The organism is Microbacterium invictum (assembly GCF_034421375.1).
Classification (GTDB): domain Bacteria; phylum Actinomycetota; class Actinomycetes; order Actinomycetales; family Microbacteriaceae; genus Microbacterium; species Microbacterium invictum_A.
The window spans coordinates 622,215-736,608 of the sequence record NZ_CP139779.1; the positions used below are offsets into that span (position 1 = coordinate 622,215).

Sequence of the window (114,394 nt, forward strand, 5' to 3'; positions counted from 1 at the left end):
CCGCTCGAAGGCGACCTCCGTACCGTCGGAGAGCTGCGCGGTGCCGGCACCCGTGCCGCCCGTCGGCGTCAGCGATGCGACGGTGGTGCCTACGCGGACGTCGACGCCGTCGCGGACGAGCGCGTCATGGACGATGCGGCTCGCCGCGGCATCCTCGCGGGGAAGGATCCGCTCGCCCCGGTGCACAAGCGTCACTCGCGTGCCCAGCCGCGCCATCGCCTGAGCGAGCTCGCAGCCGATGGGACCGCCGCCCTGGACGAGGAGCGTCTCGGGCTGGGCCTCGAGGTCCCAGAAGGTCTCGTTGGTGAGGATCGACACGTGCTCGGATCCGGGGATGTCCGGGGTGACCGGATGACTGCCGGTCGCGATGACCGCGTCGCGGAACCGGAGGCGGTGGCCGTCGACCTCGAGCTCGGTCGGGCCGGTGAACCGCGCACGCCCGCTGAGGACGAAGACGCCCCGCGCGACCAAGGCGTCGGGGGCGTCGACGGGCTCGATGTGCGCGATCGCGTCGCGGACCCGCGCCATCACCCGGGGGAAGTCCACGGTGACACCGGTCACGTCGACGCCGAGGCGCGAGGCGGTGCGGGCGGCGTGCGCCGCATGCGCGGCGGCGATGAGGGCCTTCGAGGGCACGCACCCGGTGTAGAGGCACTCGCCGCCGTACCGGGCGGCCTCGATCAGCAGAGTGCGGGCGCCGAGGGAGGCGGCGGTGCGACTCGCGACGAGGCCGGCGCTCCCCGCGCCGATGACGACGAGGTCCCAGTCGCCGGCTGCGTCGGCGGCGGAGAGGATGCGGGCGCGGCGGGACGAGGGGACGGTCACGGGCGTCAGCCTACGCGGCGACCCGGTGGGCGGGTCGCCGGTGGCATCATCGAGGACACCGGCTCGTCCCGTGCCGCCCGACCCGAGGAGACCGATGGCCAGGCCCTTCCGCCGGTACAGCGCCGGAGCGCGGTGGTACGACGTGCTCTCGGGCGAGCGATGGGTGTACCGGGCGGGCCGTGTCGCCGGCATCGGGCTCATGGGGCTGCAGGCAGGGGACGTCGTCCTCGACCTCGGATGCGGTACGGGCCTGAACTTCCCGCTCCTGCGCGCCGCGGTCGGCGACAGCGGGCGCATCGTCGGCGTCGACCGGAGCGCCGACATGCTCGCCGTCGCACGGGAGCGGGTGGCCCGCGAGGGGTGGACGAACGTGACGCTCATCGAGGCGGACGCGTCCGAGCTCGACGTCGAGGCGGTGCGCGAGCGGATCGGAGTCGAGGCGGGGAGTGGGGGTCTGGATCCACGCCGTGTGGACGGGGCGGGCGATGACGGGACGAGCGTCGACGCGTTGCTCGCGACGTATGCGCTGAGCGTCATGCGCGGCGGCGCGACCGAGGCGTGGCGGCGAGCCGTGGCGCTGGTGCGACCGGGCGGAGTGCTCGCCGTCGTCGACATGCAGCCGCCGACCGGGAGGTGGAGGGTCTTCTCGCCGCTCGCGCGCCTCGCGTGTGCGCTCGGCGGCGCCGACATCCACGCGCGCCCGTGGCGACTGGTCGCGCGAGACGCCGCGCCCGGGTCCGTCAGCGAGACCGCGGTGCGCGGCGGTCACATCGTCGCGGCCGTCGGCCGACTCCGCCCTTCCGCCAGCCTCTGACCCGCGTTCGGGTCACACCTGCAAGGCCCGCGGGGCTGGTGTCACCTCGTGGGGCGAAAGGGGTGGCGGCCGGCGGGTCGCCCGTGCATGCGTCGGCGCGCCGGGCGGGCCGGACCGTTCAGCCGGTCGGTGCGTCGGGGTCGAGGGCGCGGATCTGGTCTTCCTCGATGGCGTTGTCGGCCTCGAGGCGGTTCTCGGTCTTCTCGTCGCCGCCCGCCGGCCCGTCTCCGGTGTCGTCGTCGTGCTCGTCCGGGCGGTCGTGGTGTTCGCTCATTCCTTCACCGTAGGGCCGGACAGTCCCGCCGGTGCGGGGCTTGCGCTCGCGTCCTCACCGGTTTCGGCCGCGCGACCCTGGGCGCGACCGGCGCCTCCCGACCCCAGCGACGCGGTCGCGGCGAGCCCCACCATGAGGAAGCCGGCGGCCGCCCACGTGGCGTAGCGGGTGCCGTCCGAGAAGGCCTGCGCTGCGGCATCCGCGATCCGGGCCGTGTCGGGGTTCTGCCTCAGGCCCGCGATCGCGCCACCGGCGCTGTCGACGACCGACGAGACCACCTGGTCGCGCTGGGCCGCGGGGACCCCCTGGTCGTCGAGCGAGGCGGTGAGGGCCGCCGACGTGCTGGTGAAGAGGATGGTGCCGAGCACCGCGATGCCGAGCGCGGCGCCGACCTGTCGTGCCGTCGACTGCGTTCCCGACGCCTGGCCGCCCTCGGCGACCGGCACATCGGCGAGGACGACGCCGGTCAGCTGCGCCGTGGCGAGCCCGACGCCCAGGCCGTACACGAAGAGGAACGGCAGCAGCAGCACCCAGTTCACGTCGGGCGTGATGACGAAGCCGAGCCCGCCGATGCCGATGATCTCGGCGATGAGCCCCGCGCGTACCACCCAGACCGGCGCCACCTTGCCGCTCGCCGCGCCCGCGACGCCGCTGGCGAAGAAGGATCCGATAGCCAGGGCGAGGAGCACCAGACCCGTCTGCAGCGCATCGAAGCCGAGCACGAACTGGAGCCAGAGCGGGAGAGCCAGGATGACGCCGAACTCGCCGAGCGAGACGATCGTCGCGGCGATGTTGCCGTTGCGGAACGACGGGATGCGGAAGAGATCGAAGCTGAGCAGCGTCGAGCGCCCCCGCCGCCGACGCTGCAGCCCCCACGCGATGAACGCAGCGACGCCGAGCACCGCGACCGCGAGCGCGATCGGCACCGGCGAGAGCTCCCACGGCCAGGTGACGCCGGCCAGCTCGATCGAGCCGTCCGTCGTCCACCAGCCGTAGTTGCGTCCCTCGATGAGACCGAAGACCAGGGCGGCCATCGTGATGACCGACAGCGCCGCGCCGACTCCATCGGTGCGGCGGGTGTCGGTGCCGCGCGATTCGGCGACGGTGAGCATCACGCCGACGAAGATGAGGATGCCGAGCGGGATGTTGATCCCGAACGCCCAGTGCCACGAGAACGCGGTGGTCAGCCAGCCGCCCAGGAGCGGGCCGACGGCGGCCATCCCGCCGATCGTCGAGCCCCAGACCGCGAAGGCGATGCCGCGCTCGCGCCCCCGGAAGGTGGCGTTGATGAGCGAGAGGGTCGTGGGCAGGATCATGGCCCCGCCCACGCCCTGCACGAACCGGGCGGCGATGAGCAGGCCGCCCGAGGTCGACAGGGCCGCGAGGATCGAGGATGCCGCGAAGATGACCACGCCGATCAGCAGCATCCGCTTCCGCCCGACGCGATCGGCGATGCTGCCGAAGACGAGCAGGAGCGCGGCGAAGACGAGGGTGTACGCCTCCTGGACCCACTGCACCTCGGTGGAGGAGATGCCGAGGTCGTCGACGATCGCGGGGATCGCGACGTTGACGATCGTGGAGTCGACGATGATGAGCGACACCGCGACGCTGATGAACACCAGGCCCGCCCACCGGCGGCGCGACAGATCTGTCATATCGCTAGATTATCTAGTGATTGCGCTGCGTCAAGTTCTTTCTGGCTCGTCGTGGTCGGCCTAGGGTGGAGGGATGTCTGACGTCCTCGCGATCACCGGTGGTTACGTCGTCCCCGTTTCCGGGGACCCGATCGACGGGGGGACCGTCGTCATCGACGGGGGCGTCATCACGGCCGTGGGCGGCCCTGCGACGGAGATCCCCGAGGGCGCCCGGACCATCGACGCCACAGGGAAGTGGGTGCTCCCCGGGTTCGTCGAAGCGCACGGTCACCTGGGCGTCCACGAGGACGGCGAGGGGTGGTCGGGCAACGACACCAACGAGATGACCGATCCCAACGGGGCGCGCTTCCGGGCGCTCGACGGCATCGACATCGAAGAGGTCGGCTTTCGCGACGCGCTTCGCGGCGGAGTGACCACCGCGGTCATCAAGCCGGGGTCGGGCAACCCGATCGGCGGCCGCACGGTGGCGATGAAGACCTGGGGCGGGCGGACCGTCGACGAGCAGGTCCTCGCCCACGACGTGTCGGTGAAGTCCGCCCTCGGCGAGAACCCCAAGCGCGTCTACGGCGACAAGAAGCAGACTCCCTCCACGCGGCTCGGGGTCGCGGCGGTGCTACGCCAGGCGTTCGTCGAGGCCCGGACCTACGCCGAGAAGCGCTCGGCGGCGGCGACCAAGGGCGAGCCGTTCGAGCGCGACCTCGGCAAAGAGACCCTCGCGGCCGTCCTCGACAGCGATCTGCTGTGGGACCAGCACTGCCACCGCCACGACGACATCGCCACCGCGATCCGCCTCTCGGAGGAGTTCGGCTACCGGCTGGTCGTCAACCACGGCACCGAGGGGCACAAGATCGCGGACGTCCTCGCCGAGAAGGACATCCCGGTGATCTTCGGTCCGATGCTCACCTCGCGCTCCAAGGTGGAGTTGCGCGACCGCGCGATCGGCAACCTCGCGCTCATCGCCGCGGCGGGAGTGACGGTCGCGATCACGACCGACCACCCGGTGGTGCCGATCGAGCAGATCCGGCTGCAGGCGATCCTCGCGGTGCGCGAGGGCCTCCCCGCCCGGACGGCGCTCGAGGCGCTCACCGTCAACCCCGCGTCGATTCTGCGGCTCGGCGACCGGGTGGGCGCGCTCGCCGCAGGTCTCGACGGTGACGTCGTGGTCTGGTCGGGCGATCCGCTCGACGTCGACTCGGTGGTCGAGCGCGTCTTCATCGGCGGGAAGCCGGTGCTCGAGCCCGCAGAGGGCGGTTCCGCGCCGCGGGTCGTGGAGCGCTGGGAGCGCTTCGGCCGCCGCTCGTGGATGGGCTGAGGATGGATGCCGCGCAGCGGCCCGTCACGCGACGGATCGAGCTCTCACTGCGCAAGCCCGCACTGCGCCTTTGGGGCGGCATCCGCCCGACCCTCGTGATCGGGGGCCGCGGGCAGCCGGTGCAGTGGGGCGTCGGAACCTGGCAGGTCGCCGCCGACGAGCCCGTCGAGCTCGGCGTCTACCTCTTCGTCCGCGGCTGGCGGTTCGGTGATGCGCAGGTGCTCCTCGCCCCGGCGGACCCCCCGACCCTGACCTATCGCGCGCCCATCCTGCCCTTCGGCCGCGGGCGGTTCCTCTCGGCCTGAGCGGTTCGCCGCGGCATCCGTCCCCGCCTCGCGCTTCGCGCCGCCGCGCCGCGCCGTGCCTGCCCCTCACGCCGCGCCGCGCCGCGCCTGCGCCTGCGCCTGCCCCTCACGCCCCGCTCGCCTCCCGCTACCCACGCCGCCCCCACACCCTGTTCGTTCGTCGCAGATGTACGGTATCCGGGCGGTTTTGCGTACATCTGCGACGGATGAATGACCACAGCGCGGCCGGGCGGCCGACGGGGCGGCGCGGCTGGACATCGCGCCGCGCACCCCGCCGCGCCCCGCCGCGCCCCGCCCGCGGAACGGCAGCGTCGCATCGTTCACCCCCCATTCACGTGTCGTAGCCCCCCGCGGCCACGCCGCCTCGGCAGGATGCGGGCATGCGAGAGCGCGCGGCCCTCCGATTCCTCGACCGCCTGAGGTTCGGTCCCCTTCACCGCCGGGTGTGGTGGCTGTCGGCCATGGGCATCATGCTCGACGGCTTCGACTTCTTCATCGTCGGCGTGGCCGTCCCGCTCATCGTCGCCGAGTGGGGGATCACCCCGCTCGAGACAGGCCTCCTCACCAGCGCCGCGGTGGTGGGCGCCATCTTCGGCGCCGCGATCATGGGGCCCCTGTCCGACCGCATCGGGCGGAAGCTCGCCTTCCGCATCGACCTCGGCATGTTCGTCGTCTTCGCCCTGGCGTCGGCGTTTGCGCCTGACATCTGGTGGCTGATCGCGTTCCGGTTCCTCCTCGGGGTGGGGATCGGCGCCGACTACCCCATCGCAGCCAGCTATGTCGCCGAGATCTCGCCCGGGCGGCTCCGCCCGCGGCTGCTCATCGGCGCCTTCAGCTTCCAGGCCGTAGGTCAGCTGCTCGGCGCGGTCGTCGGGCTCGTCGTCCTCACGTTCGATCCGCACCCCGAGGCATGGAGATGGATGCTGGCGATCGGCGTCATCCCGGCGGTGATCATAATCATCCTCAGGCGCGGGGTCCCCGAGAGCCCGATCTGGCTCGCCTCGCAGGCGAAATACCTCGAGGCCGCAGCGGTCATGAGCCGGTTCGCGGGGCGGATCGTCGACGAGACGGAGATCCGGGATGTCTCGCCGTCCGCGGGACACCCGGTCCTGGTGCGCGCCACCGGAGTCGTGCCGACCGTGCGCAAGCGCGCGCTGTTCTCGGGCGAGTATCGCAAGGCGACCGCCCTCACGACGATCCCCTGGTTCTTCATGGACATCGCCACTTACGGCGTCGGGGTGTTCACCCCGACGATCATCGCCGCCCTCGCCCTGAGCTCCTCGGCGAACAGCCCCTACATCGCCGACGACATCACCTCGACCGAGGGCGCGGCCGTGCTCGACGTCTTCCTCGTCGTCGGCTTTGCCGCCGCCATCCTCCTCGTCCGGCGGCTGGGGCTCATCCTCATGCAGTCGGTCGGATTCGTCGTGATGGCGGTCGCGCTCGTCACCCTCGGGTCGACGCAGCTCATGACGCAGTCGCCGCTGCAGCTGGCGATCATCTTCCTGGCGTTCGCGGCGTTCAACCTCTTCATGAACGCCGGTCCGAACGCCACGACCTTCGCGATGCCGACGGCCGCATTCCCCGCCGAGGTGCGCGGCGCGGGCGCGGGGTTCGCGGCGGCCGCGGGCAAGGCCGGGGCGGCGGTCGGCACGTTCTTCTTCCCGATCCTGCAGGCCGAGGTCGGGCTCCTCCCCACTCTGTCGATCATCGCGGCCGGGTGCCTGGTCGCTGCGGTGGTAACGATCGTCTTCCGTCATCAGGTGCGCCGTGAGCGGGTGATCCGGGATGCCGCGGGCGACGCCGATCTCGTCGGCGCGAGCGGCTAGGTCCGTCAGCCCGCGCGACGCGTCGGGGTGACCGGCCCTCGGCGATCGCCGATCGGCAGGCTGATCGGCGTGGTCTCGGCGACCTCGTCGCTGAACTCCTCCGGCGAGGCGTTCACGACCGAGAGCGGTCGCGTCTCGTCGATCGTCAAGCGGAATCGTGCGTTCTCGCGCCGGTGCAGGCGTCCCGAGACGATGAGCCAGGTCGCCCCGATCCCGAAGGCGACCAAGCCGGCCGCCGCTCCGAGGAGGATCGCCGCGCGAGGGCCGAACTCCGCGGCCACCCAGCCGACGATCGGGGCACCCACCGGTGTTCCGCCCATGAGGATCGCCATGTAGAGCGCCAGCACGCGCCCGCGCAGGGCCGGGTCGGTCGTGGTCTGGACGTACCCGTTCGCCGTGGTGAGCATCGTGACGACGGCGAAGCCGGTGAACATGAGCGTCACTGCATACAACCAGTACACCGGCATGAAGGCCGAGATGACCGCCGCGATGACGAACAGCAACGAGCCGCCGATGACGACGCGGATGCGGGCTCGGTCGCGCCGGGCGGCGAGGAGGGCTCCGAACAGCGATCCGACGGCGAGGATCGAGCTGAGCAGCCCGTATCCGTCGGCATCGCGCCCGAACTCCAGGGCCATGGTCGAGGCGAAGATCGGGAAGTTCATGCCGAAGGCGCCGAGGAGGAACACCATCGAGAACGTCACGATCAAGTCCGGACGGCGGGCGACGTAGCGGAAGCCGTCGGCGAGCCGCGCGGCGCCGTTCGCCGTGGCACGCGGGATGAGCTCGTGCGGGCGGATGAGGGCGAGCGCCACGATCATCGCGAGGAACGTGGCGCCGTTGACGAGGAACACCCAGCCGGTGCCGACCGCCACAATGACGATGCCCGCGACGGCGGGTCCGATCATCCGGGCGCCGTTGAACGAGGCGGCGTTCAGGGCCACGGCGTTCGAGGCGTTCTCACGGGCGACGAGATCGGAGACGAACGCCTGCCGCGCGGGGTTGTCGAACGCGGCGATGACCCCCAGCACGAGAGCGAAGGCGTACATGAGCCACAGGGTCATGATGCCCGCGAGGAGCAGGATGCCGATGACGAAGCCGAGCACCATGAGCAGGCTCTGCGTCACCACGAGAAGTCGACGCCGATCGAACCGGTCGGCCACCCAGCCGGTGACCCCGACGAGGAGCAGCGGAGGTGCGAACTGCAGGGCCATCGTCACGCCCATCGCTGCGGCGTCGTTGTCGGTCAGCTGGGTGAGCACCACCCAGCTGAGGGCGGTGGCCTGCATCCACTGCCCGATGTTCGACACCAGTGCGCCGATGAACCACACGCGATAGTTGAAGATCGAGAACGAACGGAACATCGCGCTCATCGGTCGGCCACCTTCCGCATGACGGCGGCGGCGTCGGCCAGGAGGCGGCGCTCGGCCGGGGGGAGCTCCGAGAGTGCGAGCTCGAGCCACGCGTCGCGGCGACGAACGGTCTCCTCGACGACGTCGAGGCCGGTGGGGGTGAGGGTGATGTTCACTTTCCGGCGGTCCGCGGCATCCGGAGTCCTGGTGAGGTATCCGGCCTCCTCGAGGCAGTTGACCGTGCGATTCATCGAGGGGGCGGTGACGCGCTCGCGCTCCGCGAGTTCGCCGAGCGTGTGCGACCCGTGCATCTTCAGTGCGGCGAGAACGGCGAACTGGCCGTCGCTCATGCTGTCGATCGCGCGCTCGGCGCGCAGCCTGCGGGCGAGGCGGAACGTCGCCATGCGGAAATCGGATGCCTCGTCGGACAGGTTCTCGGGTGTGCTCATGCTCTTACTTAGCCTAGCTCATTAGTCTTGCTAAGTGTTGGAGTCGGTGCGAAGATCGCCGGGCGGCACAGGCTCGCGTCTCAACGGCTCTTCCCGTGCCCCGCGCGGCGGCCCGTTCGTCCTCCGCCGCTCCCGCGCCCGCCGCTCCCACGCCCCGCTCCACGGGTCGCCCCCACGCCCCGCTCCGCGGGTCGCTCCCACGTCGATTCGTTCGTCGCAGATGTACGCAAAAGGGGGGTTCCGCCGTACATCTCCGACGAACGAATGGAGCGGGGAGGGGCGCGGCGAGGAGCGTCACGCCCGAGGGGCGAGCGGTGCGGTGCGCGTCGTGCGTGGAGAGACGAAGACGTGAGGGAGGCGCGGGCCGGTACCGCGGCTAGGCTCGAGCCATGCCCGAGTTCATCGACGCACACGGCATCACCATCTTCTATGACCTCCATCCCGCCACTTCCCCCCGGGGCGTTCTGCAGCTCCTCCACGGCGTAGGTGAACACGTCGGACGGTACGACGCCCTGATCGATGCTCTCGTCGGTGCGGGCTGGACGGTGTACGCCGCCGATCACCGCGGCCACGGCCGGACCGGGATGGCGCAGCACGGGGGCGACGCGTCCCGACTCGGCCACCTGGGTCCGGGCGGCGTCCGGGCCACGATGGCCGCCATCTGGCAGCTCACCCAGATGATCCGCGACGACAATCCCGCTTTTCCGCTCGCGGTGTTCGGGCACTCCGGCGGATCGTTCCTCGCCCAGATGCTCCTCGACGAGCATCCCGACGCGATCGACGCCATGGTGCTCTCAGGGTCGGCCCTGCGCACCGTCCGAGATCTCCGTGCCGTCAACCTCAACAAGCGGTGGAATGGCCCGGGCGCGACGGGGCTCGAGTGGCTCGCGTCGGACCCCGCAGTGGGCCGCGCATTCCGCGAGGACCCGCTCACCACCGAAGCGACCCCGATGCAGCTGTTCGGCCCCATCGAGGTGCTGAAGATCATGGGCAAGCCGCGGCGGAACCTCGGGCACGACGTCCCGCTGCTCCTCATGGTCGGGCGCGACGATCCGGTCGGCGGACCGCGCAGCGTCCACAAGCTCGCCGCCGCCTACCGCGAACGCTCGGGTCTCACCGACGTGACGACCCTCGTCTACCCGGACGCCCGCCACGAGATCCTCCAGGAGCCGGTGCAGGCCGAGGTGCGCGCCGACATGGTGGCCTGGCTGGACGCGAGGTTCCCCGCGCGGGTCTGAGCGGCGCGGGACTCCGTGAATCGGAGAAACCACCGATCGTCGGAGGATTCCGGGGCGAATCTCCGACGGTGTCGAGATTCCCCGACGCGGGTGCGTGGAGGAGACGAGCGGATGCCGCGGTGCGGCACCCCCCGCCCGACTCAGCCTCGCGCGCGGCGCGGCCGGCGGGTGCCCCGCTGGATGTCCGCGACGGTGCTGCCCGTGGTGAAGCGGGGAGCGGTCTGGGTGCGGGCGCCGCTGCCGGCGGCCTGACCCGCGCGGGCACCGTTCTGCCCCGACCGCGCGCCGGCGGTCGAGCCTGCGGCGCGCTCGCCGGACTGCGCGGAGCGCTCGCCCGCCGGGCGGCGTCCGCGGGAGCGACCCCGGCCGCCACCGGCGCCGTCCGCGTTGCGCGCGGCTCCGCCACCCGAGCTCGAGCGACCGCGCCCGCCGCCGCTGTTGCCGCTGCCGCTGCCGCTGCCGCCGCGACCTGACGAGGCGACCACCGGAGCGGGGGTGACGTGTTCGGCGACAGCGCCGACGAGGGACGATACGGTGCTGTCGTCGGCCGAGACCTGCTCGAGGGGCGCCTGGACGTGGGCCTTCCGCAGCAGATCGCCGACCTCGCGACGCTGGTCGGGGGTCGCGACCGTCACGACGACGCCCTCGGCGCCGGCGCGGGCGGTGCGACCCGAACGGTGAAGGTACGCCTTGTGCTCGACGGGCGGGTCGACGTGGACGACGAGCTCGACGTCGTCGACGTGTACGCCGCGTGCGGCGACATCCGTCGCGACGAGCACGCGCACGCCGCCCTGGTCGGCGGGGGCGCCGAAGGCGGCGAGGTTGCGCTCACGGGCGTTCTGGCCGAGGTTGCCGTGCAGGTCGACCGAGGGGATCCCCGCGGCGGTGAGCTGCTTGGCGAGCTTCTTGGCCTGGTGCTTGGTCCGCGTGAAGAGGATGCGGCGCCCACGGCCCGACGCGAGCTGACGCACGAGCGCGGCCTTGCCCTCGGAGGGCACGACGAAGACGCGGTGGGTCATGACGCCGGCGGGGACGCTCTCCTCATCGACCTCGTGCCGCACCTCGTTCTGGAGGAACCGGCGCACGAGGGCGTCGACGCCGCGGTCGAGGGTGGCGCTGAAGAGCAGCCGCTGCCCGCCCTGCGGGGTGGCCGCGAGGATGCGCGTGACGCCCGGGAGGAAGCCGAGGTCGGCCATGTGGTCGGCCTCGTCGAGCACGGCGATCTGGACGGCATCCAGTCGGATGACACCCTGCTTCATGAGGTCTTCGAGGCGCCCGGGGCAGGCCACGACGATGTCGACGCCGCGATTGAGCGCCTGCTCCTGCGGCTTCTGGCTGACGCCGCCGAAGACGGTGGTGACCGTGAGGTTCGCCGCAGCGGCCAGCGGCGCGATCGTCGCCGCGATCTGGGTCGCGAGCTCGCGGGTGGGAGCGAGCACGAGGCCGCGGGGGCGGCGGGGCTCCCGGCGTCCGCCGGCGAGGCGGGCGACCAGCGGCAGGGCGAACGCGATCGTCTTGCCGCTGCCGGTGCGGCCGCGGCCGAGCACGTCACGGCCGGCGAGGGAGTCGGGGAGCGTGTCGCGCTGGATGGCGAAGGGCTCGGTCTTGCCGTCCGCGAGGAGGACGGCGGCGAGGTTCTCGGGCACGCCGAGGGAGGTGAAAGAAGACATGGATGCTTTCGATGAGGCTCGGCGCTGCACAGTGAGCTCGAGCGTGAGGGGGGCGACGGCGCGGGATCGCGCATCGGTTCGCCGTTCGTCGTGTGGCGGATCGGGAAATCCGCCGGTGGCCTCGGAAGAGGCGGGAGCGTGACGACGACGCAGCGGCAAGGAACTGCCGCGACTCAACCGTAGCAGGCTCTCGGCCCCGGAAGCTGAACATGCCTCCCCGCTACCCGCGGGCCGTCATGCCCGCCAACGCGGCGCGCGCCGCGGCGCCCGCCGACGCGGCGCGCCCCGCGGCTAGGCTGAGGCCATGCACGGCGAGTACAAGGTCCCCGGCGGAAAACTCGTGGTCGTCGACCTCGAGGTGCAGGGTGGACGCATCGCCGACTTCCGTCTCGCGGGCGACTTCTTCCTCGAGCCCGACGACGCCCTGCCCCTCATCGACGCCGCCGTGAGCGGACTCCCGGTGGAGACGGATGTCGCGGGCATCGCCGCCGCGGTGCGCCGGGCCCTCCCCGAGGGGGCGCAGCTGCTGGGCTTCACGCCCGAGGCGGTCGGCACGGCGGTGCGCCGGGCGCTCGTCACCGCGCCCGGGTGGCGCGACTTCGACTGGGAGGTAGTGCACGACGCCCCGGTCTCGCCCCGCATGAACCTCGCCCTCGACGAGGTGCTGACCGAGCGCGTCGGCGACGGCCGCCGCCGCCCGACCCTGCGGCTGTGGGAGTGGAACGAGTCGGCCGTGGTCATCGGGTCGTTCCAGTCGTATCGCAACGAGGTCGACCCCGAGGGCGCGAAGCGCCACGGATTCGACGTGGTCCGGCGCATCTCGGGCGGCGGGGCGATGCTCATGGCGGCGAACTCGATCGTGACGTACTCGCTGTACGTCCCGGCCTCCCTCGTCGCGGGCATGACCTTCGCCGACTCGTACGCGTTTCTCGACGACTGGGTGCTTCAGGCCCTGCGGTCGCTGGGCGTCGAGGCGGTCTACCAGCCGCTGAACGACATCGCCTCGTCCGAGGGGAAGATCGGCGGCGCCGCACAGAAGCGGCTCGCCAACGGCGGGGTGCTCCACCACGCCACCCTCAGCTACGACATGGACGGTCAGGTCATGACCGAGGTGCTGCGCATCGGCCGCGAGAAGCTCAGCGACAAGGGCACGGCGTCGGCCGCCAAGCGGGTCGATCCGCTGCGGCGTCAGACGGGCCTCCCGCGCGAGGCGATCATCGACCGCTTCATCGAGACCTTCACCACTCTCTACGGTGCTCAGCCCGGAACGATCAGCGAAGAGGAGTACGCCGCGGCCCAGGCGCTCGTCGACAGCAAGTTCGCCACCTCCGCCTGGCTGCATCGCGTGCCGTGACCGAACCGCTTCCGCCCGCAGTGTCGCGGGGATCGGTCGACCTCCACCACGGCGACAACCTCGATGTCGTCCGGGGCTTCCCCGACGCATCCTTCACGCTCATCTACCTCGACCCGCCCTTCAACACCGGACGGATGCGCGAGCGCAGCGTCGAGCGCGCCCGCGCCACCACCCTCCCGGCCAGAGTGCAACCGGGCGCCGAGGATGCGGGGTCCCCCCGTGTTCTCGGCGCGCAGATGCACTCTCACGGGGGAAGCGGGGCCGGGGTCGTGCGGCGCGGCTTCCACGGGCGCGAGTACGAGCGGCTGCGGGGCGACCTGCGCACCTACGACGATCGCTTCGACGACTACTGGGGCTTCCTCGAACCGCGCCTCGAAGAGGCCTGGCGCCTGCTCGCCCCCGACGGCACGCTGTACCTGCACCTGGACTTCCGCGAGGCGCACTACGCCAAGGTGCTGATGGATGCCCTGTTCGGCCGCGAGAACTTCCTGAACGAGCTCATCTGGGCCTACGACTACGGGGCGAAGACCCGGCGCCGCTGGCCCACCAAGCACGACACGATCCTCGTCTACGTCAAAGACCCCGACCGCTACTGGTTCGACTCCGACGGCGTCGACCGCGAGCCCTACATGGCGCCGGGCCTGGTGACGCCCGAGAAGGCCGCGCGGGGGAAGCTGCCCACCGATGTCTGGTGGCACACCATCGTGCCCACGACCGGGCGCGAGAAGACGGGCTACCCGACGCAGAAGCCCGAGGGAATCCTCCGCCGGATCATCCAGGCATCCAGCCGCCCCGGCGACCGGGTGCTGGACTTCTTCGCCGGGAGCGGCACGACCGGGGCGGTCGCCGCCGCCCTCGGGAGGCACGCCGTGCTCGTGGACGACAATCCCGCGGCGATCGAGGTGATCCGCCGCCGCATCCCCGATGCCCGGCTCGCAACATCCGATCCCCTCGTCGAAGACCCGCAGCCGGATGCCGCCCTCGAGGCCCTCCCGTAGGCTGAGGCCGTGCGATACGGACTCTTCATCCCCCAGGGCTGGCGCCACGACCTCGTCGACATCGATCCGGCCGACCAGTGGCGGGTGATGCGCGAACTCGCGCAGCACGCCGATCGCGGCCCGTGGGAGTCGCTGTGGGTCTACGACCACTTCCACACCGTGCCCGTGCCGAGCGACGAGGCCACGCACGAGGCGTGGACGTTGATGGCGTCGTTCGCGGCGGTCACCGACCGCATCCGCCTGGGTCAGATGTGCACCTGCATGGGCTACCGCAACCCCGCCTACCTGGCGAAGGTCGCGGCCACCATCGACATCGTCTCGGGCGGACGCACCGAGATGGGGATCGGCGGCGGCTGGTACGAGCACGAGTGGCGCGCCTACGGCTACGGGTTCCCGAAGATCGGCGACCGCCTCGGCATGCTCGAAGAGGGCGTGGAGATCATGCATCAGGCCTGGACGACGGGGACCGCCACCCTCCACGGCCGACACTACGACGTCGACGGCGCAATCGTCCGCCCCCTGCCGCTCCAGGACGGCGGCATTCCGCTCTGGATCGCCGGCGGCGGCGAGAAGGTGACGCTGAGGATCGCGGCGAAGTACGCCCAGTACACCAACTGGTCGAGCGACCCCGAGGAGTTCACCCGCAAGGACGAGATCCTGCGCGCGCACGCCGACGACCTCGGTCGCGATCAGGCCGAGATCGTGCGGTCGGCGAACTTCAACACGGTCATCGGCGAGGACGAGAAGGATGTCGCGGCGCGACTGGACCGCATCGAGCAGCGGGTCACGCCCTACCTCGGTGACGCGACGGAGGCGTTCATGCGCGACTACCGTTCGGGAGCGGCCCTCGTGGGAACGGCCGAGCAGGTCGCCGAACGCCTCGCGGCGCTGCGCGAACGCGGCCTGGGGTACGCCATCCACTACTTCCCCGAGCACGCGTACGACCGCTCGGGAGTGAGCGAGTTCGAGCGTCAGGTCGTGCCCGCCCTGCGCTGAGCGTGCCCGCTCCCGCGGAGATCTACGCTCCCGCGGGTCTCTCCCCGTTGTGGGTCCGCCGGAGCGTCGATCTCCGCGTGAAGAAGGATGTCCGCGCGACGGTGGATGTCCGCGTGGAGGCGGATCTCCGCGAGACGGCGGATCTCCGCGCGACGGCGGATGTCCGCGCGACGGTGGATGTCCGCGTGGAGGCGGATCTCCGCGACGGCGGGCGTCCGCGGGAGCGTAGATCTCCGCGCTCTCACGGATTTCCGCGCTCGCGGCGGGTCTCACCGCGCTGTGGGTCCGCCGGAGCGTAGATCTCCGTGCGGAGGAGGATGTCCGCGCAGCGGCGGATCACACGAGCGCGGCGACGCTCGCGTAGGCGCCGCGCACCACGTCCGGCGCCGAGGCAGGGCCGCCGAAGACACGCGCCGTCCCGGGCGCACTGGCCCACGTCGGCCACCCCGGGTCGCGATCGCGGATGAGCGCCACTGCCGAGCCGTGCACGGCGTCGGCGAGGGTGCGGGGCGGATCGTCGCCGGCGATCGCCGACACCCCGTCGAGGTCGAGCGCGTCGAACCAGAAGGGCACGTCGAGGCAGTGCAACGACCAGGTGCGGGTCGGTGAGGGCCACGAGAACGCGTAGACCCAGGTGTCGGCCGCGCCCCGCGCCTCGGCGGCCCGCACCACTGTCGAGCGGAAGATGCTGTCGCTGATGTAGCGCCCGACCACGGCCGCGCCGCCCTTGCGGCGCTGCGGGCGGTTCGCGGCGAGGTAAGGGCCGACGACGCGGCGATCCACGCCGATCCGACGCAGGAGCGGCGCCGGGGGAACCAGCCGCAGCGGCACCCGGAGCGCGTCGGTCATCATGGTGAACTCGTCGTCGGTCGCCCCGACGACGAGCGCCTTGTCAGCGCCCACGCCTGCTGCCAGCGACGCGATCGTCGGCCGCGGGATGAGATCCCCGTCGATGACCGGCCCCCACGGGAGCCCGTCGCGGAGGATGCCGGTGAGCGGCGCCAGCGGATCCCTCGAGGCCTTCTTGGCGGCATCCTGCTGCAGCGCGAGGAGACGCTCCTCGGAGACCGACCGGAACCCTTCGAGCGTCGCGGGCACTCCCGCGAGAGCGGCGAGGCGTCGCGAGCGCTCGCCGGCGAGCGCAGACGGGATGTCGCCGAGAGCGGGGGAGAGCGCCCAGGCGGCGTGGAACAGGTGCTGGGCCGAGGGCATGCCGAGGAGGGTCAGGACGCCGCCGCCGCCGGCGGACTGCCCCGCGATCGTGACGCGCGAGGGGTCTCCGCCGAAGGCGCGGATGTGCTCCTGCACCCATTCGAGCGCCGCGAGCCAGTCGCGGACGCCCCGGTTGCTCGGGGCGCCGGGGATCTGGCCGAACCCGTCGAACCCGAGACGGTACGAGACCGTGACGGTGACGACGCCGTCACGGGTGAAGGCCCGGCCGTCGTACCAGGGGCTCGCCGGCGATCCCGAGGTGAACCCGCCGCCGTGGATGTAGACCATCACCGGAAGGGCTGCGTCGGTGTCGCCGGGCAGCGGGGTGAAGACATTGACGTTCAGGGTGGAATCGCCCTCGACCGACGGCTCGGGGATGAGAGTGATCCCGGTGTCGCCGCGCTGGGCCGTCGCGCCGCACGCCGTCGCGTCGCGCATGCCGTCCCACGGGGACACGGGCACCGGATCGCTGAAGCGCCGATCCCCGACGGGAGGCTCGGCGAACGGGATGCCGAGAAAGGCGGCGGATGACCCGGGGTCGCCGGGCTCCCCTCGCCACCGCCCCCGCACCACGCCGAGGGAGAGGGTGATCACCGCATCGCTCACGCTGGTCATCGTACGACGAGGAACCCCTGTCGACGAGAAAAACCTCCACGTGGAGGTTTTTCTGCTAGCCTCGCCACGACTCCACACGGGAAAGAGGTCGCGATGGCGCATCCGGAAGCCTCGGTTCAGCTGTACACCCTGGCCGAGCAGTTCACCGCCGATCCGGGACGGTCGCTCGACCGTCTCGCCGAGATCGGACTCCAGCACGTCGAGGCCTTCGCGTTCGTCGACCGGCCCGACGAGATCCGCGCCGCTCTCGAGGCGAGCGGCGTAGACGCTCCGACCGGGCACGCGCCGCTCCTGTCCGACGAGCTGTGGACGCCCGACGGCGCCATCCCGACCCCGGCACCCGAGGTCGTGCTCGAGGCCGCCGCGCGGATCGGCGTGAAGACCGTGTTCGACCCGTTCGTCCCCGTGGACCGCTGGCTGACCGAGGACTCCGTCGCCGAACTCGCCGAGCGCCTCAACCGGGTGGCCGACCTCGCTGCGACCTTCGGGATCGCCGTCGGCTATCACAACCACTCGCAGGAGTTCGTCGCGAGCTTCGATGGGGTCACCGCATACGAGCGCTTCGCCCTCCTCACAGACCCGCGGGTCGCGCTCGAGCTCGACCTGTACTGGGCCGCCGCCGGCGGGCAGGACGTCCCCGCCCTCGTCTCGCGCCTCGGCGAGCGGCTCCAGGCCGTGCATGTGAAGGACGGCGCCGTTCCGGCATCCAACCCTTTCGCCCCCGACGCCCCCGCCTTCGGATCGGACGCCCTCGAACAGCGCCACGCCGGCACCGGCGAGGTGCCGCTGGCCGAGGCGCTGCGCGCCGGCGACGGGGCGATCCGCTACGCCGTCATCGAGTACGACAACCCCCCGGGCGACGTCTTCGACGACATCGCCGCGAGCCTCGCCTTCCTCCGCGACGGGGGGTTCGTCCGATGAGCGTCGGCGTGGGCGTGATCGGGGCGGGCGTCATCAGCGACACCTACCTCGAGAACCTGCAGTCCTTCCCCGACGTGGATGTCGTCGTCGTCGGCGACCTCCTCGTCGATCGTGCCGAGGCACAGGCCCGCACGCACAGCGTCCCGGCGTGGGGCACGGTCGACGACGTGCTCGCCCACCCCGACGTGCAGGTCGTGGTCAATCTCACGATCCCCGCCGCGCACATCGAGGTGTCGATGCGCGCGATCTCGGCGGGGAAGCACGTCTGGACCGAGAAGCCGATCGGACTCGATCGCGAGGGTGCCGCCGAGCTCCTCACGGCCGCAGCGGCCGCCGGACTGCGCGTGGGCTCGGCGCCGGACACCGTCCTCGGCCCGGGGTTCCAGACCGCCAAGCGGGCCATCGCCGCCGGCATCATCGGCGAGCCCCTCTTCGCGCAGACGGTGTTCCAGACGCAGGGGCCCGACCTCTGGCATCCGGCACCGCAGTTCCTCTTCGCGCAGGGCGCCGGCCCGCTGCTCGACATGGGGCCGTACTACTTCACCGGTCTCGTGAGCCTCTTCGGCCCGGTCGATCGCGTGTCGGCGGTCGGGCGGAAGGCGCGCGAGGAGCGCATCATCCACACCGGCCCGAACGCGGGCGCCACCTTCCCGGTCGAGGTGCCCACCACGGTCCAGGTCGTCACCGCCTTCGACAGCGGCCAGCAGGCGCAGAGCCTGCTGAGCTTCGATTCCGCGCTCGAGCGCGCCGGAGTCTTCGAGGTGCACGGCACCGAGGGCTCGATCGTGCTGCCCGACCCCAACCAGTTCGCCGGGCGCATCGCGTACGTCAAGCCCCTGGGAGTGCTGCGGGACGGCATGAGCTTCGAGCAGGAGTGGATCGAGGTCGAGCAGGAGGGCGTGGTCGTCGGACGCGGCCTCGGACTGCTCGACATGGTGCACGCGATCGCCGAGGGGCGGCCGCACGTCGCAAGCGGCGATCTGGCGCTGCACGTCCTGGACGTCATGCTGTCGGCGGAGCAGTCCGCGGCGACCGGGGACTCCGTGCGCGTCGCGAGCACCGTCGACCCCGTGCCCGCCGTCGCGGCCGACTTCGATCCCTTCGCGCGCACCCTCTGAGCGGATGACCGCGGAGTCGGCGTCCCCCGGGCGCCGCGGCGCGTCGCCCAAGGGCGTGGCCCGGCGGCAGGAGATCATCGATCGCGCGATCGAGGTCTTCGCGCAGCGCGGGTCGGATCGGACGAGCCTTCGGGCGATCGCGAGCGAGGTCGGGGTGACCCACGCGGCCCTCCGCCACTACTTCGGGTCGCTCGAAGAGCTGCTCGTCGAGGTGTACCGCCAGGCTCAGCACGATCACGCCGTGGCGCTGTCGGCCGAGATGACGCCGACGGAGCTCATGCGGCTCTCCGCCGAGCGCAATCGCGAGATCCCGGGCCTCGTGCAGCTGTACTCGACTCTGGTCGCGGCCGCTCTCGAGGACGACCGGCCGGTCGCCCGCGACTTCGTCGCCGTGCGATTCGAGCGCCTGCGGGAGGAGCTGGCCGAGCAGGTGCGACGCACGCAGGCGTCCGGCAGGGTCCGCGCCGATGTCGATCCCCAGGAGGTGGCCGCGCTCGTCATCGCCGCCTCCGACGGTCTGCAGTCGCAGTGGCTCCTCGAGCCGACGCTCGACCACGCGCGCATTCTCGCCCTCCTCGACCGGCTGCTCGCGCCGTGAGGTCGCCGGCGGCGGCGCGCCCACCCGGTGACGCGCCGCCCCAGGGGTGGTCAGGACGCGAGGAAGCTCAGCAGCGCCTCGTTGACCTCGTCGCCGTGGGTCCACAGCATGCCGTGCGGGGCGCCCTCGATCTCGACATAGGTCGCGCCGGGGAGCATCTCGCGGAATCGCCGCCCCGTGGCATCGATCGGCAGGATGTTGTCGGCCGTGCCGTGGACGATGAGGGTCGGTACATCGATCTTGTCGATGTCGGCGCGGAAGTCGGTCGGCCAGCTGAGGGGCGCGGCCGCGATCGCGGTGTTGCCCGCGCGATTCGCGGTCTGGACGCTCGCGTCGACGGCCTCCTGCGAGATGCGGGAGCCGAGGTTCTCGTCGAGGTTGTAGAAGTCCTTGAAGAACCCGGTGAGGAACGCGTAGCGGTCCTTCTTCACCGCCGCAGCGGTCTCGTTGAAGAACTCCTGCGGCGCCGCGCCGTCGGGGTTCTCGTCGGTCTTGAGGAGGAAGGGCTCCAGGGAGCCCAGGAAGGCAGCCTTGGAGACCTGGCTGCTGCCGTACGTCGCGAGATAGCGGGCGATCTCACCGGTCCCCATCGAGAAGCCCACGAGGACGGCGTCGGCCAGATCGAGCCGCTTCATCAAGGCGTCGAGGTCGGACGCGAAAGTGTCGTAGTCGTAGCCCGTACCGACCTTGCTCGAGCCGCCGAACCCGCGGCGGTCGTAGGCGATGACGCGGTAGCCCGCGTCCAGAAGCGCCGCCTGCTGCTTGTTCCAGGATTCGCCGTCGAGGGGGAATCCGTGGATGAGCACCACCGCTTGGCCGGAGCCCTGGTCGGTGTAGAAGAGCTGGATGTCTGACGAATTGTCCGTTCCGACGGTGACGAAAGCCATGAGATTCCCTACTGTTCACGATGCACGCCAGGTACGGCGTCCGAAGGCGCCGTCCGCCAGCGTAGAACGACGGATGCTGCGGCGACAGGTCTTGCGCGCTGTGGGGCGCGGCAGTAGGACTCAGCTCTCGCGACGCGCGCCCTCGGCGGCGCTGACGGCGAAGATCGTCGGCCCGGCGAACCCGCTGCGGGCGAAGGCCGTCGTCACGGTGTCGGCCACCGTCGCGACGCGATCGCGGTCGACCAGCGCGATCGCCGCCCCGCCGAACCCGCCGCCGGTCATCCGGGCGCCGAGCGCCCCCGCCTCGAGTGCGGCGTCGACGGCGGTGTCGAGTTCGGGGACGGAGATCTCGAAGTCGTCGCGCATCGACGCGTGCGAGGCGACGAGCAGATCGCCGATCGAACGAGGACCGTCGGCCCGCAGCATCCGCACCGTGTCGAGGACCCGCTGATTCTCGGTGACCACGTGCCGGACGCGCCGGAAGGTGACGTCGTCGAGCTCGCGTCCGGCTCGGGCGAGATCGGCGACACCGAGGTCTCGAAGCGACGCGACGCCCAGTGCCGCAGCGCCGGCCTCGCACGAGGCACGACGTTCGCCGTAGCCCCCGGATGCGTGGGAGTGCTGCACGCGGGTGTCGATCACGAGCAGCGTGAGCCCGGCCGCGTCGAACCCGAGGTCGACGACCTCGACCTCGAGGCTGCGGCAGTCGAGCAGGATCGCGGCGTCGGCGGCGCCGAGGATCGAGGCCATCTGGTCCATGATCCCGGTGGGGGCGCCGACGGCTTCGTTCTCGGCACGCCGGCCCGCGCGCGCGAGGGCGGGTCGGTCGAGGCCGAGGTGCCAGAGGTCGTTGAGTGCGACGGCGACCGCCCCCTCGATGGCCGCCGATGACGACAGGCCCGCTCCGACGGGCACGTTCGAGGCGATCGCGATGTCGAGCCCGGTCGCGTGTGCGGCGACAGCACCGGGCGCGGCTTCGTGCAGCGCCCAGGCGACGCCGATCGGGTAGCGCGCCCACTCGACGATGGACTCGCGGCGGGTGGGGAAGAAGGTCGGAAGATCCTCGAGCGCGACGACCACCGGCTCGTCGGCGAAGGTCGAGGTGACCCGCAGCACGCCCTCGCCGTTCGGGGCGACGGCGGCCGCCGTGCGATGGGGGATCGCCAGCGGCAGCACGAATCCGTCGTTGTAGTCGGTGTGCTCGCCGATCAGGTTGACGCGCCCGGGCGACGACCACACGCCGACGGGCGCGGCGTCGGTGAGGCGTGCGAGCGCAGCGAGCGCCGCATCGCGGGGCTCATCGGATGCGGGTGCGGCGGGGGAGGGAGGGGTCACGCGGTCACCTCGGGAACGGATGCTACGGCCTCGCGCAGGCGCTCGGCGGCGGACTCGGGCGGGATGTCGCCGATCCAGGCCCCCATCGCCGCCTCGGAACCGGCGAGGAACTTCAGCTTGTCGGCCGCGCGCCGCGGCGAGGTCAGCTGGAGGTGCAGGCGCGCACTGTCGCGCGCGACGTGGACGGGGGCTTGATGCCAGGCGGCGATGTAGGGGGTGGGCGAGTCGTACAGGGCGTCGATGCCGCGGAGGAGGCGGAGGTACAGCGGGGCGAGCTCGTCGCGCTCGGCCGCTGTCGTATCGGCGAAATCGGCGACGTGGCGGTGGGGGAGGAGGTGCACCTCGATCGGCCAGCGCGCCGCGAACGGCACGAAGGCCGTCCAGTGCTCGCCGCTGAGGATCACGCGCGTGGACGCGCGCTCGCGGTCGAGGATGCGCGCGAACAGGTCGGGTCCGGTCTTCTCGATCGAGCGCAGCAGCGCCTGCGTGCGCGGGGTGACGTAGGGGTAGGCGTAGATCTGCCCGTGCGGGTGGGCGAGCGTGACGCCGATGGCCTCGCCGCGGTTCTCGAACGGGAAGACCTGCTCGATTCCGGGAAGGGCCGAGAGAGCGGCCGTGCGATCGGCCCACGCCTCGATGACCGTCCGCGCACGGGTGGGGGTCTGCGTGCCGAACGAGCCCTCGTGCGCGGGGCTGAAGCAGACGACTTCGCAGCGTCCGACCGAGGTGCGGGTGCGGCCGAGAGAGAGCTCGCCGAGATCGTCGAGGCCCTGCGGCGGGTCGGCGGCGGCCGGAGCGTCGCCGTGCGCCGTGCGCAGCGCCGGCCCGAACGACGGCGACCGGTTCTCGAAGACGGCGACGTCGTATCGGGAGGGGATCTCGGACGGATTGGCCGGCGTCTGGGGCGCGAGCGGATCGAGCTCGGCCGGCGGCAGGAAGGCTCGGTTCTGGCGCGAGGCCGCGACCGAGATCCAATCGCCCGTCAGGACGTCGAGCCGCATGGTCGCCGTCTCGGGGCGCGGGTCCAGGGCGCGCGTGTCGACCGACCGCTCCGGCCCGAGGTCCGTGCCGGGATCGTCGAAGTAGATCAACTCCCGCCCGTCGGCCAGGCGGGTCGTGCATTTGGCGACCCCGCCGGTGAGGATCTCGACGTCGGGGGTTGTTGACGGGGCTCCGGGGGTGCCGAACTCCTGCATGTTCACGTCAACACGATAGCCCGAGGGTCATGATAACGTCAACATGTTCCGAGTTGCCGGAGTTGTGTCGGTGGGAGTGGGCATGCGTCGAGTGTCGATGGCCGATGTCGCCGCAGCGGCCGGGGTATCGGGTCAGACCGTCTCCCGGGTGGTGAATGCCAGCCCGCGGGTCGATCCGGCCACTCGGTCACGGGTCGAGGAGGCCATGGCGCGGCTCGGCTACCGTCCGCACCGGGCCGCGCGGGCCCTGCGCACCGGCCGCACTCAGACGGTCGGCCTCGTCGTGGCCACCCTCGACACCGTCGGGAACTCCCGCATGCTGCAGGCTGTGGCGGCCGCCGCCGCCGGGCGCGGCTACGGCCTGGCCGTCGCCACGGTGGCCGGACCGGAGTCAGCCGACGACGCCTTCGCGCGACTCGCCGATCAGGGGGTCGACGGCGCCGTCGTGCTCAACGAGGCGACGCCGTTCGCCGCGGCGGTTCCTGCCGCCGCAGGCTTCCGCCTCGTCCTCGTCGACGCGCCCATCGTTCCGCGACCGAGCGGAGGCGAGTCGTGGGGAGTGCACGTCGTCCAGACCGACCACGCGGCGGGCGCCTACGACGCCACCGCCCACCTTCTCTCCCTCGGTCATCGTCGTATCGCGCACATCGCCGGACCGTCTGACTCGTTCGCCGCCAGGGAGCGGGAGCGGGGATGGCGACGGGCCCTCGCCGAGGCCGCGCTGCAGCCGGGCGCGCCGGTGCGCGGCGACTGGAGCGCAGCATCCGGTCATGCCGCCGCCGGCAGCATCGGCGATGCCACCGCCGTCGTCGTCGCGAATGACCAGATGGCGCTCGGCGCCCTGCGGGCCCTGGCCGAGGCCGGTCAGGAGGTGCCGCGCGATGTCAGCGTGGTCGGCTTCGACGACATCGCCGATGCTGCGCAGTACCGTCCTCCGCTGACGACCGTTCGTCAGGACTTCGACGCCCTCGGCGCGCGTGCCGTCGCCGTCCTCATCGACGACGTGGAGTCGACGGCTTTCACCGCACCGGTGGTCGAGACCCTCACTCCGACGCTCGTCGTCCGAGCCAGCACCGCGCCTCCGCGCTGACGGAGTCAGCCGGCGGCGGCGCGCCGCGCCTCCCACCCCGTGCGGACCATCTCGTCGACGTCGTACCGCATCTTCCAGTCCAGGTCGCGCGCGGCGAGCTCTCCGGTCGCGACGATCCGGTCGGGGTCGCCGGGGCGGCGAGCGCCGATCTCGGGCGTGAAGTCGATCCCGGTGACCCGGGCCATGGCGTCCATGATCTGACGCACCGACAGCCCGTCGCCCGAGCCCAGGTTGTAGGCGGCCTCGACCGGGTCGCCGGCGGCCAGCCGCTGCGCGGCCACCGCGTGTGCCGCGGCGATGTCTGCCACGTGGACGTAATCGCGGACGTTCGTCCCGTCCGGGGTGTCGTAGTCGTCGCCGTTGATGCGCGGTGTGCGTCCTTCGATCAGTGCCTCGAACACGAGCGGGAAGAGGTTGTGCGGCGAGGTGTCGTAGACCGAGCGGTCGCCCGAACCCACGACGTTGAAGTAGCGCAGCGAGGTGTGGCGCAGCGGCGCGACTGTGTCGGCCGTCGCGACCGCCTGGTCGCGGATCAGCCACTCGCCGATGAGCTTCGACTCCCCGTACGGACTCGCCGGACGCTTCGGAAGATCCTCGGTCACGAGAGGCACGTCGGGGGTGCCGTACACCGCTGCGGAGGATGAGAACACCAGGTTCGCCACGCCGGCAGCCTCCATGGCCTCGAGGACGATGCGAGTGCCCTCGACGTTCTGGGCATAGGTGTGAAGGGGACGCGACACCGAGACGCCCGCATACTTGAAGCCCGCGACATGGATGACGCCGGTCACGTCGTGCTCACGGAGCGTCTGCTCCACGAGCGCGCGATCGAGAATGCTCCCGCGCACGAACGGCACCCCGTCCGGGACGAATCCGCGGTGACCGCTCGAGAGGTCGTCGATGACGACGGGGGGCAGCCCCGCGGCATCCAGAGCTCGGACGATGTGCGCACCGATGTAGCCGGCCCCGCCGGTGACAAGCCAAGACATGGCTCCATCCTGCCGTACGCGTCCCCGAGCGCCGTCTGTATGTTTTCGGTCCGCGGACAGAAAAACTTACAACGTTGCACACTCTTCTTGACTTCGTCGAAGAGGCCGCACAGCATGGTCCGCGGATGGGATTTACGACGTTGTAAACGACGCTCCGGCGCCCCTTCGGCGTGATTTCCGTCTCTCCTCCGTCCCCCTCTCCGCCGCCGAATGTGGGCACTGCAGGCGGTGGATCGGTTGGTCGGGCTCACTGAATGAGAGAGAGATCGATGAAGATGACAACGACGGAGCGGCAGGGTCGCCGCTCCTCTTGGGTGAGGCGGGTTCTCACCTTCGTCGCTGCTACGGCGGTCGCCGTGGCAGCCGTGGGGGTGGCCCAGCCAGCCACCGCCGCCAGCGAATGGGTGGTGTCGCAGGATGATGGGTATCTGCGTATCTCGGTTCCGAATGCCGCCGTCGAAGAGGCCATCGGGCCGGTGTCGCAGGTTGTGGTCGAGGGCAACTTCGGTCCGTCGCACAACTGGGCTCAGATCGGTCTGACGCGCAGCGGTCAGAACTGGACGGCCACCTACGGGCCTTTCGATCCGGGGCTGTACTACTACCAGATCACCGGTGACGACAGCAAAGTCTTCAAGGACCCCACTAACCCCACGAGCGTGGGCTCGGAGCCGGAGTGGAGCACGTTCTTCATCCCTGGTGAGTCGGCCGCACTTCTCGAGGACGCGGCGGAGCCCGCGGGCACCGTCGAGACGCTGACCTACGAATCCGCCGTTGCCGGCGAAGAGCGTCAGGCCCTCGTGTGGGTGCCGCCGACCTACAAGCCCACGGGGAAGAAGTTCCCTGTTCTCTATCTCCAGCACGGCGGGGGGCAGAGCTTCGGCGACTGGGTCGAGGTGGGTCGAGCGGAGCAGATCCTCGACAACCTGTGGCTGCAGGGAAACCTCGCGGACATGCTCGTCGTGATGGGCAACGGCAACGTGCCGGACTTCTCAACAGAGCTGCTGGAGAACCTCGTTCCCGCCGTCCAGGACACCTACAACGTCGCCCCGAATCGCAAGAATCGAGCCCTCGCGGGACTGTCGATGGGTGGCGGGCAGGCGTTCGAGGTGTTCCGCGACCACCCGGGCCAGTTCGCGAGCATCGCGACATTCGGGGCCGGGCGGTTCGGTGACCTCAGCGACATCCCCGTCCGTCAGATGAACAACCGCACCGATCTGTTCCGGGTGTACGTCGGAAACAAGACCGACATCGCCTACAACGACGTCTACGACTCCCTCCGGGCGTTCGATGCCGCCGGTCTCGAGTACCAGTTCGACGGCGTCAACCCTGACGCGGGTCACAACTGGAACGCGTGGCAGGAGAACCTGATCGACTTCGCACCACGCCTCTTCACGCACCAGGCATCCGACCCTGGGATGAGTGACCGGCACACCGCGTTGACCGAGCGTTTCGAGCCACCGGCACCGGGGACCACGCCGACGCCGTTCATCGACGACGACGGTTTCGTCACCTTCGAGACCACGACCGAATTCGCCGACGCCGAGTACGTGTCGGTCTGGGCGAACTGGTCCCCCGGCGGCAGCTGGCTGCGTGTGGAGATGCAGAAGGTCGGCGACCGGTGGCGTGCCACCGTCGGACCGCTGGACGAGAAGTTCTACCACTACCGGCTCATCGTCGATCGTCAGTCTGTCAAGGACAGCTCCAATCCGACCAGCGTCGCGTCCGAGCCGGCGTGGAGCACCTTCCTCATCGAGGGTGAAGGATCACGTCTTCTCTCCGACGTGCCGGAGGGCGAGGGCGGCGATCTGGAGGTCATGACCTACCAGAGCGCGGTCGCCGGGCAGGAGCGCAACGCCTACGTGTGGACGCCCCCGGGGTACGACGCGGAGCGGCCGGTGCCGTACCCGTTGTTCGTCCTGAACCACGGCGGCGGTCAGAGCTGGACGGACTGGGTCGAAGTCGGGCGTGCGCGCCAGATCCTCGACAACCTGCACCGTGACGGCTCGCTGCAGGACATGGTGGTGGTGATGCCCAACGGCAACGTCTCGAACTATCCGGCAGAGCTCCGTGAGAACGTCGTCCCGGCGGCGGAGGAGCAGTACAACATCAGCCGGAACCCCGACAAGCGGGCGCTGGCGGGCCTTTCCGCCGGTGGAGCGCGAACGGTGTCGGTGCTGAAGGGCTACCCTGGCGAATTCGCCTGGATCGGAACATTCGCTGCCGGCTTCGGCGGTACGAACGGCGTCGATCCCGCGGCGATCAACGAGGGGACAGAGCTCTACCGCATCTACACGGGCGACATCACGGACTTCACCTACGGGTCGGTGATCAACTCGCTGCCGGTGCTCGACGAGCTCGGGATCGAGTACGAGTTCGACGGCGTCACCGTCGGCCCGCACGGATGGGACGTGTGGCAGAAGAATCTGATCGACTTCGCGCCGCGCCTGTTCCAGAGCCTTCCCGCCGACACGACGCGACCCGAAGTCGCTCTCGTGTCGCCCGAGACGGCCGGTCCGTTCCGCGACGTCGCGCTCCGTGTCGACGCCACGGATGTCGGAGGTCTCCAGCGCATCGTCGCCAACGTCTATCAAGGGGGCACCCTCGTGCAGAGCACGCAGGTCGCCCTCGACGGGGCCGAGGCCGGGACGCACGAGGCGACGCTGCAGCTCCCATCGGGTGACTACACCGTGAAGTACAACGCGCAGGATCTCGCGGGGAACATCTCGCCGACCGGTTCGTTCGACTTCTCTGTCGACGTCACCGTACCGGAGGCGACGGTCAAACCCGAGTCGGTCGCGACCGGCGATACCTACGACACCGTCAGCTACAAGCTGTACGACGCGGTGGGTATCGACCGGGTCGAGATCAACGGTGTCGTCAAGGACCTGACGAACAACACCTGGTCGGACGTCAACGGAATCGCTCCCGGCGTCTTCGGGGCAGTTCAGGGTGAGAACACGATGGTCGTGTACGACGTGCTGGGCAACAGCACCGCGTACACCTTCATCCTCAACTGATCACAAGCGACTGCGCCCTCTCGCCCCGGCGGGAGGGCGCAGCGCTCAGTCCGCGGGCAGATTGCGGATGACCCGGATGGCGCGGGCCGCGGCATCCGGGTCGTCGGTGCCGTCGGGGGCGAACGTGACGACCCGGGTGCCCATGGCCTGCAGCGCGGCGATCTCGGCGAGAGCCTCGCCCTCCGACCCCGCAACGCCCTCGCCGAGGATCAGCCCCTGCGGTCGCTGGCCGCGGAGGGTCTGCAGGATCTTCCGCTCCCGCTCGGGGTCGCCGCCGGTCTCGGCCACGGTGAGAATCAGCCCCGCCGCCTCGGTCTCGTGCACGAGTGCCCGGGTCAGGGCGCCGAACCGGTCGTCGGTCATGTCGGTGACGACGAAGGCCGTGATGGCGGAGGCCCCGCGGGCGATCGCCTGCGCCGCGACGTTGGCGGTGTAGCCGAGTTTCGTCGCCGCCGCCTCCACGCGGACGCGATAACTGTCGGCGACCTTGCGGTTCGACCCGTTCAGAACGCGCGATGCAGTCGCCAACGACACGCCCGCCTCGCGGGCTACGTCGTGGAGAGTGGGTGCACCTCGGGTAAGCGCGACGCTCTCGGTCACAGGCTCAGTGTATGCCCCGCGGAGTCGACGCGGGCGGATGAATTCGGTACGATCCGCCCGCGCGGCGGCCGCGGCGCGAGCCGGTCGCTGCGGTCAGCCGCCGAGGGCCGCCGAGACGACCGCCCTCGCCTCCTCCTGCACCTGCCGCAGGTGCTCCTCGCCGCGCAGCGACTCGGCATACAGCTTGTAGACGTCCTCGGTGCCGGAGGGGCGGGCGGCGAACCATGCGTCGGCCGTCTGCACCTTCAGCCCGCCGATCGGCGCGTCGTTCCCGGGTGCGTGCGAGAGCTTCGCGGTGATCGGGTCGCCGGCGAGCTCGGTGGCCGTGACCGCGTCGGGCGACAGCTTCGCCAGCTTCGCCTTCTGCTCGGGGGTGGCCGGGGCGTCGACGCGCTGGTAGGCGGATGACCCGAACTCGGCCTCGAGCTCGCCGTAGCGCTCCGACGGGGTCTTGCCGGTGACGGCGACGATCTCCGCTGCAAGGAGACACAGCAGGATGCCGTCCTTGTCGGTGGTCCAGACCGTCCCGTCCTTGCGGAGGAACGAGGCGCCGGCGGATTCCTCACCGCCGAAGGCGACCGACCCGTCGAGGAGCCCGGGGACGAACCACTTGAAACCCACCGGCACCTCGTAGAGCCTGCGACCGAGGCCCTCGACGACCCGGTCGATGATCATCGACGACACCAGGGTCTTCCCGACCGCGGCGTCGCCCGGCCAGTTCTCGCGGTGCGAGAACAGGTAGTCGATCGCGACCGCGAGGTAGTGGTTCGGGTTCATGAGTCCCGCGTCGGGGGTGACGATGCCGTGCCGGTCGGCATCGGCATCGTTGCCGGTGAGGATGTCGTAATCGTGGCGCTTGGCCACGAGCGAGGCCATCGCCGAGGGTGACGAGGGGTCCATGCGGATCTTCTCGTCCCAGTCGAGCGTCATGAACCGCCACGTCGGGTCGACGTCGGGGTTCACGACCGTCAGGTCGAGCTCGTACATCTCGGCGATGCGCGCCCAGTACTCCACCGAGGCGCCGCCGAGCGGGTCGGCGCCGATGCGCACGCCGGCCGACCGGATGACGTCGATGTCGATGATGGTGGCGAGGTCGCGGACGTACGCCTCACGGAAGTCGTAGCTGCCGAGGGTGTCGGCGTCGATGTCGCTGTACTTCGTGCGGGCGACGCCCTCGAGCCCGGCGGCGATGAGCTCGTTCGCGCGGTTCGCGATCCACCCGGTGGCGTCGGTGTCGGCTGGCCCGCCGTGCGGGGGGTTGTACTTGAACCCGCCGTCGGCGGGAGGGTTGTGGCTCGGGGTCACGACGATGCCGTCCGCTCGGCCCGGGTCGTCCGCGCTCCTGCCCCGGTTGTACGTCAGGATCGCGTGGCTGAGCGCCGGGGTGGGCACCCATGAGTCGCGGGAGTCGACGCGGACGTCGACGCCCGCCGCGACGAGCACCTCGATCGCGCTGCGCTCGGCGGGGAGGGACAGGCCGTGCGTGTCGCGCCCGAGGAACAGGGGGCCCTCGATGCCCGCCGTCCGGCGGTAGTCGACGATCGCCTGCGTGGTGGCGAGGATGTGGTCTTCGTTGAAGCTGGTGTTCAGCGACGACCCGCGATGACCGCTCGTGCCGAACGCCACGCGCTGAGCGGGGATCGAGGCGTCGGGTTTCCGGTCGTAGTAGGCAGAGATGAGGGCGTCGATGTCGATGAGGTCGGAGGCCTCGGCGGGCTGTCCTGCGCGCGTCATGACCCCAGTCTGCCCCGAGCGGGCCACCCGCCGCACGGGTTGACACATCCGGTGGCTAGGCTGAACGCCGTGACTTCCGACGCCGCCGGGCCCGAGGCATCCGTTCCCCCCCGACGGACCTACAGCTTCCTCGGCCCGGCCGGAACCTTCACCGAAGCCGCACTCGCCCAGGTTCCCGAGGCGCGCGGGCAGATCTGGCGGCCCGTGCACAACGTGGGCGAGGCGCTTGCGGACGTCATCGACGGCCGCGCGCACGCGGCGATGATCGCGATCGAGAACTCCGTCGACGGAGGTGTGTCCACCGCCCAGGACGCGCTGGCCACGGTCCCGGGGCTGCGGATCATCGGCGAGTACCTGGTGCCGGTCGACTTCGTGCTCGTCGGGCGCCCCGGCGCACAGCTCGACGACGTCTCTCTCGTCGCGGCGCACCCCGTCGCCTACGCGCAGTGCCTGCAGTGGCTGACGCGGACCCTTCCCGCGCACGCGCACATCCCGGCATCCAGCAACGTCGCCAGCGCCCTCGGGCTCCTCGACGGCACGAGCGACGCCGATGCCGCGATCGCCCCGCCGGGAATCCTCGAGCACCACGACCTGGAGCTGCTGGCCGAGAAGATCGGCGACAACCTCAACGCGGTGACCCGCTTCGTGCTGGTCGGCAAGACCGTCGCGCCGCCCGAACCCACGGGCGCCGACAAGACCTCGCTCATCGTCGAACTGCCCGACGACCGCCCGGGGGCGCTGCTGGAGATGCTCGAGCAGTTCGCCACCCGGGGGATCAACCTGTCGCTTCTGGCCTCGCGCCCGATCGGCGACGAGCTCGGCCGGTACCGGTTCGTCATCGACGCCGACGGCCACGTCCACGACGAGCGGATGGCCGACGCGCTCCTGGGCCTTCGCCGGTTCAGCCCGAAGGTGATCTTCCTCGGGTCGTACCCGCGTGCAGACCGCGCGGTGGTGCGCTACCCCGACCGCTACTCCGACGATGTCTTCGTCGAGGCGCGCGACTGGCTGCGAGGTCTGCTCAGCGGCGAGCCGGAGGGCTGATCGTCCGAGGGGTGGCCTTGGTGTTCCTCGACGGCGGCCGCGGTCCTACACTGACCTCGTGAGCCACCCCGACCCCCCGGCTCCGGCCGGCCGCACCGGGCGGGTGCGTCTGCCGCGGCCTATGACCAGCGGCGAGGACAGCCGGGTCACGACGTTCGAGCTGTTCTTCGACCTCGTCTACGTCTTCGCCTTCACGCAGGTCTCGCGGCTCATGGCCGAGACGCACAGCGCCGCGGGGATCGCGCAGGCCCTCGTCATCCTGGCCCTGCTCTGGTGGACGTGGGTGGGGTACGCGTGGCTTGCGAACCGGCTGCCGGCGGACCAGCCGTTCCTGCGGACCGGCATGACGGTGGCGATGATCGGAGTCTTCATCTGCGCCCTCACGATCCCCGAGGCGTTCGACGACTTCGACGGCGGGCTCTACGGCCCGATGGTGTTCGCCGTCGCCTACGGCGTCGTGCGCCTGGTGCATCTCATCCTCTTCTTCGTCACTGCGACCGATGATCCGGAGCTGCGGCGGCAGCTGACGGTGTGGAGCGTGTCGTCGGTGCTCCCCGCCTGCGCCGCACTCATCGTCGGGGCGGCGATCGGCGGCGAGGTGCAGGTGTGGATCTGGGCGCTGGCCATCGTGTTCGAGGGCCTGGGCACCCGGGCGCTGTCACCCGGCGGTGGCGGATGGCGCATCCACTCGGTCGCCCACTGGTCGGAGCGTCACGGTCTCATCGTCATCCTCGCGCTCGGCGAATCGATCGTGGCGATCGGCGTCGGCGTGGCCCGCGAGCCGATCAGCGTGCCGATCCTCCTCGGCACCGCGACCTCGATCGTGATCTCGGTGCTGCTGTGGTGGTCGTACTTCCGCCGGCTCGCCAGGGTGGGCGAGCACACCCTCGCCCGGCTGTCCGGCGGGCCGCTCGTCAAGCTCGCCCGCGACGCCTACTCGTACGTCCACTTCCTGATCGTCGCGGGGATCGTGCTGGCGGCCCTGGGCATCGAGGATGCGATGGCCCACATCACCGACCCCGAACCCCTGGGATGGTTCGGTGCGGCGGCCCTCGGGTCGGGCATCGCCCTGTTCGCTGCGGGGACGATCTGGTTCGCCGTGCTCGTCGGCGAACGGCGGCCGTACTTCCGGGGCCTGGAGGCGATCGTGGCCACCGTGTCCATCCCGCTCCTTGCGGTTCTCCCGCCGGCGGCGGCGTTGACGGCGGCGGTCGTCCTCATGGGCCTGGTCGCGGGCGCGGAGGGCTGGGTGCACCTGCGGGCCGATCGCCGCGAAGCTCAGTCGTCGACGGCGGCGTGAGCCCGATAGGTCGCGATCACCCGTGACAGGTAGCGGGCGATGACCTCCTGCTCCTCCGGTGTGAACTCATCGAGTTCGCGGTCCACGTCGTGGATCATCGGCATCAGCATGCCGAGGGCCCGAGCGCGGGATGCGGGTGTGGGGACGACCATGACGCCGCGGCGATCGGTGGGGTGCGGCTCGCGCGTGACGTGACCCAGGGCGACCAGCCGGTCGACGGCCGTCGTCGTCGAGGCGGTCGAGATGCCCAGGCGCTTGGCCAGCTCGCTGGGCGCGAGCGGTCCGGCCATGAGCAGATGCTCCATCGCCTCGAGATCGGTCGGATTCACGGTGAGCTCGCGTCGCATCCGCTCTTCGAACAGCTCGGTGACGTCGAGTACCTCGCGCAGCAGGGTCGTGGGCGCGCGGAACGCGGGTGGGCCGGGAGGTGCCGGCACCGACGGGACATCCGCTGCGTGCACCGCACCAGTATAACTGCGCTAGTCTTCCTCATATCTAGGTTTTCTAATTAAATCCTTCTCATCGACACAGGAGACGACCGATGACCGGGTACGTGCGCTTCATCACCGCAGCCAAGACCTCGTGGATCGTGCTGGTCCTGGCCGCGGCGGCGGCCGCCGCCCTCTTCACGTTCGGCAGCGGAAGCGAGTCCGACAACGCCCCCGCCGTGGGGCTGCCCGACTCCGCGGAGTCGGTCCAGGTCGACGAACTGCTCGACGAGTTCCCGAGCGCCGACACGACCTCGGCGTTCCTGGTGTTCGAGGCCGAGGGCGACGAGCTGAGCGCCGAGGCGCTCGAGGCCATCAACGGCAAGGTCTTCGGCGACCTCGTGGAGTTCACCCCCGACGGGTTCGTCCCCCCGGCGCAGGTGTCCGATGACGGTCGCGTCGCGCTGGTCATCGTGCCGCTCGATCCCGAGACCGGCATCGAGGCCCAGTCCGAGCGTGCGCAGGAGATCCGGGATGTCGCCTCCGCCGACCTCGGCGACGACGTGCGCGTCTTCCTCACCGGTCCCGAGGGGTTCGAGGTCGACCTGTCGGCGGTGTTCGCCGGGGCCGACATCACGCTGCTGCTGACGACGGTGATCGTCGTCGCGATCCTGCTCCTCATCACCTACCGGAGCCCCTGGCTGTGGCTCGTGCCGCTCACGGTCATCGGCGTCGCCGACGCCCTCGCGGGCATCGTGGCGCGAAACGTCGCCGCCGCCGTCGGCGTCGAACTCGACCCCTCGATCACCGGCATCCTCTCGGTCCTCGTCTTCGGCGCCGGGACCAACTACGCCCTCCTCCTCATCGCGCGCTACCGCGACGAGCTGCGACTGCACGAAGACCGCCGCGAGGCCATGCGGCGGGCCGTGCGCGGCGCCGGGCCGGCGATCATCGCCAGCGGCTCGACCGTCGCCCTCGCCCTGGCCACGCTGCTCTTCGCCGAGCTGGCGGGCAACCGTGCCCTCGGGCTCGCCTGCGCGGTGGGGATCGTCGTCGCGATGATCTTCGCGCTCGCCGTGCTGCCGGCCGCGCTCGTGCTGTTCGGCCGGGGCCTGTTCTGGCCGTACGTCCCGCGGTTCGGCTCGCGCGACGCCATCCCGCGAAGCCCGTGGGGCAAGCTCGGCCGTGCGGTCTCGCGCCGCCCCGCGATCGTCGCGCTGAGCGGATTCGTCGTCCTGGCCGCGCTCGCGTCGGGCGTGTTCTTCGTGCAGACCGGTCTGTCGCAGAATGACCGGTTCCTCGACAAGCCCGAAGCCGTCGTCGGTCAGGAGATCATCGCCGACGCGTTCTCGGCCGGGGCGACCTCGCCCGCGACGGTCGTCGTGGGACGGGATGACGCCGACGCGGCCGTCGCAGAGCTCGAGACCATCGACGGGGTCGACGCCGCCGTCGTCGCCGAGGAGACCGACGATCTCGTCCGCATCGACGTCACGCTCGACGCGAGCCCCGAAACGCCCGAGGCCTATGACGCGATCACCGCCATGCGCGCCGCGCTCGACGACGTCGGCGCGGGCGACGGACTTGTCGGCGGGCTCGACGCGCGCTCGCTGGACGTCGCGGACGCCCAGGCGCGCGACCAGGCGCTGGTGATCCCGCTCATCCTCGTGCTCGTCTTCATCGTCCTGGTCGTGCTGCTGCGCGCCCTCGTCGCTCCGCTCCTGCTCCTCGTCGCCGTGGTCGTCAGCTTCTTCTCGGCCGTGGGGGCGAGCTGGTGGCTGTTCCAGACGCCGCTGTTCGGCTTCCCCGCGATCGACACGAATGTGCTGCTGTTCAGCTTCCTCTTCCTCGTCGCCCTGGGCGTGGACTACAGCATCTTCCTCGTCACGCGGGCCAAGGAAGAGGCGGACCGACTCGGCATCACCCAGGGGATGATCCGCGCGCTGGCCGCGACCGGTGCCGTCATCACCAGCGCCGGCATCCTGCTCGCGGCCGTGTTCGCCGTGCTCGGCGTGCTGCCGCTCATCACCCTCACGCAGATCGGCATCATCGTCTGCATCGGTGTGCTCATCGACACCCTGCTCGTGCGGACGGTGATCGTGCCGGCGCTGACGTTCCTGCTGCGCGACCGGGTCTGGTGGCCGCGGCGCCCGAAGCTCACCGACGCCGACGCGGCCGCGCAGGGCGCGGACGCATTCGCCGACCCGCTGGAGGTGGAGCGCCGCCGCGCAGCGGCCGCCGCTGACGCGGTGGGGACGGGCGATGCGTCGAAGGAGCCTGTCGCGGCGGACCGCTGACACCTCGAGCGCCGAGGCTCGTCGCGCTCGCGCGCGGCGCCCTCCCGGGCCCGACACGGCCTCGGGGATCCGCGCAGCCTCGGCCCACATCCCCCCGGATGGGCCGAGGTTGTGCCGATCTCCGAGGCTGCGTCGAAGCCGGCGCCCGAGCCTCCGGTCGTTGAGCGAGCGAAGCGAGTCGAAACGCTCGGAGCGTTTCGTCTCGTCGCTGCGCTCCTCGCTCAACGACCGCCCGGTGACCGCGGCGGTACGCTCAGCCGGCGAGCGCGGGCGCCGCGGCCGCGGGCACCGCTCCAGCGCGGGACTCCAGGGCCTCCGCGAGGAGGGTGAGCGACTGGGTGCGGCCCGCCGCGGCATCCTTCTGCTCTGAAGCGAAGGCACCCGCGATCGGCGAGACCATGACCTCGTCGACACCCGCGCGGGCGGCCAGGTCTTCCAGGCCCGCCGCCACGTCGTCTCCGGTGCCGACGAACCAGGTCGCGCGGGCCGCGGCCATGATCTCGTCGGCCATCGGGGCGAGAGGGCCCGCGCTCTGCGCGTCCTCGACGGTCTCGAGCGGGGTGAGGGGCTGGTTGGTGCGCAGGCGCACCATCATCCGCAGCTGCGGCAACGCGCGCGCCTCGGCCTCCTCGGCCGTGGGCGCCGCCACGATGTTGGCGGTGACGAACGAGCGCGGCGTCGGATGCGCCTCGGACGGCCGGTACTGATCGCGGTACAGCTGCATGGCCCGGTCGAGGCCGGCGCCCGAGAAGTGGTTCGCGAAGACGTAGGGAAGCCCCAGCGAAGCCGCCAGCTGGGCCGAGTAGTCACTCGACCCGAGCAGCCAGACCTCGGGGGCGTTCTGCGCCGCCGGAGTCGCCCGCACCTCGTAGGTGGTCCCGGAGGTGAGCCGGATCGCCGCGCCGTCGGGCGAGGTGAGCGCGAGGATGTCGCCGATGTGGTCGGGGAAGCGCTCGACATCGCTCGTGGTCCCCGACATCCGCAGCAGCTGCGTGATGACGGGGTCGCTGCCCGGGGCGCGCCCGATCCCCAGGTCGATACGTCCCGGGGCGATCGCCTCGAGGGCGGCGAACTGCTCGGCGACCACGAGCGGGGAGTGATTGGGGAGCATCACCCCGCCGGACCCGACGCGGATCCGCGAGGTGCGCGCCGCGGCCGCCGCGATCAGCACCGGGGGCGCGGTCGAGGCGACGGCGGGCATGTTGTGGTGCTCGGCGAACCAGTAGCGCCGGTAGCCGAGACGCTCGGCGGTCTCGACGAGAGAGAGGGATGCCGCGACGGCCTCCGCGCTGGTCTGGCCGGCGCGCACCGGCACGAGGTCGAGGACCGACAGGGTGATGCTCATGCGGAAGGGTGCTCCGATCAGGGAAGGCGGTTCGCGCGGGCGAGGTTCTCGCGCATCTCGTCCGCGGTCTGGCGCTGGCCGTACCCGGGGCGGTCGCGCTCGAGACGCCACGACTCGCTGAGCGGGCCGGCGCTGACGGTGTCGAAGCCGAGCTCGTCGTAGAGGCGCGTCATCGTCTCGATGGCCTCGGGGAAGTCACTCGCCGTACCGAGCGCGCGGCGGTTCGGCGTTCCTGCGGGTGAACCGTCGGTGGTGATCTGGGCCGACAGGATGTTGTTGAACGCCTTGACGACCTTGGACGTCGGGAGGTGGTCCTGGAGGAGCTGGGAGGTCGTGGTCTCGCCGCGGTCGAGGGCCTCAATGTGGCCGTCGCGCTCGAAGTAGTAGTTGTTGGTGTCGAGGACGATCTTGCCGGCGAGGGGCTCGACGGGAATCGCGCCGATCGCCTTCAGCGGCACGGTCACGACGGCGATGTCTGCGGCCTCGGCGGCCTCCTGGGCGGTGGCGGCGCGGAGCTTCGGGCCCACCTCGGCGACGAGGTCGGTGAGGGTCTCAGGGCCGCGGGAGTTCGCGATGACGACGTCGTATCCGACTCCGGTGAAGGCACGTGCGAGCTGGCTGCCGATGTGTCCGGCGCCGATGATTCCGATGGTGGTCATGTGTGTGGCCAACGGACGGACCCCGTTGGACATTCCCGCCGTGCGGGTGTCCCGAACTCCTGCAGGAGGGGCCAACAGGCGCCGGCGCGACCCCGATCACCGTCGCTTCGGTCGGTTTTGCAGGAGTACGGGGCACGCGTCGTCAGCGCGGAGCGCGCTTGACCTCCTCGTAGGCCTCCAGCGCGGCCTTGCGCGACTCCTTCAGGTCGACGATCGGCTCGGGGGCGTCGCCGGAGACGTGCTCGGGCGCCCAGGTGCGGATGTATTCGCGTTTCGGGTCGAACTTCTCGGCCTGCAGCTCGGGGTTGAACACCCGGAAGTAGGGCGCTGCGTCCGCTCCCGACCCCGCGACCCACTGCCAGCTGAACGGGTTGTTCGCGGCATCCGCATCGACCAGGCAGTCCCAGAACCATTCCTCGCCCCGGCGCCAGTCGATGAGGAGGTTCTTGATGAGGAACGACGCCGTCACCATCCGCACGCGATTGTGCATCCAGCCCGACACCCACAGCTCCTTCATTCCGGCATCGACCATCGCCACGCCGGTCTCGCCCTTCTGCCACGCCTCCAGGTGCGTCGGATTCAGCCGCGGCCAGGGGAAGGCGTCGAACTCGCGGCGGAGGTTCACCGTCGCCAGGTCGGGGTTGTGGAACAGGGTGTGCCAGGCGAACTCACGCCAGCCGAGCTCGGAGAGGAAGCGACGCGGGTTGCCCTCGTCGACCGCCGCAGTCCAGACCTGATACGGGCTGAGCTCACCCCAGCGCAGGCGGGGCGAGAGCATCGACGTCGACCCGGACGCCGGTTCGTCCCGGCTGCGGTCGTAGCCGCCGAGGTCGTCGGCGATGAACTCCTTCAGCCGGCGCTTTGCGGCCGCCTCTCCCGGCGTCCACCGCTCCCGCAGGCCGCCGGCCCAGTCGGGTGAGGTGGGCAGCAGCTCCCAGTCATCGAGGTCGTCGGAGTCGACGCGTCCCGAGAACCCCGCCACCTCGCGCGGTTCGGGCAGCGGCGCCCGCGGCGACGGGAGCGACAGGCAGGCACGCCAGAACGGGCTGTAGACCGAGAACGGCTTCCCCGCCCCGGTCTTCACCGTCCACGGCTCGAACAGCAGCGACGCGGCGAACGACTCCACCGTCACCCCGTCCTCCCGCAGGCTCGCCTTCAGGCCTGCGTCGATGTCGCGCTCGGGTCGGCTGTAGCGCCGGTTCCAGAACACCGCGCCCGCGCCGGTGTCGGCCACGAACGCCGGAAGGACATCGGATGCCGCGCCGCGGCGCAGCACGAGGGTCGCCCCCTTCGCGGCGAGGTCCTCGCCGAGCGAGGTCAGCGAGTGATGCAGCCACCACTTCGCCGCCCCGCCGAGCGGGCGCATGCCGGGGGAGTCCTCGTCGAGGAGGTACAGCCCGACGACGGGCTCGTCGCGGTCGAGCGCTGCGCGCAGCGCGGGGTTGTCGGCGAGGCGGAGGTCGTCGCGGAACCAGACGATCGAGGGCGCAGCCATGCACCCATCCTCGCGCGATGAAGCGTGCCCGAGGGCGAACTCAGCTCGACGACCGGCCGGAGGACGCGTCGCGGATCCAGGCGCCCGCCCGCGCCATCGCCTCGCCGGCCTCGGGGAACACTCCCACCCAGATCGGCCAGACGTGCTGCATCCCGTCGCCCACGACGAGGTCGCCACGCACCGAACGGGTGACGAGTCGACGGGCGTCGTCGAGGAGGATCTCGTCGCTCCCGGCGAAGGCGAGCAACGGCGGGAGGCTATCCGTCGCCGCCAAGGCCGGCGAGATCCGCGGGTCGTGCCGGTCGTGCGTCCCCGCGTACCAGCCGCCCATCTCCAGGAGGCTGTCGCGGGTGCATTCGATGTCGACGGCGGCGTTCTCGGCCATCGTGTCTCCGGAGCAGGTGAGGTCGCCCCAGGGCGAGAAGAGGACGAGACCATCAGCCCCCTCCGCGGATCCGACCGCGGCGGCCAGGCCTCCCCCCGAGGAGTCCCCCGCGACGAATCTCGGCAGGTCGGTGGGGAGGGCCCGGAAGGCTGCCGTGGCATCGTCGAAGGCGGCGGGGAAGGGATGCTCGGGCGCCAGGCGATAGGACGCCACCCACACCTCGGCCTGCGCGGAACGCGCAAGGTGGCCCGCCGTCTTCCGGCGCGACGCCGGAGACCCGAGCATGTAGCCGCCGCCGAAGAGATAGAGGATGCGGGCGCCGATCTCGCCGTCGGTCGGACGGACCTGCAGTCCGAGCGGCTGCGACGAATATGTGACGCCGCTCGGTTCGGCCGTGGCATCCTCGGCGTGCTCTCCCGCGGCCCGGCGCTCCGCGATGGGAAGGGAGACCTGCTGAGGTGCCGCGGCCATCTGCGCCCAGAAGGCGACCGCTTCGGGTGATGCTGCCATGCGCGACACGGTAGCCCCGCGGGGCGGACTTCGCTAGAGACCCTCCACCTTGTGCCCGCGGGGGAGTGCGATGAGCAGCGAACCGGGCTCGAGGCGCACGCGCACCTGTTGCGCCTCGCCGAATTCGTCGCCGTCGAGCTGCACGGGGTGGGGCTCCGAGGTCGCGAGGTCGACCCCGAGTCCGCGCGAGTACCGCACCGCGTTGTCCTTCGTCCGCAGCGCCATCACGCGGCGGCCGCTGCGGAACCGGCGCAGGAAGCTGTTGTCCCACGCCACGCGGCGCCACACGAAGATCCAGCCGAGAAGACCCTTGGGCTGGATGAACACGATGTCGAGGTTGCCGTCGGCGACCGACGCCTCGGGGATCAGCTCGAGCCCCGCCGGGAGCGACCCGCAGTTCGCGAACAGCACGCTCTGCACACGTGCGGCGTGGATGCGCCGCTGCGGCAACTGGTACATGAGCCGGAACGGCTTGGCGGCGGGCAGCGACCGGGCCACGCCGTCGACGTAGGCCACCCAGCCGACCTGCTTCTTCAGCTTGGGGTTGGTGTTGGCGATCATCGCCGCGTCGAGGCCCATGCCGCCCATGACGACGAACGCGTGCTCGTCGACGGTCCCGTCCGGGCGCCGGAGGCTGGCGAAGCCGACATCCATCCCCAGCGAATCCCCGTCGAAGGTGGCTCGGATCATCGCGTCGGGATCGTCGAGGGGGAGGAGGAGGTTGCGGGCGAGAAGGTTGCCAGTGCCGCTCGGCACGATCGTCAGGGGAACCCCGCTGCCGGTCATCGCCTCGGCCACGGCGCGGACGGTGCCATCGCCGCCGGCCACGAGCACGGCGTTCACCCCTTCCTTCAGCGCCTGCCGGGTGACGTCGTCGCCGAGGTCGTCGACCGTCGTCTCGTAGAAGAGTGGCTCCGACCAGCCGGCCTCCTTCGCGGTCCGCTCGACGCGCGCGCGCAGATCGTCGGCGTCGACCTTGGTCGGGTTGTAGACCAGGGCGGCCTTCGGTGTCGGACGGCCCTCGGTGTCGACCATCGGCTCGGGCTCGCCCGCGGCCGAGACTCGGCGGGCTTCGCCCGTCTCACCGTCTGCGGTATCGGGCTCGACATCGTCGGGCTCGCGGATGACGTTGTCGGGCGCGGCGGCTGCGGTGGGGTCGGGGGTGGCCTCGTCCACGTCCGACGAGGAAGGGGCGTCCTGCGCGGCCCTATCCCCGCCCATCTCGTCGTCGTCCAGGAGGTCGCCGTCCACCGCCTCGCCCTGCTCGACCTCTTCGACCGGCTCGGCGAGACCCTTGTCATCGTCGAGGTCGGCCTCGTCGGGCCCATCGGCGTAGATCGCGTCGGACGGGTGCGGCGGGTCGACGCGGTCGGGCGCCTCGTCGTTGTCGTTCTGTCCCCCTGGCATGCACTCAGACTAGGACCCGGAAGCCCCGCGATTAGACTCGTCCCGTGATCGATCCCGTGCTTCTCCGTGACAATCCCGAGCTGGTCAAGCGCTCGCAGGAGGCACGGGGCGAGTCGGCGGACACCGTCGACGCCGCCCTCGACGCCGACCGCGCCCGCCGCGCCGCCATCACCGCCTTCGAAGAGCTGCGTGCAGCGCAGAACGCCCACGGCAAGCGGGTGGCGCAAGCCCCGAAGGACGAGAAGGCCGCGCTCGTGGCCGAGGCGAAAGCACTCAGCGAGCGGGTGAAGGCGGCGCAGCACGCGGTCACCGCCGCCGAAGAGGCCGCCGACGCCGCCTTCGCACGGATCGAGAACATCGTGATCGACGGGGTGCCTGCCGGCGGCGAAGAGGACTTCGTGACCCTCCGCACGCACGGCGAGACCCCGACGTTCGACTTCGAGCCGCGCGACCACCTCGAGCTCGGCGAGCTCCTCGGGGCGATCGACATGGAGCGCGGCACGAAGGTGTCGGGGAGCCGGTTCTACTTCCTCACCGGCATCGGCGCACGGCTGGAGCTCGCGCTGATGACCCTCGCCCTCGACCGGGCGCTGCAGGCCGGGTTCACGCCCCTCGTGCCCCCGACCCTCGTGCGCCCCGAGGTGATGCGCGGCACCGGGTTCCTCGGTCAGCACGCCGACGAGGTCTACCACCTCGAGGAGGACGACCTCTACCTCGTGGGCACCAGTGAGGTCCCCCTCGCGGGCTATCACATGGACGAGATCCTCGATCTCTCCCGCGGCGCCAAGCGCTACGCCGGATGGTCGACCTGCTATCGCCGCGAGGCCGGCTCCTATGGCAAGGACACCCGCGGCATCATCCGGGTCCACCAGTTCAACAAGCTGGAGATGTTCGTCTACACCACCGTCGACGAGGCCGAGGCCGAGCACCAGCGCCTCGCCGACATGCAGGAGGGCATGCTGCAGGACCTCGGCCTGTCGTACCGGGTGATCGACGTCGCCGCCGGCGACCTCGGCTCGAGCGCCGCGCGCAAGTACGACATCGAGGCGTGGGTGCCCACCCAGAACGCCTACCGCGAGCTGACCTCGACCTCCAACTGCACCACCTATCAGGCGCGGCGCCTGAACATCCGGCACCGCCTGTCGCCGGACGAGGGGGGGAAGACGCAGTTCGTCGCGACCCTCAACGGCACGCTCGCGACGACCCGGTGGATCGTGGCGATGCTCGAGACCCACCAGCGCGCCGACGGCTCGGTGGTCGTTCCCGAGGTGCTCCGCCCCTACCTGGGTGGTCTCGAGGTCATCGAGCCGGTCTCATGACCGCCGATTCCGCCGATTCCAGCCTCCCCGACACGGGCGAGATCGAGCGCACCGACCAGGAGGACGCTGCCGAGCTCATCGAGGATCTCGCGACGGGATCCGAGAGACCGGATGCCGCGGGGGAGCGGCTTCTCATCGTGCTCGACATCGACGGCACCGTACTGCTGGAGGACGAGACGCTGAGCCCTGGGGTCGTCGAAGCCGTCGCCCACGCCGGGTCCGCCGGCCACGAGGTGATGCTCGCCACCGGACGCAGCTGGGAGTCCACCCGCGGCATCCTCCGCGTCCTCGACATCGCCCCCGAGTACGTGGTCTGCTCCAACGGCGCGATGGTGATGAAGCGCGTCGAGGCCGACGAGGTGCGCTACGAGCGCTGGCACACCGAGACCTTCGACGCCACCGAGGTGCTGCGGCTCCTGCGGGAGCACCTCCCCGATGCGCGGTACATGGTCGAGCTGCCCGACGGCAGCCGGCTGTACACCGAGTACCTCGACGATTGGAACCTCGTCGAGGCTCGCCGCGTGTCGTTCGACGAGCTCGTCGAGCAGCCGGTCTGCCGCGTGGTGGTGGTCTCGCCCGGAGACAGCGAGGACGATTTCATCGAGCTCGTCGAGCGAGTCGGGCTGAACGAGGTTTCGTACGCCGTCGGATGGACGGCGTGGCTGGATGTCGCGCCCCAGGGCGTCGACAAGGGCACCGCTCTGGAGCTCGTGCGGAAGGAGCTCGGCATCGACCCGTCCCGCGTGCTGGTCATCGGCGACGGACGCAACGACGTCGGCATGTTCGAGTGGGCCCTTCAGCACGGCGGCCGTGCGGTCGCCATGGAGCAGGGTCCCGACGAGGTGCGCGCCGCCGCCGGCGAGGTCACGAGCACCGTGCAGGCGGGCGGTGTGGCCGCCATCCTCCGCGCCCTGTAGGGGAGGGACCGCGCGCCTTTCAGGGCTCTGCCAGGCGGTATGGGAAAAATGAGGGGTTGGCGCTGTCGACTAGACTCGACGCCGATTCGAACGGATGCCGCAGGGCATGTGTTTCGGGAGGGTTGTCCGAGCGGCCGATGGAGCTGGTCTTGAAAACCAGTGGGCAGAGATGTCCCGTGGGTTCGAATCCCACACCCTCCGCTTCCTACCCGTGAGGACCCGAGTGAGTCAGACGAGCAGAACCGGTGCGCGTGGGCGCAAGACGGTCGCCCGGCATGGGCGGCTGCGGTCGCCGCATCCGTTCGCGTCGCTGATGAAGATGCTCGGCATCGTCGTCGCGGTGGTGCTCGTCTCGGGTCTGGGCATCGGGGCGTACGCGTATTACGACCTGACCACGAGCTTCGCGTCGGAAGCGGTCGAGCTGGAGGGTCAGAGCTCGGTGCCGCCCGATATCGGGGCCATCGAGGGTGGCGTGAACCTGCTGCTCGTCGGCACCGACGAGTGCGAGCCCGAGTACGCCCAGTACTTCGGAGCGCGATGCACGGGCGCGGACGCCTCGGGTCAGCTCAACGACGTCAACATGCTCCTGCACATCTCCGACAACCCGCGGCGGGTGACGGTCATCTCCTTCCCGCGAGACCTGATGGTCGAGATCCCATCCTGCACGCGCGAGGACGGGACCGAGACGGGTGGGTCCAGCTACGAGCAGATCAACGCGGCGTACAGCTACGGCGGCTTGAACTGCGTGGTCAAGACCGTCTCGCAGTTGAGCGGGCTGAACATCCCCTTCGCCGCCAAGGTCAGTTTCGGCAACGTCATCAACATCACCGATGCGATCGGCGGCGTCGATGTGTGCATCGGCAACGGCGGCATGCGCGATCGGAACACCGGCATCGACTGGGAGGCCGGGGAGCGCAACATCCAGGGCCTGGAGGCGCTCCAGTTCCTCCGCACCCGGTACGGGCTGGAGAACGGCAGCGACCTTGCGCGCATCAGCAACCAGCAGCAGTACATGTCCTCGCTCGCGCGCAAGCTCGTCAGCGAGGAGGTGCTGACGAATCCGTCGACGCTTCTGCGTCTCGCGACGACCGTCGTCGACAACGTGACCCCCTCGCAGAGCCTCACCAACCCGGTGACGCTCGTGCAGATCGCCCGGGCCGTGCAGGGTGTGCCGTTCGATGAGATGGTCTTCGTGCGGTATCCGGTCTTCGACGACCCCTCCGACCCGAACCGTGTCGTGCCGGACGAGGCGGCCGCTGACCAGCTCTGGGCGGCCCTCGAGGCGAACCAGCCGCTGCAGCTGACCAGCGACCCCAACACCAGCGGTGGCGTCATCACGGCCGACCCCGCTCCCACGGAGGCGCCGGTCGAACCGGTCGAGCCGACCGAGGGGGCGGCGCCGACCGACACGGCATCGCCCGCGCCGACGGAGACCGCGGCCGTGCTGCCGGAGTCGATTCAGGGTCAGACCGCCGCGCAGGAGACCTGCTCGGCCGGAAACCTCTCCGGCTGAGCCGTCGTTTCGGTGTCGCGCGCGGCACCCGTTATGATGGCTGAGCGCGTCCGGGTTTCTGCTCGGATGCCTGGAGACGTCGCATAGTCAGGCCTAGTGCACCACCCTGCTAAGGTGGAGTCCCCTCACGGGGACCGAGGGTTCAAATCCCTCCGTCTCCGCCGAAAAACCCCCGGTAAACCGGGGGTTTTCGCGTTTGGCTCAGAAGATCATGTTGCTCGTGGACGGCCCCAGATTTGGGTCCGGGGTCCCCCAGGGGTCCCCCGCCGAAATCTGACCCTCTGCGCGGGCCAATCTCTCAGCGTGATCGCGCCGCTGATCCTCGCCCAGAACGTGTGCGTAGACGGCGAGAACGGTGCGCGCCTCGTCGCCCAGGTACTCGGCCACTTCGTTCACCGGTGTGCCCAGGCGCAGCCAGGTCGACGCGGCGTAATGGCGCAGGTTGTGTCGCTCGAAGCCGAGCGGAAACTTTCGCACGACGCCGACGCTGAGCTGCTCGCCCAGCTTGTTGGTGAACAGGTAGTCGTCGGGGTGCTTGCGCGCCGCGTACTTCTCGAAGATCTCGTGCGCTCGCGGTGAGAGCGGGAGCGTTCGCTTGCCTCGCCACGACTTGGGGTTCTTCTCGTCGTAGCGGTCCGAGTGGGATCGATCGACGATGAGCTGCGGAAACGGCAGCCGGGATATCGAGTTGACACGTATCGCGCGCGCTTCACCCCATCGGATGCCCGTGAGGGACATGAACTCGAACACGTCCGCGATGTCGGGACGCTTGTCTCGGACGGCTTCGATCGCCGCGGCCAGACGCGCAGGAGTGGGTACGTCCTTCGGGCTGATCGCGCGCTGGGTCGTCGTGCTGAGTTCGGGGATCTTCCTCATCGTCCGGACCGGGTGTGCCTGGTGCAACAGACCGAGCTCTGCCGCATACGTGAAGAGTGCGCTAAGAGTTGTCCTCTCGCGCGCGACGGTGGACGGGGCCTTCCTCTGAAGTTGCGTGATGAGGTGCCCGCGAATGTCCTCCGAGTGAATCGTTGCCAGCGAGCGCTTGAGCAGTGCCTGGGGAAGGGCAGCGATGTTGTGTCGATCGGTGTCGACCGTGTGAGGGTTCCCGCTCGCGCGCGCCTCGAGGAACATCTCGACGAGGTTCCCGAGAGTGAAGGTCCGTCTCGGAGGAAGTGGCTTCCCGGTCTCGATCCGATGCTTCTGGTCTCGTTCCCACGCCTCCGCTTCGCGCCGAGTGTCAAACGCGCGGGTGGCGATGAGCTCACGACCTGACTTCACGCGCGCCTTGTAAGAGGTGCGCCCATCGGCAGTCTTGCGGACTTCGATGCTCACGGCTCGATGCCGGCGAGTCTGTGGATGTCAATGCGGCGGTAGACGCGTCGGTGCTCGGTGAGGGGGATCGGCTCGACCGGTGCCTTGCCGGCGAGCGCGAGACTGCGAAGTGTGGTGCGGTGGATGCCGAGTCGATCGGCTGCCTCGGCCTCGGAGTAGAAGAAGCACTCGAGGTGCTCCTCGTGCTCGACGGGCTCCGCGTGCTCAGCGGTGTCGGTGGTGTCTTCGATCTGGGTCTGGAAGTACTCAAGCACCTGCAGGGCGGCCGGCGTTGTAGTTCATGCCATCGAGGCGGCCCGCCTTGCGTGCGTCGATGATCCACTGTGACGCGGTGCGGTGGGGGATGCCCAGTTCGTGCTGGATCCGCTTTGCCGGCGGCAGGCCCGCGAGAGCAGCGCTGCCGTAGAGCAGTTCGACGACCTCCATACGCAACGCGCCGCCGCCGCGCTTCGTGACCTCCGCCGCGACGAGCGGGGGCAGGATGCGCCCTTCGGCTGTCGTCAACTCGTCCACCGACAGCCAGCCCGCCTTGGGGTCGCCCTCATCCTCGAGGGTGAGGAAGATGCAGCGCACGGCTGCGGCCTGGACGATGGCCTGCATCCCGACCTTCGCGACGGTGGGGTAGTTCACCTCGACGTCGTCACGGATGGCGGTGTTCGTCACGCCCTTGATGACGTAGCGCCCTTCGTTCGGGACGTAGTGAACGGTGACCGAGGTCTGGACGCCGAGTTCGGCATCCACCGTCGTTGCGACGAACGCGGGCGCAATGCGCAGTGCGGACCCGACCGGCTGCGTGGCTGTACGCCACGTGACTTCGTTGCCCTCGAGTGTCTTCACGTCGACCTTCACCTCCCTAGTTTGTCTAACCGCACGGCGCTTTCGCACTTGATACTTGTGCAGGGTAGCAGAAAGTGCTTCACTCGGGAATACCTGTTGGAACTTACACATATGGAGGATCAAGTCATGATCCGAGTGGTCGTCTATTCCAGTGGCGATGCGTGCATGCAGTGCCGCATGACGGAACGGCTGATGGAAGCTGCAGGCCTCGTGTTCGAGCGCATTGATCTCTCGGACCCCGCGAATGCGAGGCATCTTGCCCACGTTCTGCGTGACCTCGGCTACTCAAGCGCTCCCGTTGTCGAAGTGGCAGGCGGCACACACTGGGCCGGCTTCCGCCCTGATTGCATCGGCGAGCTCGTCTCACGACTCGATGTGGCTCGCGAGCGCTGACATATGTCGGACAACAGCCGCGGGGACGCCGGTAACTCGCTCCGCCTCAGCGCCGAGGAGCGCCGCGAACGGGACCGTGAGCGCCGCCGCCGCTACCGCGAGACCCACGCCGACGAAGTGCGAGAGCGCAACCGCCGGTGGAAGGCGGAGCATCCCGAGAAGATCAAGGAGTACCGCGATCGCTTCCGGGCGAATCACATCGAGCGGATCCGCAAGGAGAATCGCGAGCGCGAGCGAGCCCGAGCGGCGAAGGCTCGGAGGGCCGCTACTGCAGCTGAGCGTCGACGTGTGAAGGGACGGGAGCGATACGCGGCCGATCCCGAGACCCATCGCGACTACCAGCGCGAGCGCCGGCGGGCGCAGCGTGCCGCTGACCCCGAGGGCTACCGCGAAGCGAAGAAGCAGCGCAACAAGCGCTGGCGCGACTCGCATAAGGACGAACAGAACGCAAAGCTGCGCGCGAAGCACCGGGACAATCCCGAGATCAAGCGCGCCGCTGCGGAGCGCTACTACGCCGAGCACGGCGACGAGGTCCGCGAGCGCCGGCGCTCGTACTACTGGGCGAACCGTGAGAAGCAGCTCGAGAAGCAGCGCCTGTGGCGTGCGCGAGAGAGGCGCCGCCGCGAGCTGGGATTGCCACCCAGACGCCTGCACCGCGTGACCGCGAGCGAGCGTGCTGCGAACGCATCCGCCGGCGACGAGTTCTTCACGCGGTCGCGCACGCCCGAAGAGTTGAAGGCGATCCGCCGCGAGCCGAAGACCTCCGCCCGCGAGCTCGCCCGGTGGCACCGATCGAGCACCCGGGCTCGCCTCGCAGCCGGCATCGACGGTGACACAGATGCCATCCGACCCGTGACGGCGAGCCGACGCCGCGAGAGCGAACGCGAAGCGGCAGCGCGTCGCAAGCGAGAGGCGGATGCCGCGGAAGCGGCGCGCATGGACGCCATCGCCCGCGAGATCAACGATCAACTGCGGCACGAGCCCCGGCGTTCGCCGACGACACGACGCAGACCAGTGCTACGTGCCACACCGCCATCGACATCTGGAGGACTATCGCTATGAACACCCAGTCGAAGGGAGCCGCCGTGCTCGACCGATCGGAAGTTGAGTCCGCGCTCGCACGAGTCGCGGTGGCCGCTTTCACGTACTACCCGGAGAAGGGAGTCGAGGAGCCTGGCTACGTCGTGGAAGAAGACGTCGAGTGGGCGATGGAGCCGCTCCGAGCGCTGGACGACCGAACGCGTGGGGAGTGGTGGCAGCGATTCACCGCCGCGATCGCCGACCCAGCGGCCGACCGTCGAGCCTTCGTTGCGGAGCTGATGGCGCTCGCAGGGGAGTGAGCGGGCAACCCTCCGAAGCTCGAGAGGATAGCAGTCGGTGCCGGCTGCGCACCGGGCTTTCGCGAAGCATGCTCACTCGCTGCGCTCGCTCCGCTACTTCACGGTCCCGGTACTCCACCAGCCCCGACCGCTTGATTCGCCATTGTCGGAGGGATGGTGACGAATGGGGTTGAGGGTGAGATGCCTTCGAGACGGGCCAGACGCTGAACTTGGCGGGCGCCGATGTCGGGGGTCGGCGTCACACTGACCCCGAGGGGGGCAGAGGCCCCGTTGGAGATCCCATGAGCGATCAGGCAGCGATCATGCTGGCGCTGGGAGTGATGTGCTTCTGCAGTGCGGCGTTCGCGGTCATGCTTCCGGGGCTCGCGCTCTCGGTCGGACGCGGCAGGCTCGCTGCAGCCATTCGAATCTCAGCCGTGATGGCGGCGTTGGTGGCGGTCACGCTGGTAGTCGCGGCGGTGCTGGGGGCTTCGCCCACTGCATACTCGATCGTGAGCTGAACGGCGGTCGCGCTTCCGCGGATGTTGGCCTCTTCTGGTCCGTCAGAGCGAGATGCCGCGGTCGACGTCGGGGGTCGAGACCGACGGGCCAGGCCGACGCTCCGGACGGCTCTCGACTTGGCTCGCCTGTCGAACAGCGAGGAGTTGTCTATCGAGCGCAGCTTCGGCATTCGGGCGAGCCTGCGAATCCTGGGGGAGAGGCAGGGCGGGCACGACCTCGCGGCGACCGATCTCATGGAGCTGGACCAGGACTTCGCCGAGCGGGGCGGGAATCGGCCGAAGCGACAGTGCGAAATCGGTCGTTGCTCGAAGCTCGGATAGCCATCGCATGGCGCGTGCTGGGGATAGTGGTGACTCGCGTGCGAGATCGAGAGCGGCGAGGGCGCCGGCGAAGCCGCGCGGGTCGAGTCGGGGTTCATCGAACAGTGCAGTTCCGTTGCGGTCGATGATGGTGAGCTGGTCAACGCTGGGCGCTGTCTCAAGAGTTTCGATCAGTGCGCGGCTGTCGAGGTAGAGCTTGTCGTGGTCTGCGAGCGCGGTGAGGGGAGACGCGCGACCCTCGCGGCTGTCGAGCAGGTACTTCGATGCCAAGGCGAGCAGGCTCTCGGCGCGGGGCACGGCAACCACCGCGACGGAGGTCTCGAAGCCGCTGGTGCTGAACAGGCCTGTTGCAGCTAGAGCAACCTCCGGCGTGCTGAGCGTGCCGTCGAGGAGCAACGATCGCTTGTCGGTCCTCGCGTGCTGGAGTGCGCTTCGCATCCATCCCGAAGCAGAGTCCTGCAGGATGCGCGCGCCCTCTGGTGAGCGGTCACGCGACAGCTTGAGGTACCGGGGGTGGAACGTGCGCAACTCGGTCGCGCTCAGAACGGCAACCGCGCGGCCGTTGGAGAGCTGACCCGCAGCACGTGTGACCGCGCTGCCGGGCTGACCCACGACGAACGTCATCTGCGGCGACTCGCTGCGCGGCTCGTCGGGAAAGACGATCGGCACGATCTGCTCGTCGAATATCCGCTGCGCGGCCACTTCCGTGAGGACGGTGTCACTCATTGCCGCAACCCCTCGAGCTCAGCAAGTCGCGACTCGATGTCGGTGAGGAGTTGGTCCACGCGCGCTCGGTCGAAGCCGGAATCAAGCAGATCGCGGCGAAATCGCTTCGCCTCGTCAAGGGCGGCATTGGTGTCGAGCGCTCCTGTGCGGGAGAGATCGAGCAGCAGCGCGACGACGTTGCCTACTGCTTCGCGAGCGAGATCGAACCTCGCAGCGTCGTTCGCGCGCCACGCCGACGTTTCGACCGTCATCGATCCTCCTGCCCGGATTCTATCCGTCCGGGTGGAACGGACTCTCGGCATGCAGCGCGGACGGCTTCATCCCTATGAAGGGCTTCCGCGTGCGATCCGGATGGTCAATGTCGTCGGCTCCGACGTAGCATCGACTCGCGGCCGGAGATTGGGGACGACATGTCCGGGCGCTGGCATCCGATTCTCGCGGCGGTCGAGGGGGCCCGACCGGTACGTGGCGGATACTCGACGGCTTCGGCCACGAGTACGGACGCGTTGAATTGCGACGCGTCAACGGTGGCGCCGATGCTCGCTACAAGGCGTACCTGCGCGGCGACCACATCGGTTGGGCAACCACGCTTCGCACAGCGTGCGAGCGCATCCATGCCGCCTATCTCCTTCAGCACGGCCCCGGGGGTGGGGCGATCGCCGACTGGGGTGAGCTCACCGGCCACGGTCGTCGAGATTGACGTGCGCACGCGTCAGTCAGTCCTTGCCGACTGGCGAGCAGGATCCTCTTACGAGCAACGCCCGGAAGGGGGGCGTCGCCCGTCCACCGTTGCGTGCGCTTCGTATCCATTGACGCAAGGGCCGATGCGAGCTCCCGTGATGATCCTGACCGGCGGGCTCGGCCGCGGACGACCCACGGAGACGGGTCAGCGCGATTCGAGGGACTGCCTCATATCACCGGTAAAGCGGTCACCCCGCTGGCTGGCATAGGAGTACTGCACAGGCCATCGCCCACATCCGAGCACTCGTGGGGGTGCTGCTGCGCTTCGACAGTTAGTGGGAAGTTGGCTCAGGCGGTGCGGTTCGCCGGTACATCTCGGCCCGCGACCGAGCGGGGCCGGCAAATTCGAAGCTTCAAATCGTCCCTTCGCGCAAGGCCGGACGCGGTTGACTCGTCACCGGCGCCAAGGGTGGAATAGCGTCGCCGTCTCAGGGTCGCTGGCTGAGTCGGCGCCACAGCCGCCGCCAGAACCCGACACGCTCGCGGGACCGGAAGTACGATTCCAGGTCGCGCTCGTCGCTGCGTCTGGCGGTTTCCACTCGTTCACGGTCCCACGCCCGCGCCCACTCCACGCGGCCCCGGGTGATGAAGTAGTGGGACCGGCATGGGAAGTCCCAGTTGCCGACCGACGGTCGCAAGGTGACGCCGGCTTCGCGGTCCTCAATACGCCACTCCGCCGGGCTCAGCGGAAGGAACACCTTTGTTCCGCATCCGCACGCGCATAGGTGCGCAGTGATTGCGAAGCTCTCGCTGATGTAGAGGGTGTGCGGTTCCGGTGCGCGCGGGATGTACTCCACGAACGCGGGGGTGAACGACTCACTTCGCATCGGTTCGGGCCTCGTTCATGAGACGGTTGCCGTCCAGGGTGTAGGTGCTGGTGATCTCGTTTTCGTAGTCCCGGTAGAAGCCGAGCGTCTTCTTCCAGCTGATGACTGCGTGGGCGGCGTTCAGCATGTTGAGCTCGACGACTTGGATGTTCTGGTCGTAGATGTTGTCGTCGTCGGTGAAAGACAGATTCGCGTCGACCCATTCCATAGTGTCGGCGCCAGCGTTGATGCGGGTGGTGCGGACGAGTCCGCCGAGGGCGCTTCCCACCTGGTCGATGCCCATGCCGGTGTCCACGAAGGAGATACCCGAGCGGATGAGGTGGTCGATGATCACCCGCTTGCTCGGTCCGGAGTCGATGGCGATGAACACGAAGTCCATCTCCTCGAGCAGCCCGGCGTTGTCCTCCGTGACGTTCTCCGGGTGAGGGATCACGTGTTTGTGGAGTGCGCTAGTCACACGGTGGTGGTGGGCGACTTTCGTGGGAGCTTCGAGGAGCTGTTCGAGGGGTGTGGCGCCGGGCGCGCGGAAGGCGTTGTGCGGGTGGAAGTCGTCGGCGTCGAACAGGTGGATCTCCGCTGCGTGGGTCTTGATCACGGCGTCGAGGATGTACGACCCGGTGCCGCCTAGGCCGATGATGGCGACCCGCTGGCCACGGATCTTGTCGGCGGCGGCACCGATGCGTGCGCGGCTCGTGGCTGAGTCGAAGTACTGGTGGACGGACTCGTCGCCTTCCGTAGCCATCGGCGCGAACGTCTCCACGCGGACGTCTGGGTCAACCCGGTGGACCTCGGTGAGCAGGATGCTCGCGTATGTGGTCAGCTTCTCGTAGTAGTCGGGGTACCCGGCCGGCGGTTTGTGGGAGAAGCCGCAGCTGGCTACCACCTCCGACCCGAGCTCCACGGCGCTCGGCTGGTGCATGAGCGCGGTGAGCGGCTGGGCCTCGCTGTCGCAGGGCACGTCACCTGGGGTGCCGGTGGCGCCGACGAAGAAGACCGTGTGGTCGCCGACAGGGTTTGTGGTTCTGTCCCCGGCGGATTCGAGTGTGGTGGCCAGACGCCCGCGGGCGATGTGACCGTCGGTGGTGACGTAGGGCACGCTGAGGGTCAGCATGTTGGAGACGAACTGGACCTCGTACCCTTCGTCGACCAGGCGCCTGAGGTCGTCGCTACGACTTAATAGTTGCCTTGACATTGAAGACGGTGCCCTTCCTCTTCACTTCGACGGACTGGCCTGCGGTGAGCGTGCCTTCCTTCGGCTTGTGGGCGTTGTAGTAGGTGACCGTGAACCGGGTGTCGGCGGCGGGCGGATCGGGGTAAGCCAGCGTGATCACCTCCGCGTAAGTCACTGTGTCGTCCGGCACGTCGTAGGCGGTGCCGCTGACGATGATCTCGATGCTCTTGGGGTTTTTCGCGTGGTCGTTCATGTGTTGCTCACTTTCGGGTTGAGGAGGAGCGGCCGCGCGTGCGGCCGCTCCTGTCAGTTCTTCTCGTTGCGTACCCCCTTGTGCTGGTTGGGGCTGCCGTTCATGATCCGACCTGTTGCGGTGTCCCGCTTGAACCAGGTGCCGTTGTGCTGAAACTCGCTCCGGCCGCGCACGGCGCCGGTGCGATGACCACGTCCGGTGTTCTTCGCCACGTCCACTCACCCCCTTCCCGGAGGCGGCTTCGGTGTGCCTCCACCAAGTAGTCGAGACAGGACGGGGAGGTGTAAGCGGGTCAGCGGCAGTCGACGCAGACGCCGTCTTCGAGGAGTGCAGGCCGGTACAGCCGGAAGCACTCGGTGCACGACTGGTCAGATGCGGTCGCGCGTTCGCACTGGCAGAGACCGCAGCTCGGGCAGTACGGCTTCTGGCAGGTGGGGCAGGGGTAGCCCCGCACCTGGAAATCCGTGCCGCAGCAGTAGCCGCGGAGGAGAAGCCGAGTGTCGAAGGACCGGTCGATAAGCGGTGCACCCGTCCCAGGTGTCCACAGGTCCGTGTCAGCGAAGACGCACACGATCTTCCTGCGTGTCACGAGCACGTCGACGTAGAAGTCGTCCTCGCTCCATCGGCCGCGCCACGTGATGCGCTCGATGCGGGTCGCAGCATCGGGCAGCTCGAGCAGATGGTGGCCTTCGGGGAGCCGCTGGCCGCGCCACGGGATGACGGCGGGCCAGCCCCGGTCGGGATCCGGGCGGACGCTGGCGTCGGTGACCTCGCCGCTGACCCGGTCGATGAGCGCGATAGCGCCCATCCCGCGCAGGTGCTCGGCGACAGCAATCATGCAGACCGGGTGGCTTGCCTGGGTGGTGTCGAACAGGTCAATGATGTGATGCGCGCGCACGGGGCCGCGCCCGACGAGTTCCGCCGCGATCTGTGCCGGCAACAACAGCTCGCGGGCGAACCGGTCGCAGATTGTCTCCAACATCCGGCCGTCCACGTCATTGTCGGCCAGCCAATCCAGCACCGGGTCCAGTCTCCCGACCACCCAATGCCCGAGTTCGTGGGCGAGCGTGAAGTTCTCACGCCGATTTCCTGTGGGCCGGTACAGCACCACACCGTCGTCGAGGAACGACATCCCGTCGCAGAACCCGCCGTCATCGCGCGCCCGAGCAAGGTCCGGCGCTGGTCTCACGACCAAGTCGAGCTGCGACGTCAGAGTGAGAAGCGGATTGCTAGGGAACAGCGCGCGCACGTCGGCGGGAACTGCCGCTACGGCAAGGCGGACACAGTCATCGATGTTCACTGGCGTCTTCGACCGTGCGCACCAGAGCGTCCAGGGCCCCGAGAACCTGCTCCGGGTCAGGGAGTTGCCCCCGGTGAACCGTCGCAGCCATACGGCTGTCGAGCTCTGCGCGTGCGACCGCCAGCGCTATGTGCCGCACCCGAGCCCATCGCGCGACGATCTGCTCAAAAGCCGGCGCCAGCCGGACGGCTTCAAACCGGTCCGGCCCCGAACCCGGGCCTTGTATCAGCCCGTCGACCTGAGTACCCAGTTCATCGGCAATGGCCTGGACGAGGGCCGGGGGGACATCGGCGGCAGCGCTCTGCCACCGCACGACGTCCGCGGTCGAATGATCCCAGCCTCTGGACCTGAGGCCCTGCGCCAATACGCTGGCGGAAATGTGTGCGCGTTGCCGGGCTCTTGCGAACGACTGTGGATCCAGCGAACACTCCCGGTCTGGCACCAACCCGAGCAACGCCGCGACGGGATCCTCGTCCAACGGCGGTGCTCCCTGCGTCGCAAGCCACGCCGCTTCCGCGGTGAACAGCAACGCGTCCAGCCGCTCGACCACGTCGGAGTCGGCGTGCGAGTCACGCAGCAGCGCGTCCCGCTGCTCGGGGTTCGCGACAAGATCGGCGAGGAGTCGGTCAAACTCGTCCTCGTTCACCTGGTCACGCCCTTCCTCACAAGATCATCGTTCAGCTTCTGCAATGCCTGTTTCAGGATCTGGTTGACCCGTGGGCGGCTGACACCGAGCTCCTCTGCCAGTTCACCCTGCGGCCGCTGATTCTGGATGTGTTCTCGGACGATGTAACGCTCACGTTCGTCCAGTACGGCCATGCTGTCCCACAGGTGTGCTCCGGCGCGAGCCGCATCGACCTTCTCGTCCACGTCGCCGATAGCGTCCTCGCCCGGGTCGGTCTGGTCGTCGTGGTCCATGTCGAGCGTGCGACCGAAGTGCCGGACGTCCGCCGCGCGGATACGGTCGTACGCCTTGTTCTTCACTACACGCACCAGGAACGCCTCCCAGTTGTGGACGCCCGTCGGCGGGTTGGCTGCCACGGACAGCATCGCCTCACCGACCACGTCGTCCTTCTCATCCTGCAACCCGACTTCACGCAGAACCGATGCGGCCACGCGGTGAAGCGTGTCCCTGTGCCGCAGGTAGAGAGCCCCGATGTCCACGAGTACCTCTACACGTCAACCAGTTCAGGCATCAATTGTTCTCTTTCCACCCTGTAGTCGAGACAGGCGCTCCACCTGTAAGAGTTTGTGGTCCTGATTGTCCGATCGAGGCGTGCGCCGTAGGTCGCACGACACACCCCGTCCAGGCTTCCCGCAGCCAGGCCATGCATCGAATCAACCGCTGGCGTGCCAGCTGGTCGTTCCATCAGGTGGCGCCGCCCATCCGGGAGGTGAATGATTCGGAAGCCAGATTTTGGGCGGCGCGCGCGGTGGGGAGCGGTCGCGAGCGGCTGTCAAAATGCGCGTCCGCCATCCGTAAACGGGCACTGCACGTAAGGGGTTCGGCCGTTGCGGTCGCGGCGGCTGCGATTGCGATTGCGATTGCGACTGATGGTCGGATGTCAATCGCGGTTGCCGGGCGCGTCCGGCCTAAGGATGTGTCATCGGTGTGACTGCTCGCGGTGTTCGGTGCGGTGAGTCTCTCTTGCGATGGTGACGGAGGTTGTCGCTGAGGCGATCGTCGTCGTGCCTGCGATGGCGGTGATGCTGATGGGGATGACTGACCTGGGGGTGAGATTCTTGGGTATCTTGACGGTGGCGGTGAAGGTGCGCTTGGTCGGGTTGTAGGTTGCGCACGTGGCGGTGTTTCCACGCAGCGTCACCTTCACTGCGCATGTGGTGGACAGTTGTTGGGCGAGGGTTGCGGGGATGGGTTTCCCGCCGGACCCGGAGAGGGTGAACGTCACCGGCACGGCCGACCCGGCCTTGGTCTTGGTCTTGGCGGGCGGGCTCAGTTTGGTGACGGTGAGTCCGACGACGTAGTCGACGGTGACGGTGGTGGTGTTGCCGGCGCGGTCGGTGGCGGTGCAGGTGAGGGTGCGCGGCCCGGGGGTGGAGGTGTTGACGGGTTGGCAGGAGGACGAGGCGATGCCCGACCCGCCCCGATCGGTCGCGTTGGCCTTGACGGTGACCTTGCTGCCGTACCAGATCAGGCCACCCTTCAGGGTCGGGCGCAGGGTGGGGGCGGTCTTGTCGATCTTCACCGGGTGGGTCGCGGTGCCGGTGTTGCCTGCCCGATCGGTGCACGATCCGGAGAGGATCTGCGCGCCTTCGCCGACGCTGGTGGTCGTGGCCTGGCACGCGGCAGGGTCGATGCCGGAGCCGTCGCCGTCGGACCAGTTCCACGACACCGTCACATCGGTGTTGTTCCACCCTGCCGCGTTCGCCGCCGGAGCCTGAGCAGCCGACGGCACCGGCGCAACCTCATCCACCGACGCCACCCCCACGATCGCCATCGAGAGGACGTAGCCAGCGGTGATCGCGACGACATTTGCCAGACCGGCTGGCACGGCCGACTGGCCGAAGAAGTTGCTCCCCCAGGCGGTGACCGTTCCGTCGGAGTGCAACGCGAGGGAATGGTCGCCGGCGGCGATCGCGACGACATCGGCGAGCCCGGCCGGCACGGCGGTCTGCCCGGAGACGTTGCTCCCCCAGGCGGTGACGGTTCCGTCCGAGTGCAACGCGAGGGAATGGAGGTAGCTGGCGGCGATCGCGACCACATCGGCGAGCCCGGCCGGCACGGCGGTCTGCCCGGAGCCGTTGCTCCCCCAGGCGGTGACGGTTCCGTCCGAGTGCAACGCGAGGGAATGATCGAGGCCGGCGGCAATCGCGACCACATCGGCAAGACCGGCCGGAACGACCGTCTGTCCAACGGAGTTGTCTCCCCAGGCGGTGACCGTTCCATCGGAGTGCAACGCGAGGGAATGGTCTCCGCCTGCGGCGATCGCGACCACATCGGCGAGCCCGGCCGGCACGGCCGTCTGTCCCCAGATGTCGTACCCCCAGGCGGTGACCGTTCCGTCCGAGCGCAACGCGAGGGAATGGTATCCGCCGGCGGCAATCGCGACCACATCGGCAAGACCGGCCGGAACGACCGTCTGTCCAACGGAGTTGTTCCCCCAGGCGGTGACCGTTCCGTCGGAGCGCAACGCGAGGGAATGGAATCTGCCGGCGGCGATGGCGACCACATCCGCCAGACCGGCCGGAACGGCCGTCTGCCCGAAGGCGTTGTCTCCCCAGGCGACGACAGTGCCCGAGGTCGCGGACGCGCCAGGGGGGATCGTGCCGACCGGTGCGGCGGACGCGGCCGACGCGGCGGTCATCGCGAAGACCACCCCGACCACGGCCGCGACAGCTACGCCGCGCAGACGCACAAGGGCCGGCGCACCGACCTCAGACGAAGATCGCACCATTGAGATCACTCCCTCGAACCAGCGCCCCAGACGCCACCGAGAAACGGACGAAACAGTCCGCTGTGTCATCGTGGCACACGGAAGGCACGCGCGCCAGATCTCCCGCCACCGGTTGCGGTCCGATGGAACGCCCTGGTCGCGGGCTAGCCTTGGGCAGTGGCCGACGACCGGAATGTGCAGCGCGCGGACGCCCGCCGTAACCGGCAGGACCTGCTGGCCGCCGCGGGGCAGCTGATCGTGGAGCGGGGCACGGACTTCCCGATGAAAGACGTCGCCACCCGCGCCGGGCTCGGCGTCGGCACCCTGTACCGCCACTTCCGCGACCGTCACGACCTGTTCGCCGCGCTCGCTGCCGAAGCCGCCGCGAGACAGAACGCGATCGCCCTGACCGCGCTGACCGCGCCCACCGGGTGGGATGCGATCGCCCAGTACCTGGACGGGTGCGTCGCGCTCTACGCGGAGCTTCCGTGGATGCTCACCATGCGGGCGGAGTACCGATACATGCGGCTGCCCGACGATGCCGAGGTGGATGCCGGCCAGGAGATCGTCGACCGCGCCCACCGCGAGGGCGCACTCCGACCCGACGCCGGCATCGTCGACATCGCCCTCGCCGGAACCATGCTCGCGGGCATGACCTTCCTCCCCGAGCCCGTGCGCACCGCAATGATCCCCCGACTGCGCGACATCATCCTCGACGGACTGCACACCAACCGCGGCGACCTCACCGCACCGACCAGCACCGGACTCACCGCAGAAGAACTCACCGCAGAAGAACTCACCGACATCGCCCGTGCGCAGATCTCAGCCAGCCAAGGCTCCCCACAACGCCAGCACCACTGACCTCGCGCGATCCTTATTCGGGCACTGCACGTACGCGGGACCGCTACGAGCGGCCGACCTTGACTGGGCTGACCGGTCCCCGGGCAATGACGCGGCAGTCCCTCTAACTAGCCGGCGGCGATGCCGCCGCATGTACTGCCGCGCCGCCCAACCCGCCCGACCGGTGTCCACCGACGCCCGTCAGAGTCCTACAAGATTCCGTCCAGGAATTCAGAGTGCTGGGGAACGATACCTGGGCTGAGCGACGCTAGAACAGTTCGGTGTTCCGCGGCTAGACCGGGGGATCGCTGAGCTCGTTTGGACCCTGACAGGGCGGTCGCGCGAAGCCATTCCTTGGGCGCCTGTCCGAGGTTGTCTCCTTCGCGGAGGTAGTCGCCGACGCTAGACCCGACGTCAGCGGTCCACCATGGCGCTTCAAAGACTCGGTGCGGGTTGGTTCGGGGTGAACGGTAGGCAGGATCGCCGAAAACCTGAACGATCGGGATTCGACGGACTTGATCGTCGTCGAGCAACAGCGACAGAGTCCCGATCATGTAGCCCTCGATGTAGCAGGCGTCGTAGTAGCGGCGAAGACCAATGGCCTTGACAAAAAGATGAGCGTAGTTGTGAACCACTGCCGCAACGCGTTCGGGATCTGAGTACTCGCCGCGCGTTCGAAGCAGCCGTACCCTTCCGAGGGCAGCAATCAGCCCGTCCTGGTATGACTGTGTGAAAGCGCCGAAGGCTCCGGGGACCGCGACCAGCTCCTCGGACGCTACGTGGGCTCCCAGTACGACTGAACGCAGCCACTCCGCTCGATCGAGGTTGTCATCCGGAACGTGATGGCCGGAGTCCTCGAGTCGACTCTTGAGAATGTGGGCGAAGTGTCCTCCATCAGTTCGCAGGTGCTCGAGACCAAACTCTCCAGCAACGGCTGCGTCTACGGGCGTAACGAGGTAAGCGCGCCGCCTCAAGCGACCCATGCGTTCGATGACAGTGCTGTAGACGTTGCGAAAGTCTGAGTCAGACAACGAATAGCCGACAAAGACGATCGTCTTGGTAGCGAGGTAGTCCCGTAGCTTCCCGCCCATGACTGACTCCATGAGATCGGACGCGCGGCGATCATAGTCTTCGCTCGTCGCTACGATGCTGGACAGGTTCGATACGGATCCGTGCAGCTTCATCACCCGTCGCCCCGGCATGCCGAAAAAGGCGAAGTCCTCATCGAGCACGAACGGTCTGGCGCCCGAGAAGCGCTCAAAGAAGTCATCCCAGTTCGTTGTGAACAGAGCATCCAGCTGAGTGATCGTTGCGATTTCTTGGTGAAAAGCAGTCGTGCGATTCAGGAGGGACTGGAATGTGTAGACATAGTCGAGTCGCTCGATCAGGGTTCGGATAAGGTTGGCCCTGCCGAATCGATCCTCGAAGTCCTGCATGACCTCAGGGAAGGAATCGTCGGAGGGCGTGTCGCGAAGGCGCGCTTCGATCTCCTCATAGAAGGTTTCCGGGAACAGTCCCGGCTTCTCCGTGGAGATACCTGCGCCAGCGAACACCACTAGCTCCCGCTTCCGGGCCGCATCGACGATCTCGTCTGGCAGGTCGATCGGATAGTGGGTGGAACAGTTCGCGCACCCCTCCCGAAGCGGCGCCGAAGCAAGCGACATGGCGATCCTTCCTCGCGGTGACGTCGAGCATGTTCGCCGGCGGTTGACCGCCCCAAACCGCTTTCGGAACGCCGCTTGCCCAGGGGATCAGCCAGCAGTCACGAGCATACGGTCCAATCCGTACCTCCATCCTGTGGGTTATGGCCCCGGGTGTCGGTGACGGCGGCGCTGGATCCCTCTCCGGGTAACGCTCGTAAGCGGTGCGTCGCGAGCGGCCCCGGCATGCTCGACAGCCATCCCCATCCGCGCAATGCGCGTAGGCGGTACGTCGCGTGCCCCGCCACAAAGCCGGGTGGCGGCGATCCCTCCCGCAACGGTGCGTGCGATCAGCCGACAGCCGCGTCCTTCGTCCCGTTGGGTCTCATTTCGATGCCGCGAAGTAGTCCGTACTACGGACCCGCTTTCAGCTCCGCGCGCCCGTATCCCCCTCCGGATTCGTAGAGCGGGGCGGCGCTGGCGTCCTCGTGAGACCAGGACGAGGGAGCCGTGAGGCTCGACATACTCGCGCGTGCTGCGCTTGTACGCCTCACGACATTCTTCGCGCCAGTCGCTCCGGTCGGGGCCACCCATGCACCGCCACTCGCGCGAGTCCGCGTCTCGGTTGGGCCAGAACCGATTGGGGTCGAACGCGCTCACGCCTTCACTCGGGCTCCGTCACGATTAGCAGGCTCGCCCACGACCCCGACGCCGACTTGATGTCGCTCTCCGTCGCGAACACGTACCGCCACGTCCCGAACTGGCCGTCGTCGCGCACCGAGCGAGCCCACTTCACGGCGGCGTCCTTCTTGCGAAGCACGTCGGCGTCGTTCGAGTTCTTGTCGGACTTGCCTTCGATGAGCCAGAACGTCCCCGTGGTGTCGAGGGCGATGAAGTCGGGGAAGTAGTTGCCGTCGGTTGGTGTGGGGATGAACGCAGGGCCGTTGGTGTAGATCCGTAGCCACCACTCGATCGACGGCTCGCGGTCCAGCAGGTGCGCGATCGCCCATTCGGTTGTGCCGGCGTCGAACGTCGCAATCGGCATGACGTTGCGCTGCCAGCCGGCGAATTGCACGTGCTTCACGAAGACGTCGTTGTACGCGTCCTTCGCGTCCGGTTCGACGAGGACCGGTTCGATCGGGAGCTCGACGGCCACGAGCTCGTGCTGCTGCTCCCGTTTCCGGCCCGCGTACGCGGCGGAGATAAGGTTGGCCATGCCTGCGACGGCCTGGCGTCGGCGCAGCTCGCCCCACTCCACGGTAGTCGTCTCGTCGTTCACGCCCGCGCCCTTGAGGAACGCCCTCACGAGACGCTTGGCGGCGTTCTTCTCCGCTCGTTCTTGCATGACACCGGGGTTCCGGAAGATCGCCGTCACGAGGTCTTCCCGCACCGTGTCGATGATCGTGAGTTCCTGCTGCGCTTCAGCGTGCTCCTGCGGAGAGATCTTTATTTTCACCGCTTCGCCATCTCGATCACCGATGAGCGCATCGCGGAGAAGGAACGTCGGAACCTCGGTGATGAAGCGGGCACCCGCGGCCAGCGCGTCCCCATCCGGAATGTCGGAGAGCGTGAACCGTGCGTACGTGAGCTTGGATTGGCGCCGCGGGAACACTATCTGCGGCGCCCCGTCGACGCGGCCCATCGGCTGCGGAGTCGGCTTGAGCTGATACTCCGTGGTCTCCACGATCTGGATACTGTCGAGAGCGGCTTCGTCCTCGGTACCCGAAGCGCTGGGCAACGGAACCGAGATGGTCGTGCCAAGCGTTCCAGTCGGCGAAGGAGCCTCACCGCCCAGAGTCTCAGCTACCGCTCCTTCGCCGTCGCTGACGATCGCGGGCATGACCGGCGGAGTCGCTGCGCCCTGGTCATCTGTCGCCACCGCGGACGACGGCAGCTGGATGCGTTGCGCGAGCACGTCCTTCTGTGCAAGCAGTTGCTTGTACGAGTCATGAGCGACCAGATCCACCTGGTCGACCGCCGGCGATCCCGTCCGCGCGCCGAACGGGAGACGCAGGCCGCGCCCGAGGATCTGTTCGGTGAGAGTCTGCGACGCAAGCTTCCGGAGCGCTACGATCACCGCGATGTTGCGCACGTCCCAGCCCTCGCGAAGCATGTTCACGCTGACGATAGCTCGGATAGGCGAAGCCTCAGACTCGACCTCGGCCAGGGCCGTCAGCGCCTCGTCGGAGGACTGTGACGTGATCTCTAGGACCGCTCCCGGATCCCCGATGAACCCAGGCTGTGCGAGCAGCTGCCCCACCTCGCCGGCGTGCTCGATGCTGCTCGCTACGACGAACAGTACCGGCCGAACCGCGGCCGCGTCGCTCGTGATCGCTCGGTAGGCCGCATAGGCGTCCTGCTTCGCCCGCAGGAGCTGGCAGGCGTCGGCGAGCTGCGTGCGCTCGTCTTTCGTGCCGTCCTTGCGGTACACGATTACCGGAACCTTCACGTGCCCATCAGCGATCGCCTCGCCCAGCGTGTACTGGAACACGATCTTGGTGAGGTCTGCAGGGCTCGGTGTCGCAGTGAGACCAACGAGCGCGACCGGGCGCAGGTCACGGATCGCGCTCGAAAATGCCTTCGCCTTCTCGTGATAGATGTGGTGCTCGTCGGCGATGACGAACAGGTCGTCGGCTTCGTCCAGGTATTCGTAGAGCGCGGCGCCGAGGTACTCGTCCGTGTCCCGCACCTTCCGGGACACCTTGTCCGTCGGGCGGATCAGCTGCTGGACGTTGAACACAAACACCTTCAGCGCGCTGGGATCGCGCAGCGCGGCCGCCACGGATCCGGCGCGGAAGTTGTCCGGCGTGATCACCACCGGCACGTGCTCGGCACCAGCGACGTACTTCGAGCTCGCCTCGTCGAAGTTGTCGAGCGTCTTCTTTTGGATCACGCTGCCCGGTGTCACCACGAGCGCGTGGCGCGCGCCCTGTGCGGCCAGGTAGTCGATGAGAGACGACATGAGGAATGTCTTGCCCACGCCGGTCGCGAGGTCCGCGACAAGCTCCGTGAACGTGCCGTCGGCGACTTCGATCGCGCGGACGATCCTCTCAAGTGCGAGGCGGTTCGGTTCACGTAGGTCGAAGCGTGCGGCGATCTCTGCCAGGAGTGCCTCGTCGTAGGTAATCTGCACAGCCATCACTTCACCGTCCGCTTCGGGAACAGGTCATCGGGTGCCTTCCGGATCCTCGAGCCTGGTGACTCTTCCGCAAGGAGCTGAGCTGCTTCGGGCAGGACGGCCTTGGCCACGATCACCGCTCTTTCCCGCTCCCCCAGGCTCTCCAGAACTGTCTTGACAACGATCTCATCCGCGACCCCGTCGACCACCGCGAGGCGTTGCCGGCCACGCACGCCGCAGAACACCGTGTGGTTAGGAGTGAGCGTGAACCGCAACTGCGCGGCGACAGATTTCGACCACGTTCCGTTCGTCGCGGCCGGTGCCAGGAAGACGTCGCCGTCGTCGTCCATCTCGTACATCGAGGGTCCGACGACCATGTGCGTGAAGCCGCCACCGCCGTGCCAGATGGTCGTCCTCGTGTCGCGCGTCTTCGTCGCAGACCGGAGGGATTTCAGCACGGCTGCGTCGATCGGTGTGGACTTCGACACCTTGTTCAGCAGGCGGGTGAACTCCTGCGCTTCTGCAGGGGTCATGCCGTCAGGAAGCTGTGCATCCGCGGTGCGCTCGACCGCAGCCGAGATTCCCCCGACGTCCTCACCGCGGACGACCTTCGTCAGTCGCGCCTTGGTGAATAAGGTCACGGTGCTTGGCAAGAGCTCTGACGTCACCCAGCGGCGCCCCATCTTGTGGGCGACGGCCGCCGTGGTGCCAGACCCCGCGAAGTAGTCGAGCACGACGTCACCGGGACTCGTCGAGACGTGGATGATGCGCTGCAGGAGCCTCTCTGGCTTGGGTGTCGCGAATGCGTTGAGGACGGGGAACAGGGCCTTGATCTCGGCATTCGCCTCGCGGTTGTGCCCGACTGTGGCGTTGCCCCACCATGTCGATGCCACCAGCCCAGAGTTGGGGATGTAAGACTTTCGCCCGAGCCCCCCTGTCCCACCGGACCGGAGAACGATCTGAGGCCACGATCCCTGCGCGTATCGTTCCTGCGCGACATGCCTTGCCTCGCGCAGGGGAACGGCGAGCATTACCGCACGCACCCCGCGCCGCACTTCGGGCTCTTCTACCCCGCAAAGGGCGGCGCGGGTCGATTCGTCACTGATGTCGCGCAGCTCGTAGGGCGCGTATTCGCTCATGAACCGCAGGACCTGGCTCTGCTCCGTCCACCAGCACCTTCCGCGGGCGGGATACTGCAGCTCGCCAGTGATGGGGTGCTGGATTGCGTAGACCATCCCCTGGTGGGTGCGCGCGCCGGGAGCCGTGGGATTGTCGTCGAACCAGGGCGATGGGTCTTCGTCAGGGGCGGAGAACCGGGCGTCAGACTCGGCCGTGCGCGGCAGTCGATTCGGAGCCCACGCGGCAGATGCCCGGTACACGAGGATCGTGTCGTGGTCGACGGATAACTGCTTCGCATCATTGCGCGTCGAGTCCGCCTTCTGCCACGCTACTTCGGCGACGAAGTTCTCAGAACCGAACACCTCGTCGAGGATCACGCGACAACGGTGCGACTCGACGTGATCGAGATGCACCCAGACGGACCCATCCATGCGGAGCAAAGGCTTGGTCTGCAGGAGCCGATCGCGGAGCATCGTGAGCCAGATCGAGTGCTCGATGTTGTCCTCGTAGTGATCGAAGGCCTGACCGGTGTTAAATGGCGGATCGATGTAAACGAGCTTGACCTTGCCGACGTACTTCGCGGCGAGCTCGGGAGTCTTCGCGAGTGCGTCGAGTGCATGCAGCGCGTCGCCGGTGATAAGGAGGTTGTCCGTGGTCGGTGCCGGCAGATCATCGGGCCGCTCCTCCGGCGTCGGCGCTGAGATGCGTTCGACCTCGTGAAGCAGACGAACCTCCTGCACGCGCGGGTCAGCGGGGTCGACGAATGCGTAGTCGTACTTCCCCTCGCCCGTCGAGATGAGCGACCGATGCTTGTTCGTCCAGGTGAGCTCGAGGCGGCCACGGTGCGCACTCATGCGCGGATCCGGGACGCGTGCGTCGTGGTCTCGTTTAGGCGGGGCATATTCGGCACTTGCTCAACCTATCGGCGGCGTCGGACCTTGCTGGGCCGACCAGGCGGAAACCGCGAAGAGTTACTGACGCTGGCACGTTGAGGCGGCTTCAGACGGCGCGCGCGAACGAGATACGCGGCCTTCGGATCCCGCAACGGGCCAGGCCCGACTGAGGCACCTCTGCGAGCCGCGACAAGATCGGAGCCGTCAATCGCTCGGGGCCGCATTCCCTCGCGGGGTGCTAGCCATCGGCGAGGGGATGGCTCTCTGAGGTACTGCCGGCCCCGTCGATCTCGAGCATCGGCGCATCGTCCGCGTCGCGGACTCGTGAGACGACATCTTGAACGAGCGGAGTCAACTGCGACCATGTCGATGGGTCTGCGCCGAACAACCCCGTATCGTCCTGTGCTGCTACGGCGCGTCCGCGACGGCGAGGAGACTTCTGTTCTGAAAGCCGGGCGGCGATTGCTTGGTGGATGTCTGCGCCGGCTACTCGGAGATTTCTGCGCCGCAGACGCCACGCGCCCGACGTGGTCGGTCGTACCAAACCAGCTGCGGCGAGGATCTCCATGGCGGTGCGGGCGTCCGTGACTGTCCCGTGCGCGTACTGAGCCATGAGTGTCTCGGCGACCTCTTGGTTGGTTACCGTGATCTCTTCGGCGCCCACCCCGAAAGCCGAAGGAAAGACGCTCGACCAGCGGCGTGTCGCCATGTAGAGGGGCGGGACAGGATCGTTCATGAATCCGTAGCGAACCTTGTTAGGCCCGAACAGGTCGGGTGCCACCTTCAGCGCATTGTCGAATTCTCCGTAGTTGGGATGGCGGTCTCCGATGAACAGAGAGCCGTTGATCGACTTGTCGGGCCATTGCTGAAGGACATAGCGGTCAGAGTTCTGCGCGAACTGGATGAGCACGGGGCGATGGGCTGGCTTGTATCCGTGCTCGGGGTCGTCGAGGCGTTCGGCGAGAACGCGACGGACCGCCGCCTCGGCGTCGTCGATAGGAGTCAGGAAGATGACGTCGACATGGCTCACCGCGGTCATTCCGCCTCGAGCGTTGGGGAGTGCTTCGATCCCGTCGTATCGGAGGAGTTGCGCGCACAGCTTCTCCACGGAGTTGTCGTGGCGGGCGATGTTCGCGATCTCGGCGACTATCCCCGTGCCGTCGGTGAACAGGACCGAGAAGTCCGGTGTCGCCACGCGACCGTCCGCGTGGGGTATCCGGGGATAGCGTTCGAAGTGCGAGACGGTGCTCGGGAGCTCACGGGTTTCAGTGAAGAGCCAGTGATAGATCGAGACGATGTCGACCGAGCGATCGTAGATGCGGAAGTCGGCGATCAGCCGGTCAGGGTCAAGTGGTCCGCCGGTGCCTCTCGTCGACACTAGGCATCCATGAGGTCATAGATGGACACCGGCTCACGCTCGGGTCAGTTCGCAATGGTTGTAGCGCCGAGCTGCTCACCTAACCGCTGCGAGATCCTTGCCAGCGCCGCCGGGGATGCCCGGTACCCAGGGTAGATGTCGATCGCATCGTCGCGGGTAACGAGCACGTCGAAGTTGGATCCGTCGTGCTCGTCAGTCACCGCGAAATGAAGGTACGGATTCCGATGGAAGACCGCCATTGTGACGTCGGTCATGGCGTCAACCAGACGCAGGAGTTCGCCCGTTTCTTCGGGAGTGCGTAGCAGCGGGTCTGGCAAGGACACTGTGATCGCGGTAGGCATCGAGGCCGAGGTCCGCTGCCGGCCAGAAACAAGACCGCGGCGCAGTGCGGTTGCTTCCGCGAGGCGCGACAGGATCTGGTCCGCGAATAGTTTGAAGTTGCCCGAGTAGTAGGTCGCCCCGGCGACGCGACGTACGTGAATCAGCATCGTGTCGGCGACGTTGAGGGTAATCGTCTTGACTGCGGCGCCGAAGTGTTCGATCTCGGCGATCTCTTCGAGGTGGGATGGCCGCATCGCACCGGCTCGCGGGGGGAAACCGCGGTTGATCGATGAGCCGTCGGCGACGACTCGTGCTGCGACGCGCACGACTTCCACGTTGCCGAATTCCGATAGTCGATCTCCGATGGCTGTGAAGTCGGCATGGTTCAAGAAGCAGCGGGACACTTCACGCGCGCTCTTGATCCATCGCTCGACTCGCTGCCATCGCGCATGAGTACGCGGGAGACCGGAGAAGATGTGGAACACCCCGGGGTGCTCTGTCGCCATGGCTGCGAGGATCCACGGCCCGTCGTCGTCCTCGACGCGGATGAGCTCGAGAGTGTGGAGCCGCCGGCGTTCGATGCTGTTCGCCTTTACAGGCAGATCGTCGAATGGGTGCTGACCTTCGGTGAAGACGGTCTCGAAAGCGACCGCGACCGCATAACCACCGTTGAGTTTGACGGCGCGAGCCACCACGTCGGAGAGCTGGAATGGTCGAGATTCGCCCTCTGCCCACAGCACAGCGTCAAGCGGTGCAAAGCCCGCGCTGCTCGCCACCAGGCCCCCTTGCTCTCGACGCCGTCATCCCACGGGCCGTTGCGTCAGCATATTGAGGCCCGAGGACAACCGTCAACGATTGGCCCAGAGCTGGGGGACAGGCGGCAGGTCTGGCCGGGGCCCGAGAGCCTTAGTGATGTACTCGTGCCACGCCATGCCGCGTCCTCATGGGCGATTCGCGCCGTGGCCGACGACACCATCTGAGACGCACGACCGCTCCGGAGAACCTCGGTCAACGCGAAGCCGGCGGCCTCTCTACGGCGCGGACACGAGAGCCGAACCGAAACGTGAGGGCGGGCGCCCGCGAGCGGGTCGTTGGGCGGGCCCCGCGCGTGTGTGGTTCCTCGAGTGCAGGGCTGGGCGCGTGCGATTAGGGCGTGTTGATCAAGAAGGTGCGGGGTGGCCAGCCGCCGCGAGTTGCGCGGGAGAATGGGCGTGTGAAGATCCAGGTGCTGCATATCGAGGATTGCCCGAATTGGCAGGAGGCGGGCGATCGAGTACGGCTGGTGCTCGACTCGATCGGACGGGGCGATGTTCCGGTGGAGTTCGTGTTGATCCGCACCGAGGCTGAGGCGGTGAGCTCTGGTTTCGCGGGCTCGCCCACGATTCTTCTGGACGGTCAGGACTTGTTCCCGTCCCAGGGGAACACTGCCGACTTGGCGTGCAGGGTCTATCTGACCGAGCGCGGCTTTGCGGGTGCGCCGACGGTGGGACAGCTTGAGCGCACGCTGCAGGAGCGCGAAGCGCTCAGCGGAGATCGGTCTTGATCCAGATCAGCGCCGCGGCGAGGCTGACGGCGGCTCGGTAGTTGCGGGCGAGTTTGTCCGAGCGCATCGCGATGCCGCGCCACTGCTTGAGACGGTTGAAGCAGCGTTCTACGACGTTGCGTCCCTTGTAGCGTTCCTTCTGCTTGTCGCCGAAAGCGATCGGCCGGCCCGGCTTCTTGCGGCGGTGCGCGATCTGGTCGTCCCGCTCGGGGATGGTCGCCGCGATCCTCCGGTCGCGGAGCCAGGCGCGGTTCGCCCTTGAGGGGTACCCCTTGTCGGCGAGCACCCGGTCGGGGCGGGTGCGGGGGCGGCCCTTCCCGTCGCGGGGAACGCGGATGTTCTCCAGCACCGCGCTCATCATCGTGGTGTCGTTGATGTTCCCGGCGGTGATCATCATGCTCAGCGGCCGGCCGCGGCCGTCGCAGACCAGGTGCAGTTTGGTCGTCAGCCCGCCGCGGGAGCGTCCGATCCCGTGATCAGGCGGCTCGGACCACGGATTCTTGTGATTCGGCACAGCCCCCTGTGTCCGGGGCGAGGGTCGCGCCGTGCTGATGCACGCGCGCGATCGTGGAGTCGATCGAGACGACCCAGTCGATTTCCCCAGCGGCGTCGGCCTGCTTCTGCACCTCGGTGAGCAGCTTCTGCCAGGTGCCGTCCCCGGCCCACCGGTTGAACCGCTTGTAGATCGAGTTCCACTTCCCGAACCGTTCCGGAACGTCACGCCACGGCGCACCGGTCCGGTACTTCCACGCCATCCCCTCGATAGCGAGCCGGTGATCCGTCCACGGCCGCGACCGACCGGTCACCGTCGGCATCAACGGCTCCATCACGGCCCACACCTCGTCAGAGATCTCCTGTCGCGTCACCGTTCAAGACTCACCCACCGAGGAGCGGAACCTCTTGATCAACACGCCCTAGTAAGCCTGATCTGCACCCTCGCCAGCTTCATCCCCGTTGAGAGCTTCCTAGCTCGCTCCATGCTCGTCATCGTGCCCTATCTGCTCGTGCCCGCCGGCCTCGCCGCCACGGCGTTCGCGGTCGTCGCCGCGGTGCTCACGCACAGGTTCCGGCGGGCGAGCCGAAGCTGACGCTTACAGCTGTAAACCGGGGCCCCGCAGTGGCTCGGCCGAAGAGAACCGGGAAGGGGCTCCGACGCCCGCTCGCCAGCAGGGATGTGTCGGCATCTGAGTGCTCTTTGGTGTGCACTGTAGGCTGTGGGGGATGGTCTCTTCAGCCCGGATTCCGCGTTCCGCGACGCTGAACGAGCAGTGGTTGATAATGAGGCTCATTACTAGCATCGGTCTGGCGTTGCTACTGATGCTCGGTCTGGCAGCAACGGCGCATTCGGAATCGAGTGAGGCGACGTCTATTCCGCTCGTGGTATCCGGGCTGATGGACCCGCACGTGGAACCGGTGGCCGACGCCCCCGCAGAGCACGAGGAAGTCGGCAGCGGCGCATGGTCCGGATCGAACGCGCTGGCCGGTGCGGCGTTGTGTGTCTTCGGTGTTCTGTGTGGCCTCACATTCATGGTGGCTTTGCGAAGGCTATGGCACCGACGGATGCCGCCCGTTCTCCGTGAGGCACCTCGGGTGCCTTCGCTGTTTCCTGCGCCGGCCCTGAGCGCGCACCCGGTCGTGTTGTCGTTGACTCAGCTGGGTCTTTCTCGAACCTGACATCTGGCACGCCGCCCCGTGGTGGTGGTGTTTCGTCCCGGGCTGTGTGTGCTCGGGTGCTGTCCTGTGTTGTGTCTTGGTTTGGAGTACCCGATGAAAACGTCAGTAAAGGCGACGTTGATCAGTATTGCCGTTGTGGTGGTGCTGATTGGGGCCGCGTTGATCTATGTCCTTATCAATCAGAGCAAAGCCGCTCTGCCCTCATCCGGGAACGGCTCCTCGTCGTCGCAGCTGGTGCGGCAGAACTCGCACATTCTCGATGGCGGAGGTGAGGGAGCGGTCACGGTGGTGGAGTTCCTGGATTTCGAATGCGAGGCATGTGGGGCGTTCTACCCGATTGTGGAGGATCTGCGGGAGCAATTCGACGGGGAGATCACGTATGTGGTCCGCTACTTCCCTCTTCCGGGTCATTTCAACTCAAAGAACGCCGCGGTAGCTGCGGAAGCGGCCGCGCAGCAGGACCGGTTCGAGGACATGTACCACCGGTTGTTTGAGACTCAGGCGGAGTGGGGCGAGGCGCAGGAGTCGCGTGCCGATTTGTTCCGCGGCTTCGCGGAAGAGCTCGGCCTGGACATGGCGGCCTATGACGCCGCGGTGGCGGACCCAGCGACGACCGAGCGTGTCGAGTTTGACTTCGAGGAGGGGCGCGCTCTGGGGGTAAGGAGCACACCTACGTTCTTCATCGACGGGAAACTCGCCGAGCTGCAGGAGTGGGATGACCTGGAGAATGCCGTCCAGGCTGCGGTGAGCGGTGGGCAGTGATGCGGACGGGGTTGTCGCATCGTCGGGTGATCGTCGTCGGCGCCGGGCAGGCCGGTCTCGCGGTCGCTGTGGCGCTGAGCGCTGTAGGTCTTCGACCGCAACAGGATTTCGTGGTGATCGACGCGGCCCCGCCTGGGCACCGTTCCTGGGCGTCGCGGTGGCATTCGATGAAGCTGCTCAGCGACGCCCGCCACAGCGCGCTGCCTTCCCGACGGCTGCTGGGTGATCAACACCGGCATCCGCGCGCGGATGAGATGGCTGACTATCTCACTTTCGTAGAAGCAGGCTTTGGTGTGGAGACGGTCTGGGGCGTCCGCGCGACCAGGGTGGAGCATCGGGGAGATGGCTCGACATTGTTGTTGTCGACGACAGCGGGTGAGGTGCAGACCCGCAACGTGGTCTGCGCGACCGGTGCGCACACTCACCCCCGGGTTCCCGATTGGGCGAGCGGGCTGACGGTGCCAGGGATAGTGATGCACAGCAGCGAGTACTTGTACCCAAAAGAGATCCCCGCTGGCGACGTGCTGATCGTCGGCGGCGGAAACAGCGGTGTGCAGCTGGCCCGCGAATTATCTGCCTCGCACACCGTCACGCTGTCCGTGCGCACTCCGCGGCAGCATCGGCCTGAGAGAAGCTACCCCGCCGCAGCAGGTGAAAGCGTGTCGCTGTTGTCGCGGAAGAGGCGACCCGAGCCTGTCTTTGGCGACAGCTACGAGCGGCTTCGCCGTGCGGGCGTTACGATCACCCCCGCAGTGGAAGCCGCTAGCGGCGCGGTAGTGACCTTCGCCGACAGCACCCACTTCTCCCCCCGATCGGTGATTCTCGCAACCGGCTACGACCCTGGTGATCGTTGGCTGCCGCAACCGCCCAGTTCTCCTCGGCCTCGGCGCACCATGACCGGTCTTCCCGGGTTGTTCGTGGCGGGGATGCCGCAGTACGGCGGTCGCGGGTCCGACACCGTGGCAGGGGTTCGGAGAGACGCGACGACGATCGCCCAGCACATCATCAACCGGCCCTGAAAGGACCGAGACCATGACCTCTATACCCGTTGCCGTCCGCGCATCCCGGCGCCGATCACCTACCCCCGGGGTCCGTCGACGCTCCGTTCTGCCCGGGCTGGCGGCGCTGCTGCTGACCGCCGGTCTGCTGTTCGCCGTTGCAGCTCCCGCGGCCGCGCACGATGAGATCGTCTCGTCCTCCCCGGAACCCGGTTCCACGATCACCGTGGTCCCGGAGGAGATCTCGCTGACCTTCAGCGGGGAGATTCTCACCGATTTCAGCGCGGTGATCATCGAGGTCGTCGCGGCAGACGGGCAGAACCTCGCGTCCGGAGACCCCATCATTGACGGGACCACCGTCACCCAGGCTGTGCGGCCGGGTCAGACTGGGGTCTTCACGGTGCGGTGGCGGGTCGTCTCCAGCGACGGGCACCCGATCAGCAATGAGTACCAGTACACCGTCGAAGCCGTCGCGGTGCCCACCAGTACCCCCATCTCCGAAGCGAACGAGCAACAGACACCCGAACCGTCTGCGACGACCCCGGCCGCGACCTCCGCAGAGGTTCACAACGGCCCCTCCGGAGGAGGGGAGCTTCTACCCGTCTTCGCGGTCGTGAGCGGTGTAATCGTTGTCGGCGGCGCTCTGATTGTCGTACTCATGGTGGCTCGAGAGCGCCGCCGACGCGACAGAGCAGCCGCAGCTGCTTCGTCCGGTCAAGGCGGCGAAGTGGGCGACACGGGGAAGGACGCTCTGGCCGATGAATCGTGAGCAGTCTCGACAATTTGCGATCGCGTGCTCAGCGGCCGGTGTGGTGGTTCTGGTTGATCAGGCGTCAAAAGCGGCCGCGCTCAGCGGGTTGAGCCTGGACGAGCGGGTCCCGCTGCTGGGAGATCTGCTCGGGCTGCAGCTCGCGTTCAACCCGGGCGCAATCTTCTCTCTCGGCGCCGAATTCACGGGGGTACGCACTCTCCTCGGCGTGGGCGCCGTAGTGGTGCTGATCGTCGCTGCGGCGCGGGCGCGGACGGGATGGTGGGCGGTGGGGATCGGGCTGATCCTGGGTGGCGCAGTCGGAAACCTGATCGACCGGCTGTTCTCCCCGCCCGGGTTCGGGGTCGGGCACGTCACCGACTTCCTCGCCTATGGGACCCTGTTCATCGGGAATCTCGCCGATGTCGCCCTCGGTGCTGGCGTGATCGTGCTCGGCCTGAACCTTTGGATCCGCCACCGGCGCGCCCGCGCGGGCACAACGAATGACGGGGTGACCGGCGGGGCGGCGCCGGCGGCGGGATCGGCGGTGAGCTGGTCATGATGGCTAAGCAGCGCACCGCGTCCGTGTATCAGCGGAACGCGTTCGCTCCGGGGCTGCTCGCCGCCGCGGTGCTGTTCTTCGCACCGGGGCTTATGGGCGGGGACTGGTTCACGGTGGTGCTGTTCGTCGCCGCGATCTTCGCGGTCATCGTCGGTTGGTTCGCGATTCAGGCGCGGCAGTGGTGGTGGGTGCCGGTGTTCGCCGCGATTGTGGTGATCTGGAACCCGGTGTTCCCGTTGCCGTTCACCGGTCCGGTGTGGACCGCCGCGCAACCGGTCGCCGCAGTCGTGTTCCTGATGGCCGGTGCACTGATTAAGGTCAAGCGACCATGAACCACCGCGCTCTGAAGGCAGTCGCCTCGGTCCTGCTTGTTGCCGTGCTGCTTGCTGGGTGCGGATCTAGCGACTCGCTCGCGCAGCAGTACCGGAACGGAAACGAGAAGGGCTTTATCGCCGGCGATTTTCAGGTCATAGAGATCCCGGAAACCGACCGCGGAGAACCGGTCGAGTTCGAGGGCGTCACCGAGACCGGGGAGACGGTGTCCGGTGACGACTACCGGGGCGGGGTGTTGGTGGTGAACTTCTGGTACGCCGCCTGCGGGCCGTGCATCGTCGAGGCGCCTCTGCTCGAAGAGGTCTGGCAGAAGTACCAGGAGCAGGGTGTCGGGTTCCTCGGGGTCAACACCTACGATCAGCCCGCGACCGCGTTGTCTTTCGCCCGCGACAACAACGTCACCTACCCGAGCGTGATCGACGTGAACGACGGGCGGGTGAAACTCGCCTTCGCGCAGGTCACCCCAATTCAGGCCACCCCCACCACCCTGGTCATCGACCAGGAAGGGCGGGTCGCGGCGCGGATCATCGGTCAGTTGGCCAGCGCGTCGATCCTGTCCACTCTGGTTGCCGACACCCTCGCCGAGGACACCCCGTGAACCCGGGAGCGGTCATCGTCGACGGCGCCCTGTGGGCCGCGATCCCGGTCGCGATCCTCGCCGGGCTGGTCTCCTTCGTGTCCCCGTGCGTTCTCCCACTGGTGCCCGGTTACCTCGGTTACCTCGGCAGCACCACCACCACGACAACATCCCCCTCCGTGAACGGCGCGCGCACCGCCACTGCGGAGCGCGCCCGGCTGCTGCTGGGCGTGACGCTATTCATCGCCGGGTTCACGGTCGTCTTCGTCGCCGTAACGATCCTCGGGGGCACCTTCGGATACCTGCTGCTGCAGTACGCGGGCATCCTCACCCGTGTGTTCGGAATAATCATCATCGCCCTGGGGCTCGTGTTCCTCGGTTTCTTCGGCATCGCGCAGCGCACCCTCCGCCCGCGCGCCCAGGGCAGGGCCGGGCTGATCGGCGCGCCGCTTCTGGGGTTCGCGCTCGGCGTCGGCTGGACTCCGTGTATCGGCCCGACGCTCGCGGCGATCATCTCGATGTCGTGGAACCTCGGCGACCCCGCCCGCGCCGGCCTGCTCGGGCTGGCGTACTCGCTGGGCCTGGGCATCCCGTTCCTGATCCTCGCGGCCGGGTGGGGCTGGGCGTCCCGATCGGTCACGTTCCTGCGCCGCCACATCCGGGCGCTGAACATCATCGGCGGGGCCATGCTCATCGCCCTCGGCCTGCTGATGGTCACGGGACTGTGGACGGCGCTGATGTCGCAGCTGCAACAGGTGGTGATCAATGTCCCCCTCCCGCTCTAACACGGGCACGGACGTGACGGCCGATCCGCTGCGCCCGGGCGATCACGCCGACACCGACGTCGATGCCGCAACCGAGATCACCCAGCCGACGCTCGGCATCACGGGCTGGCTGCGGTGGGCGTGGCGGCAACTGACCAGCATGCGCACCGCGCTGGTGCTGCTGCTGTTCCTCGCCATCGCCGCCGTGCCCGGGTCGCTGTTCCCGCAACGCAGCGCCGACCCCAACGGGGTCATCCAGTGGGAGCGAAACAACCCCGATGTCTTCCCGCTGGCGGACGCGGTTGGGCTGTTCGACGTGTACCTGTCGCCGTGGTTCTCCGCGATTTACCTGCTGCTGTTCACTTCCCTGATCGGTTGCGTGATTCCACGCGCCAAGCATCATTACAAGGCGCTGCGCACTCGCCCGCCGCGCACCCCGGCGCGGCTATCACGCCTGTCCGAGTACCGAGAGGTCACCATCCCGGTAGGGGACGCGCAGCCCGACGTCGCCGCGCACGCGGTTGACGTCGCGGCAGAGCAGCTGCGTAAGTCCGGGTACCGGGTGGAACGCTACGACGCCCGCGGCGCCGCGTCGGTGTCTGCCGAGCGCGGATACCTGCGGGAAACCGGCAACCTCATCTTCCACGTCGCCCTCGTCGGTGTGCTGGTCTCTGTGGGAATCGGCGGGTCGTTCGCGTACACGGGGCAACGAGTGGTGGTGGAAGGCACCACGTTCGTGAACGCGCTCAGCGACTACTCCTCGTTCAACCCCGGCCGGTTCGTCGACGGCACAGGTCTTGCCCCCTACTCGCTCACCCTCGATGACTTCCAGGTCTCCTACCGGCTCCCTGGCACCCCGGGCGCAGGCCAGGCCGGCGACTTTTCCGCGGACGTCACCATCCGCCAGCCTGGGCAGGATGACCGGCCGCAGAACGTGATCGTGAATTACCCGATCACCGTCGAGGGTGACCGGATCTACCTGCTCGGCAACGGCTACGCCCCCACCCTCACGATCCGCGACGCCGCCGGCGAGGTGGTGTACAGCGAGTCGCAGCCGTTCCTGCCGCAGGACGGCAACATGACCTCGCTAGGGATCATCAAGATCCCGGATGGGCTACCCGAACAGGTCGGGTTGGTCGGGTTCTTCTACCCCACCCAGGGCGTCTTGCCCTCCGGCGCGTTTACCTCGATCTACCCCGACGTCATCAATCCCGTGATGACGCTCAATGTGTTCAGTGGTGATCTGGGCATCGACGACGGCACTCCGAGATCGGTGTACACGCTCGAAGTGGACGGGCTGACCCAGCACACCGGCGGCGACACCGCGGTCGATTCGCTCGAGCTCACTCCCGGCGCCACAGTGGACCTGCCGAACGGGTGGGGCACGATTACGTGGGAGGAGGTCACGGCGGAGGAGCCGGTGAAGCGGTTCGCGTCGTTGCAGATCCAACGGGACCCCAGCAGCGGCTGGGTGCTCGCGTTCTCGGTCCTTGCCACCCTGGGCCTGTTCGCCGGCCTGTTCGTGCCCCGCCGGCGGCTCTGGGTGAAAGCGCACACCACCCCGGGTGGCGTGCACGTCGAATACGCGGGGCTGGCCCGCGGCGAAGACCCTGCGTTGGCACGCGCCGTCGACGAGTTCGCGGCCCGCCACGCGCAGATCCTCGGCGTCGAGCCGCCGGCGAAGGGTACGCCGTGACGACCGTGTGGATTCCGGACGCCCCGCCGACCCTTGGCGGGTTCCTCACCCCGGCCCCACTTCCGGCCCCGGTGTTGCCGATCCTCGCGGGGCTGCTCGCGGTCGCCTACCTGGCCGGCGCGATCCGCATGTGGGCGCGCGGCCGGGGCTGGCCGGTGTGGCGGACGATCAGCTTCCTGCTCGGCTGCGTCGCCCTCGCCGCCGTGACTGGGCTGGCGGTGGAGAACTATGGGTATGCCCTGTTCTCGGTGTTCATGTTCCAGCAGCTCACCTTGATGATGGCGATCCCTCCGCTGCTGGTTCTCGGCTCTCCCGGCACCCTGCTGCTGCGCGCTACTCCGCACCACGGCCCCGGTCTCCTGGTGCTCCGTGCCGCCAGCCACGGGCTGCGCAGTCGCACCGCGCGGTGGTTGCTCAGCCCGTGGCTGGCGGTGCCGCTGTACCTGGCCGCGTTCTATGGTCTGTACCTGGCGAACTTCGCCGACCCGATCCTGTCCACTATCACCGGGCACACCCTCCTCGAGGTCGGGTTCCTGGTCGCGGGGATGCTGTTCACCATCCCGATCCTGTCGTCTGACCCGCTGCCGGTGCGGATGAGTCACGGCGGCCGCGCCCTGGACGTGTTCGCCGAAGCCGCCCTGCACGCGTTCTTCGGCGTCTTCCTGATGATGGCCACCACCACCCTCATCGATGGGTTCGCCGGCCCGACGAGCGCGCTGGGCATCGACCCAATCGAAGACCAGGGCCTCGCCGGTGGGCTGGCCTGGTCCTACGGCGAGGCCCCCACCTTGCTGATGCTCATCTACGTCATGCACCGCTGGTTCCGCGACGACACCGCCCAGGCGGTCGCCGCCGACCGTCGCGCCGACGTCCACGGAGATCCCGAGCTCGACGCCTACAACGACTACCTCGCCCGCCTCCACCAGAAAGACACCTGAACCATGCGCACGACCCTGCCCACCCCTGCGTCGGCCGCCGCGCCGGAGCTGGAGGCGCCGCGCCGCACCGTTGCGGCGTGGTCGCTGCCGGTGTGGGCGGCGGTGCTGGCATCCGGGGCCGCCGGCCTGCTGCTGGATCTCGCCTCCGCGCCGGTGGGGTGGTGGCCGTTGACGTTCGTGAGCGTCACGGTCGCCCTAGTGGCGCTGATCGGCCGCAGCACCGGCGGAGCGTTACTGGTCGGCACGGTCTTCGGCGCCGTGTTCTACATGACACATCTGGTGTGGGTGGGGGAGTTCCTCGGCCCGGTGCCGTGGCTTGCCCTCGCCGGGCTGGAAGCGGTCCTGTTCGGCGCCGGTGCGGTGCCGATCACCCTCGCCTACCGGTGGACCGCCCGATATCCGGCCCGCGGGGCCGTGCAGCTGCTCGTGGTGCCGCCGCTGATCGCGGTTCTGTGGACAGCCCGGGAGGTGGTGATGGGCGCGTGGCCGTATTCCGGATTCCCGTGGGCGCGCCTCGGCATGACCCAGGTGGGCGGGCCGCTCGCGGAGGTCGCGTCGTGGACCAGCGTGAACGGCCTCTCCTTGCTGATTGTCGTGGTGTGCGCCTCTGTGGTGCAGTGGGTCCGCGCTGGCGGCCTCCGGTTCATGCTGGGGCTGCACCCTGCCGTGAGCGTCGCTGTTCTCCTGGTCGTGACACCGCAGTTCCCCACCGCGCCGGCCGGGGAGTTCCGCGTGGGATGGGTGCAGGGAAACGGCCCGACCGGGTACTTCGACGACAAGGCGCCTGGCGACGTCCTGGCCGCGCAGACCGCCGCCACTGTGCCGCTGTACGGGCAGCCGATGGATCTGCTGGCCTGGCCGGAGGGCGGCGTCGACGCCGACCCGCTCAGTGATCCCGCCGCCGCCGAGGCGTTGAACCGGGTCGTGCGCTCGGCCGAGGCCCCGCTACTGATGAACGCCGCCACCACCCGCGGCGACGATGTCTTCAACACCTCCCTGCTGTGGACTGCGGATCCCACGGACCGGCAGTGGCACGACAAGGTCAATCCGGTCCCGTTCGGGGAGTACGTGCCCGACCGGTGGTTCTACGAGCTGATCGTCCCCGACTTGGTGGGACTGATCCAGCGGGAGTACACCCCAGGCACCAATTCGCCGATTGTGCGGGTCGGCGATGTCGGGGTGGGGTTGGCGATCTGCTTCGACGTGATCTACGACGCTGTGATCTGGGAGGGCGCCCGCGCCGGCGCGGAGGTGTTCGTGTTCCAGACCAACAACGCCGACTTCCGTGGGACCGACGAGAATCTGCAGCAGCTCGCGTTCGCCCGGATGCGCGCCATCGAAACCGCTCGCGCCGTGGTCAACGTCTCGACGGTGGGCACCAGTCAGGTGATCGCCCCTGACGGCACCACCCTCGACAGTATCGGCGTCGACACCGCAGGCGCTTCGATCGGCGCCGTCCCACTGCGCACCGGACTCACCCCCGCGGTGATCCTCGGTCCCTGGCTCACGGCTCTCATCATCCTCGCCGCCGTCGGCGCTCTCACCGCGGCGGGGGTCTCCCAACGTGCTCGCACGTGTGCGGACGGCGCAGATCGTTCGACTAATCCGGGGAGGCAGTCATGAACACGCCACGGGTGAGGCCTGCCGGAGGTCGACTTGCCGGGTCGCGGCGAATGCTGGCGACGGGCAGTGATCTCACCCTTCCTGATGATTTGATGGCGGAGGAGTGTGGGTGCGCGCCCACGCCCGCGGAGAGCCGCGCATTCCGGGCTGGTGTGGGCCGGCGCACTCTGCTGACCGCGGGAATATTGAGCTCGGTCGCCGTCCTGGTCGGCGGCCCGCTGCTGCCGCCAGCGTTCGCGGCGACCTATCCGTCCTGGGAGGACGTGCAAGCCGCGAAAGCAAAGGAGGCCACCAAAGCCGCTGAGGTGCAGCGGATCCAGGGCCTTATCCAGAGCCTGAACGGTGAGGTGGCGCGCACCCGCACCGCCGCCGAGCAGGCCGCTGGTGCGTTCTACACCGCCCAGCAGGAGTATTTCGACGCCTCCTTCCGGGCCGACACGTTGGAGTCCCAAGCCGACGTGGAAGCGCAAAACGCGGCCGATGCGGCGAACAAGGCCGGCCGCATCGCCGCGCAGCTATACCGCGATGGGGGCGACACAGCCTCCCTTGAACTGTTCTTTTCCGGGTCGGCAGCGACCGCGGACGATCTCCTGTCCCGGCTGGGCGTGATGGACAAGCTGCTGGAACGCAACCAGGGAGCGTATGCGGCCGCGATCACCGCCCGCGATGCTGCGCAGAGCCTCACCGATCAGGCCGTGGTCGCCCGAAACGAACGGGACCGGCTGCAGCAGGTCGCCGAGCAGAAGATGCTCGAGTCGCAGCAGGCCGCGGATGCCGCACAGGCCGCGGTGGACGCGCAGACTCTCCATCTCGGCGAGTTGCAGGCCCAGCTCGCCGCCCTCGAGGACACCACCGCGAAAACCATCGCCGATTATCAGGCTGGAATCGAGGCTGCCCGCATCGCCGAGGAGCAGCGGCGAGCGGCGGAGCGTGCCGAAGCAGAACGGCTCGCCGCCTCGGGCGGCGGCGGGGGTGTGGTCAGCTCCGGATGGGCACGGCCGACATCAGGGAATCGCACGTCGGGGTTCGGGCCGCGCAGCTCCCAGTGCGGAAACGGGTACTGCTCGACCAGCTATCACTACGGCGTGGATCTCAGCGGCGGCTGCGGCGCGGGGATCTATGCCGTCGCGGCGGGCACCGTCGTCTACGCCGGGTACAACGGTGGCTACGGCAACTACATCAAGATCGACCACGGCGAGGGGATCGGCACCGGGTACGCCCACATCCGCAACGGCGGCTTCTACGTCGGGTACGGGCAACGCGTGAATGCTGGCGACCTGATCGCCCGTGAGGGAGAGACCGGCAACGCGTTCGGCTGCAACCTCCACTTCGAAGTGTACGTGGGCGGCTCCCCGGTCAACCCCGCCACTTTCCTCGCCGCTCGCGGCGTCTCCATCTGACCCGAAATGAAGGAGGACACCATGGCTGAACGGACCACCCCAACGGGGGATCACCTCCAGTCGGTCCCGACACGACGCAGTCTTCGAGGGCTCGCGACACCGCCTCCCGCTTCGTGCGCATCCGTGACGTCGCGCGCGCCCAGTGCAGCAAGTGCTCTGCGTAGGCCGACGTCGTTGCGCCCAGCACGGACGCTGGTAGTCCTTGCGATGGTTGCTGGTCTCGTTGCCACTTTTGCTCTCCCGGCGTACGGGGCTTGGCAGCCCGCGGACTTGGAAACCCGCTCACTGCAGCAGGTCGCTTTGGAGGACGCGCAGTCATTGGTCGTCGCGTCCGATGCGGGCGCAGCGCAGCTCACCCGCGACAGCTACGCTGCCACCAGTCAGGAGGAGATTGATCAGAAAAAGGCGCGAGAAGCAGCGGCACAAGCAGCCGCTGAGCGGGCGCGGGCGTCCGCGCAGGTTGCGTCGGTACCGTTCGACTACGGCATGGTGCCCCCTGGCAGCGGAGCCGTGCGGTGGCCGGTCGGTGGCCCGTTCACTGTGACAGACAGGTTTGGAGCTCGCGGCGGCGCGCACATGGGGACCGACATGGTCGCTGCCGGCGGCACCCCCGTCTACGCCTCCGTCGACGGTGTCGTGCGGATTTCACAGGACAGCTACGGCGCATACGGGGTCACCGTCGTCGTGGAATCCGTTCTGAACGGGCAACAGGTGAGGACGGTGTACCCCCACATGCAAACCGGCAGCCGACAGGTCGCCGCCGGTCAGACCGTCACGGCCGGGCAGACCGTCGGACTCGTGGGCAGCACGGGCCGCTCCACCGCGAACCATCTGCACTTTGAGGTCTACCTCGACGGAACCGCCGTGGACTCGCTGGCCTGGCTGGAAGCGAACGCGGGCTGACCCATGTGCCGCACGGATCTTCCGCACCACCCCGCTCGCGGGCACTCCCTGACCGAGATAACGAAGAGGACGACCCTGCCATGACCGGAACCGACCCGCTCTCCCTCGACGGCATCTCACTGCTGCTGGTGTGGACGTCGATCGGCACCTACCTGCTTGCGTTCATCGCGTACACCATCGACCTGGCTCAACGCTCCGTCCCCGCCGGCGTCCCACAGCAAGAGCCGGTCCTGGCCGGCGCTACCGCCCGGGCGAGCCAGCAGACGGAAAAGGCCCAGAGTGGGGCGGTGGATAGCGTTCGCACGCCGCCTCCACAGCGGCAACGGCTGCTGTGGGCACGGATCGGAACGTCGCTGACGGTCCTCGCGTTCCTGTTCCACCTGGCCGGCACCATCCTGCGCGGGATCGCCGCAGAGCGGGTGCCATGGGCGAACATGTACGAGTTTGCGCTAACCGGCACCGTCTTGATCGTCGCCGTCTACCTGCTGGTGCTGCGCCGCTACGACCTCCGCTTCCTGGGTGCGTTTCTCATCGGCATGGTGGTGCTGCTGCTCGGCGGGGCGACAATCTCGTTCTACGTCGAAGTTGTGCCGCTGATGGATCCGCTCAAGAGCGTGTGGCTGGTCATCCACGTCTTCGTCGCCTCCCTGGCCACCGCCCTGTTCGCGATCGCCTGCGGCATCTCCATCACCCAGCTCCTGCAGGCCCGCCGTGAGCGCCGCGCCCGAGCATCCTCGGATACTGCCCACCCCGCCGGTCCCGGGTTCTTGCGCACTCTGCCCACCGCCGACGTGCTCGAGTCCCTCGCCTACCGGTTCGCGATCGTGGGGTTCGTGTTTTGGACCTTCACCCTGATTGCCGGTGCGATCTGGGCCAACGACTCCTGGGGTCGCTACTGGGGCTTCGACGTCAAGGAAGTGTGGACGTTCGTGATCTGGGTGGTCTATGCCGGGTACATCCACGCCCGCGCGACCCGGGGGTGGCGTGGCACCCGCTCCGCCTGGCTGTCCATCATCGGGTTCGTCGCGGTGTTGTTCAATTTCACAATCGTGAACATGTTCTTCCAGGGCCTCCACTCCTACTCCGGCCTCACTTGATCCTCTTCCGCAACTCCTCACATGAACTGGAAGCACACCTATGCCTTCGAACCGCTCGAACTCGACCAACAGGTCTCAACATGGGCCGGTGACCGTCAAACAACAGCGTGAGCAAAAGCGCCAACAAAAGTTGGCCAAGTATCAGAAGCAGCTCGCCAAACGCCGTCGCAGCAAACTGGTCTGGTGGGTTGTCGGGTCAACGGCGGCTGTGGTGATCATCGGCCTCGTCGTTGCGTCCGTCGTGCTCGCACCGTTACCGCCAAGACAGTACGAAGCCGGCAGCGAAGGGGCAACCATTGAAGGAGTCCAGACCTTCGAGAACACGGCTGAGCACGTCGCCGGTGCTGTCCAGTACGAGCAAAGCCCTCCAGCGGGCGGCCCGCACAACGCCGTCTGGTTGAACTGCGGCATTTATGACCAACCGGTCCCGAATGAGAACGCGGTCCACTCCATGGAGCACAGCGCTGTGTGGGTGACCTACAACCCCGACGAGGTCGCCGGTGAACAACTCGGAACCCTCAAGAGCCTTCTGCCCGCAACCTACGTCGTTCTCTCGCCTTATGAGGGACTGGATGCGCCGATCGTGATGTCCAACTGGAACCAGCAGCTGAAGGTTGATTCGGCGAACGACGAGCGTATCGGCGCCTTTTTCGAAGAGTACTGGCGCAGCCAGAACGCGCCTGAGCCGAACGCCGCCTGCACTGGCGCATACGACGCACCGGGAAAACAATGAGCCGCAGTGAAACCAGCGACGCGTCCCCATCCCGAGGGTGGCCGCGGTGGTGGATCGTCGTCCTTATCCTGCTCGCGGTCGGCGCGCTGACCTTCGCTGCGGGGCGCTTCTCAACTTTCGGGTCGCAGGGCGCGGGCACACCGGGTACCGACTCTCCCGAGGCGGGGTTCTCACGCGACATGCAGGTCCATCACGCGCAGGCCATCCAGATGGCCATGGAGATCTACCGCAAGACATCCGACGAGGAACTGAGGATCTTCGCGTACGACATCGCCACCGGGCAGGCGGGCCAGCGCGGCGAGATGTACGACTGGCTCGTGCAGTGGGGGCTGTCGCAGTCCGGTGGCCCGATGATGCAGTGGATGGATGCCTCTCCGGGTGGGAGCGACCATGCGATGTCTGACGGTGCGGCAATGACGGAGGAAGAGGCGCGCATCGCGATGGGCATGGCCTCCAGCGAAGAGATCTCCGCTTTGGAGGGCGCGACCGGGCAGCAAGCCGATTGTCTCTTCCTCGGGCTGCTCACTCGCCACCACGAAGGAGCCATCCCCATGGCGGAAGCGCTCATCGAACTCGGCACAGATCCACGTGCCCTGACCGTCGCAGAGAACATCAAGAACGGACAGACCGCCGAGATTAGCGCCATGAAATCCATGCAGGCGCGGATCGGCTGCGAATAACACCCGACTGCACCTCCGCGGCGGGTGCCGCAAACCTGCTCCGCCTGGCTGCGAATGATCCCGACCCGAGGGAACCACCGTGACCCCAACGCCCAGAAAACGTCTCGCAGGCGACCGCGCGGCGAGCAACCCGATTCACACCGTGCACGAATGATGTCGCGCAGCAGAGAGATCAATTACCGCACGTTGCGGGTACTCGGGCCGACGATCCTCGTTGGGGTGGCACTCGCTGTGCTGGTCGGCGCACTGGCATTCGGTGGCGGCGCTGCACAGCTCCCCCTCGGTGATGCCGGCCCGGTCGTACGCTGGGGGCTTCCGGCCGCGAAGCTGATCGTGAACCTCGCCGCGGCGGGAATGGTCGGTGTGCTCGTGACGGCGTTGTTCACGTTGCGGACGGGTGAGCGCGAGTTCGATATCGCCCTCGATACCGCCTCGATCTCCGCCGCCGTGTTCACCGTGGCGGCCGGTACGACCGGGTTCCTCACGTTTCTCAGCGTCTTCAACCCCGCGATCGACGTCGGACCGCAGTTCGGTGCCCAGCTCGGACGGTTTCTCGTCGAACTCGAGGTGGGCCGGACGTGGCTGATCACAACGGTCGCGGGCGCAGCACTCACCGTTCTGACATTCGCGGTGCGGTCCTGGGTTGGAACGCTTCTGGTCGCCCTGCTGGCGGTCTCCTCGCTCGTGCCGATGGGCACGCAAGGGCACTCCGGTGATGACGCCCTTCACCGCGAGGCGATGATGGCGCTCATCCTGCACATCATCGGCGCCGCGGTGTGGCTCGGCGGTCTCCTCTTGCTCGTCGCCATCCGTCCAGTCCTCCAGCGGCAGCGCATCGCCGATGTCGTCGCCCGCTACTCAAGCATCGCCTTGGCCGCGTTCGTGCTCGTCGCCATATCCGGCATGGTGCGCGCGGCGATCGGCCTGCAGCAGTGGTCGGACCTGCTCTCCCCTTATGGCGCAATCTTGGCCGTGAAGGTTGTCGCGCTGGTCGGTCTCGGACTGTTCGGCGCGTGGTACCGCATGCGGCTGATCGGCAAGATGCGCGGTTCTGACGGGGCATCCCGCCCCTTCTGGATCTTGATTGTGTTCGAGTTGGCGTTGATGGGCGTCGCCAGCGGTGCCGCTGCAGCGCTGGCCCGCACCCCTCCCCCGAACCCGGCCCCGCTTCCTGCGACCCCGACGCCAGCGGAACGCCTCACCGGCGCACCGCTGCCCGCGGAGCTCACGATCGAACGGTGGGTCACCGCATGGAACATCGATCTGCTGTGGGCGGTGATCGCCGGATTTGCGATCTTCTTCTACCTTGCCGGGGTATGGCGACTGCGCCGCCGCGGCGACCCCTGGCCGGTACACCGCACGATCATGTGGGTCACCGGCATGATGCTGCTGGTGTGGGTCACCGGCGGAGTCATCAACGTCTACCAGGACTACCTGTTCAGCATGCACATGCTCGGCCACATGCTGCTCACGATGGCGATCCCCGTGCTGCTGGTCGCTGGTGCCCCCGTGACCCTGGCGGCCCGGGCGATCCACAAGCGCGATGACGGCACGCGCGGCGGCCGCGAGTGGATCCTCTGGGCGGTGCACACCCCCATCGCCCGCGTACTGACGAACCCCTTCGTCGCTGCGGGGCTGTTCATCGGGTCGCTCTGGGCGTTCTACTACACCGATCTCTTCCGCTGGTCGCTCTACGACCACCTCGGACACGAGTGGATGATCGCCCACTTCCTCATCACCGGATACCTCTTCGCCCTCACCCTGATCGGCATCGACCCGGTGCCCTGGCGCCTCCCGTACGCGGGCCGGCTGCTGCTGCTCATCGGCGTCATGGCGATGCACGCCTTCTTCGGGGTGGCGATGATGATGCAGACCGGGCTCATGGTCGCCGAGTGGTTCGGGTCGATGGGACGTACATGGGGCCCCTCTCCGCTCGAGGACCAGTACATCGGCGGCGGTCTCGCGTGGTCGGTCGGCGAGATACCGACGCTCATTCTCGCCATTACGGTGGCGATTCAGTGGAGCCGCAGCGACGCCCGCGACCAGAAGCGCAGCGACCGCCACGCCGACCGCACCGACGACGCCGAGCTCGAGGCGTACAACGCGCACCTCACCGCGCTGGCGAAGAAGGACGCCCGTGACCGAAGATGACACCCGCGGATTGAATCGGCCTGGCCCTCATTCCTATCGGGAGCCTTGTCCAGCAGGTGCCGGCTGGCCTAATTCTTGGTCAGCGTAGTACGCCTTCTCGACCTCGACGGGAGTGCGCATGTCGAGCTCGCCGTGGAGCCGGGAGTTGTTCCACCACCACACCCACTCGAGCGTCGCGAGCTCGACCTGCTCGACCGTCCGCCACGGCCCACCCTGGCGGATCAGCTCGGTCTTGTAGAGGTTGTTCACCGCCTCGGCCATCGCGTTGTCGAACGAATCGCCAACGGTGCCCGTCGACGGCACGGCGCCGAGCTCGACGATCCGCTCCGTGTAGATCATCGCGGTGTAGTTCGACCCGTGGTCCGCGTGATGGATGAGGCCGTCGAGGCGGCCGCCGACGTTCCAAGCGGCCATGTCGAGGGCCTGCATCGGCAGAATCTCCGAGCGCAACGTCGCCGCGACGTTCCAGCCGACGATGCGCCTCGAGTACACGTCGGTGACGAACGCGACATAGGCGAAACCACTCCAGGTCGCGACGTAGGTGACGTCGCAGACCCAGAGCCGACGGGGCGCTTGCGCGGTGAAGCGACGGTTCACGAGATCGCTCGGCAGCGCGGTCGTCTTGTCGGGGCGGGTCGTGAACACCCGCTTCGACTTACGGACGCCGCGCACCCCAGCGAGGCGCATGAGCCGCTCGGTCTGGTCACGACCGATCTCCCACCCCTGTCGACGCATCAGCGCATGCATCTTCCGGCGCCCATAGACGCGGTAGTTCTCCGCATGCAGCCTCGCGACCTCCGGGACGAGCAGCTCGTCCTTCAACTGCCGCGCTGACGGCGCACGACCGACGGCGGCGCGATAGCCGCGGGAGGTGAGAAACCCTTGAACTGCCGGTCGGAGGACCTGGCAGATGAGCTCGACCCCGAAACGATCCCGGTACTCGTCAATGAACCGGATCATCTCGGTCAGGGGCGGTCGAGCTCCTTCGCGAAAAACACGCTCGCAGCCTTGAGGATCTCATTCGCCTTCCGCAGCTCGGCGTTCTCCTTCTGCAGCCGCTTGATCTCCGCCGCCGCATCGGTCGTGAGCCCGGGCTTCACGCCGGCGTCGACCTCGTAGCGACGCTGCCAGAGGCGCAGCGTCTCGGGGCTCATCCCGAGCAGACCGGCCACGTGACGGACCGCGCTCATCATCGTCCGGTGCGACGGCCGCGTCTCCGCGAGCATCCGCAACGCCCGCTCACGCATCTCCGGCGAGTACTTCCTGTTCATCGAGTTCCATCCTTGCTTGAAGAACGGAACGAAAGTCAGGCCGATTCAGATGGTGGTCGAGGGTAACCAGGAGGAAGCTTGTCGGGACGCAGACACCAAGGCCTGCCGTACCGTGCCCCGGCGCACCGTAGCGGCGGGCGAGTGCTCAGATACTGAGCTCCTCGCTCGCGCGTCACGGCGAATGTTCGCGAATAGCCTCGACCCTGTTCCCCATCCCGACCACCGCCCTCCCCGCCCTCGGCGAGCAGGCCAAATCTCCAGGTAGGTCGGAATCAGACCGTCACCCTGGTCTCAGAACAAGCGGTCACAGACACTCACGCCCCGGTGAGCACGAGCCATACCAGGACACCGTTAAGGATGATGAGAAAGACGGCTGCGGCGATTCCCGCTACCGTCGTCGCTACATGGTTGCGGAAGGGGCCGAGCACCTCAAACTTTGCCGTAACCACGATCAACGGCACAAGCGCAAACGGGATGCCGAACGAAAGCAACACCTGGCTCAGCACGAGCGCGAGAGTAGGATCGACGCCGAACCCAAGAAGAACAAGCGCGGGCACAAGCGTCACCAGCCGACGCGCGAGCAACGGTACGCGGAGGCGCAGCAAGCCTCGCATGATCTCCGCACCCGCATACGCTCCGACTGACGTACTCGCCAGACCGCTGGCGAGTAGTCCGATGGCGAAAAGGGTCGCGACGACAGGACCAATGTCGTCGTAGAGAGCCGAGTATGCACCCTCGAGGGTGTCCGTGCCGGGCATTCCAGCGAGATTGGCTGCAGCCAGTAGAAGGATGCAGAGGTTGACGGTGCCGGCGATCAGCATCGCGAGCGTGACGTCCCAGCGCGTCGCGCGCAGTAGACGGGATGTCGAGATCCCGCGAACGTCATCGAGCATGACGCCTCGCGGTATGGCACCCGCTGTCGCCAGGTTCTTTGGCGCAGGCGGCGTGAACCGATCACGCGCGAGGGCGCCGTGCGCATAGATTGCGTGCGGCATGATTGTCGCACCGAGGATCGATGCAGCCAGGAGCACGGAGCCAGTGCTGTCGAAACGCGGAAGTAGTCCGCCGACCACCCGGGCCGGGTCAGGCGCTCCGACGAACACGCCGTAGGTAAAGCCGATCGCGATGATGACCGTAAGAACGATCACGGCAAACTCGAACGGCCTCGCCCCGCCGCGCGACTGCACGAGGAGCAAAGTGAGCGAGACGCCTCCGGTAATGATCCCACCCCACAAAAGCGGGATGTCAAATAGCAAGTACAGCGCAACCGCTCCACCTATGACCTCGGCGATGTCGGTCGCCATTGCGACGAGCTCGGCCTGGAACCAGTACGCCCGACGCGCCCAGGAGTTGTGAATACGGTCGCCCATGGTTTCTGGGAGGCTCCGCCCTGTGACGATACCGAGTTTCGCCGACAGGTATTGAATAAGCCAAGCCATGACATTGGCGAGCACAATGACCCACACGAGCAGGTAGCCGTACCGAGCGCCCGCCGTCATATTGCTCGCCACGTTGCCCGGGTCAAGGTAGGCCACTCCAGCGACAATCGCCGGACCTATCAGCCAAGCCCTGCGGTTCGTGGACACGCGACGCGCCGCGCGGGAGCTCCGAGATCCCGGCCAAAAGGGAGTCGGCACCCAAGAAGGCTAATTTTTCGGTGTGCCGAAAACAAGGGGGACGCTCGGTGACCGCAGTAGACAGGCTTATTCTCGCGGTCGATCCCACGACGCTCCCCGCCTTGCACGAAAAACAGGCGCATGAGGTCCGCCGTAGTAGCTCGAAGAGGGCTACGCGTCATGGCGGCTGTCGCCTCGGCGCCCTCCCACACATTCGTCAGATGACGTTGGCATAGATGCGTTGTCCAAAAAACGATATCATCGCATTATGACGATGAAGGTCGCGGTTGGATCCCCGCTGGATGAAGGTGCCACCGAAGTGTATGCCCACCTGTTCGACGCACTCGGGGACCCAACCCGATTGGCGGTCCTACAGCACCTCGCCTCCGGCGAGCATCGAGTACGAGATCTGGTTGAGCACATCGGTCTTGCACAGTCCACCGTGAGTAAACACCTGAGCTTCTTGCTCGACTGTCGCCTGATTACGGTCCGTCCGGAAGGTCGCTCCTCGTGGTATTCGCTGACCGAGCCAAACGCAACCGCCGCGCTCATCAACGCGGCTCAATCGCTCCTCAGCGCCACCGGAACCCACGCCCAACTGCACACACACCTGCGTGACCCCCACCTTGCCCACAAGGAGAGAACGGAGATCCGCTAATGGGCGCTGGGCACAATCACGGTTCCACCCCGGGCGCCGCAGGCCAACCGGGGGACCACCGCAAGAGGCTTTGGATCGCTTTTGGCCTTACCGGGATAATTGTCGTCGCCCAAGCAATCGGATCAATTGTCACGGGCAGTCTCGCGCTACTCACCGACACCGCACATGCGATCACGGACGCTTCTGGCCTCCTGGTTGCCCTGATCGCTGCAACCCTCGTATTGCGGCCGGCCAGCGCGAAGCGCACGTGGGGTTTCCGTCGCATCGAGGTCATCGCCGCAATGGGGCAAGCGACCCTGCTCCTCCTCGTTGGCGCCTACACCGCGATCGAGGGAATTCGCCGCTTGTTCGAACCGCCCGAGGTGCCGGGAACCGAGCTCCTGGTGTTCGGCATCATCGGCCTCACAGCCAACATCGCCGCAATAGTCCTTCTGTCCTCAACTCGCGAAGCAAACTTCAACATGCGCGCCGCGTTCCTTGAAGTACTCAACGATGCACTGGGATCGCTTGGCGTCATTACGGCAGCGATTGTGATCGCAACCACAGGTTTCATGCAGGCTGACGCGATCGCCGGCTTGTTGATCGCCGCGCTCATCGTGCCGCGCGCCTTCAAGCTCCTACGCGAGACCACTAGCGTTCTAATGGAATTCACGCCTCCCGGCTTAGACCTCGACCAAGTTCGTGCCCACATTCTCAAGCTCGACCACGTCAAAGACGTCCATGATCTGCACGCTTCCATCGTCGCAACCGGGCTGCCCACCATCAGCGCTCACGTGGTCGTTGAAGATCGGTGCTTCTCAGACGGTCACGCTGCGAGAGTGCTGGAGGAGGTGAAGGAATGCGTCGCCAACCACTTCGAGGTCTCTGTTCTCCACTCCACCTTTCAGATAGAAACAGCTCATATCCAAGAGGAGGAGGCGACCGTGACCCACGCTTGAGGCTCTCGAACAGCCAGATGATTCGTGACCAATCGACGTAGGTGAGCTAGATAGGCGCAGTTCTCGCTACTGTTCATGCGCCGTTGGTTCGTTGAAATGGTCGTCCGAGGATTCAGATAAGGCGGGATCCGCCGCGCCTCATCGGTCGATGACCGGCTGTACGGGCCGATCTCCCACCCAAATAGTTCATTGTCCAGTGTATAGTCATCGCATGCTGACTCATGCCGATCGACTCGACATAATGAACCGGCTGGGGCGCGCCATGGCCGACCCGACCCGCTCACGCATCCTCCTGACGCTTTTGGCCGGCCCGAGTTACCCCGCGGTGCTGTCTCGCGATCTGGGGCTTTCCCGCTCGAACGTGTCGAACCATCTGACGTGTTTACGGGGGTGCGGGATCGTGGTGGCCGAGCCCGAGGGGCGGCAGACCCGCTACGAGGTCGCAGACCCGCACCTTGCCCGCGCCCTGACGGCGCTGGTTGATGTGACGCTCGCGGTCGACGAGAGCGTGCCGTGCATGGACCCAAACTGCGGGGTCGAGGGCTGCGTGCCGGGGGAGGTTCGGGCATGAGCGCGGTCACGAGTTCGCAAGTCGAACACGTCGACCTCGACGACGACGACGATGACGATGACCGGCCGTGGTATCGGAGCCCGAGCGTTCTGATCCCGATTGCCTCCGGCGTCGCGTTCGCCGCCGGCCTGGTGTGCGACTGGACCGGCGCGGAGACCGCGGGCCTGGTGCTGTTCTGGATCGGTCTGCTGCTGGGCGCGTACACATTCGTGCCGGGCGCACTGCGCAAGCTGTTCACCAAGGGCAAGCTCGGCATCGGGCTCCTGATGACGATCAGCGCCACCGGCGCCGTGATCCTCGGCTACGTCGAGGAGGCCGCCGCACTGGCGTTCCTGTACTCCATCGCGGAGGCGCTGGAAGACAAAGCGATGGACCGCGCCCGCGCAGGGCTAAGGGCGCTGTTGAAGCTCGTGCCCGACACCGCACTCGTCAAGCGCGGCGACGCCACAACGGAGGTTGAGGCGAAGGAGCTGCGTGTCGGCGATGTGCTCACGGTCCGGCCTGGTGAACGGATCGCGACAGATGGTATCGTGCGTGCCGGGCGGAGCAGCCTGGACACGTCCGCGATCACAGGCGAGTCGATCCCGGTCGAGGTCGAGCCCGGCACCGACGTGTCGGCCGGGTCGATCAACACCACCGGTGTCCTCGAAGTCGAAGCCACCGCCGCCGGCACCGACAACTCGCTCACCACGATTGTGGAACTGGTCGAGCAGGCGCAGGCGGAGAAGGGCGACCGCGCCCGCCTGGCCGACCGAATCGCCCGACCCCTCGTGCCCGGGGTGATGATCCTCGCCGTGCTGGTCGGCGTGCTCGGGTCGCTGCTGAGCGGCGACCCCGAGCTGTGGATCACCCGCGCCCTGGTCGTGCTGGTCGCAGCGTCGCCGTGTGCTCTGGCGATCGCGGTCCCGGTCACCGTCGTATCTGCCATCGGCGCCGCCTCTAAGTTCGGTGTGGTCGTGAAGTCCGGTGCCGCGTTCGAGCGGTTCGGTGGCATCCGCCACCTCGCCGTCGACAAGACCGGCACCCTGACTCGCAATGAGCCCACGGTCACCCATGTCGTCACCACCGGCGCGACAAAGGATGATGTGCTGGCATGGGCAGCGAGCCTGGAAGGTCACAGCACGCATCCCCTCGCCGCAGCGATCACCAACGCGGTTCCCGACGCTCCGGCCGCTACCGGCGTTGGCGAGACCGCGGGCCACGGCATCGTCGGCACGCTCGACGGTGCTCATCTCGCCGTAGGGAGTCCACGCTGGCTGGACGCTGGCACGCTGGCCGACGAGGTGCAGGCGATGGAGTCCGAGGGGATGACCGTTGTCATCGTCCACCGCAACGACCAGCCAGTCGGCGCGATCGGGGTGCGGGACGAGCTGCGTCCTGAGGTTCCTGAGGTCACAGCGACATTGAACCGGCGCGGGATCGGGGTGACGATGCTCACCGGCGACAACGCCCGCACCGCCGCGGCCCTCGCCGCGCAGGCCGGCATCAGCGACGTGCGCGCCGAACTGCGTCCCGAGGACAAGGCCACCGCCGTCGCGGAACTGTCGAAGTCGCAGCCCACCGCGATGATCGGGGATGGCATCAACGACGCCCCCGCTCTCGCGGCTGCCGACCTGGGAATCGCGATGGGAGCCAAGGGCGCGGATGCCGCGATCGAGTCCGCCGACGTCGCATTCACAGGCCACGACCTGCGCCTCATCCCGCAGGCCCTCGCTCACGCCCGTCGCGGCCGCAACATCATCAACCAAAACGTCGTACTGTCCATCGCGATCATCGCTGTCCTCCTGCCGTTGGCGATCACCGGAATCCTCGGACTTGCCGCCGTGGTGCTCGTCCACGAAGTCGCGGAAGTCATCGTCATCCTCAACGGCCTCCGCGCGGCGCGGCGCGCAAGCATGACCGGGTCCGCTGACAGCCGTGCGCCCGGAAGTGGGGGTACCGTAGTCAATGCCGCCGATCATATTGGTGCGCGCGTGCGACCCCGACTGTTTCTGCTCGCGTTCGCCGTTGCCGTCAGTGCCGTGCTGATCGACCAAGGCACCAAAGCACTCGCCCTTTCACGGCTCAGCGAACAAGCCCGCATCCCACTCCTCGGAGACTGGCTCGGCCTGCAACTCGCGTTCAATCCCGGCACCGTCATGTCCCTCGGATCCGGCTCAACCTGGTTGATCACCCTTATTGCTGCGGCGGCATCCGTGGGTCTACTGATCGCCTCCGCCCGCGCCCGCACCGCGGGGTGGGCCGTCGTGATCGGGCTAATCTGGGGCGGCGCGGTCGGCAACCTCCTAGACCGGCTGTTTGCTCCACCCGGATTCGGAGTGGGTCACGTCACAGACTTTCTCGCCTACGGCAACCTCTTCATCGGTAACCTCGCCGACGTCATCATCGGCATCGGCGTCGGACTCGGCCTCCTGCTATACCTCCGTCAGGGAAAGACCCGAGCATGATCTTCTCCTCCGTTCTGCAGGCGATCGGGCTGTTCCTCGCGACGAACATCGACGACATCATCGTGCTCTCCCTGTTCTTCGCCCGCGGCGCCGGGCAACGGGGAACGACACCTCGGATCCTCGTCGGTCAGTATGTGGGGTTCGCAGGTATTCTCGGCGCCGCCGTACTCGTATCCCTCGGCGCTGGGGCGTTTCTGCCTCCAGAGGTGATTCCCTACTTCGGGCTCATCCCGCTGGGGCTGGGGCTATGGGCGGCTTGGCGAGCCTGGCGCCGCCGACACGACGACGATGACGACGAAAGCAAGATTGAAGGCACGAAAGTCGCTGTCTGGGCCGTGGCCGGAGTCACTTTCGCTAACGGTGGGGACAACATCGGCGTCTACGTCCCCGTCTTCCTCAACGTGGGATCTGCCGCCGTCGTCGCCTACTGCGTGGTCTTTCTCGCGCTCGTCGCGGTTCTGGTGATAGTGGCCAAGTTCATCGCCACACGACGTCCGATCGCGGAAATCCTGGAACATTGGGAGCACATATTGTTCCCGCTTGTTCTTATCGGACTTGGCATCTTCATCTTGATCAGCGGGGGAGCATTCGGGCTCTGACATAAACGTCATTGCAGGGTGATTCAGACAGCTATGCGTCTCAACGTCATGGTCGTCGCCGCCCTCAGCTACTCGACAACGCCGCGCAGCTACCCAGCTGACCACACAATCATGGCGCCGCGAGCCGAGCGGTTGTTCCACCGAACGCAATCGACAAGGCTGCCCTACATCGAGCACCCGCCAAGCGGGCCGCACGTGACGAGGTGAACTATGAAAGTCGACATTCTTCATATTGCCGACTGCCCGACCTGGCAAGCGGCGGTCGAAGAACTGCGCGCCGCACTCGACGCGACGAGCCACGGTGGAGTCAACATCAATCCCATCCTCGTCGAGTCTGCTGATCAGGCTACGCAACTCCCATTCGCTGGTTCACCCACGATCGTTATCGACGGGATAGACCTCTTCCCGTCCGACGACCGCTCAGACGACATGGCGTGTCGCATCTACTGGACAACGAGCGGTCTGAAAGGTCACCCGAAAAGGGGCTCTTCACGAACGAGGGTGTAGTCGGTTGAGCGCGTCGATGGCCGGGTAGGGGTCGAGGTCTCCCGGATGATGGAAGTTCTTCACGCTTGCCATCCCGAAAGACCTCGACTTGCTCCACCCTACGTTCGCGACCCCTGACCTGACCACGTTCTGCCGCCTCGACGAGCTCGGGCTGGTCGCCGTGGGCCAGCTGCTCGAGCCGGGTCGGGCGACGATCGAGTGCCGCGTCGTCGACGATGACCCGTGGTGCCGGAAATGCGGCGCCGAGGGCGCGCCGCGGGACACGGTGACGCGCCGGCTCGCGCACGAGCCGTTCGGCCACCGGCCGACGACTCTGCTGGTGCGGGTGCGCCGGTATCGGTGCGCGCACTGCCGGCGCACATGGCGGCAGGACACCAGCAAGGCGGCGACGCCGAGGACGAAGATCTCCCGCGGTGGTCTGGAGTGGGCGCTGCGGGGCATCGTCGTCGACCATCTCACCGTGTCCCGCGTCGCCGCCGGTCTCGGAGTGTCCTGGAGCGCCGCGAACGCCGCCGTCCTCGCCGAAGGCAAGCGGCGACTGATCGACGACCCCACCCGGTTCGATGGGGTGACCACGATCGGTGTCGACGAGCATGTCTGGCGTCACACCCGGCTCGGCGACAAGTACGTGACCGTGATCATCGACCTCACCCCAGCCCGCGAGAAGACGGGCCCGGCACGGCTGTTGGACATGGTCGAGGGCCGCTCGAAGGCGGTGTTCAAGCAGTGGCTCGCCGGACGGCCCAAGGAGTGGAGCAAGCGGATCGAGGTGGTCGCGATGGACGGGTTCGCCGGCTTCAAGACCGCCGCCGCCGAAGAGCTCCCCGACGCCGTCCCCGTCATGGATCCTTTCCACGTGGTCCGGCTGGCCGGTGATGCGCTCGATGTCTGCCGTCGCCGCGTCCAGCAGGACACCACCGGTCACCGCGGGCTCAAGGGCGACCCGCTCTACGATCTCCTGTCGCGTCACCGTTCAAGACTCACCCACCGAGGAGCGGAACCTCTTGATCAACACGCCCTAGGGCTCGACCTCCGCGCGACGCGGGTCGGCGATGTCGCGTTGTGCGTCGTGATGGAGGATGTAACGAATCGGGAGGGTGTGGACAGTACAGGGTATGGATGTGCCGGATCGGTCGGAGCGGGCGCTGTGGGAGCGTGGTGCTGCCGGTGATGGTGGCGCGTTCGGTCTGATCTTTGATCTGCACCGCGACCGTGTGTTCCGTCACGCGTACCGGATCCTGCAGGACGTCCACGATGCCGAGGATGCGTCCGCGGTGGCGTTCCTCGAGTTGTGGCGCCGACGACGGCAGGTGCGGCTGGTCGAGGGGTCGCCGTTGCCGTGGCTGCTGGCGACGACGACGAACACGTGCTGGAACCTCGACCGCGCCAAGCGCCGCTACCGGACCCTGCTCGACACGTTGCCGCACAGCACCATTGCACCGTCGGCGGAGGATGCCGCCCTCGACGGGCTTGTCGCCGACGGCGAGCTCGCGGCCGCGATGGGCACGCTGAGCCGGGCGGATGCGGAGCTGTTCGCCCTGGTCGCGGCGGAGGGCTACTCGATCACGGATGCCGCCGTCGTGGTTGGAGTGTCGCCGGGGGCGGCGCGGACGCGGATGCACCGGATCAGGAACAACCTGCAGCAACGTTTGGGGCACCACACCCTTGCCGGGTACCTCTCGAAGGAGGCGACATGAACACCACCCAGATGAGTCCCGAGTTCGCGACCGCGTTCCGGGCCCGACTCGTGGAACACGTGAACACCACCGCCCGGCCGAAGCGGCGCCGCGCGCTCCTCGCCGGCGGGATCACGCTGACCCTGGTCCTGGGCGGCACGGCCGCGGCCGCCGCGACCGGACTGATCCCCCTCCCCGGCGGAACCGAGATCACCGAACTGGCCGAGACCACCTCCGGCACCTTCACCGGGACCGGCGCGCTCGAACTCGGCGAGCGGCCGGCAGATACGACCGGGGTCGCGGTGTCACTGACCTGCCTCACCCCTGGGACGTTCAGGTTCGACGACGGCGCATCCGTCACCTGCAGCACCGCGTCCGACAGTGCAAACCCGTCCACGTACGTCGTCCCGGCCGATGCGGTCACCGGCAACCAGGTCGGCATCGTCACCGGTCCGGATGCGGTGTGGTCGATGACCGCGACCTGGGTGCTGGCGGAGACGACCGAGTGGGCGGTCAACGCCGACGGGTACACCTACGGGGTCATCAACGAGAACGGCGAACCCGACCTGATCGCGGTCATGACCACCGACAACCAGCCGGGGTACGTCTGGCGGACAGACCTCAACGACGCCAACGGCACCACCGCCGCGGAATCGTTCACATCACCCGAAGACGCCCTCCGCTGGCAGGAAGCCAACGCCGGCGTCGTCCGCCACATCCCCGTCTACGAATCCGACGGCACCACACAGATCGGCGCATTCCAGGTCGGCGGCAACTAGAGGTCACCCGCGCGACGGCGAACGGGGGAGCCCGTCAGCCGGTCCTTCATCGCTCAGCGCGTTGCGCCGTTATTGGGCGTGCTCAGCTCGCAGGAGCGGGAGGGGGCTCGACCGCCACGTCCGTGTCATAACGCGGCGCAGTTCCGGCCTCGTCGGTCCGGGGGAGCATGTAGCTCGGCACCGGCTGTCCAATCGAATGAATCCGCCACCCGTGCAGTTCCGGCCGCCACACCAGGTTGACGTACCCGAGCACGTCATCGCGCGGCACCTCGGACAGATAGACGCCCGTGTCGGGAACAACCTTCACGTACGCGATGTCGATTGCGTCGATGGGCCGCAGCGCGCGCGTTGAGACCGCGATCACCTGGTCCAGGAAGAACTGGCTGGCGATTGAGAAGTCACCCCAATCTTCCCGCGCCTCAGGCGTAACGAACAGCTCCAGCAGCGCGATCGCACGCTCCTCCTCGTGGAACAAGTCGTTGAACGCGGTCACCACCTTGGACGGGTGGTCTGCCGCAAGCGCCCGGAACCGACCGCGCGCCTCTTCGAGTCCTTCGCCCCAGCCATCGTCGACCATGTTGCGATCCTTCCAGAGAGCGCCGACATCACAGCGCGGCGGCCCCATCTGACCAGGCGATGACTCGGCGGTAGGCGAACTGTCCGCGAGCGGTCCAGCGCATTCGAGACGATGACGCGATGCCTGAAGCAACGCACGGCAGCGGAGCTGCCTTAGGATTGGACCCACCCACCTTGAGGGCCGGCCGGATGCACAGCAGCGAGCGTAGACCGGTCCGCATACGCCCACGAGAGTCCGGCGGTTCGGGCATGGTCACGTCGGTAGGTTGGGCGAGAATCGCTGCGTGAGCTTCAGAACGGCAGACGGCGCCTCGTACCAAGGTCGAGACTCTTCCGGTCACGAGCGCTTTAGCATCTCGATTCCGTACGACGAGCATGGCTACTTCGGGCGCGAGTGCCCGGCTTGCCATCAGATCTTTCGCATGCGCGGTGAGGACTACGACGCGCTCCCCGACGACCTGAATCTGACCTGCCCTTACTGCGGTCATCGAGAAGGGCACAGCGAGTTCATGACCGCCCAGCAACGCGACCGTGTGATGCGCGTCGCGCAGGACGCGGCGATGCAGTTGCTATCAGACGCCCTCAGCAAGAGCTTCGGCTCCATGGCACGGTCAACCAGGAGTAACCGCTTTGTGAAAGTCACCTATCGATCGAAGCCGTTCTACCCCCAGCCCCTACCCGGTATCGACGAAGAGCGACTCGTGCGGGAGCGGACGTGTCTCGAGTGCGGTGTGCGCTACGCCGTCTTCGGGGAGCACCGGTTCTGCCCGGTCAGTGGCGCGCTCAGCGCATCCGTCGTGGCAGAGGACGCCTTTGCTGCCGAGCGGGTGAAGCTGGCTGCGCTCGACGACATTCCTACGGAGCAGCGAGCTGTGCTTCGCGAACAGGGCGTCTATGACCGGATCGCGGTTGACACGCTTGGACGTGTGGTCGGGACCGTGGAGGCATTCGCGGATTCCGAGTATCGCCGGCGCGTGCCGGATGCCGCCGCGTCATTGAAGGGCAGGGGTAACGTCTTCCAGCGGCTCGACGACCTGGCTGATCTGTTCGGTCCGCTCGGCACCGACCCGCGCGACGTCCCGGGTATCGATTGGGCGGCGCTCAAGCGCCTCTGGGCTGCGCGCCACGCGCACGTTCATGCGGACGGCCGCGTGGATGACAAGTATCTTCGCGCTGTTCCCAACTCACCGCTCAAGCTCGGCCAGCGAATCTTCGTCTCACCGAAGGATGCGCGGAGCGCGATCGAACTGGCCGCGACGCTCTGCGCCGCGATCGACGGTCGGGGTGACGACTGAACGCTGTCGTGATGCTCTGCGCAGGCTCAGACCGCCGCGAACCTCACGCTGATGCCCTCGCGCACGAACAACGGTCCCTCATCGCGACGACATCCGCAACCGGAGTCGATTCGCAGGGCTGAATGCAAACGCGCCCAGATGCGCCGGACGCGAACGAGCCCGCTGAGGGCCCGACTACCGAACGTCGATCACCAGCACGACGCACGCCGCGTAGAACTACTAAGACAAAATACGATGCACGCAGGCACTTTCTGTGTAAGCCCTCGTAAGTTAGACAGATCGGGCGTACTCTGGGTCCATGCGCGGGGGCCTCGAACGGTGGAAGAGGGGCGTCGAATCGGCGGGTGTTCGACAGGCGATGGCGTATGCGTTCAAGGGAAGCTGCGACTCGCACCTCCGGAGCGTCACTGGCGTAGAAGCCCTCGCCGCCTACGCCGACAGCAGCCGTGCGCGCGTCACTCGATACACAGTCGAGCAAGGCCGCATCGCCGCGGATGCCCTCGATCCCGATGAGCTACGTCGTTGGGTAGACGGTCACGATCCACACACCGACGCCCCACGCGGGCGCGAGCTGAGGTCGCCGCAGGCGGACCTGATTCTGGACGGCACCATCAATGCACCGAAGTCGTACAGCGTCGCCGCGCTGATCAACGACGACCTCGCAGCCGAGTTCGAGACGCTTCAGGATCGGCTGCGCACTCGGATCATGACGACCTGGCACCGCGAGTTGAACGCGCGCCGGGGCTCGGGTGGCAGCATCCGGGAGCGCCTTCACCGCATTGAAGTCGTCGAGCTGCAGCACCGCCGCTCGCGTGCGCTAGACCCGCACATCCACCGACACCTGTGGCTGAACGTGAAGGTGCTCGGCGAAGACGGGAAGTGGTCGAACGTAGACTCCCGGGTTGCGATGAAGCTGCACACTTTGGTCAACGCGGAGGGTGAGCTGGCCGCGCGTACCGACCCACAGTGGCTCGAGGCTCTCGCCCGCAATGGCTATTCGCTCAACGGCGACGGTGAGATCGCCGAGCTCGCATCGGCCGTACGTCCGCTCTCGCGCCGCTCCAACCAGATCGAAGCGAACCGCGCGAAGCTGCTGCTCGGCTGGCGATCTGAGCACCCAGGTCAGGAACCCGACCACGACGTCCTCCAGCACATGGATCGACTGGCTTGGGCGACGAACCGCCCGAACAAGCCGGGCGTTGTGGACGAGGAGCAATGGGAACAGCTCGTTCGTGACGAGCTCCGAGCGATCGATCCCGCCCTCCTGATCGCGCGCCAGCCGACGAGAACGAGCGCGACCGCGATCGGGGCCCTGGACCGCGACCTGCTCGCCGCCCGCGCGATCGTGGATGCCGACTCGCGATCCACGGCGTGCGGGGGAAGGTTCAGCAGCTACGACCTGCGAGCCGGCGCGACGAGGGCTGTCGCAGCATCCGGAATCGTCGCGCCCCGCGAGAACACGCAGGAACTCATCAATGACGTCGTCGCGCGGGGCCTCGTGCACACCGTTGACCTCCTTGATCAGGAAGGCGACCGGCCCGGTCACATCAAGGGATACATGGCTGCCTCGACGGCGCGGCTGAAAGTCGAGCTCGCAGCGCGCTTCGACACGCTCACGCACGGCGGGGAGCGGGTCGACCACGAGGACATCCTCGACATCTCGCGAGATACCCTGCCTCACGACGTCACGCTCGACGCAGGCCAGTCGGACGCCGCGGCGGCAATCGCCGGCACAGATCGCCTCGTGTCGGTGACGGGGCCGGCGGGCGCCGGCAAGACGACGATGCTCCGCGTCGCCCGCACCGCACTCGAAAGGCAGGGGCGCCACCTCGTGGTGGTCGCGCCGACCAAGAAGGCGGCCTCGGTGGCGGCCCGCGAGATCGGAGCGACCGCACTCAGCCTGCATGCGCTTCTCGCGGATCACGGCTGGCGCTGGGGTCGCGATGAAGGGGGCGGCGAGGTCTGGACGCGGCTCGAAGTCGGTGAGACCGACGCCAGCACCGGCGCGGTATATACGGGGCCACGCCGGTTCCTTCTGCGGCCGAGTGATCGGGTCGTCGTCGACGAAGCCGGCATGGTCGACCTGCACACAGCGAATGCGCTTGCGGTCGTCGCGGCAGAGACCGGCGCGGGTATCGCGATGGTGGGTGACCACCTGCAGGCGATGCCGGTCGGGCATGCCGGCGCCATGGCGTGCATGACGCGGCGCGCGACAGCCGTCGTCGAGCTGACCGCGGTGCATCGGTTCCGCGACCCCGAGTACGCCGCACTGACGCTCCGCATGCGCGAGCCTGACAGCCACGAAGAAGCGCTCGCGGTTGCCGGTCAACTCGACGAGCGGGGATCGATCCATCGAGTCGCGGATGCCGCGCAAGCGCGCGAGGTTATGGTCGAGGCGTACTTTCGCTGGGCGGCGACCCGCGCGCGAGTCGCGTTGGTCACGAGCACGAACGAGGAAGCCGATGCGATCAACGAGGCGATCCAGGAGCGTCGGGTTGAAATGGGACAGCTGCATGAGGAGCGCCTCGCTATTGGGCAGGGAGAGCAACGGCTGCTGGAGGGGGACGTCGTGCAGACCCGCCGCAATGACCGCGACGCGAATGTTGAAAACCGGGCCCTGTGGACAATCCGGAGCATTGGTGGATCGGACGTCGAACTGGTCGCGCTGGGAGACAGTGCGGACCGCCGCCACGTGTCGCTGGAGTATGCCGCCGAGCACATGCATCTCGCGTACGCATCGACGGTGCACGGAATCCAAGGTGAGACGACGGATGCCTCGGTGGTCGGCCCGGGCGTAGACGCGTCAGGGCTGTACGTCGGGATGACGCGGGGGCGCGCGCACAACGAGGCGATTGCGATCGCGAGAACACCCGCCGCCGCGCGGGACCAAGTAGCGGCGAGCATGATGCGCGGTTCGCAGGAAGTGAGCATCGACGATTCGAGGCGCGCGGCGCGGACCGAGCTCGGTCGAGCGGCTCGCGATCTTGGCACTCCGCCGACCACAGCGCTCGAGGCGCAGCAGGAGTGGCTCTCCCAGGCCGCCCGGACACTGCTCGACATTGACCAGCGAACGGCGGATGCTGCGGCGCGAGCGCACGGGCGCGGAGGTGCAGCAGACACGACGGATCTCGACCACGCCAGAGAGCGTCTGCTCGCCCGCTACCAGCTGGTCACCCGTCAGTACGAGGAAGCTATCCAACATGCCGGGAACGCTGCGGAGCGGACTCGCCCGGAACGCTCCCGGCCAGTCCATGACATGGGTGCGGTGAACGGCCCAGCATCGGGCGGTGGGATCGGCCGCTGACCCACAGATAGGGGCGCGCGAAGAGCGGCGCGGGAGTACAGTGACTCCCACGCCGCTCTCCTGTTGCGATGGGTCAGCGAGTGATCCCGACGCCGGTGGACGAGACCGGCTCGGCTGACGGCCCTGACGGCGCTCTGTGCGCTGCAGGGCCGCTAGCTTTTGGGGCGCGCTCGACGGCCACGGCCGCGTACTTCAGGGATGCCCCGACGTTGTCCGCGACGATGTCGCGCGTCTCGCGGGTCTGGCCGGACTCCTTGTCGGTGTAGGTACCGAACCGGAGGTCGCCGCCGACGATGACGGTGTCGCCCTTGCGGAGCGACGTCGCCACGTTGCGGGCCTGCTGGTTGAACACCACGACGCGGTGGAACACCGTGCCCGCATCCTCCCAGCGTCCGGTCGTCTCGTTGAGACGGCGGTCGTTTACGGCCACGCTGAACCGGGCGTACTCGTTGCCGGAGTCGCTCGCACCGTACTCGGGGTCGCCGGTGAGGTTGCCCTCGATGGTGACCGGGATTCTGGTTGTCATCCTTCTTCCTTCCATTCAGGAGGCGGTTGGTGCCTCAGTCGGCGTGGTTCTGGTCGATCCACGCGTCCCACTCCGCCTCGTCGGTCTCTCCGACCCACGACCGCGGCTTCAGTTCGTAGTGCCCACTGGTGCAGCCCGACCCGGCACGCTGCAGACGGGGCTGCGCCTGCGCGAGGCGCTCGTGCCACTCGAGCGGTCCGTATCCCGAGTCGTTCTTGTCGAACGACGCCTGATGGAAGTTGTGGAGCGCCGAGAGTTCCTCGACGAGCGCGCCGTGCTTCCACCAGCACGCCGGTACGACGCTGATCGGCACGCTGTAGCGCACCGTGAACCACTCCACCCACGTGCGCAGTGCGGTCCACGCGGCACGTGACTCGTCGGACGACAGGTGGCGCCAGTCGACCGGCGGCACGCCCGGCGATTCGGTCGGGTGCGTGAGGATCGGCGGGCCCGACAGCTGCTGTGCGATCGAGTCCTGGATTTCCTCAGGTGTTCGCTCTCGCTCGTTCATGACGTTTCCCTGAACTCGCGCATCCGCCTCCGAAGAATGCCCAGCGCCATCGCCGACGCGACCCGTCGACCACGATGGTGCGACAACACCCGGTCGCGATCGATCAACTGGTGGAGCAAACCGTGACAATAGGGATGCATCGGCACGAGGTCATCGTGGCGCTCGAACGCCCGCCAGGAACCGTCGACGAACCGCACGCCGCGGTAGTCGAGGTGGTGCAGCTCGAGCTGATCGCGCGTGGCCGGCCACCCGCATCCGGCGCACGCGAGCGGGCGACCGAGACGCTCCTGCTTGCGGAACCACCGCGCACGCCGAGCGAACCACGCTGGGGAGGACAGAAATTCGGAGCGGTAGGCGTTCGAGGCTCGGGGCTTGCGGCGATTGCTCATTCCTCGTTCACCGCCTCGGGCGCGGCCTCCGGCTCGGGCTCGGGCTCGACGACCGGCCGCGGTGCGGGCCGGCGGGTCTCGGTGAACACTGTCTGCTGGTCCTGCTCGGTCGCGCGCTTGGCGATCTGGATCTCTCGTGCGTCGCGTCGCGCGTCCCAGCCGGCAAGGTCCAGCAGCACGCCTCGACGGTTGCGGTAGGCGAGCAGGCCGACGTTCTGTGGCATCCGTCGGATCTCGTCCACCGACATCAGCGGGAGTCGCTCGTGCTGCTCGCTCGTCGAGTGGCCGGACTCGCGCGTGGACCAGGAGCGCTGGGTGCGCTTGGTCTGACGGGTTCCGAGCAGTGCCTCGACGTCGCGCAGGTGATTGACGTGCGACGCTCCGCCCAGCAGGACCTTCGCGGTCGCGGCCGCCCAGATGGTGTCGGCTTCGGCGCGCGACCATGACGTCTCCGCCTGAGACAGTGCCTGCAGCACGACGAAGGTGCAGATACCGCGGCCTCCGCCATCGGCCATGATCTGCGGCAGGTTGCCCCACCGGAACATGTTCGCGATCTCGTCGAGGATCAGACCGAGCGGATGCTGAAGCCGTGATCCCGGCGACGCGAGTGCCTGCAGACGGGCAACCTCGACGATGTCGTCGAGCAGGGCGCCGAGGAATCCGCCCATCGCCGAGGCGCCGGACCGCGAACCGACCAGGTAGAGCGTGTTCGCGCCCGCGAGGAAATCCTCGGGATCGAATTCCGGGTTGCCCGGCCTTGGCGTGAGGGCGTCGCGGATCTTCGGCACCGCGAGAGGAGCGACGGCGCCCTGTACGCCGAACCAGATCGAAGACACGAGCTTGTCGTCGCCGGCCAGCGTCGCCTCGAGATTGTCTCCCCAGCCCGATGCGCCGTCGGTGCGCAAGATCGATACCGCCGACTTGCGCGCGAGGACCGGGCTCGTGCCCCAGTTGTAGAGCTCCTCGATCGGACGGTTCCCCACTGCGGCGGCGTGGAGCAGCCGGCCCAGCACCACGCCTGATGCCTGTGCCCACTCGCCGTTCGTCGACGACGCCCCGAGCGCTGTCCCCGTGACGATTGCGCTGCCGCGCTGCATCGCGACCAACGGGTCCTCGCACCCCGCGATGGGCGAGACGCGGAGCGGATGCCGCACACCCGAAAGCCCCTGAGGGTCGAACACATGCACCTGCCCGCGGCGCTCGCGCATCCGCAGGGTGGCGGTGAGGTTGTCGTTCGTCGTCGAAGTGGTGATCAACGGCCCCGACCAGTCGAGTATCGCCGAGATCAGCACGCGATACCCCTTGCCCGAACGGGGCGGTCCTTCGAGCGCCACCGAGTCCTCGATCGAGACGTAAACGTCGGTGCCGCGAGAGCGGCCGACGCGCCAGCCCACGTCCGTCGGCTTGGGGCGTGCGATGTCGGGTCGCAGCTGCCGAGCTCGCCGCAGGACAGCCTTGCCCGAGAGGTACTGGCGGATCTCGGATGCTTCTGCGAAGCCCATGCGCGATCGCAGGTCGGCGACGAACGCCTGGTCCGACTCCTTGTAGCGCCGGTAGGCGATGAGCCCCAGGATCGCGAGGGCGACGACGAGGAGCACGGCGACGAGGTCGACGATCCGGATGCCGATCACCGGCAACGCGCATCCCGCCGGCGCCGCGTACACCGCGGTGTCGCCCGTGATCGCGAGCCAGAGCCCTGAGAACATGCTCTCGGCTTGTGGTCGAGCGCCGCAGACGATGTTGGTCACGAGTTCGGCGAGGAAGCCGAACACGAGACTGAGAACGAACGAGATCGCGATGAGAACCGCGATCCCCCTGCCGAGCATCGATTCCATGGCCGACTCCTCTCACAGGCCCCGGGCCGCGGCCGCGGCGACGCGGATCCACGCATCGCGCGTGGGGGTGCGGAGGTTATCGAGACGCAGAGCCCCCGACTTCAGAGCGGGGTCGAACGGGATGTGTTCGACTGCACGGACGTGGCCCGAGAAGCCCTCCGCGATGCGGTTCGCCCCACGCGGGTTCGGCTCGGCTTCCGTGACGACCACGACCGCGTTGTCCGCGAGTTCGCGCGATCGCTCGTCGCGCTCGCGGAGCGCATCGAGCAGCAGAGCGGCGGACTCGGCCGATTCGGGTGTCGCGAGGGTGGGCAGCACGAGCTGGTTCGACGAGTCGGCCATCCGCAGCCAGCGCTCCGCCGACTCGTCGTTGCCGGAGTCGAAGATGACGACCCGGTAGTACCGGGCGGCGACCTGCATCAGCAGATCGAACTCGGCGGTGAGGATGCGCTGGTGCACAGCGAGGAGTTCGGGATTCGAGCGCAGCACGTCGTACCGATCGACCGGCTGGTGATGGACGTACCGAGCGATGTCGGAGACGCCGGCGCTCTGCGCCAGCAGATCGGATGCTGCCGGCAGCAGATCCTTGATCGTCGTGTCGTATCGTCCTGCCTCGGTACGCCAGCCGAGCGTGCCTCGGGTGTCGTTGTTGTCCCACGCGAGGACATTGCCGCCGCCGTAGCGGCCGAACACAGCGGCGAGCATCGCGGTGGTCATCGTCTTGCCGACGCCGCCCTTGCCATTCGCGATCGCGATGGTCCGGCATCCGGCCCACTGCTGCGAGACCTCGCGCTCGTCGTCTCGCCGCCTCAGCTCGGCGGGAGAAGGACCGAAACCCAGCCGAGCGAAGAACGCACGCCAACCCCCGCTCTTCGGATCGACGGCGGACGAGGTGTCGATGAAGCTCGGGCGCGAGGGAGGCTCCGGGGCGCGGTGGTTGCGAAGCGGTTCGCGCCCCGGAGCTTCGGTGTTCACCTCCCTTCCCTGTTGCGATGGGCTGTTAATGTGGGCGGCGATCGTCCCAGGTCCGGGCACGCTCGCCGCAGCCGTGACGAGCGTGCCGTTGGCGTCGATCCGCAGGTGATGCTCGCCCCGATCGCCGGTGGTGACGAGCTCGACGGGCTGACCGGTGCGCCGGGCCTCATCGACGGCACGACGGACGATCATCTGCCGGATGTCGTCGGCGGGAGTCGCCGAGAGCGGCTCGACGAGCCCCTCCGGCGTGGTGAACGTGGCCGTCGGTCCGGTGACCGTGGCGTACGCGCGCAGCGTGGTGTCGAGACTCATTGCGGTGTCTCCTTCCAGGTCGGTGATAGCCAGCCGTCGAGGCTGGTGTCGGTGGGGGAGTCGTCTGGCCAGAAGCGGTCGAGTTCGTCCGGGTCGAACAGGTACGGCTTCCCGTCGCCTTCGTCGTTCTGCTCGAGCGCGCTGTCGGTCGCGAACAGCTCGTACTCCCAGTCGGTCGACGTCGCGAAGCAGTCGACGACGTACGCGTACTGGCCGACGTAGGCGAGAAAGACGCCCATCCGGAGCCGGCGCGCGTCCTCGACGTGAGTCGCGGGGATGTTGAGGCGATCGCGGAGTGCGGCGGCCTCCTGATGGTTCGCGCGGAAGATGAACTTGTTCTCGATGTCGCCGACGATCGAGTACGCGAGGTTGCGCTCCCTCGAGTCCGCGTCGCCCACGGCATCCAGGTCGCCCATCTTGTGGAGGATCACGATGTTGCTGATGCCGTAGTGGCGTGACAGCTTCAGCCACTGCTGGAACATCTGCAGCGCCGCGAGTGAGGTCATGTCGCGCCAGCCCTCCTCACGGATGAGGTAGCGGGTGCGCTTGGCCGACCGATCCGACACCACAGCCTGAATCCAGGCCGTCGTGCACACCTGGGTGAGCTGGGCGACGAGCTCGCTGCGGGAGAAGAGCTCGCTCGTGTCGACGACGACGATCGGTGCATCCGCGTCGAACGCCACCGTCGACTCGTCTTCGAACAGCCCCGAGAGGTCACCGTCGACGAACCGGCGCAGGACGAACCGCGGCTGCACGGCACCGTCCGACATGCGGAAGTCGGTGCCGGCATCCTCGACGATCGCCCCGAGGTGCTCGTAGACGTTGCGGAGCGTGGGGCGGTCGCCAGTGGACCGGATGCTGCGCTCGAGCGCCTCGTGCAGTGCTGCGTGCTCGACGGCGGTGAGCTTCGTCGAGCCCAGCGCCATCTCGACGAGCGAGACGAGGGTCGTGATGCGGCGCTGACGCACCATCTTCTCGTCTTGGTGATCGTCAGCATCTGCTCGCCGCGGGCCCCGGTCGAGCGGGTTGAGGCGCGCGGTGCTGCCGCCGCCGATGCGGATGACGACGCCATCGGGGATCGCCTCGGCGACCGTCACCCACTCGCCCTTCGGGTCGGAGGGGACGACTGCCTGGTGCCCGAACGCGAGGGAACGTGTCACCAGGGTCTTGATCGTCGCGGACTTGCCTGCGCGGTACGCCCCGAGCACGAGCACGTTCGTGGAGAGCGTCTGGCGGTCGGTCTTGTTGGCGTACGCCTCCCACGGCGAGAAGTGGAAGAGCGCGTCGGCGTTGAGGTCGACGCCCAGAATCGGTCCGTGGTGCCCGAGTCCGGCATCCGCCACGAAGGGGTAGATGCCCGCGATCTGTCGCGACGTCGCCTGATGGGCGGGGATGCTCGGGCGCGCGAGGTTCCAGTACCCACCTTCGGCGAGGCCAGGGCCGAACGGGCCGGACACCGCAGCCTCGGGGAGCGCGCGCTCACGGCGGCGCTTCTTCGGCGGGCGCTCCTCGTGAGCATCGCGCGCGACCTGCCGGCGCATCGCGCCACGGTCGCGCTTGGACAGATCGCCCGGTTCGAAGAAGAGGACGCGGCGGGCCATCACTTCATCCCCAGCCCGATGGGAAGCACGTTGACCATCAGCGCCTCCGCCTGCTGGCAGTAGAGGATCTGCGGCTCCATGCCAGACCGCGCGAGCGCATTGCGCATGCCTGCGATCGCCTGATCCAGCAACTCCTCGCTGCGGGCGCTCACCGTGAGATACGCGCCGTACCGGAACTCGCCGTGGCCGGCCACGATCTCCTCTTCCTGCCGTTCGAGCGCGTCCCAGTCCGCGGCATCGGCGGCCGAGCCATCGACTCCTCGCTTCGCGCGAAGCCGTTCGTTGCCCCGCCAGACCTTCTTGTCGTCCTCGATGCGGCGCATCGCCTTCTTGACCGAGACCGGCGTCAGGACGATCGACATGATGTGCGTGATCGCCTCGCCGGTGGCCGGCATCCGGGCGAAGACGATCGGCTCGACGAACCCGACTGCGGTGTCCGATCGCGGCCACTCTTGAATCCAGAGAGTCGTGTGTACGCCCGAGTCCGTGTAGACGACGCTGTTCTTGCCGCGCGGCTCCTCGAGGTACATCGGCCCGATCGCTACCGGATCGACACCGACGTGGGCATCGTCGCGGTTCTGCACGTTCGCCGCGAACTCGGGGTCGAAGCCCACACGAGCGAGCGCCGCGACGTCGCGGGTTGTCAGCCATCGCCTGACGCTGATCCGCGCGGCGCTCAGAGCGTCGGCGAGGTTGCGGGCCTCGAGCGCGGCAAGAGCCTTGACCGCGTCCTCGCCGCCGCCGAGCGACTTCAGCTGAGGCCCGAGCGCGATCAGGTCGAGGGTGAAGGTCAGGTAATTGCGGTGCGAGACCGCGTACCGTTCGGACTTGTCCATCACGGCGTCGTAGTTGTGGGCGACGGGGGAGTCGCCGTTGAGCGTCCGCTTCAGTGTGACCGATTGGTAGTAGTCGCGAGCGGGTCGGATCGTGGTCGGAATCGTGCGCTCCTGCAGCACCGCGCGCTTGATACCGGGGCGCTGCGTGAACGACGCGAGCACCGGAGCCCACTGCTGTGTGAGGTCGAAGCGCTCCGGGTCGTCCTTCATAAGGAAGCCCTGCACCTCGACCTCGGCGGTCACCGACACCGACCGGTCGTGCGGGTTGTAGACGCACGCGACGTCGTCCACGTCCCACAGCTGGATGGATGCGCGGATGCCGGGCAGGTTGAGTGTGCCGGCGAGGTGAGCTCGCTCGGGGCGGTAGACCTGCCGCGTCGCACCGGTCGTGTGGCGCAACTGCTTCATGTACCAGAGCCCGACCTGCCGCGGAGCGGAGTCGCCATGCACCGTGACGAACGCGAAGATGCCGATCGGCAGGTATAGGGGTGCGGCGTACAGCAGTCCAGGCGGGCCGAAGCGGTTGACCCCGATCAGCACGATGATCGCGGCCGCGGTGAGGCAGGTGAGCTGCCAGCCGTCCATGCCCATCACGACGCCCTGCCTCGAGCGGCGCGGCAGACGGACGGGTCGGGCGAGGTCCTGAGTCGACATCATGCGGTCCTCTCAGTTCGAGGGCGAGGGGGCGACGAGGGAGACGGCGACGGCGATGGCGCGGATGACGGTCCTGGCCGCGACGAGGGTCGAGATGCCGGAGGGGAGCTGGCGGACGACGGCGCCGGAGCACCCGCGCCGGACGGGTTGGCTGCGGGCGAGGGGCCCGAACCACCGGGCGAGCCGGGGGAGCCGCTGGGGCCGGTTGGTCCCCGCGGTGGGCGACCTGGCGTGGAGCCGCCGCCTCCACTCGCACCCGATGGGCCGGCCGCTCCCGGCGCGCCCGGTCGCGCGGAGCGCGCCGGCACGCCAGCGGGCGATGAGCCGGCGCGGCTGGGGATGCGCGATACCGATCGGGCGGCGCCCGTCGCCGCGTGCCCGGCCCGCGAGCCGACCGCTGAGCCCACCGAGTCGGCGGCGACTGCGCCGACGAAGCTGAAGAGTCCGAACACCGCGAAGGGTGCGAACGCGACGAGCACCAGGCCGATGAGCAGCGGCCACGACTGGGGATCCCAGATTGTCTTCACCCCGGCGAGGCCGTTGATGATGAGGGTGACGAACCCAATGGTCAGGGGCCCGGTGAGAAGCAGCACCACGACCGCCGACACATATCGGACGACCCACTGCGGTCCGACGGCGCGCGCGGGATACAGCATCCACGCGATCGGGCCCACCGCGATCAGCGCCGCCAGCACGATGTTGCGGAACGCGAACACCAGCATGAGGAGCAGCATCCCGAGCATCAACAGGGTGTGGATGACGAACGCGAAGAAGTAGTTCGCCTGCCCGCCGGCCCACATGACCGACTGCAGGGTCGCGAAGAGCCCGTCGGCACCGTCGCGGTTCATGACGTACCAGGTGAGGTCATCGACGGCGTTGAGCAGGTGACCCGTCGCCCACAGCGTGATCGCCGTGGCGGGCACCGCGATGAAGCTGCGCACGAGAGCTTCAACGAGCTCCGCGCGGTCGCCCGAGACGATCGCCGCGGCAACCGCCCACACCATCGCGCCGAATAGCACGGCGAGGATCGCCCACTGCCAGAACGACCACTCGTTCGTCGCGGCCGTCCACAGGAGCGAGGTCGTGTCAAAGCGCATGTTCTGCGCGACGGCGAACATCATCGAGGTCGCTGACAGCGCCATGCCGCGGCCGGCGTTCTCGAACGTCACGCACACGACGTCGCCGAGCGAGCATCCGTACTCGACGAGCAGCGGCTTGCCGCCGCTCGTCTTGATCACCGAGACATGCGACTCATCGGTCGTGCAAACCGTCGCCTTCGCTCCGTCGACGAACACATTGATGAAGCACTGCTGCGGCTTGATGTCTGCCGTGTTCTGAGGCGTGCACGTGATCTGCGCGTCGACGCGGAAGCAGTCGACGGGGTACGCGGGGGACGACCACGGCTCGCCCGTCACCGGCGTCGCGTTCGCCGCAGCCGGTGCGATGTTGACCGATGCCGTCGCTGCGCTCGCCGGAGTCAGCGCCGTCAGGGTCAGGCCGAACCCGACCACCGCGCCGACGAGCAGCGAGCGCAGGATGCGCATCAGAACCCGAAGTCGAAGTTGACGAACCACTGGAACAGTCCGCTCGCGGCTCCGAGGACGGCGGCGGCGATAAAGATCCAGAGGATGTTCTCACCGGCCCACGTGCGCATGCGATCCGAGGCGAGGCCGCGGAAGGCGAGTGATGCGCCGGCGATGATCAGCATGATCAGCACCACGATCATCGCGCCCGCGAGGATGTACGAGGCGACGACCTGGAAGCCGGCGAAGAAGGGCGCCGAGAAGTCCGGTTCGATGTCGGGGATGTCGACCTCGGCCGGCACTGTCAGTAGGTATCGCATGGTGTTCTCCTTCGGTGCATCACTTGAGCGGAAGGCCTAGAGCGGCCATGAACGGTTGAGGGTCGATGGCAGCGCCGTCCTGCTGTACCTCGTAGTGCAGGTGACAGCCGAATGAGCGGCCCGTATTGCCTTCGGCGCCGAGCGCCGTTCCGGCTTCGACGGCATCACCGACCGATACGCGGATCGAGCCCCACTGCATGTGCCCGTAGAGCGTGACGAGGCCGCCGCCATGGTCGATGCGGACCGTGTTCCCCCAGCCGTAGAACGAACCCGCAGTGATGATCCGGCCGGGGCCGGCGGCGTAGATCGTCGCGCCGCAGCCCTGAGCCATGTCGTAGCCCTGGTGGTTGGTCGAGCAGTAGCTGCATCCGACCACCGGGTTGTACCCGAACCCGCGACCCTTCGAGTAACCGCCGGCGAGCGGGTATCCCCAGTCGCCGTTCGCGACCGGCGCCGCCTGTGTCTCGACCTCCTGAGTGACCTGCTCGCCCGCCACCGCGAACGGAATCGCGATAAGCGGGGTCAGCAGCATCCCGCCGACGAGCGCGACGAAGAGGAGAACACCGATCGCGATCCTCCGCCCGATCCTCGTGTTCGCGAGGGCTGCTGCGGCGGCGACCGGGGCTCCCATGTCAGGGCTCCAATGACCCCGAGAAGTAGCGGACGACTTTGCAGTCACCTTCCTGTTGTGTTGTGTCCGGCGTCGGGACCGAACCCTCGCCGCACAGGACCTGGACGCTCACGCGGACCGTGTCGTCGTAGGACGTCTCGCCGCCGGTGCCGTCGGAGCGCGTGTAGGTCAGCACGACGTCGGCCGTGCCGATGCGCATGTCGCCCGAGGCGTCATCGGGCACCTCGGCGAACTCGACGTCGCCGGTGACCGCGGCGGTGACGCGGCCGTCCTCGTTCGCGAGCGAGTCCCACTCCGCTTCGGGGAGCACGACGCCCTGGCGCAGCTCGAGCTGCGACGCCTGCATGTCGGACGCGCGGTCCTTTTCCGAGGTGTAGCGGATGTCGGGCGTGAACCACGTATCGAGATAGGTGAGCCACTCGGCCCGGGTACTCAACTGCGTGTCGAACGTGGATGCCGCTGCCAGCGTCGCCCGGACATAGGTCTCGGCATCCGTCGTGATCGGCTCTGGCACCCAGCCCTTGTCGGCGACGGATGCGTCGACGAACTCGTCCGTCGACGGCTCGGTGGGCTCGGTCGTCGGTGTGGAGTCCGGGGGAGTGGTCTCCTCAGGAGCGGGCGTCCCGCCGCCCGAGAAGAGCGACGCGAGGATGATCGCCAGGATGCCGATGAGCAGCACCGCTCCGCCGACAATCGCCCACACGATGCCGCGCGTGCGCCGGGTGTTCCGTGGAGTAGTCATCGGCAGCCGTCACCTGCCCGAGCGGTGAGCGTGCCGTGAAGCGCCCGCGACTCCGCACCCGATCGGGCGGCGTTGAGAGGGGTCGCTTCGCTTGACATGAGGGAAGCATATAGCCGTACACTCCATTTGTGAAGCATTTTTTGAATCCCTTCTGTGGACGACGGCGGGGCGGTGCGCCAAACTGGGCTCGTGCCTCGCTACGCCCGCCCCGCGAACAGTGATTACGCGGAGGATCCCATCAACGCGCTCGGGAATGTCATGCAGGCGACCATCATCGGTCTTCTGCGGAAGAACCCTGGACTGACGCGTTCCGAGATCGCCGAGGCGATCGAGCTCCCGAAGATGACGATCGCCAATGGGCTCGAGAAGCTGCTCGATGCGGGGCTGATCCTCGCGGACCCGCCGCGTGACGTCGCCATCCGCGGTCAGCGAGTCCGCTACACCGTCGATGACGCGCAAGTGACCGAGATGGTGATGCGGCTCGAGCAGGTGCTGGGGGAGTTCTAGTCGACTGGCCGCCGGCTGCACCCTCGGTCGAGTCGCGCGGATCGCTTGTCTCGACATGTCGCACCTCCCTTGGGTCGCCGCCGCATCGCGGGATGCCGTTTGAGCATGCCCAACAGCGTGAGGCGTTCATGCTTGCACCTGTTGTCGCGCGAGCGCAACGATTGATTTGGGC

General features: G+C 68.1%; 105 protein-coding genes, 2 tRNA genes, 2 pseudogenes and 1 other annotated feature (1 of these 110 running past the window's edge). Of the genes and pseudogenes, 57 read left to right on the forward strand and 52 right to left on the reverse strand.

Going from position 1 to position 114,394, the window contains the following annotated elements; translation table 11 throughout:
• Positions 1-825 carry the 5' portion of a dihydrolipoyl dehydrogenase family protein gene (locus T9R20_RS03010; RefSeq protein WP_322411084.1) on the reverse strand. 657 nt of this gene lie to the left of the window's left edge, so the window shows 825 of its 1,482 coding nt (coding positions 1-825); the start codon lies at positions 823-825; its stop codon lies off the left edge, out of view.
• Between the two features lie 94 nt (positions 826-919).
• Here T9R20_RS03010 and T9R20_RS03015 point away from each other — a divergent pair, with 94 nt between their 5' ends.
• Entirely contained in the window at positions 920-1,639 is a 720-nt protein-coding gene (locus T9R20_RS03015) for a class I SAM-dependent methyltransferase (RefSeq protein ID WP_322411085.1), read from the forward strand.
• Between the two features lie 118 nt (positions 1,640-1,757).
• On the opposite strand, the gene T9R20_RS03020 is transcribed toward T9R20_RS03015, so the two are convergent.
• Both T9R20_RS03020 and T9R20_RS03025 read right to left on the reverse strand, forming a co-directional pair.
• Positions 1,758-1,913 carry a hypothetical protein gene (locus T9R20_RS03020; RefSeq protein ID WP_322411086.1) on the reverse strand — a complete coding sequence of 52 codons (156 nt, stop codon included), beginning with the start codon at positions 1,911-1,913 and terminating at the stop codon, positions 1,758-1,760.
• A complete protein-coding gene (locus tag T9R20_RS03025; protein ID WP_322411087.1) occupies positions 1,910-3,568 on the reverse strand; it encodes a DHA2 family efflux MFS transporter permease subunit in 1,659 nt (552 codons plus the stop codon). The genes T9R20_RS03020 and T9R20_RS03025 overlap by 4 nt, the downstream gene beginning before the upstream one ends.
• Positions 3,569-3,641: 73 nt before the next feature.
• Between T9R20_RS03025 and T9R20_RS03030 the strand changes: the two genes are divergently transcribed.
• From T9R20_RS03030 to T9R20_RS03040, 3 genes are all read left to right on the forward strand, one after another.
• Positions 3,642-4,880, forward strand: a complete 1,239-nt coding sequence (locus tag T9R20_RS03030; protein ID WP_322411088.1) for an amidohydrolase — start codon at positions 3,642-3,644, stop codon at positions 4,878-4,880.
• A 2-nt stretch (positions 4,881-4,882) separates the two neighbouring features.
• Positions 4,883-5,185: a hypothetical protein gene (locus tag T9R20_RS03035; RefSeq protein ID WP_322411089.1), complete on the forward strand. Its 303-nt coding sequence runs from the start codon at positions 4,883-4,885 to the stop codon at positions 5,183-5,185.
• A 380-nt stretch (positions 5,186-5,565) separates the two neighbouring features.
• A complete protein-coding gene (locus T9R20_RS03040; protein WP_322411090.1) occupies positions 5,566-7,014 on the forward strand; it encodes an MFS transporter in 1,449 nt (482 codons plus the stop codon).
• Between the two features lie 5 nt (positions 7,015-7,019).
• Here T9R20_RS03040 and T9R20_RS03045 read toward each other — a convergent pair whose 3' ends face one another.
• Entirely contained in the window at positions 7,020-8,387 is a 1,368-nt protein-coding gene (locus tag T9R20_RS03045) for an MFS transporter (protein ID WP_322411091.1), read from the reverse strand.
• The gene (locus T9R20_RS03050; protein WP_322411092.1) at positions 8,384-8,815 is read right to left on the reverse strand and encodes a MarR family transcriptional regulator; all 432 of its coding nucleotides are present in this window, start codon (positions 8,813-8,815) and stop codon (positions 8,384-8,386) included. The genes T9R20_RS03045 and T9R20_RS03050 overlap by 4 nt, the downstream gene beginning before the upstream one ends.
• Positions 8,816-9,204: 389 nt before the next feature.
• Between T9R20_RS03050 and T9R20_RS03055 the strand changes: the two genes are divergently transcribed.
• Positions 9,205-10,053, forward strand: coding sequence for an alpha/beta fold hydrolase (locus tag T9R20_RS03055; protein WP_322411093.1), 849 nt, complete (start codon positions 9,205-9,207; stop codon positions 10,051-10,053).
• A 140-nt stretch (positions 10,054-10,193) separates the two neighbouring features.
• Here T9R20_RS03055 and T9R20_RS03060 read toward each other — a convergent pair whose 3' ends face one another.
• Positions 10,194-11,723, reverse strand: coding sequence for a DEAD/DEAH box helicase (locus tag T9R20_RS03060; RefSeq protein WP_322411094.1), 1,530 nt, complete (start codon positions 11,721-11,723; stop codon positions 10,194-10,196).
• A 304-nt stretch (positions 11,724-12,027) separates the two neighbouring features.
• Between T9R20_RS03060 and T9R20_RS03065 the strand changes: the two genes are divergently transcribed.
• The 3 genes from T9R20_RS03065 to T9R20_RS03075 are packed head-to-tail and all read left to right on the forward strand — an operon-like array spanning position 12,028 to position 15,071.
• Positions 12,028-13,077, forward strand: a complete 1,050-nt coding sequence (locus tag T9R20_RS03065; RefSeq protein ID WP_322411095.1) for a biotin/lipoate A/B protein ligase family protein — start codon at positions 12,028-12,030, stop codon at positions 13,075-13,077.
• Positions 13,074-14,075 (forward strand): site-specific DNA-methyltransferase, encoded by a 1,002-nt coding sequence (locus tag T9R20_RS03070; RefSeq protein WP_322411096.1) that lies wholly within the window; start codon positions 13,074-13,076, stop codon positions 14,073-14,075. The genes T9R20_RS03065 and T9R20_RS03070 overlap by 4 nt, the downstream gene beginning before the upstream one ends.
• A 9-nt stretch (positions 14,076-14,084) precedes the next feature.
• Positions 14,085-15,071, forward strand: coding sequence for an LLM class F420-dependent oxidoreductase (locus T9R20_RS03075; RefSeq protein WP_322411097.1), 987 nt, complete (start codon positions 14,085-14,087; stop codon positions 15,069-15,071).
• Positions 15,072-15,407: 336 nt separating this feature from the next.
• On the opposite strand, the gene T9R20_RS03080 is transcribed toward T9R20_RS03075, so the two are convergent.
• Positions 15,408-16,898, reverse strand: coding sequence for a carboxylesterase/lipase family protein (locus tag T9R20_RS03080; RefSeq protein ID WP_416182934.1), 1,491 nt, complete (start codon positions 16,896-16,898; stop codon positions 15,408-15,410).
• 93 nt (positions 16,899-16,991) lie between these two features.
• Here T9R20_RS03080 and T9R20_RS03085 point away from each other — a divergent pair, with 93 nt between their 5' ends.
• The 3 genes from T9R20_RS03085 to T9R20_RS03095 are packed head-to-tail and all read left to right on the forward strand — an operon-like array spanning position 16,992 to position 19,535.
• Positions 16,992-17,819, forward strand: a complete 828-nt coding sequence (locus tag T9R20_RS03085) for a sugar phosphate isomerase/epimerase (protein WP_322411099.1) — start codon at positions 16,992-16,994, stop codon at positions 17,817-17,819.
• Positions 17,816-18,937: a Gfo/Idh/MocA family oxidoreductase gene (locus T9R20_RS03090; RefSeq protein WP_322411100.1), complete on the forward strand. Its 1,122-nt coding sequence runs from the start codon at positions 17,816-17,818 to the stop codon at positions 18,935-18,937. The genes T9R20_RS03085 and T9R20_RS03090 overlap by 4 nt, the downstream gene beginning before the upstream one ends.
• Before the next feature lie 4 nt (positions 18,938-18,941).
• Positions 18,942-19,535, forward strand: coding sequence for a TetR/AcrR family transcriptional regulator (locus T9R20_RS03095; RefSeq protein ID WP_322411101.1), 594 nt, complete (start codon positions 18,942-18,944; stop codon positions 19,533-19,535).
• Positions 19,536-19,585: 50 nt separating this feature from the next.
• Here T9R20_RS03095 and T9R20_RS03100 read toward each other — a convergent pair whose 3' ends face one another.
• The 3 genes from T9R20_RS03100 to galT all read right to left on the reverse strand — a co-directional run bounded on the left by T9R20_RS03100 (position 19,586) and on the right by galT (position 22,953).
• The gene (locus tag T9R20_RS03100; RefSeq protein ID WP_322411102.1) at positions 19,586-20,422 is read right to left on the reverse strand and encodes an alpha/beta hydrolase; all 837 of its coding nucleotides are present in this window, start codon (positions 20,420-20,422) and stop codon (positions 19,586-19,588) included.
• A gap of 120 nt (positions 20,423-20,542) precedes the next feature.
• The gene (gene galK / locus T9R20_RS03105; RefSeq protein ID WP_416182935.1) at positions 20,543-21,757 is read right to left on the reverse strand and encodes a galactokinase; all 1,215 of its coding nucleotides are present in this window, start codon (positions 21,755-21,757) and stop codon (positions 20,543-20,545) included.
• The gene (gene galT, locus T9R20_RS03110; protein ID WP_416182963.1) at positions 21,754-22,953 is read right to left on the reverse strand and encodes a galactose-1-phosphate uridylyltransferase; all 1,200 of its coding nucleotides are present in this window, start codon (positions 22,951-22,953) and stop codon (positions 21,754-21,756) included. The genes galK and galT overlap by 4 nt, the downstream gene beginning before the upstream one ends.
• An 82-nt stretch (positions 22,954-23,035) precedes the next feature.
• On the opposite strand from galT, the gene T9R20_RS03115 reads away from it, so the two are divergent.
• Entirely contained in the window at positions 23,036-24,043 is a 1,008-nt protein-coding gene (locus T9R20_RS03115) for a LacI family DNA-binding transcriptional regulator (RefSeq protein WP_322411104.1), read from the forward strand.
• Positions 24,044-24,048: 5 nt separating this feature from the next.
• On the opposite strand, the gene galE is transcribed toward T9R20_RS03115, so the two are convergent.
• Positions 24,049-25,029: a UDP-glucose 4-epimerase GalE gene (galE, locus tag T9R20_RS03120; protein ID WP_322411105.1), complete on the reverse strand. Its 981-nt coding sequence runs from the start codon at positions 25,027-25,029 to the stop codon at positions 24,049-24,051.
• A 269-nt stretch (positions 25,030-25,298) separates the two neighbouring features.
• Here galE and T9R20_RS03125 point away from each other — a divergent pair, with 269 nt between their 5' ends.
• Positions 25,299-28,046: an alpha/beta hydrolase-fold protein gene (locus tag T9R20_RS03125; RefSeq protein WP_322411106.1), complete on the forward strand. Its 2,748-nt coding sequence runs from the start codon at positions 25,299-25,301 to the stop codon at positions 28,044-28,046.
• 45 nt (positions 28,047-28,091) lie between these two features.
• On the opposite strand, the gene T9R20_RS03130 is transcribed toward T9R20_RS03125, so the two are convergent.
• Entirely contained in the window at positions 28,092-28,646 is a 555-nt protein-coding gene (locus T9R20_RS03130) for a LacI family DNA-binding transcriptional regulator (protein WP_322411107.1), read from the reverse strand.
• Between the two features lie 93 nt (positions 28,647-28,739).
• Positions 28,740-30,380: a phosphoglucomutase (alpha-D-glucose-1,6-bisphosphate-dependent) gene (gene pgm / locus T9R20_RS03135; protein ID WP_322411108.1), complete on the reverse strand. Its 1,641-nt coding sequence runs from the start codon at positions 30,378-30,380 to the stop codon at positions 28,740-28,742.
• 69 nt (positions 30,381-30,449) lie between these two features.
• Here pgm and pheA point away from each other — a divergent pair, with 69 nt between their 5' ends.
• Positions 30,450-31,424: a prephenate dehydratase gene (gene pheA / locus T9R20_RS03140; RefSeq protein ID WP_322411109.1), complete on the forward strand. Its 975-nt coding sequence runs from the start codon at positions 30,450-30,452 to the stop codon at positions 31,422-31,424.
• A gap of 58 nt (positions 31,425-31,482) precedes the next feature.
• Positions 31,483-32,724 carry a low temperature requirement protein A gene (locus T9R20_RS03145; protein ID WP_322411110.1) on the forward strand — a complete coding sequence of 414 codons (1,242 nt, stop codon included), beginning with the start codon at positions 31,483-31,485 and terminating at the stop codon, positions 32,722-32,724.
• Here the strand turns inward: T9R20_RS03145 and T9R20_RS03150 are convergent.
• Entirely contained in the window at positions 32,703-33,185 is a 483-nt protein-coding gene (locus T9R20_RS03150) for a MarR family transcriptional regulator (RefSeq protein ID WP_322411111.1), read from the reverse strand. The genes T9R20_RS03145 and T9R20_RS03150 overlap by 22 nt on opposite strands.
• Before the next feature lie 80 nt (positions 33,186-33,265).
• Between T9R20_RS03150 and T9R20_RS03155 the strand changes: the two genes are divergently transcribed.
• Positions 33,266-35,446 (forward strand): MMPL family transporter, encoded by a 2,181-nt coding sequence (locus tag T9R20_RS03155; RefSeq protein WP_322411112.1) that lies wholly within the window; start codon positions 33,266-33,268, stop codon positions 35,444-35,446.
• 253 nt (positions 35,447-35,699) lie between these two features.
• Here the strand turns inward: T9R20_RS03155 and T9R20_RS03160 are convergent, their stop codons facing one another.
• The 5 genes from T9R20_RS03160 to T9R20_RS03180 form a co-directional block, all read right to left on the reverse strand.
• Positions 35,700-36,791, reverse strand: coding sequence for an LLM class flavin-dependent oxidoreductase (locus T9R20_RS03160; RefSeq protein ID WP_322411113.1), 1,092 nt, complete (start codon positions 36,789-36,791; stop codon positions 35,700-35,702).
• A 17-nt stretch (positions 36,792-36,808) separates the two neighbouring features.
• The gene (locus T9R20_RS03165) at positions 36,809-37,483 is read right to left on the reverse strand and encodes an NADPH-dependent F420 reductase (protein ID WP_322411114.1); all 675 of its coding nucleotides are present in this window, start codon (positions 37,481-37,483) and stop codon (positions 36,809-36,811) included.
• 109 nt (positions 37,484-37,592) lie between these two features.
• Complete coding sequence (locus tag T9R20_RS03170) at positions 37,593-38,945, reverse strand: deoxyribodipyrimidine photo-lyase (RefSeq protein ID WP_322411115.1); 1,353 nt, start codon at positions 38,943-38,945, stop codon at positions 37,593-37,595.
• 40 nt (positions 38,946-38,985) lie between these two features.
• Entirely contained in the window at positions 38,986-39,840 is an 855-nt protein-coding gene (locus T9R20_RS03175) for an alpha/beta hydrolase fold domain-containing protein (RefSeq protein ID WP_322411116.1), read from the reverse strand.
• Between the two features lie 33 nt (positions 39,841-39,873).
• A complete protein-coding gene (locus tag T9R20_RS03180; protein WP_322411117.1) occupies positions 39,874-41,247 on the reverse strand; it encodes a diacylglycerol/lipid kinase family protein in 1,374 nt (457 codons plus the stop codon).
• Between the two features lie 44 nt (positions 41,248-41,291).
• On the opposite strand from T9R20_RS03180, the gene serS reads away from it, so the two are divergent.
• The 5 genes from serS to T9R20_RS03205 all read left to right on the forward strand — a co-directional run bounded on the left by serS (position 41,292) and on the right by T9R20_RS03205 (position 45,157).
• Positions 41,292-42,566, forward strand: coding sequence for a serine--tRNA ligase (gene serS, locus T9R20_RS03185; RefSeq protein WP_322411118.1), 1,275 nt, complete (start codon positions 41,292-41,294; stop codon positions 42,564-42,566).
• Positions 42,563-43,483, forward strand: a complete 921-nt coding sequence (locus tag T9R20_RS03190) for an HAD hydrolase family protein (RefSeq protein ID WP_322411119.1) — start codon at positions 42,563-42,565, stop codon at positions 43,481-43,483. Before serS ends, T9R20_RS03190 begins: the two co-directional genes overlap by 4 nt.
• 116 nt (positions 43,484-43,599) lie before the next feature.
• Positions 43,600-43,684 (forward strand) — tRNA-Ser (locus tag T9R20_RS03195).
• Between the two features lie 22 nt (positions 43,685-43,706).
• On the forward strand, positions 43,707-44,996 hold the full coding sequence (locus tag T9R20_RS03200; RefSeq protein ID WP_322411120.1) for an LCP family protein: 1,290 nt from the start codon (positions 43,707-43,709) through the stop codon (positions 44,994-44,996).
• Positions 44,997-45,068: 72 nt separating this feature from the next.
• A tRNA-Ser gene (locus T9R20_RS03205) sits at positions 45,069-45,157 on the forward strand.
• Positions 45,158-45,197: 40 nt separating this feature from the next.
• Here the strand turns inward: T9R20_RS03205 and T9R20_RS03210 are convergent.
• The 3 genes from T9R20_RS03210 to T9R20_RS03220 form a co-directional block, all read right to left on the reverse strand.
• The gene (locus T9R20_RS03210) at positions 45,198-46,127 is read right to left on the reverse strand and encodes a tyrosine-type recombinase/integrase (protein WP_322411121.1); all 930 of its coding nucleotides are present in this window, start codon (positions 46,125-46,127) and stop codon (positions 45,198-45,200) included.
• Between the two features lie 197 nt (positions 46,128-46,324).
• Positions 46,325-46,582 (reverse strand): helix-turn-helix transcriptional regulator, encoded by a 258-nt coding sequence (locus tag T9R20_RS03215; protein ID WP_071044067.1) that lies wholly within the window; start codon positions 46,580-46,582, stop codon positions 46,325-46,327.
• Positions 46,575-47,177: a hypothetical protein gene (locus T9R20_RS03220; RefSeq protein WP_322411122.1), complete on the reverse strand. Its 603-nt coding sequence runs from the start codon at positions 47,175-47,177 to the stop codon at positions 46,575-46,577. Before T9R20_RS03220 ends, T9R20_RS03215 begins: the two co-directional genes overlap by 8 nt.
• Before the next feature lie 114 nt (positions 47,178-47,291).
• On the opposite strand from T9R20_RS03220, the gene T9R20_RS03225 reads away from it, so the two are divergent.
• From T9R20_RS03225 to T9R20_RS03240, 4 genes are all read left to right on the forward strand, one after another.
• Positions 47,292-47,558 carry a glutaredoxin domain-containing protein gene (locus T9R20_RS03225; protein WP_322411123.1) on the forward strand — a complete coding sequence of 89 codons (267 nt, stop codon included), beginning with the start codon at positions 47,292-47,294 and terminating at the stop codon, positions 47,556-47,558.
• Positions 47,559-47,561: 3 nt separating this feature from the next.
• Positions 47,562-48,620 (forward strand): hypothetical protein, encoded by a 1,059-nt coding sequence (locus tag T9R20_RS03230; protein WP_322411124.1) that lies wholly within the window; start codon positions 47,562-47,564, stop codon positions 48,618-48,620.
• Positions 48,617-48,898 (forward strand): hypothetical protein, encoded by a 282-nt coding sequence (locus T9R20_RS03235; protein WP_322411125.1) that lies wholly within the window; start codon positions 48,617-48,619, stop codon positions 48,896-48,898. Before T9R20_RS03230 ends, T9R20_RS03235 begins: the two co-directional genes overlap by 4 nt.
• Positions 48,899-49,179: 281 nt before the next feature.
• Positions 49,180-49,398 (forward strand): hypothetical protein, encoded by a 219-nt coding sequence (locus T9R20_RS03240; protein ID WP_322411126.1) that lies wholly within the window; start codon positions 49,180-49,182, stop codon positions 49,396-49,398.
• A 42-nt stretch (positions 49,399-49,440) separates the two neighbouring features.
• Here T9R20_RS03240 and T9R20_RS03245 read toward each other — a convergent pair whose 3' ends face one another.
• The 10 genes from T9R20_RS03245 to T9R20_RS03285 all read right to left on the reverse strand — a co-directional run bounded on the left by T9R20_RS03245 (position 49,441) and on the right by T9R20_RS03285 (position 58,150).
• Positions 49,441-50,445, reverse strand: coding sequence for a zeta toxin family protein (locus tag T9R20_RS03245; RefSeq protein ID WP_322411127.1), 1,005 nt, complete (start codon positions 50,443-50,445; stop codon positions 49,441-49,443).
• Positions 50,442-50,696 carry a hypothetical protein gene (locus tag T9R20_RS03250; protein WP_322411128.1) on the reverse strand — a complete coding sequence of 85 codons (255 nt, stop codon included), beginning with the start codon at positions 50,694-50,696 and terminating at the stop codon, positions 50,442-50,444. The genes T9R20_RS03245 and T9R20_RS03250 overlap by 4 nt, the downstream gene beginning before the upstream one ends.
• A 918-nt stretch (positions 50,697-51,614) precedes the next feature.
• Positions 51,615-52,013, reverse strand: coding sequence for a DUF6527 family protein (locus tag T9R20_RS17065; RefSeq protein ID WP_416182936.1), 399 nt, complete (start codon positions 52,011-52,013; stop codon positions 51,615-51,617).
• Positions 52,003-53,205, reverse strand: a complete 1,203-nt coding sequence (locus tag T9R20_RS03255) for a ThiF family adenylyltransferase (RefSeq protein WP_322411129.1) — start codon at positions 53,203-53,205, stop codon at positions 52,003-52,005. Before T9R20_RS03255 ends, T9R20_RS17065 begins: the two co-directional genes overlap by 11 nt.
• A complete protein-coding gene (locus T9R20_RS03260; protein WP_322411130.1) occupies positions 53,180-53,437 on the reverse strand; it encodes a multiubiquitin domain-containing protein in 258 nt (85 codons plus the stop codon). The genes T9R20_RS03255 and T9R20_RS03260 overlap by 26 nt, the downstream gene beginning before the upstream one ends.
• 53 nt (positions 53,438-53,490) lie before the next feature.
• Positions 53,491-53,649 (reverse strand): hypothetical protein, encoded by a 159-nt coding sequence (locus tag T9R20_RS03265; RefSeq protein ID WP_322411131.1) that lies wholly within the window; start codon positions 53,647-53,649, stop codon positions 53,491-53,493.
• An 80-nt stretch (positions 53,650-53,729) separates the two neighbouring features.
• Positions 53,730-54,737, reverse strand: a complete 1,008-nt coding sequence (locus T9R20_RS03270) for a hypothetical protein (RefSeq protein WP_322411132.1) — start codon at positions 54,735-54,737, stop codon at positions 53,730-53,732.
• A complete protein-coding gene (locus T9R20_RS03275; RefSeq protein WP_322411133.1) occupies positions 54,724-55,383 on the reverse strand; it encodes a hypothetical protein in 660 nt (219 codons plus the stop codon). The genes T9R20_RS03270 and T9R20_RS03275 overlap by 14 nt, the downstream gene beginning before the upstream one ends.
• A complete protein-coding gene (locus T9R20_RS03280) occupies positions 55,380-55,901 on the reverse strand; it encodes a sigma-70 family RNA polymerase sigma factor (RefSeq protein ID WP_322411134.1) in 522 nt (173 codons plus the stop codon). Before T9R20_RS03280 ends, T9R20_RS03275 begins: the two co-directional genes overlap by 4 nt.
• Before the next feature lie 440 nt (positions 55,902-56,341).
• Positions 56,342-58,150 (reverse strand): hypothetical protein, encoded by a 1,809-nt coding sequence (locus T9R20_RS03285; protein ID WP_322411135.1) that lies wholly within the window; start codon positions 58,148-58,150, stop codon positions 56,342-56,344.
• Positions 58,151-58,309: 159 nt separating this feature from the next.
• On the opposite strand from T9R20_RS03285, the gene T9R20_RS03290 reads away from it, so the two are divergent.
• Positions 58,310-58,993: a helix-turn-helix domain-containing protein gene (locus tag T9R20_RS03290; RefSeq protein ID WP_322411136.1), complete on the forward strand. Its 684-nt coding sequence runs from the start codon at positions 58,310-58,312 to the stop codon at positions 58,991-58,993.
• A 188-nt stretch (positions 58,994-59,181) separates the two neighbouring features.
• On the opposite strand, the gene T9R20_RS03295 is transcribed toward T9R20_RS03290, so the two are convergent.
• The 5 genes from T9R20_RS03295 to T9R20_RS03315 all read right to left on the reverse strand — a co-directional run bounded on the left by T9R20_RS03295 (position 59,182) and on the right by T9R20_RS03315 (position 68,217).
• Positions 59,182-60,636: an SIR2 family protein gene (locus T9R20_RS03295; protein ID WP_322411137.1), complete on the reverse strand. Its 1,455-nt coding sequence runs from the start codon at positions 60,634-60,636 to the stop codon at positions 59,182-59,184.
• Positions 60,637-61,276: 640 nt separating this feature from the next.
• A complete protein-coding gene (locus tag T9R20_RS03300; RefSeq protein WP_322411138.1) occupies positions 61,277-63,751 on the reverse strand; it encodes a DEAD/DEAH box helicase in 2,475 nt (824 codons plus the stop codon).
• Positions 63,751-65,703, reverse strand: coding sequence for a site-specific DNA-methyltransferase (locus T9R20_RS03305; RefSeq protein ID WP_322411139.1), 1,953 nt, complete (start codon positions 65,701-65,703; stop codon positions 63,751-63,753). The genes T9R20_RS03300 and T9R20_RS03305 overlap by 1 nt, the downstream gene beginning before the upstream one ends.
• A gap of 277 nt (positions 65,704-65,980) precedes the next feature.
• Positions 65,981-67,120, reverse strand: coding sequence for a hypothetical protein (locus T9R20_RS03310; protein ID WP_322411140.1), 1,140 nt, complete (start codon positions 67,118-67,120; stop codon positions 65,981-65,983).
• Positions 67,121-67,164: 44 nt separating this feature from the next.
• Positions 67,165-68,217 (reverse strand): hypothetical protein, encoded by a 1,053-nt coding sequence (locus tag T9R20_RS03315; RefSeq protein ID WP_322411141.1) that lies wholly within the window; start codon positions 68,215-68,217, stop codon positions 67,165-67,167.
• Between the two features lie 437 nt (positions 68,218-68,654).
• On the opposite strand from T9R20_RS03315, the gene T9R20_RS03320 reads away from it, so the two are divergent.
• The gene (locus T9R20_RS03320; protein ID WP_026095586.1) at positions 68,655-68,984 is read left to right on the forward strand and encodes a hypothetical protein; all 330 of its coding nucleotides are present in this window, start codon (positions 68,655-68,657) and stop codon (positions 68,982-68,984) included.
• Here T9R20_RS03320 and T9R20_RS03325 read toward each other — a convergent pair.
• A protein-coding gene (locus tag T9R20_RS03325; protein WP_416182964.1) for an IS5 family transposase occupies positions 68,965-69,811 on the reverse strand; the annotation gives its coding sequence in 2 pieces (ribosomal slippage) (positions 68,965-69,528 and positions 69,530-69,811; 846 coding nt in all). The genes T9R20_RS03320 and T9R20_RS03325 overlap by 20 nt on opposite strands.
• Positions 69,812-70,205: 394 nt before the next feature.
• On the opposite strand from T9R20_RS03325, the gene T9R20_RS03330 reads away from it, so the two are divergent.
• The 17 genes from T9R20_RS03330 (at position 70,206) to T9R20_RS03410 (ending at position 86,623) form a co-directional block, all read left to right on the forward strand.
• Positions 70,206-70,658 carry a hypothetical protein gene (locus tag T9R20_RS03330; RefSeq protein WP_039712034.1) on the forward strand — a complete coding sequence of 151 codons (453 nt, stop codon included), beginning with the start codon at positions 70,206-70,208 and terminating at the stop codon, positions 70,656-70,658.
• Between the two features lie 93 nt (positions 70,659-70,751).
• Positions 70,752-71,420 carry a DsbA family protein gene (locus tag T9R20_RS03335; RefSeq protein ID WP_179561481.1) on the forward strand — a complete coding sequence of 223 codons (669 nt, stop codon included), beginning with the start codon at positions 70,752-70,754 and terminating at the stop codon, positions 71,418-71,420.
• A gap of 26 nt (positions 71,421-71,446) precedes the next feature.
• Positions 71,447-72,439, forward strand: coding sequence for a flavin-containing monooxygenase (locus tag T9R20_RS03340; protein ID WP_322411144.1), 993 nt, complete (start codon positions 71,447-71,449; stop codon positions 72,437-72,439).
• A gap of 13 nt (positions 72,440-72,452) precedes the next feature.
• Positions 72,453-73,187: a copper resistance protein CopC gene (locus T9R20_RS03345; protein WP_322411145.1), complete on the forward strand. Its 735-nt coding sequence runs from the start codon at positions 72,453-72,455 to the stop codon at positions 73,185-73,187.
• A gap of 43 nt (positions 73,188-73,230) precedes the next feature.
• Entirely contained in the window at positions 73,231-73,728 is a 498-nt protein-coding gene (locus tag T9R20_RS03350; protein ID WP_322411146.1) for a signal peptidase II, read from the forward strand.
• Complete coding sequence (locus tag T9R20_RS03355) at positions 73,725-74,060, forward strand: DUF6804 family protein (RefSeq protein WP_322411147.1); 336 nt, start codon at positions 73,725-73,727, stop codon at positions 74,058-74,060. Before T9R20_RS03350 ends, T9R20_RS03355 begins: the two co-directional genes overlap by 4 nt.
• The gene (locus T9R20_RS03360) at positions 74,057-74,659 is read left to right on the forward strand and encodes a TlpA disulfide reductase family protein (protein ID WP_322411148.1); all 603 of its coding nucleotides are present in this window, start codon (positions 74,057-74,059) and stop codon (positions 74,657-74,659) included. Before T9R20_RS03355 ends, T9R20_RS03360 begins: the two co-directional genes overlap by 4 nt.
• The gene (locus tag T9R20_RS03365; RefSeq protein ID WP_322411149.1) at positions 74,656-75,423 is read left to right on the forward strand and encodes a cytochrome c biogenesis CcdA family protein; all 768 of its coding nucleotides are present in this window, start codon (positions 74,656-74,658) and stop codon (positions 75,421-75,423) included. Before T9R20_RS03360 ends, T9R20_RS03365 begins: the two co-directional genes overlap by 4 nt.
• On the forward strand, positions 75,404-77,098 hold the full coding sequence (gene resB / locus T9R20_RS03370; protein ID WP_179561437.1) for a cytochrome c biogenesis protein ResB: 1,695 nt from the start codon (positions 75,404-75,406) through the stop codon (positions 77,096-77,098). Before T9R20_RS03365 ends, resB begins: the two co-directional genes overlap by 20 nt.
• A complete protein-coding gene (locus T9R20_RS03375; protein WP_179561438.1) occupies positions 77,095-78,036 on the forward strand; it encodes a cytochrome c oxidase assembly protein in 942 nt (313 codons plus the stop codon). Before resB ends, T9R20_RS03375 begins: the two co-directional genes overlap by 4 nt.
• Before the next feature lie 3 nt (positions 78,037-78,039).
• Positions 78,040-79,659: an apolipoprotein N-acyltransferase gene (gene lnt / locus T9R20_RS03380; protein WP_322411150.1), complete on the forward strand. Its 1,620-nt coding sequence runs from the start codon at positions 78,040-78,042 to the stop codon at positions 79,657-79,659.
• Between the two features lie 50 nt (positions 79,660-79,709).
• Positions 79,710-81,059 carry a M23 family metallopeptidase gene (locus T9R20_RS03385; protein ID WP_248242376.1) on the forward strand — a complete coding sequence of 450 codons (1,350 nt, stop codon included), beginning with the start codon at positions 79,710-79,712 and terminating at the stop codon, positions 81,057-81,059.
• Positions 81,060-81,329: 270 nt separating this feature from the next.
• Positions 81,330-81,962, forward strand: a complete 633-nt coding sequence (locus T9R20_RS03390; protein WP_248242377.1) for a M23 family metallopeptidase — start codon at positions 81,330-81,332, stop codon at positions 81,960-81,962.
• An 80-nt stretch (positions 81,963-82,042) separates the two neighbouring features.
• The gene (ccsB, locus tag T9R20_RS03395; RefSeq protein WP_248242378.1) at positions 82,043-83,059 is read left to right on the forward strand and encodes a c-type cytochrome biogenesis protein CcsB; all 1,017 of its coding nucleotides are present in this window, start codon (positions 82,043-82,045) and stop codon (positions 83,057-83,059) included.
• A gap of 40 nt (positions 83,060-83,099) precedes the next feature.
• A complete protein-coding gene (locus T9R20_RS03400) occupies positions 83,100-83,792 on the forward strand; it encodes a DUF3105 domain-containing protein (protein WP_248242379.1) in 693 nt (230 codons plus the stop codon).
• Positions 83,789-84,472: a DUF305 domain-containing protein gene (locus T9R20_RS03405; RefSeq protein ID WP_248242380.1), complete on the forward strand. Its 684-nt coding sequence runs from the start codon at positions 83,789-83,791 to the stop codon at positions 84,470-84,472. Before T9R20_RS03400 ends, T9R20_RS03405 begins: the two co-directional genes overlap by 4 nt.
• 150 nt (positions 84,473-84,622) lie before the next feature.
• On the forward strand, positions 84,623-86,623 hold the full coding sequence (locus T9R20_RS03410; protein WP_372492569.1) for a cytochrome c oxidase assembly protein: 2,001 nt from the start codon (positions 84,623-84,625) through the stop codon (positions 86,621-86,623).
• 33 nt (positions 86,624-86,656) lie between these two features.
• Here T9R20_RS03410 and T9R20_RS03415 read toward each other — a convergent pair.
• Both T9R20_RS03415 and T9R20_RS03420 read right to left on the reverse strand, forming a co-directional pair.
• Positions 86,657-87,894, reverse strand: a protein-coding gene (locus T9R20_RS03415; protein ID WP_416182937.1) for an IS3 family transposase whose coding sequence is annotated in 2 segments (ribosomal slippage) — positions 86,657-87,609 and positions 87,609-87,894 — 1,239 coding nt in all. Because the reading frame shifts where the segments join, the coding sequence is not laid out codon by codon here.
• Positions 87,519-87,622, reverse strand: a sequence feature (AL1L pseudoknot). Its footprint overlaps the gene before it by 104 nt.
• 314 nt (positions 87,895-88,208) lie before the next feature.
• Entirely contained in the window at positions 88,209-89,480 is a 1,272-nt protein-coding gene (locus T9R20_RS03420; protein WP_039711342.1) for an Nramp family divalent metal transporter, read from the reverse strand.
• Between the two features lie 298 nt (positions 89,481-89,778).
• Here T9R20_RS03420 and T9R20_RS03425 point away from each other — a divergent pair, with 298 nt between their 5' ends.
• From T9R20_RS03425 to T9R20_RS03470, 10 genes and pseudogenes are all read left to right on the forward strand, one after another.
• Positions 89,779-90,168, forward strand: a complete 390-nt coding sequence (locus tag T9R20_RS03425; protein ID WP_179561446.1) for an ArsR/SmtB family transcription factor — start codon at positions 89,779-89,781, stop codon at positions 90,166-90,168.
• On the forward strand, positions 90,168-91,106 hold the full coding sequence (locus T9R20_RS03430; protein WP_039711339.1) for a cation diffusion facilitator family transporter: 939 nt from the start codon (positions 90,168-90,170) through the stop codon (positions 91,104-91,106). Before T9R20_RS03425 ends, T9R20_RS03430 begins: the two co-directional genes overlap by 1 nt.
• A 211-nt stretch (positions 91,107-91,317) precedes the next feature.
• A complete protein-coding gene (gene cmtR, locus T9R20_RS03435; RefSeq protein WP_039711340.1) occupies positions 91,318-91,677 on the forward strand; it encodes a Cd(II)/Pb(II)-sensing metalloregulatory transcriptional regulator CmtR in 360 nt (119 codons plus the stop codon).
• A pseudogene (locus T9R20_RS03440) lies at positions 91,674-93,572 on the forward strand (heavy metal translocating P-type ATPase); the annotation flags it as partial. The gene cmtR and the pseudogene T9R20_RS03440, both read left to right, overlap by 4 nt.
• Positions 93,573-94,124 (forward strand): signal peptidase II, encoded by a 552-nt coding sequence (locus tag T9R20_RS03445; RefSeq protein ID WP_322412095.1) that lies wholly within the window; start codon positions 93,573-93,575, stop codon positions 94,122-94,124. It begins immediately after the preceding pseudogene.
• Complete coding sequence (locus T9R20_RS03450) at positions 94,121-94,723, forward strand: cadmium resistance transporter (protein ID WP_322411152.1); 603 nt, start codon at positions 94,121-94,123, stop codon at positions 94,721-94,723. The genes T9R20_RS03445 and T9R20_RS03450 overlap by 4 nt, the downstream gene beginning before the upstream one ends.
• Before the next feature lie 210 nt (positions 94,724-94,933).
• On the forward strand, positions 94,934-95,230 hold the full coding sequence (locus tag T9R20_RS03455; protein ID WP_248242386.1) for a hypothetical protein: 297 nt from the start codon (positions 94,934-94,936) through the stop codon (positions 95,228-95,230).
• An 88-nt stretch (positions 95,231-95,318) separates the two neighbouring features.
• Positions 95,319-96,236 (forward strand): annotated as a pseudogene (locus T9R20_RS03460) (ISL3 family transposase); the annotation flags it as partial.
• 115 nt (positions 96,237-96,351) lie between these two features.
• A complete protein-coding gene (locus tag T9R20_RS03465; protein ID WP_322411153.1) occupies positions 96,352-96,927 on the forward strand; it encodes an RNA polymerase sigma factor in 576 nt (191 codons plus the stop codon).
• Positions 96,924-97,685: a hypothetical protein gene (locus T9R20_RS03470; protein WP_248242388.1), complete on the forward strand. Its 762-nt coding sequence runs from the start codon at positions 96,924-96,926 to the stop codon at positions 97,683-97,685. Before T9R20_RS03465 ends, T9R20_RS03470 begins: the two co-directional genes overlap by 4 nt.
• An 82-nt stretch (positions 97,686-97,767) precedes the next feature.
• Here the strand turns inward: T9R20_RS03470 and T9R20_RS03475 are convergent, their stop codons facing one another.
• Positions 97,768-98,262: a hypothetical protein gene (locus T9R20_RS03475; protein ID WP_248242389.1), complete on the reverse strand. Its 495-nt coding sequence runs from the start codon at positions 98,260-98,262 to the stop codon at positions 97,768-97,770.
• 283 nt (positions 98,263-98,545) lie between these two features.
• Between T9R20_RS03475 and T9R20_RS03480 the strand changes: the two genes are divergently transcribed.
• Both T9R20_RS03480 and T9R20_RS03485 read left to right on the forward strand, forming a co-directional pair.
• Positions 98,546-99,556 carry a hypothetical protein gene (locus tag T9R20_RS03480; RefSeq protein WP_248242390.1) on the forward strand — a complete coding sequence of 337 codons (1,011 nt, stop codon included), beginning with the start codon at positions 98,546-98,548 and terminating at the stop codon, positions 99,554-99,556.
• 298 nt (positions 99,557-99,854) lie between these two features.
• Entirely contained in the window at positions 99,855-102,860 is a 3,006-nt protein-coding gene (locus tag T9R20_RS03485; protein ID WP_322411154.1) for an AAA family ATPase, read from the forward strand.
• Between the two features lie 73 nt (positions 102,861-102,933).
• On the opposite strand, the gene T9R20_RS03490 is transcribed toward T9R20_RS03485, so the two are convergent.
• The 11 genes from T9R20_RS03490 to T9R20_RS03540 are packed head-to-tail and all read right to left on the reverse strand — an operon-like array spanning position 102,934 to position 113,715.
• On the reverse strand, positions 102,934-103,386 hold the full coding sequence (locus tag T9R20_RS03490) for a single-stranded DNA-binding protein (protein WP_322411155.1): 453 nt from the start codon (positions 103,384-103,386) through the stop codon (positions 102,934-102,936).
• Between the two features lie 34 nt (positions 103,387-103,420).
• Positions 103,421-103,897: a hypothetical protein gene (locus T9R20_RS03495; RefSeq protein WP_322411156.1), complete on the reverse strand. Its 477-nt coding sequence runs from the start codon at positions 103,895-103,897 to the stop codon at positions 103,421-103,423.
• Positions 103,894-104,286 carry a hypothetical protein gene (locus tag T9R20_RS03500; RefSeq protein WP_322411157.1) on the reverse strand — a complete coding sequence of 131 codons (393 nt, stop codon included), beginning with the start codon at positions 104,284-104,286 and terminating at the stop codon, positions 103,894-103,896. Before T9R20_RS03500 ends, T9R20_RS03495 begins: the two co-directional genes overlap by 4 nt.
• Positions 104,283-106,121: a type IV secretory system conjugative DNA transfer family protein gene (locus T9R20_RS03505; protein ID WP_322411158.1), complete on the reverse strand. Its 1,839-nt coding sequence runs from the start codon at positions 106,119-106,121 to the stop codon at positions 104,283-104,285. Before T9R20_RS03505 ends, T9R20_RS03500 begins: the two co-directional genes overlap by 4 nt.
• A gap of 12 nt (positions 106,122-106,133) precedes the next feature.
• A complete protein-coding gene (locus tag T9R20_RS03510) occupies positions 106,134-107,408 on the reverse strand; it encodes a ParA family protein (RefSeq protein ID WP_322411159.1) in 1,275 nt (424 codons plus the stop codon).
• Positions 107,405-109,009: a hypothetical protein gene (locus tag T9R20_RS03515; RefSeq protein WP_322411160.1), complete on the reverse strand. Its 1,605-nt coding sequence runs from the start codon at positions 109,007-109,009 to the stop codon at positions 107,405-107,407. Before T9R20_RS03515 ends, T9R20_RS03510 begins: the two co-directional genes overlap by 4 nt.
• A complete protein-coding gene (locus T9R20_RS03520) occupies positions 109,009-110,499 on the reverse strand; it encodes an SCO6880 family protein (protein ID WP_322411161.1) in 1,491 nt (496 codons plus the stop codon). The genes T9R20_RS03515 and T9R20_RS03520 overlap by 1 nt, the downstream gene beginning before the upstream one ends.
• Positions 110,499-112,043, reverse strand: a complete 1,545-nt coding sequence (locus tag T9R20_RS03525; protein WP_322411162.1) for a hypothetical protein — start codon at positions 112,041-112,043, stop codon at positions 110,499-110,501. The genes T9R20_RS03520 and T9R20_RS03525 overlap by 1 nt, the downstream gene beginning before the upstream one ends.
• Positions 112,043-112,342: a hypothetical protein gene (locus T9R20_RS03530; protein WP_322411163.1), complete on the reverse strand. Its 300-nt coding sequence runs from the start codon at positions 112,340-112,342 to the stop codon at positions 112,043-112,045. Before T9R20_RS03530 ends, T9R20_RS03525 begins: the two co-directional genes overlap by 1 nt.
• A gap of 19 nt (positions 112,343-112,361) precedes the next feature.
• Positions 112,362-112,973: a M23 family metallopeptidase gene (locus T9R20_RS03535; RefSeq protein WP_322411164.1), complete on the reverse strand. Its 612-nt coding sequence runs from the start codon at positions 112,971-112,973 to the stop codon at positions 112,362-112,364.
• A 1-nt stretch (position 112,974) separates the two neighbouring features.
• Entirely contained in the window at positions 112,975-113,715 is a 741-nt protein-coding gene (locus T9R20_RS03540) for a hypothetical protein (protein WP_322411165.1), read from the reverse strand.
• A gap of 189 nt (positions 113,716-113,904) precedes the next feature.
• Between T9R20_RS03540 and T9R20_RS03545 the strand changes: the two genes are divergently transcribed.
• On the forward strand, positions 113,905-114,222 hold the full coding sequence (locus T9R20_RS03545; protein ID WP_322411166.1) for a winged helix-turn-helix transcriptional regulator: 318 nt from the start codon (positions 113,905-113,907) through the stop codon (positions 114,220-114,222).
• The last annotated feature ends 172 nt before the right edge of the window (positions 114,223-114,394 follow it).

Bases quoted from the DNA above. Each gene is read 5' to 3' on its own strand.
- T9R20_RS03025 (WP_322411087.1), bottom strand. From the start codon at position 3,568: ATGACAGATCTGTCGCGCCGCCGGTGGGCGGGCCTGGTGTTCATCAGC.
- T9R20_RS03455 (WP_248242386.1), top strand. From the start codon at position 94,934: ATGAAAGTCGACATTCTTCATATTGCCGACTGCCCGACCTGGCAAGCG.
- T9R20_RS03535 (WP_322411164.1), bottom strand. From the start codon at position 112,973: ATGGGAGCCCCGGTCGCCGCCGCAGCAGCCCTCGCGAACACGAGGATC.
- T9R20_RS03060 (WP_322411094.1), bottom strand. From the start codon at position 11,723: ATGTCTTCTTTCACCTCCCTCGGCGTGCCCGAGAACCTCGCCGCCGTC.
- T9R20_RS03085 (WP_322411099.1), top strand. From the start codon at position 16,992: ATGGCGCATCCGGAAGCCTCGGTTCAGCTGTACACCCTGGCCGAGCAG.
- T9R20_RS03470 (WP_248242388.1), top strand. From the start codon at position 96,924: ATGAACACCACCCAGATGAGTCCCGAGTTCGCGACCGCGTTCCGGGCC.
- T9R20_RS03095 (WP_322411101.1), top strand. From the start codon at position 18,942: ATGACCGCGGAGTCGGCGTCCCCCGGGCGCCGCGGCGCGTCGCCCAAG.
- T9R20_RS03305 (WP_322411139.1), bottom strand. From the start codon at position 65,703: ATGAGTGCGCACCGTGGCCGCCTCGAGCTCACCTGGACGAACAAGCAT.
- T9R20_RS03405 (WP_248242380.1), top strand. From the start codon at position 83,789: ATGAGCCGCAGTGAAACCAGCGACGCGTCCCCATCCCGAGGGTGGCCG.
- T9R20_RS03175 (WP_322411116.1), bottom strand. From the start codon at position 39,840: ATGGCAGCATCACCCGAAGCGGTCGCCTTCTGGGCGCAGATGGCCGCG.
- T9R20_RS03500 (WP_322411157.1), bottom strand. From the start codon at position 104,286: ATGAGCAATCGCCGCAAGCCCCGAGCCTCGAACGCCTACCGCTCCGAA.
- T9R20_RS03020 (WP_322411086.1), bottom strand. From the start codon at position 1,913: ATGAGCGAACACCACGACCGCCCGGACGAGCACGACGACGACACCGGA.
- T9R20_RS03160 (WP_322411113.1), bottom strand. From the start codon at position 36,791: ATGAGCATCACCCTGTCGGTCCTCGACCTCGTGCCGGTGCGCGCCGGC.
- T9R20_RS03190 (WP_322411119.1), top strand. From the start codon at position 42,563: ATGACCGCCGATTCCGCCGATTCCAGCCTCCCCGACACGGGCGAGATC.
- T9R20_RS03505 (WP_322411158.1), bottom strand. From the start codon at position 106,121: ATGGAATCGATGCTCGGCAGGGGGATCGCGGTTCTCATCGCGATCTCG.
- T9R20_RS03445 (WP_322412095.1), top strand. From the start codon at position 93,573: ATGACCGGGTCCGCTGACAGCCGTGCGCCCGGAAGTGGGGGTACCGTA.
- T9R20_RS03050 (WP_322411092.1), bottom strand. From the start codon at position 8,815: ATGAGCACACCCGAGAACCTGTCCGACGAGGCATCCGATTTCCGCATG.
- T9R20_RS03230 (WP_322411124.1), top strand. From the start codon at position 47,562: ATGTCGGACAACAGCCGCGGGGACGCCGGTAACTCGCTCCGCCTCAGC.
- T9R20_RS03485 (WP_322411154.1), top strand. From the start codon at position 99,855: ATGCGCGGGGGCCTCGAACGGTGGAAGAGGGGCGTCGAATCGGCGGGT.
- T9R20_RS03495 (WP_322411156.1), bottom strand. From the start codon at position 103,897: ATGAACGAGCGAGAGCGAACACCTGAGGAAATCCAGGACTCGATCGCA.
- T9R20_RS03245 (WP_322411127.1), bottom strand. From the start codon at position 50,445: ATGAGTGACACCGTCCTCACGGAAGTGGCCGCGCAGCGGATATTCGAC.
- lnt (WP_322411150.1), top strand. From the start codon at position 78,040: ATGCGCACGACCCTGCCCACCCCTGCGTCGGCCGCCGCGCCGGAGCTG.
- T9R20_RS03235 (WP_322411125.1), top strand. From the start codon at position 48,617: ATGAACACCCAGTCGAAGGGAGCCGCCGTGCTCGACCGATCGGAAGTT.
- cmtR (WP_039711340.1), top strand. From the start codon at position 91,318: ATGCTGACTCATGCCGATCGACTCGACATAATGAACCGGCTGGGGCGC.
- T9R20_RS03045 (WP_322411091.1), bottom strand. From the start codon at position 8,387: ATGAGCGCGATGTTCCGTTCGTTCTCGATCTTCAACTATCGCGTGTGG.
- T9R20_RS03180 (WP_322411117.1), bottom strand. From the start codon at position 41,247: ATGCCAGGGGGACAGAACGACAACGACGAGGCGCCCGACCGCGTCGAC.
- T9R20_RS03155 (WP_322411112.1), top strand. From the start codon at position 33,266: ATGACCGGGTACGTGCGCTTCATCACCGCAGCCAAGACCTCGTGGATC.
- T9R20_RS03490 (WP_322411155.1), bottom strand. From the start codon at position 103,386: ATGACAACCAGAATCCCGGTCACCATCGAGGGCAACCTCACCGGCGAC.
- T9R20_RS03345 (WP_322411145.1), top strand. From the start codon at position 72,453: ATGACCTCTATACCCGTTGCCGTCCGCGCATCCCGGCGCCGATCACCT.
- T9R20_RS17065 (WP_416182936.1), bottom strand. From the start codon at position 52,013: ATGCGAAGTGAGTCGTTCACCCCCGCGTTCGTGGAGTACATCCCGCGC.
- T9R20_RS03385 (WP_248242376.1), top strand. From the start codon at position 79,710: ATGCTGGCGACGGGCAGTGATCTCACCCTTCCTGATGATTTGATGGCG.
- T9R20_RS03515 (WP_322411160.1), bottom strand. From the start codon at position 109,009: ATGGCCCGCCGCGTCCTCTTCTTCGAACCGGGCGATCTGTCCAAGCGC.
- galE (WP_322411105.1), bottom strand. From the start codon at position 25,029: ATGTCTTGGCTTGTCACCGGCGGGGCCGGCTACATCGGTGCGCACATC.
- T9R20_RS03210 (WP_322411121.1), bottom strand. From the start codon at position 46,127: ATGTTCCTCGAGGCGCGCGCGAGCGGGAACCCTCACACGGTCGACACC.
- T9R20_RS03525 (WP_322411162.1), bottom strand. From the start codon at position 112,043: ATGCGCATCCTGCGCTCGCTGCTCGTCGGCGCGGTGGTCGGGTTCGGC.
- resB (WP_179561437.1), top strand. From the start codon at position 75,404: ATGTCCCCCTCCCGCTCTAACACGGGCACGGACGTGACGGCCGATCCG.
- T9R20_RS03260 (WP_322411130.1), bottom strand. From the start codon at position 53,437: ATGAACGACCACGCGAAAAACCCCAAGAGCATCGAGATCATCGTCAGC.
- T9R20_RS03360 (WP_322411148.1), top strand. From the start codon at position 74,057: ATGAACCACCGCGCTCTGAAGGCAGTCGCCTCGGTCCTGCTTGTTGCC.
- T9R20_RS03425 (WP_179561446.1), top strand. From the start codon at position 89,779: ATGACGATGAAGGTCGCGGTTGGATCCCCGCTGGATGAAGGTGCCACC.
- T9R20_RS03225 (WP_322411123.1), top strand. From the start codon at position 47,292: ATGATCCGAGTGGTCGTCTATTCCAGTGGCGATGCGTGCATGCAGTGC.
- T9R20_RS03330 (WP_039712034.1), top strand. From the start codon at position 70,206: ATGGTCTCTTCAGCCCGGATTCCGCGTTCCGCGACGCTGAACGAGCAG.
- T9R20_RS03055 (WP_322411093.1), top strand. From the start codon at position 9,205: ATGCCCGAGTTCATCGACGCACACGGCATCACCATCTTCTATGACCTC.
- T9R20_RS03255 (WP_322411129.1), bottom strand. From the start codon at position 53,205: ATGTCAAGGCAACTATTAAGTCGTAGCGACGACCTCAGGCGCCTGGTC.
- T9R20_RS03035 (WP_322411089.1), top strand. From the start codon at position 4,883: ATGGATGCCGCGCAGCGGCCCGTCACGCGACGGATCGAGCTCTCACTG.
- T9R20_RS03125 (WP_322411106.1), top strand. From the start codon at position 25,299: ATGAAGATGACAACGACGGAGCGGCAGGGTCGCCGCTCCTCTTGGGTG.
- T9R20_RS03115 (WP_322411104.1), top strand. From the start codon at position 23,036: ATGCGTCGAGTGTCGATGGCCGATGTCGCCGCAGCGGCCGGGGTATCG.
- T9R20_RS03335 (WP_179561481.1), top strand. From the start codon at position 70,752: ATGAAAACGTCAGTAAAGGCGACGTTGATCAGTATTGCCGTTGTGGTG.
- T9R20_RS03040 (WP_322411090.1), top strand. From the start codon at position 5,566: ATGCGAGAGCGCGCGGCCCTCCGATTCCTCGACCGCCTGAGGTTCGGT.
- T9R20_RS03165 (WP_322411114.1), bottom strand. From the start codon at position 37,483: ATGTCCAACGGGGTCCGTCCGTTGGCCACACACATGACCACCATCGGA.
- T9R20_RS03530 (WP_322411163.1), bottom strand. From the start codon at position 112,342: ATGCGATACCTACTGACAGTGCCGGCCGAGGTCGACATCCCCGACATC.
- T9R20_RS03300 (WP_322411138.1), bottom strand. From the start codon at position 63,751: ATGGCTGTGCAGATTACCTACGACGAGGCACTCCTGGCAGAGATCGCC.
- T9R20_RS03450 (WP_322411152.1), top strand. From the start codon at position 94,121: ATGATCTTCTCCTCCGTTCTGCAGGCGATCGGGCTGTTCCTCGCGACG.
- T9R20_RS03295 (WP_322411137.1), bottom strand. From the start codon at position 60,636: ATGTCGCTTGCTTCGGCGCCGCTTCGGGAGGGGTGCGCGAACTGTTCC.
- T9R20_RS03100 (WP_322411102.1), bottom strand. From the start codon at position 20,422: ATGGCTTTCGTCACCGTCGGAACGGACAATTCGTCAGACATCCAGCTC.
- galT (WP_416182963.1), bottom strand. From the start codon at position 22,953: ATGCAGGAGTTCGGCACCCCCGGAGCCCCGTCAACAACCCCCGACGTC.
- T9R20_RS03080 (WP_416182934.1), bottom strand. From the start codon at position 16,898: ATGACCAGCGTGAGCGATGCGGTGATCACCCTCTCCCTCGGCGTGGTG.
- ccsB (WP_248242378.1), top strand. From the start codon at position 82,043: ATGACCGGAACCGACCCGCTCTCCCTCGACGGCATCTCACTGCTGCTG.
- T9R20_RS03240 (WP_322411126.1), top strand. From the start codon at position 49,180: ATGAGCGATCAGGCAGCGATCATGCTGGCGCTGGGAGTGATGTGCTTC.
- T9R20_RS03540 (WP_322411165.1), bottom strand. From the start codon at position 113,715: ATGACTACTCCACGGAACACCCGGCGCACGCGCGGCATCGTGTGGGCG.
- T9R20_RS03475 (WP_248242389.1), bottom strand. From the start codon at position 98,262: ATGGTCGACGATGGCTGGGGCGAAGGACTCGAAGAGGCGCGCGGTCGG.
- T9R20_RS03170 (WP_322411115.1), bottom strand. From the start codon at position 38,945: ATGGCTGCGCCCTCGATCGTCTGGTTCCGCGACGACCTCCGCCTCGCC.
- T9R20_RS03400 (WP_248242379.1), top strand. From the start codon at position 83,100: ATGCCTTCGAACCGCTCGAACTCGACCAACAGGTCTCAACATGGGCCG.
- T9R20_RS03430 (WP_039711339.1), top strand. From the start codon at position 90,168: ATGGGCGCTGGGCACAATCACGGTTCCACCCCGGGCGCCGCAGGCCAA.
- T9R20_RS03410 (WP_372492569.1), top strand. From the start codon at position 84,623: ATGATGTCGCGCAGCAGAGAGATCAATTACCGCACGTTGCGGGTACTC.
- T9R20_RS03065 (WP_322411095.1), top strand. From the start codon at position 12,028: ATGCACGGCGAGTACAAGGTCCCCGGCGGAAAACTCGTGGTCGTCGAC.
- T9R20_RS03510 (WP_322411159.1), bottom strand. From the start codon at position 107,408: ATGAGTCTCGACACCACGCTGCGCGCGTACGCCACGGTCACCGGACCG.
- T9R20_RS03030 (WP_322411088.1), top strand. From the start codon at position 3,642: ATGTCTGACGTCCTCGCGATCACCGGTGGTTACGTCGTCCCCGTTTCC.
- T9R20_RS03250 (WP_322411128.1), bottom strand. From the start codon at position 50,696: ATGACGGTCGAAACGTCGGCGTGGCGCGCGAACGACGCTGCGAGGTTC.
- pgm (WP_322411108.1), bottom strand. From the start codon at position 30,380: ATGACGCGCGCAGGACAGCCCGCCGAGGCCTCCGACCTCATCGACATC.
- T9R20_RS03520 (WP_322411161.1), bottom strand. From the start codon at position 110,499: ATGTCGACTCAGGACCTCGCCCGACCCGTCCGTCTGCCGCGCCGCTCG.
- T9R20_RS03090 (WP_322411100.1), top strand. From the start codon at position 17,816: ATGAGCGTCGGCGTGGGCGTGATCGGGGCGGGCGTCATCAGCGACACC.
- T9R20_RS03015 (WP_322411085.1), top strand. From the start codon at position 920: ATGGCCAGGCCCTTCCGCCGGTACAGCGCCGGAGCGCGGTGGTACGAC.
- T9R20_RS03355 (WP_322411147.1), top strand. From the start codon at position 73,725: ATGATGGCTAAGCAGCGCACCGCGTCCGTGTATCAGCGGAACGCGTTC.